Raw genomic sequence first — 115,343 nt, 5'->3', positions numbered from 1 at the left:
AAGAGGAGTGATCGTAACTGGCAAGGGGTTCGGAGTTCTCGGTGACGAAGTAGAGGGTTTTCACACAAAAGAACTGGAAATAGAGAAATGGGCCGTTCTGTTCGATGGTGTGAGGATTCCAATTCATCCGATGGTAGGAGTGATCGGGGTCGCACCTCAGGAAGGAGAGTACCCAACGGGAACGGCCCACAGACACGGAGGAAACATGGACACGAAAGAGATAACAGAAAACGTCACAGTGCACCTTCCAGTGTTCCAGGAAGGTGCACTTCTTGCTCTGGGAGACGTCCACGCGACAATGGGAGACGGAGAAGTGTGTGTCTCCGCGTGCGAAGTCCCTGCAAAAGTGGTCGTGGAGATCGATGTATCCAAAGAAGAAATCAAATGGCCCGTGGTTGAGACAAACGATGCCTACTACATCATCGTTTCTCTTCCAGATATCGAAGAGGCTCTGAAAGAAGTCACACGCGAAACAGTGTGGTTTATCCAGAGGCGGAAAACCGTTCCCTTCACAGATGCCTACATGCTCGCCAGCCTCTCCGTTGATGTGGGTATCTCCCAGCTCGTGAATCCCGCTAAGACTGCGAAGGCTCGCATTCCAAAATACATCTTCACGGGGGTATGAGGATGCTCTACGACCTTGCAAAACAGCGAAAGACCGTGAGAAAATTCAGAGAAGAAAAGCCTTCCATTGAGAAGTTGATGTACTGTCTGAAGGTGGCGAACGAGGCTCCTTCGGGAATGAATGCTCAACCCTGGAGATTTCTCGTCGTGGAAGATGAAGAAACGAAAAGACAAATCAGGGAAACCTGTGAAAAGGCCGAGAAAGACTTCTACGAAAACGTGAGAGGAAAACTTAAAGAATGGCTCAACGAAAACAGTTTCAACTGGAAAAAACCCTTTCTCGAAGAAGCACCATACCTTCTACTCGTGTTCTCAAAAAAAGACGCACCCTATTCGAGAGAATCTGTCTGGCTCGCGATCGGATATCTTCTCCTCGCACTGGAAGAGCAGGGACTTGGAACCGTCCCGTACACACCTCCGAATCCCGATGAACTGACAAAAATCGTGAACACACCATCAGATTTGAGATTTGAGGTGATACTCCCGGTTGGATATCCGGACGATCCGAAACCCAAGTATCCAAGAGAAGAAATGAAAGTGAGTTTCAACCACTTTTAATCCCCCGGCAGGGGGATTCACACGGTGTATTCTTCCAAAAGTTCACCGTAGTCGTCGAACCAGAGCGCCTGGGGATTCCTCTTGTACACCATGACTTTTCTTCTATTCTTCTCATCGTGTGCTCTATGGTATTTGAAAACGATGAAATCTTTCGTGAGGGCTGCGATTTCTATCTTCCCTGTTCTGTGAGACATAACGTATCTGACCCGCTTGGCGACACCAGATATGTTCGAAATCGCTTTCGTGAAGATCTCGTAACCCTCTTCAATCGGAACGGCGAATTTCCTGTTTCCAGAAACAGGCCTGTTCTGGAACACGTAGTAGGGAGTCACTCCAACAAAGGAAAGTCTGTCCAGAAGCTCACCGAGCACTTCAGGATCGTCGTTTATTCCCCTCAGAAGAGGAGTCTGATTGCAAAGCACCGCTCCTGCGTCTTTCAAAAGATTCACCGCTTCTATCGCTTCCCTGGTCAGTTCCCGGGGGTGGTTGAACTGTGTCATCACGTATATCTTCTTCTCTTTTGTGCTGTACTTTCTGATCATCTTCAACAGATCCGGATCGTCTATTATTCTGTAAGGGTTAAACGCTGGTATCTTACTACCTATTCTGATAATTTGAACGTGATCTATCTCTCTCAAGGAACTCACTATCTTTTCCAGCTTTTCTGTCGATAAAAGCAGCGGATCTCCTCCCGTGAGCAAAACGTTCGTTATCTCTTTGTGAGTGCGGATGTAATCGAGTTGAGGTGTGATGTCTCGTATGACTTCGGCTCCAACGTTTATGAAGAGTCTCTTCCTGAAACAAAATCTGCAAAATCCACCACAAACATCGTTCACAAGAAAGAGGGCCGTGTCCGGGTATTTGTGCTGAAGCCCCTTCGCAACGGTGTAAGATTTTTCGTTAGAAGCATCCAGCGTTCCCCATTCTTCTAGCTCGTCCTTCTCGGGTACTATGATCTTCCTGATAGGGTCATCAGGGTCTGACCAGTCTATGAGACTCAAGTAATAAGAGTTGGCTCTGAATCGGTACTTTTCCTCTACCCTCTTCAACCTCTCTCTTTCTTCAGGAGACAATTGTTCCACCTGTGTTATGCTGGTGTAGTATTTCACCTTCAATCGAATCACCTCCTGATTTTTGTTTTAACAAAGTTATATTTTCTAAAATAAACCCCTTAAAAAAATCGAAGAACTCAGCTTCGACGAATACGACATCTGCCATCCATTTTCATTATACCATAATACGGTATAATCGGAGAGCACGATGAATACTGAGAAATATATCATCAGTACAATGTTTGAATGATATCTTGAAATCAGCAACTGTGTGTAGTACAATATAACTTGCAAATGCTTTGCATTTGCAGGTGAGAGTATGAGGATGACAAAAAACAGGGAAGCCGTTCTTGAGATAATCGAATCTTCCAGAGTCCCTCTCACTGCCGAGGAGATACATCGAAAACTGGATGTGAACCTCTCCACGGTCTACAGGGCATTGAAGTTTTTAGAGGAAAGAAACCTCGTGGGTTCTTTCAGTGTGGGTGGCCCGAGATACTTCTTCAAGAAGAAAAGACACTATCACTTTTTGATCTGTGAGAAATGCGGGAAGCTCTTTCCTTTCGAAGAATGCGTGGATGAATTTCTTGAAAAACTCCAGAAAAAGTACGATTTCTCTGAAGAAAGTCATCTGTTTTTGATTCACGGAATCTGTAAGGAATGCAAAAAGGAGGTGGAAAAATGAAGAGGATTCTTCTCCTTCTAGTACTCATTGTCGCTGTTTTGAGTTTCGGCAAAACTATCGTGACCACGATAAACCCGTACTATCTCATCGTTTCTCAGCTACTCGGTGATACAGCGAGCGTAAAGCTCCTTGTTCCCCCTGGAGCAAATCCACACTTGTTTTCACTAAAGCCTTCCGACGCTAAGACTCTGGAAGAATCGGATCTGATCGTAGCGAACGGACTCGGATTGGAAACGTATTTGGAAAAATACAAAGAAAAGACAGTTTTCGTTTCAGACTTCATTCCAGCACTTCTTCTCATCGACGAGAACCCTCACATCTGGCTCGATCCTTTCTTCCTCAAATACTACATCGTTCCTGGACTGTACCAGGTTCTCATCGAAAAATTCCCAGAAAAAAAGAGCGAAATAAAACAGAAAGCAGAAGAGATCATAAGCGACCTAGACACCGTGATCAGAGATTCCTTCAAAACACTCCTCCCTTACACCGGAAAAACGGTAGTGATGGCTCATCCGAGTTTTACGTACTTCTTCAAGGAATTCGGCCTGGAATTGATACCACTCTCCAGCGGTCATGAACACAGCACGAGTTTTTCCACGATCAAAGAGATCCTCAGGAAAAAAGAACAGATTGCTGCCCTGTTCAGGGAACCGCAGCAGCCGGCAGAGATTCTTTCGAGCCTCGAAAAAGAACTGAGAATGAAAAGCTTCGTGCTCGATCCCCTCGGAGTGAACGGAGAAAAGACGATCGTGGAACTCCTGAGGAAGAATCTTTCTGTGATCCAGGAGGCCCTGAAATGAAAATCGTAGAGGTGAAGAATCTGACCTACAGAATAAACGATTTTGAGATCCTGAAGAATGTAACCTTCTCCGTGGAAGAAGGAGAATTCGTTGGAATAATCGGCCCGAACGGGGCAGGGAAAACCACGCTTGTAAAAATTCTGGTGGGGGAGATAAAGAATTATGAAGGCAAGGTAAAAGTCAGGGGGAAGATAGGTTACCTTCCACAGCTCCATCAGGTTCAGAGAGAGTTTCCCATCACCGTAAAAGAGTTCGCTGCGATGGGAATGTACGGCAGGTACAGAAAGATAGACTGGGGAAAGGTGAGATCGACCTTGAAAGATGTGGGGATCCTTCACAAAGAAAACGATCTGATAAAAAACCTCTCAGGTGGTGAATTCCAGAGACTATCACTCGCGAGGGCTCTTCTTTCAGATCCAGATATTCTCGTATTGGACGAACCTGAGGCTGGAGTGGATGAAATGGGGAAGGCTTCCTTTTACGAGCTTCTGAACCGATTTAGGAAAGAAAAAAATATCACAGTCATCATGGTCAGCCACGACATCGGCATGGTGTTCAAAGAATGCAGTACCATCCTGTGTCTCAACAAGACCCTTCACTGCCACGGTCCCACTGAAACGATCAATCCCGAAGACCTCAAGAAAATCTTCACAGACTTCGACATATGGATCAGAGGAACAAGACACTACGAGATCTACCATGGGAGGGGAAGAGATTGAGTTTCTTTCACGATCTCGTTGAGTACAGTTTCTTAAGGACAGCTTTCGTTGGGGGAATTCTGGTCGCATCTCTATCGGGCCTTGTTTCTCCAATAGTGGTTTTTAGAAGAATGGAGTTCATAGGAGATGGAACCGCACACGCGGTCTTTGCCGGGCTTGCCGTAGCCACTCTCACAGGAGCGGACCACAGATTGATCGCCTTTGCCACGGCACTTCTTTTCGCTTTTGCGGTGAGTCTCTTTTCTCGCTCCAAGATCAGCGAAAGCAGTGCCATAGGTATCCTCCTTCCCTTCTTCATGGCCGTCGGGGTGGTGCTCTTTTCTGTTTCGGGAAGGTATCAGACAGATGTGATGGGGTATCTGTTTGGCGACGTGCTCCTTGTGAACAACACCGACGTCGTGATAACGGCTGTTGTTCTCACTCTGAGTGTGATCCTTACCGCGGTGTTCAGATGGGACATCAAGTATTTCATAGTAGATGAAAAAATGGCCAGGTTCTATGGCATAAAAACGGATCTAATCCGTTTTCTGATCACGTCGTTCATCGCTATCGCCGTGGTGACGACCGTCAAAGTGGTTGGTGTGATCCTCACAGGTGCACTTCTGATCCTCCCGGGACTCGTCTCGAAGATATTCGGAAAATCTCTCTGGTCACTCACAGTGATATCCGTCATCTTCAGCACCGGCGTTTTCTTCGTGGGGTTTCTGACTGCCTACACTCTCGACCTACCACCAGGTCCGGTTGTTGTGATCATCGCTTTCGTTTCTTTCCTTCCAATGCTAAAATTCTCATGATGTGGAAGATAGCCGTTGTGGATGACGACAGAAACATTTTGAAAACGGTGAGTGAGAAACTCCAGCAACTGGGAGAGGTAAAAACCTTCCTCACAGGAGAAGATTTTTTGAACGACGAGGAAGTCTTTCATGTTGTGGTTTTGGACGTCATGCTTCCAGACTACAGCGGTTACGAGATCTGCAGGATGATAAAAGAAACCCGACCCGAAACCTGGGTGATACTCCTTACGCTCCTTTCCGATGATGAAAGCGTTCTGAAAGGATTCGAAGCGGGGGCGGACGACTACGTGACAAAACCGTTCAACCCGGAAATACTTCTTGCAAGAGCGAAAAGGTTTCTGGAGAGGGAAAAGAAGGGACTGTACGACTTCGGAGATCTGAAGATAGATGCCACTGGTTTTGCTGTGTTTTTAAGAGGGAAAAGAATACATCTTCCCAAAAAAGAATTCGAGATACTGCTCTTTCTTGCAGAAAACGCCGGGAAAGTCGTCGCGCGAGAGAAACTCTTGGAGACCTTCTGGGAAGACCCTGTCTCACCAAGGGTTGTGGATACGGTCATAAAGAGAATCAGAAAAGCCATAGAGGACGACCCAAATCGTCCTCGATACATAAAGACCATCTGGGGTGTGGGTTACATGTTCACGGGGGGAGAAAGATGATTTCTCTGAGAACTTTTCTCATTACCTTTCTTGTGAACATCGCTTTACTCGGAATTTTTTGGGGAAACAGGATGGATTTTGTGGATGTCGTTGTTTTCTCCTTTTTTTCAGCGCTCTTTGTCAGCCTCACTACCCATATTTTGGTGACCAGTAGATTGAGGAAGCTCAGGGAATCCGTGGCCAGAAAAAGCCGATTTGAAGACTTCCTGAACGACGAGATCACGAAACTCGCCGAAGAGGTGAACTCAGTAGTTGAAAATTCGCTGATTCAGGAAAAAGAAACAGAAAAATTGAAAGACATCGTCACCGGTTTTGTGCATGATGTGAAATCGCTCATATGGAACAAGGTTGAGGACGAAAATCTGCAGAAGATCATAGAAGAATTCTACGAATTCGCCAGGCTCGAAGCCGGTCTCGAAAGGTTGAGAAAAGAGCCTGTAAATCTCGTCGAACTCGTGAACGATGTGGTAGAAAAATTCCCTGGGATGGTCAGTTTCAAATACAATGACGCTGTGATAGTCGAAGCTGATCCCGTGAAACTTTTCAGAGCCTTTTACAACGTGATAGAAAACGCCGTGAAGTACTCTTCGGGACCGGTGGAAGTCTATGTGAAAAAAGACAGAGTCATTGTGAAAGGTCCCGGGCCAGAGATTCCCTACGAGGTGCGCGCAAACCTCTTCGAGAAAAAGAAAAAAAGCAAAGGTACAGGACTGGGCCTGTACCTCGCAAGGGAATTTTTTGAAATGCACGGATTCAGAATCATTTACGGAAGAGAAGGAAACCACAACGTTTTTGAAATTCACACTGGATACACCGGCATGTCATCGGTAAAGTCAGAGAGAGACTCGAGATAGTTGAAGTCCACGCCGATCTTCTCCTCGTACTTCTTCCTCAAAAATTTCCTGCCAACCTCTCCCAGGATCACGGCGATGAGGAGGTCTTCGTCCGTTTCGACAAGTATTCCCAACTCTTTCCTTGTTTTATCCAGTTCGGGTTCCAGAAGATCGGCAGGTCTGCAATCTATAGGCTTCTCATCACCAAGAATTTTTTTCACCAGATCAGGATCGATCGGTGCGGGTGGTCTGCCATAAAGCCCTTTCACGTAGTTCCTCGTTTCGTTGGTTACTCGCTCGTATCTACCATAGACCACGTTGAGAAACGCCTGAACACCCACGATCTGACTCGTTGGTGTGACGAGTGGTGGATAACCGAGGTCTTTTTGAACCCTCGGAACCTCTTCGAGGACCTTATCCAGCAGGTGCTCCATTCTCTGCTCCTTCAGCTGTTTGAGAAGGTTGGAGTACATCCCACCGGGAATCTGTGAGAATATGATCCTCGAATCTGGATACTTCATCCCCACGTCGTACTCAACGTATTTCATTCTCACTTTCGTGAAGTGATCTACCAGAAACTTCAGCGCTTCTCTGTCAAAATCCTCTTTTCCGTTTCCTTTGAAGGCGTAATACATGGTTTCAAAAGTTGGCTGAGACGTTCCCATGGAAAACGGAGAAATAGCCGTATCGAAGAAATCCGCCCCTGCTTCGTAAGCCGCTTGATACGCAAGGGGAGCAAAGCCCGTGGTACAGTGAGAATGGACCTCAACGGGAACACCGAATTTCTCCTTCAAAGCCCTGACGAGTTCGTAAGCCCTTTTTGGAGTGAGAAGCCCCGCCATGTCCTTTATACAAATCGAGTCCACTCCCATATCCAGAAGTTTTCTTGCGAAGTCAAGATAGTAATCGAGAGTGTGGACAGGACTCACCGTGTAACTGATCGCTACCTGAACATGAAGACCGTGCTTTTTTGACTCTTCAATAGATTTCTGCAGGTTTCTTTCATCGTTCAGCGCATCGAAGATACGTATGATATCCAGTCCATACTCCGCCACTTTCTTTATGAAAAGCTCCACAACATCGTCCGCGTAGTGCCTGTAGCCAACGAGATTCTGTCCTCTCAGAAGCATCTGAATCTTCGTGTTCTTCAAACCCTCTCTTATCTTTTTCAACCTCTCCCATGGATTTTCGTTCAGAAATCTAACGGCGACATCGAAGGTTGCTCCTCCCCAGACTTCCATGGAGTGAAAATTCATTCTGTCGAACGCTTCGAGAGCAGGCAGCATATCTTCCGTTCTCATCCTCGTCGCGATCAGAGATTGATGCCCATCTCTTAAGGTTGTATCAACGAACATTTTTTTCACCTCCAAGTTTTCTCAAAAGATGTACAACCAGATTCACCCTATCTTCAAATTGATCGAGTCTTGCGTATTCATCCTCGGAGTGCATCTTACCACCGGGAATACCCAGGCCGTCTATGGAAGGGACGCCGTTCTGCGAGAAAAACGCCACGTCACCTCCACCCGTTGCCCTCACAAAACTCACAGTCATTCCCATCTCTTCGGCAGACATCCTCACGATATTCACAAAATCAGGATCTTCTTTCATAGGAAGCCTTCTGAGTTTCAAGTTGTAAGAAACGTTCGCTTCAGGCTGTACAGCGGAGAGTCGTTTCAGTGTTTCTTCGAGAAACTCATATTCTTTGCCGTCGTAGTATCTGACATCGAAATAAACCTCCGCTTTGTCTGGTGTCAAGTTGCTCCCAGCACCACCCTTTACGATTGTTGGATTCAGAGTAAGGTTTGGAAGTTTTCCGTTCAGTGAAGTGAGTTCCACCACTTTGAAAGCCAATTCAACGATCGCGTTGGCTCCTTCGTCCAGTCTCGAAGCGTGTCCTTTTTTTCCACAAGCGAACAACCACAGTGAGATGATTCCCTTTCTGGAGGATATGAGCTCTCCGTTTTCTCTTCCAGGCTCGAAGGATAGACAGTGGGAACTCATACCGGAAACTTCTTTGAACACTTCTCCACTGAGCGGTGATCCCAGTTCTTCATCCACGTTCAGGATCACGCAGAGATCGGTTTCGTTCTGTTGGAGGAATCTTTTCAAAGACTCGAGAAGAATCACGACTCCCCCTTTCATGTCACAAACACCAGGACCTTTGGCGATATTTCCCTCTACCACGAAAGGTCTTCTCTTCGATTCACCTTCGGGAAAGACAGTGTCGAGATGTCCTATGAGGGTGATGTAAGGCGGTTTTCCACGGAAGGCTACATAAACGGCTTCTCTCTTTTCCACTCTAAAACCAAGATCTTCGAGAATCTCTGTCAAAAACGACGTTCGCCTCAGTTTCTCCTCGAATGGAAGATCGGGTCCTGTGTCGATGTTCACGAGTTTTTTGTAAATTTCGATCCACTTCATTTTTATCCCTCCAACTACATTATACTATCTTTTGAGAAGACCCTGGTGAGGAGGGATGTTATGTCCAGAAAAAAGGCCTTCCTATTCATCGTGCTTTTGGGACTGGTCAGCCTCTTTGCAGACGTTACTTACGAAGGTGCAAGGAGCATCATTGGACCGTTCATGAAGACACTGGGAGCGAGCGCTGCGGTTCTTGGATTTGCCGTAGGGCTCGGTGAACTCACAGGATACGCCTTCAGATTGATTTCGGGAATTCTGAGCGATAAGACGCGAAAGTACTGGCTTTTCACCATCCTGGGATACACGATAAATCTCTTTGCGGTGCCGGCTCTTGCACTCGCAGGAAACTGGCAGGCAGCGCTTGTTCTCATCATCGCCGAAAGATTTGGGAAGGCCCTGAGAACTCCCGCAAGGGATGTCTTGCTCTCTTTCGCTTCGGAAGAAGTTGGAATGGGCAAAGGCTTTGGCATTCATGAGGCGCTAGATCAGATCGGTGCCATCTTGGGACCTCTTGCGCTCACATTCGCCCTCGCATTTGGAAAAAGCTACAGGTTCTGCTTCTTCATTCTTCTCATACCGGCTCTCGTTGCAATGGTTCTTCTCCTCACAGCACGTATAACTTTCCCGGCTCCTCAGGAAATGAAAAAGAAGAAAGACAATCCAGTGGATCGAAATCTGGGAAAGACTTACTGGTTCTATCTTACCATCGTTTCTATGGTGGCCTTTGCTTTCGCTGATTTTCCCATCATCGCATACCACATGAAGAGTTTCGAAGTCGCAAAAGATTTCTTCGTTCCTGCGACTTACTCACTCGCGATGGCCGTGGATGCGGTGGCTGCGCTGGTTTTCGGTCATTTGTTCGATAAAAAGGGTTTCGTTGCCCTGGCCTACGCGGTTCTTCTCTCTTCTTTCTTTCCCGTGCTTTCTTTTTCGAACAGTTTTCCGCTCATCTTTGCCGGAGTGATTCTCTGGGGAATCGGTATGGGAGCGCAGGAATCGATCATGAGAGCGGTTGTAGCGAAGATCGTACCTGCAGAAAAGCGTGGATTCGCTTACGGAATGTTCTTCACCGTGTACGGTGTTTTCTGGTTCTCTGGATCGTGGATCATGGGAACACTCTATGATATCAACCGGTTCTATCTGATACTGTTCTCTTTCGTAATACAGTTTGCAGCGGCTCTGCTCCTTCTTAGAATGAAAAGATACGAATGGTGAACCATCCTGCCTCCTATGAGGTAGGGTTTTCTGCTTCAACCCGTGATGGCTCGTAGACCCTTTTTAGGTTCCGCCGCCAGAGCACGGTCAACGGGCATGAACTCGGACGGCTCCCGCCCTACTGATAGCATCAAGCCATACCTGGCTAGATTCTTTGCAGCGTCCCTATCATGATGCGCTCCACTCTTTGGCTTCTTTATTTATGTATCCACATTCACTGCATAGCTGACTTGAGGGATAGTATCTGCTTGCTTTTATCACTTTGATCCCACAGCGCTTTGCCTTAAATGTTGAGATCTTTCACCACGATCTTTCCAGTTTGGCTTTCGCTGACAAGATCGCGGATGATTTGTAAAGCCAGTCGTTCTTTACTATTCTTATCACGTAGTTTTCTTTGCACGTTCTGATAAAATTCATTATGGAAAGGGGGGATTTAGGATGAGGGTGAACGACGTAAGTCTGATGCGGTACATTCAGCAACTCAGCCTTGAAAGAAAAGCCCCCACACCGGGAAGTTTCCTCTTCAACACAGTATCTGAACTTGCCGTTCAGCAGAAATTGAGAGGACAGATAGAAGGATACAAAACGACACTTTCACAAATATACAACGGAATAGGTCTTCTGAAAACGGCCAACGCGGGACTTGAAAGCATATCAACAGCGCTTCAGAGGGCAAGAGAACTCGCCGTTCAGGCTTCGAACGCTACTCTCACAGACGCAGAAAGATCCATGATACAGAAAGAATACGAGGAGATAATGCGCGGTGTGAAAAGGATTATCCAGCAGACAACTTACAACGAACAGAGGGTGCTCGCCGGAGACGTTCGAAACCTTGTGATCCAAACTGGACCCAATGAAGGACAGAACGTAACGGTGAACATACCAAACCTCGAAGAGACTCTCTCCGAACTGTTTGAAGTGGACCTTTCCACCTTCGAAGGAGCACAAAGATCTCTTGAAACCATAGATCAAGCTCTGGAAAACATCTCTCAGATCAGAGGAAACGTTGGATCCTGGATGAACAGGCTGGAGTCTTCAGCAAGAAGTGTGATGAACAGCTACACGGAGCTCTTCAAAACAGAAAGCCTTTTCGAACCGAGCGTGGCAGAACTTCTCCTCGAGTCAACGAAGGAAGACATTTTGAGACAGACGGCACTGACCGGAATTCTCTTCAGAATGGAAAATGCGGGAAACGTACTCAAACTCTTGATGTAGTATGTTTTATTTCCCAGAAAGAGAAAAGAAAAGATTCACTTTGAAAAGGCCGGCACTTCTCATCATCGATCTTCAAAATTATTTCACCTCTCCTGACTCCCCAGCATACCTTCGGGGAGTGGAGGTTGCTATCGAAAACATCAGAAAACTGAAGATCTCCTTCGAAAGAGCGAAACTTCCCGTGATAGCCACGGTCCACGTGGGAGCGTCTCCGATGATGAAGAAGTGGTGGGGAAACGAAGTGGATAAAAGGTGGGCCGTTCCCGTTTTTTCCGATGTTCTTCTTTTTGAAAAGAACACGTACGACGCGTTTTATTCAACGAAACTCGAAGAAGAGCTCAGAGCAAGAAACGTCAACCAGCTGATCATAACAGGTGTGATGACACATCTTTGCTGTGAAACTACAGCCCGAAGCGCTTTTGTGAGAAACTTCGAAGTGATAATGGTGGAAGACGCTCTGTGGGATAAAAACGAATGGTACCACTTCTCTTCACTGAAAAACCTGGCACATGGAGTTGCGTACATCGCTAAGACGGAGGAGATCCTGTGCGCGTTGGAATCGTTGGAGCAGGGCCAGCGGGAGTAGCAGCCGCTGTGTTTCTGAGGAGGTACAACGTTCACGTTACAGTGTTCGAAAAAAACAGGGTGGGAGGACTTTTGCGGAACGCCCATCTCGTTGAAAACATCCCGGTTTTGCCTCCAGCCTCCGGTGAAGAGATCTGCAAAACACTGGAGAAAAGATTATTTGAATCTGGTGCTGAACTCATATGGGAAGAAGTTGTAAAAGTGGAAAACGAAAAAATTCTGACAGAAAGAGAAATTCATTCGTTCGACTACGTGATCGTTGCAAGCGGCACGATTCCAAGGAGAATTCCAGAGTTCGAAGTATCTGAGAAGGTGGTCTATGAGTTCATCGATCTTCCAGAATTCGAAAAACTCGCAATCTATGGAGCAGGAGACGCTGCATTCGACAGTGCTTTGAACGCTCTTGTGAGAGGAAAAGAGGTACATCTTTTCAACAGAGGCAGCAGAATCAGAGCGCTTCCCCTTCTGGTCGAGAGAGCGAAAAAATACGAGAAATTCTATTATCATGAAAGATGCCCCATCCTCAAAGTGGAAGAAGAAAGCAAAATGGTTAAACTGAAAACAGAACACGGTGTTTTCACCTTCGACGCTCTCCTTTTGTCTGTAGGCAGGGTTCCAAACACTTCTTTCGTTGAACCTGGAGAAAGAAATTTCATCGTCGGAGATGCGAGAGGTGGCTTCAGGCAGGTATCGATAGCGATGGGCAGTGCCATCGAAACAGCGATGGAGATCCTGAGAAGAGAGGGAACAGTGTCAGCTACCCTCCCTCTGAAGGAGGGCTTGCTCAACCCAAACGGGGAGCATCAGGCCGGCTGACAACGGCCCCTAAAAGCTTTTCAAGATTGACCTGCTGGTCTTTGGCAAGAACTCTCAGGGCTATGTTGATCGCACCAACTATGTCTGCGTGTTCTTCGTAGCCGCAGCTTTGACATACAAAACGCTCTCCATGGTCTGGTCTGTTTTCTTTCGAGACGTGGCCGCACCTGGGACAGGTTTGCGAGGTGTAGCTGGGGTCGACCTTTTCGGACTGAACTCCGTAGTACAATTTCGCTTTGTACTCTATCTTTTGCTGAAGACTTGCAAACGGCCATTGTTCTGACTGTCTTCTTGCTTCTTTGTCTTTGCCGCGGTAGGTGATTCTGTTAGCTCTGATCTGAGTCAGGTCTTCGAGAACAAACCTGGCACCAGGGTGGCTTGTGGTGAGCTTTTTTGCAATGATGTGCAGTACGTTCTCAGTGAACCGTTTCTCTCGCCTGCTGATCCTGGCAAGCTTTCTCTTAGCAGAGCGAGTGCCTTTTGACATGAGCTCAGAGCGCAGACGCTGATAGTGTTGTTTTCTTTGTTTGAACTCTTCAGGAAGGTCTATCAGATACCTGGTGCCTTTGGTAGAAGCAACAGCAGCAATGTGTCTTTCTCCAACGTCAACACCGACGATTTCTTTTGGTTGATGTTCCTGAACTTCAAGAGTCACAGGAACAAGCAAGAAGAAGGTTTTGGATGATTTGTCGTAAGTCAGTATCGGATCGCCGATCTTGCAAGACTTGAGGTACTCAAAGTGTTTGGACCAGCCTTTCATCGGGATCCATTTGATTCGACCTTGAAGTGTGGACAAAGAAGCGTGCCACTCTCCGTTGATCTTTTTGAAGCTTGCAGTTCGGTTGTACGTGTATTTGACGATCAAGCTCTTTCGCTTCGGTGGTTTATCCCAGAATTTCTTGACTGCCTTCGAATCAGGTTTGCGGCGCTTGAGTTCTTTGAACTGAGCCCAGAGAGTTTTGTACATTGCAGAGACGTCTCTGTTTACGTTAATAGCCATCTGTGCTGGAAGGTCGAAGTCTTCGCGGATGGTTTTGTAGTAAAGTCTGTGGAGTTTTTTGACGTTCGTCGATTTGTCCTTGAGGTTTTGTTCGAGCACATAGTTGACGGCGTTTGTGTAAGCCGTCGCAATATCCAGGAACTGCTGTTTTTGGTCCTTGCTGAGTTCGAGTTTGAATCTACAGGTCAGAGTCACAGTCATTTGTTCAATCACCTCATCTATATATTAACACTATTGAATCTGGAGGTGGTACACATGTCTGCTTCCTCCCAATCCCCTAAAGGGGATGGGCTTTTGCAAACAATTTCTGTGAAAATTCTCAAGAGAGTAGGAAAAGAAGAAGTCGCATACGTGTATCTTGGAGAAACTTCCAGGGGAAATCTGGTGGAATTCGTTGAATCGATTCAGCCCCCCGTTCCCCGCGAAAAGAAATGGGTTCTCATCGTTTCAACACTCGCTGGATGTCCCGTGGGATGTCTCATGTGCGACGCTGGAGGTTTCTACAGAGGTAAACTCTCCGCCGATGAAATCTTCGAACAGATCGATTTTCTGGTGAAGAGCAGGTACCCAAACGGAAGGATCCCTTCGGAGAAGTTCAAAATACAATTTGCAAGGATGGGAGAGCCCGCACTGAACGAAGCCGTTCTCGATGTTCTGAAGGAACTTCCAGCAAGGTACGAAGCACCGGGACTGATGCCTTCGATCTCCACAGTTGCCCCTTGCGGGACGGATTCTTTCTTCGAAGATCTTCTTAAAATAAAGGAAAAACACTACAGAGGTAAGTTCCAGCTTCAGTTTTCCATTCACTCTACAGACGAGAAAGAAAGAGACCAAATCATTCCCGTCAAAAAATGGTCTCTCGAAAAGATATCAGAGTTCGGAAAGCGGTTCGTGAAAGAAAACGACAGAAAAATCACCTTGAATTTCGCTGTGGCACAGGAGTACTCGCTGGACCCGAAAGTCATCATAAGAGTTTTCGATCCCGAGAAGTTCCTTGTGAAAATCACACCGGTGAACCCCACCTATCGTTCAAAGGAGAACAATCTGAATTCAGATGTTGACGTCGAAAGAAAAGAACTTCTGAAGCATCGGAACTTCATAGAGGAGCTCAAAAAAGCTGGTTTTGAAGTGATCCTGAGTATCGGTGAACTCGAGGAGAACAAGATCGGCAGTAACTGTGGTCAGTACGTCCAGAGACACTTGATGAGCGAAAGAAAGATCGTGGATGGTTACCAATACGTGTGAAAAACCCCGCGCGGGCGGGGTTTTCATTTTCCGAGGAGTTCTTTTACTTTCTCAACAACCTTCCTGGGAATCTCATCCTTCGGATTTTCTTCCATTATTCTCACAAGAGCACTTCCGACGATCACACCGTCGGCGATCTCCCACACCTTTTTCACCTGTTCGTGCCTGGAGATTCCAAAACCCACGAAGAGAGGAAGTTTTATTCTTTCTTTCACCCTCTTTATGTGATCCGCGAAAGGAAGGTCTTCCCTCTCACCTGTGACACCGTACCGGGATATGTAATAGACGAACGGAGCCTGAACGGAATTGATCAAATCTATTTCCTCGTCTTTGGTGTTCGGTGCAACGAAGGGAACTATGGGATACGCTATATCGACGTTCTTTACCTCCCTCAAGGGCAGGTCAGGTATGATCAAGCCCTTCACACCGAGTTTTTTCAATTCATCGAGGAGTTTTTCTTTTCCCTCTGGATAGTTCACTATCGGATTCAGATAACTCATCAGGTAGAGATCGTAATCAACAGATATTTCACTCAGCATCTCCAGAATCTTTTTTATAGTGACACCGTTTCTCAAAGCCACGCTGTGGGCAAGCTGAATAACAGGACCGTCTGCGACCGGATCGGAGAACGGAACTCCTATCTCCACACCTGTGATGCCGAGTTCGTTGAGAGCGATCAGTATTTTCCTTGTTGTTTCAAGATCGGGAAATCCAGCGGGGATGTATGCAATAAAGCCCTTCATCTTATCCTCTCCCTGACGTACGGATGGTTCAAAACTGATTCTAAATCCTTGTCGCCGCGCCCTGAAAGGTTCACAACGACGATCTTACCCTTTATATCGATCTTTTTCAGATAAGCCAGTGCGTGCGAGCTTTCGAGTGCTGGAATGATCCCTTCCAGCCTTGAAAGTTCGATGAAAGCATCGAGAGCCTCTTCATCCGTCACCGCATCGTACAGAACTTTTCCAGTCTCTCTCCAATAAGCGTGTTCAGGACCTACACCGGAATAGTCCAGTCCCGCCGAAACCGAGTGTGTCACCTGAACCTGGCCCCAATCGTCTTGAAGAACGAAGGTTTTACTCCCATGTAGGTATCCAACTTTCCCTTTGAGAAGGGAGGCTGCATGCTTGCCGGTTTCGAGACCTTCTCCGCCAGCCTCCACCCCAATCAGTCTCACACCGGAATCTATGAACGGATAGAAGATACCGGCGGCGTTGCTTCCCCCTCCAACACACGCAACGATGTAATCCGGCAATCTTCCTTCCTTCTCGAGGATCTGTTTCTTTGTTTCTTCACCAATCACCTTCTGAAAGTTCCTCACGATAACTGGATAAGGATGAGGACCCACGACGGATCCAATGACGTAATAGGTGGTTTGAAGGTTCGTGATCCAGTCCCGAAGAGCTTCGTTTATGGCGTCTTTCAGCGTTCTGCTTCCACTCTTCACGGGAACCACTTTTGCACCGAGGAGTTTCATTCTCTCAACGTTGGGTTTCTGTCTGATCGTGTCTTCTTCGCCCATGTATATGACACACTCCATTCCAAAGAGCGCAGCAGCCGTCGCGGTGGCAACACCGTGCTGTCCCGCCCCTGTCTCCGCTATTATCCTTGTCTTTCCCATTCTCCTCGCGAGAAGCACCTGACCTATGGCGTTGTTTATCTTGTGAGCACCTGTGTGAAGAAGATCTTCGCGCTTCAGATAAACTTTCGCGCCGTACTTTTCACTCAACCTTCTGGCAAAGTAAAGAGGCGTGGGACGACCAGCGTAATCCCTCAGAAGGTCGTTGAACTCCCTCCAGAAAGATTCATCCTTCATGATTTCCTCGTAGGCTGCCTCGAGTTCCTCGAGCGCGGGCATGAGAATTTCAGGAACGTACTGACCTCCGTAAGAACCGAAGTAACCTTTCATTCTCACAACTCCTTTGCATTTTTAATGAACTTCTTTATTGAATCGTGATCTTTCTTTCCTGGGAAGGCCTCAACACCGGAAGATACATCTACCGCAAAAGGCCTCACCACGTTTATCGCACTTCTAACGTTCTCAGGATTCAAGCCTCCCGACAGCACAAGATACCTGAACTGGTTTCTGTACGGGAGTATCAGAGACCAGTTGAACGTCTTTCCACTTCCCCCATAATCCGGTGTCTTCGTATCGAGAAGAACCGGAAATTCCCTGTAGTTCAAAGCACGTTCTATATCTTGCTCGTTCGAAACCCCAACCGCTTTTATCACCAGTATCTTCTCTGCTATCTTCCTGCACAGTTCAATTGGTTCTTCTCCATGCAACTGGACCGCGTTCAGCTGAACGTGAGAGGCTACATCCAGAATCTTTTCTGGTTCTTCGTTCACAAAGACTCCCACACGAAAGACGAAAGGAGGTAATTCAACAGAAATCCTTCTGGCATCTTCAGGGGAGATGTACCTTTTGCTCTTTTGATAGAAAACGAAGCCCACCGCGTCAGCACCACTTTCCACAGAAAACAGTGCATCCTCCAGGTTCGTTATCCCACAGATCTTCACTCTGACCATGCTCTCATCTCTTCCAGAAATTTTCTTGGATTTTCAGATTTCATGATGGATGTACCAACGAGAACCGCGTTCACCTTTCCTCGCAGATCTTTGAGTTCTCTGGGATCTTTTATTCCACTCTCCGCCACCACAACCGTATCATCCGGAACGAGTGGCAGAAGTTCCCACAGCACATTTTTCTTTATCTCAAAAGTGTCCAGATCTCTCGTGTTGATACCGATTATCTTCGGTCTGATCGCAGAAAAGACCTTCTCCAGATCCTCTCTGGAGTGGATTTCTACAAGACTGTCCATCCCGAGTTCTTCCGCCGCTTCATAGATCTCTTTTATCTGCTCCACAGTGAGTATTCGAGCGATGATAAGAACGGCGTCTGCTCCCACACTGGAAGCCAGTTTCACCTGAACCGTGTCTATGTAGAAGTCCTTGGCGAGGATGGGTTTGTCAGTCAGGATTCTCGCTGCTCTTACGAAGGCAGGATCTCCTTTAAAATAGTGCTTTTCCGTGAGGATGCTGATCGCATCTGCCAGCTCGTCGTATACCTTTATGAAATCTTCCAGAGAAGCACCAGCGTTTATATCTCCAGCGGATGGAGAAGCCTTCTTGAATTCCGCTATGATCTTTACTCTCTCTTTTCCTGACAGAACTTCCAGAAATCTGTGGTTCCTTCTTTGAACGATCAAGTTCTCGTCGTTTATCTCCAGAATATCTTTCTTTTTGGTCTCAACTATTTCCCAGAGCCTTCTGATAGTCCATTACCTCCCTCATTTTCTTGTAGGCCTCGCCCGTTCTGATGAGATCGAGAGCCTTTCCGACACCGTCCTTTATGGTGTCGCACTCACCCACAAGCCAGAAGACAACCCCTGCGTTCAGAGCCACCGTCTCCACCTGTGTTCTGCTGGCTTCTCCTTTCAGAACACTTTCCATCAACCGGTACGCCTCTTTTGGATCGGAAGGTCCCTTCAGCTCTTCCGGATCTCCTCTCTTCAACCCAAGTTCTTCGGGATCCAGCGTCATAGGAACGATCTCTTCCTGGGTAACGAGGAGTACATTGTTTTCACTACACGTGGTGAGTTCGTCCGTGAAACCTCCGTTGACCACTGCCGAACGCTCTGTACCAAGACGTTGAAGAGCCGTTGCGAGTTTCGAAGCAAAGGAAAGATCGAAGACCCCTACCATCTGGTACTTCACTCTGGCGGGGTTCGTTATGGGACCAAGGAGGTTGAAAGCCGTTCTGATCTTCAGCTGTCTTCTTGCGGGCATCACGTGCTTCATCGCTGGATGAAGAAGCGGTGCGAAAAGGAAAGAAAACCCAGTTTCTCTGAGCTCTCTCTCCATTTCCTCCGGTGTCTTTTCAAGCTTGTACCCACCGGCTTCGAGAACGTCGGCACTTCCCACTTTGCTCGAGACAGACCGGTTACCGTGTTTTGCAACGGGGATACCGGCTGCAGCAACGACAAAAGCTGTTGCCGTTGAAATGTTGAACGTGCCAAAACCGTCTCCACCGGTTCCGCAGGTGTCGACCGTTCTTGGAGAAGGTGCTTTTATATGAATCGATTTTTCTCGCATGACGCTGGCCATTCCACCGAGTTCGTCTCCCGTTTCCTCTTTCATCCTGAGTGCCACAAGGAAACCCGCGATTTGAGCGTCCGTGGCATTCCCGGACATGATGAAGTTCATCACCTGACGGCTCTCTTCAAAAGTGAGATCTTCAAATTCTACGAGTTTCTTGAGAGCGGAAACGATGTCAATTTCCGTTTCTTCGGAAACTTTCTTTACCTGAATATCCTGGATGTTCAGGAAGTTCTTTATGATTCTCTTTCCTTCTTCGGTCAGCACGGATTCTGGATGAAACTGAACTCCAAAGGTTGGGTGTTCTTTGTGCTGGAGTCCCATGATCTCTCCATCGTCACTTTTGGCGGTGATTTCCAGAACTTCAGGAAGGGATGCCTCTTCAACAACGAGTGAATGGTACCGCGTAGCAACGAGTGGATTTTTCACACCAGAGAATACACCCTTTCCGTTGTGTACGATCTTCGATGTCTTTCCATGAAGAATCCTCTTTGCATGCACGATCTTTCCACCAAAAGCGTAGCCGATCACCTGGTGTCCAAGACACACACCGAGTATTGGAACCTTCCCGCTGAAGTGCCTCACAACATCAACGGAGATACCCGCTTCTTCGGGTCTTCCGGGGCCAGGAGATATAACTATGTGAGTGGGATTTTTTCTCTCTATCTCTTCGATCGTTATCTCGTCGTTTCTGAAGACTTCGATTTCACAGTCTGGTTCTACCTCACCGATGTACTGAACGATGTTGTAAACGAACGAATCGTAGTTGTCTATAACGATCACTCTTTTCAAAACAATCCCCCCTGGATCTTCTGCGCAACTTCCAGGCTCCTGAACAAAGCCCTGAGTTTGTTCAGAGTCTCCTGATATTCGCGCTCCGGAACGGAATCGTAAACGATACCCGCTCCTGCCTGGAGCCATCCCTGTTTACCTTTGAAGAAAAAGGACCTGATGGTGATAGCAGAATCCATGTTCATCCTTCCCTTATCATCGGGGAAAGAGAAATACCCAACGGCTCCAGCGTATGGCCCTCGCGGGGTGGGTTCGAGTTCTTCTATGATCTCCATTGCCCTCACTTTGGGTGCGCCAGAGACTGTCCCCGCAGGGAAAGTCGCTTCGAACACATCCACAGCATCTTTATCGTCCTTCAGTTCACCGCTCACCTGCGAGACTATGTGCATAACGTGGGAGTACCTCTCGATAACCATCTTCTTCTCCACTCGCACGGTTCCTTCTTTACAGACTCTTCCAAGATCGTTTCTTCCAAGGTCCACGAGCATAACGTGTTCTGCTATCTCTTTTTCGTCGTTCAAAAGTTCTCTCTCCAGCTTCAGATCTTCTTCAACAGTTCTTCCCCGCGGTCTGGTGCCGGCAATTGGCTTCACAGTGGCCTTGTCTCCTTCCACCTTCGCCATGGTTTCGGGAGAAGATCCCAAAACGACCGTGTCTCCGAACTTCAGATAAAACATGTAGGGAGAAGGATTGATCATTCTGAGCGCCCTGTAGATGTAGAACGGATCCAGCGTCGTTTTGAATGTGAAAGCCTGGGAGAGAACCACCTGGAATATGTCACCTTCTACAATGTACTTTTTGGCCTTTTCAACCACTTTGTAGAACTGCTCTCTTTCGAAGTTCGATTCCGGTTCTGTCACAAAAACGTTCTTCTCTGGTTTCTCCTCAAAAGGACTCAAGACCTTCGATGTGAGTTCCTCAGGGCTATCGCTGATGATGAAGACGTTGTTCTTCAGGTGATCGAATATTATGAGATGCTCGGGTACCACGAAATAAAACGTGGGAAACACAGAGGCTTTGACTTTGACTTTCTCTATGTAAGAAATGTAGTCATAACTGACGAAGCCAACGGCTCCTCCCCTGAACGAAGGGAGTTCGTCGTGTTTGACGCTGTATCTATAGACCTCAAGCCAATCTTTTATCGCCTTGAGAGGAGAGGAAGTGTAATCGAGCTGCTGATTCGAAGTTCTCAAGATTCCCTTTTCGAAAACGAGCACGTCTTTTTTACCTATACCTATGAAGGAATGCCTTCCGAAAGCGGAACCGAGCTCCACGCTTTCGAGCAGGAAAGCGAATTCTTCCCCTCTGGAAACCTTCATGAAGGTGGAAACCGGTGTTTCCAGATCCGAAACGAGCTTCAGCACGTGCATGCTATCACCCACTGTGATTTTTCAGTTATTATATCACGTAACGATCTTTCCCAGAACGCTTAGCTGTGTAAAGTTTTCTGTCAGCTTCCTCTATCAATTCCACCGGTGAGGACTCTTTCTTTGAAAACGCAACTCCTCCACTCAGAGTTACTTTCTTTTCACTTCCGAATATCTTCTGCCAGTCGAAATTTCTGATGTTCTCCATGATGCTATCCATCGTTTTTACCACCGCGTCTCGCTCACCCGTTTCAAACACCACCATGAACTCCTCTCCACCGTATCTTCCCGCTTTTCCATTCTTAACAGTTTCTCTCAGTATGTTTGACACTGTTTTCAACACCTCATCTCCCATCGGATGACCGAACGCGTCGTTTATCTTCTTGAAATCGTCTATATCCATCATAGCTACCGCAATATTTTTTCCGTTTCGAAGAACTTCTTCCAGAAATCTCATGATTGCCCTCTTGTTAAACAAACCCGTCAATCCGTCTGTTTCTGAAGCTATCACGTAATCTCGAAAGTCGTTCAGATTTCTGAAAAGAACCATCAGACTCGAAAGAGAATCCTCTAAAACACTTCTCAATAGGAATGGATTTTCAACATCCTCAAACAATATAACCCCGAGTTCTGTTCCGTCATCTTTCACGACTGCAAAAACGTTATCATCCGAAATCGAGCCCTCACCGAAAACACCATAAAAGGACCAGAAGGATGGAGATGTTGGCTTTTCCAGTTTGGAGATCAGAAACTTCCTGAGAACTTCTTTATCAACCGATTTTCCAAAGGAGTAAATCCTTCCTTCACTTGTGGAAAGAAGAAGCACTCTGAAGCTTCCGAACAGGGAGAAATTTCTGAACAGCATAACAAGAAGAGAAATCACGTATCGCTCGTCGCGGGAGTACCTGAGATAAGAGAGAATTTCTTTCTCAAGAATCTCCCTCTTCAATCGCTTTTCAACGATATGAAAAACGTTTCCAGATTCGTCGCTCTCACGGTTTTTGAAAGACTCGTACGGAGTGTTCAGAAAAGCCTGAAGTTCTTTCTCGATTTCCTCTTTCTTTCCTTTGTTTATGAACAAGTTCGCCCCACTCTTTTTCGCCCAGAAGGGATTGACTGTGTCAGAAGATGCGGTCAATATGACTATTCCTGCGTCTTTGAAAGCTCTCATTTCTCTCAAAACAACAGAAAGGTAGAGTCCAGAAAAATCAGGCATGTTGTAATCGATGATGAAGTAGTCAGGCCTGTGATTCAAAGCCTTCTGTAACCCATCCATTCCACCCTCTGCAAGGAGGATCTCTACGTCTTTCTTGATATTTTTTACAATATCAGAAACAACAAGCCGCCAGAATTTGCTGTCGTCAACGATGAGAACTTTCTTCATCAATCTCCACCCTATCCCGAGTTTTTATAATAAATTATATATCAATGAGGAAAAAACGAGTTGAACTGGCGACAGATTAATGGTATCATTTAAAAATGGATCGGGGCGTAGCGCAGGTGGCTAGCGCGCCTGCCTTGGGAGCAGGAGGTCGCTGGTTCAAGTCCAGTCGCCCCGACCATTTTTTTATCGAGGTAGACAAAGCACTATTGAAGGAGGTGAAAGACTTGCCAATCTATAGATATGTCTGCGAAGAATGCGGATACGAAACAACGGTCATGCATGGCATAAACGAATCACCAGAGGTTATCTGTGAAGAGTGTGGTGCCAGAATGAAGAGAACGATAGGAAGAGTGGGAATTATTTTCAAGGGAAGTGGCTTTTACATAACAGATTCAAGAAAGGGCGAGAAAAAGAAAGAAACAGCGTCCGCTTCAAGCGAAAAGAAAGACTAAACATTCAAGTTGGGATCGGCGTTCAAACTCAAGGGGGAGAATATCCCCCTTTTTGCTTTTTCGTACCCCGCCTTTGCAACCATCAGAGCGTTGTCCGTACAAAGTTCCAACGGTGGAAAGAAAACCTCGTAGTTCCATCTTTCCGCCCTTTTTTGTACCTCTTCCCTCAACATAGAATTCGCGGCAACACCACCGACGAACGCTATCTTTCCAATCCCAAGATTTCTCGCCAGTCGGAAGGTTTTTTCAACGAGAATATCAACAACCGCCTTCTGGAAAGAAGCCGCAACGTCTTCTACCTTGTAGTCTTTTTCCCTCTGGAGGAAATATAGAACGGAGGTTTTCAAACCCGCAAAGCTGAAGTTGTAACTCTCATCATCCAGCATTGGACGAGGGAAGCTGTACTTTTCAGGATCTCCTTTCTTTGCCACTCTGTCGATCACAGGACCTCCAGGATATCCGAGTCCGAGGAGGCGAGCCACCTTATCGAATGCCTCCCCCGCCGAATCATCGAGCGTTTCACCCAGCACTTCCATGGAATAGTCCTCATCCACTTTCATCAGCTGTGTGTGCCCACCTGAAACCATCAAAACAACGAGGGGTGGTTTCAGATCAGGGTTTGCCAAAAAAACCGCCTGCACATGAGCCTCTACGTGATTCACTCCAACGAAGGGTTTTTCAAGCGAAATGGCGAGTCCTTTTGCTGCGGACAGACCAACGAGGAGGGCACCGATTAGGCCAGGTCCATAGGTGGCCGCAACGACATCCACTGTCTCCGGTGGGACTTTTTCAAAAGCTTTCTTCAAAAGAATGGGTAAATTTTTGAGGTGGTGCCTGGCCGCCACTTCAGGCACCACCCCTCCAAACTTCTGGTGGACCTCTATCTGAGAAACTGTGAAATTCACAACAACGTTTTTACCATCGTCCAGAACAGCGACCGCCGTTTCATCGCAGGACGTTTCTATTCCAAGAACTCTCATGCCGATTCCCTCATAACAACGATGGGTTTTTCTTTTCCAAGAGCAACTTCTTCCGTGATAACGACCTTTTCCACGTTCTTCAAATTTGGAAGTTCAAACATCATATCTATCATCATTTCCTCAAACACGTTTTTCAGAGCGCGTGCACCTGTGCCTCTCTTGAGCGCCTTCCTCGCTATGATCCTGAGGGCTTCGTCCGTTACTTCCAGTTTCACACCGTCGATTTCGAACAGTTTTTGATACTGCCTCACAACGGCGTTCTTCGGTTCCTTCAGTATCCTGATGAGATCATCTTCCGACAGATCATCGAGCGTCGCTATCACAGGAAATCTTCCAACAAATTCTGGAATGAGACCGTACTGTACCAGATCGTCCGGTGTTACATGTTTCAGGATCTCTCCAAGTCTCATCTCCTTCTTGCTCTTTATCTCCGCACCAAATCCCATGGTGGTACTCTGAATACGTCTCTTTATGATTTCTTCAAGACCGTCGAACGCTCCTCCGGCTATGAAAAGGATGTTCCTCGTATCCACCTTTATGAACTCCTGGTACGGATGTTTCCTTCCACCCTGTGGTGGAACGTTCGCTATCGTTCCCTCCAGTATCTTGAGGAGAGCTTGCTGCACTCCTTCACCGGAGACATCTCTTGTTATCGAAGGATTTGGGGATTTCTTGGCTATCTTGTCGATTTCATCTATGTAGATGATTCCGTACTGGGCCCTTTCAACGTCGAAGTTCGCTGCCTCCAGCAGCCTGAGAACAACGTTTTCCACATCTTCTCCCACATATCCTGCCTCTGTGAGAGGTGTTGCATCGGCTATGGCGAATGGAACATTGAGGATTTTGGCGAGAATTCTCGCAAGATAGGTTTTCCCGGTGCCCGTGGGACCGATGAGAAGAACGTTCGATTTCTCTATCTCCACATCGTTAGAATCTAGGTTTGAGAACACCCGTTTGTAATGGTTGTAAACGGCCACGGAAAGGACTTTCTTCGCCCTTTCCTGTCCTATTATGTATTTGTCGAGTTCGGCCTTGATTTCCGCAGGTGTTGGAATTTCTTTTATTTCGTTTTTTATACGGACTTTTCTATCGCTTCTCAGAAGATCGTGAAACAGATCGATACACTCGTTACATATGTAAACGTTGTTGGGACCAGCAATCAGCCTTTCCACCTGCTGAATATCGCGTCCACAAAAACTACAGAACTTTCCTGCCATTCTCTCATCCTCCTCAAACACTTATCCTGTCCGCGTCTATCCAGAGTCCTTCAAGGTCGTAGAAATCTCTTCCTTTCTCCGTGAAGATGTGGATCACAACACTACCCGCATCTATGATCAACCATTCGTATTCTTCGCCTTTGTCATAGTAGATCAAGGGTAGCGACAATTCCTTTATCAGATCGATCAGTTCGTCCCTCATCGCCCTCATATGGGTGTAGGAATTCGCCGTAAAAATCACAAAGTAATCCGTTGGAACAGGTGTTTTTCTCATATCGAGCACAACTGGGTTCTCTCCGCCTTTCTCAGAGATCTTTTTCAGGATCTTCCTCAAAACATCTATCACCTGGTTTCACCTCCAGATCACTCCACAGTGACACTCTTCGCAAGATTTCTGGGCTTATCCGGATCCAGTCCTTTCAAATCCGCTATATGATAAGCAAACAGCTGTATAACCGGAGCCATCATGAGCGGATAGAGACTCTCATGGGTTGGGGGAACATGAATGATATCACCTGTGATCTCTTCGAGACTTCTGTTACCCTCCGTTCCCAGAACAATCACAGGTGCATTCCTCGATTTAGACTCGATCACGTTGCTCTTGGTTTTGAAGAACAGACTATCGTCCGGCATCACAGCGAAAACTGGAAAATCAACATCCAGAAGGGCTATGGGACCATGTTTGAGTTCGCCCGCCTGATAGGCTGTGGCATGTATGTACGTTATTTCCTTCAGTTTCAAAGCGCCTTCCAGTGCAGTGGGATAACCGTATCCTCTTCCTATGTACATGAAGTTCCTGTAATCTTTGTATTTTTCAGAAAGCTCCCTTATCTGAGGATCCTTTCTCAGCACGTTCTCCAGAAGTTCTGGCATACGAACGAGCTTGTCCAGAATCTCTTCTGCTTCCCTATCCCAGTAGCCGTTTATCTCCATTATCTTCAGCCCGAGGAGATACAACACCGCAAGTTCAGCCACGTAGGTTTTCGTCGCGGCAACTCCTATTTCAGGACCCGCGTTCATGAAGAGTGTCACATCGGATTCTCTGTCGAGCGTGGAACCCACCACGTTCACAATCGAGACGATTTTCGCGCCGTGTTTTTTGGCAAGCCTAACGGATTCAAGGGTATCTGCCGTTTCCCCAGATTGTGAGATGGCTATCAGGATATCTCCTTCTTTTATATGAGGCCTTTTGTATCTGAACTCGGAGGAAACCTCGATTTCAACATCTATATCTGTGTGATTCTCCAGGAAGTATTTGAACACCAACCCTGCATAGTAACTGGTCCCACACGACACCACGCGGATTCTATCTGCACCCTTCAGAAGTTCTTCATAGTACTCGAGCTCTTCAAAAAATGGTCGATCGTTCTTCACTCTTCCGACGAGTGCATTTACGAGGGCCTGCGGATCCTCCATTATTTCCTTGTACATGAAGTACTTGTATCCACCTTTTTCTGCCGCTTTTTCATCCCAGTCAACGTGGTAAATCTTTCTTTGTTGCTTCACTCCGTCCGTGTTGTAAACTTCAAATCCATCCTTTCTCAAAACCATCACGTCGCCGTCTTCAAGAAAAACGACGTCTTTCGTAAACCTCAAAAGGGGAGTCACATCCGACGCAAGAATTCCCACACCGTTTCCAATTCCAGCGACAAGGGGACTGCCTTTCCTTGCAGCAACAATGGTGTCAGGAACACTTTTGTGAACAACTGCGATCGCGTAGGCTCCTTTCAACTTTTTAACGGCTTTCAGGACGGCATCGAGCAGATCCCCTTCGAACTCTTCCTCCACAAGATGAGCGATCACTTCGGTATCCGTTTCCGATGAAAAAATGTGTCCCCGTTGTTCCAGAAACTCCCTTATTTCTCTATAATTCTCAATTATGCCGTTGTGGACCACCGCAATTTCTTCTTTACAATCCATATGAGGATGTGCGTTTATATCGTTCGGTTCACCATGTGTGGCCCACCTCGTGTGAGCGATTCCAACAAAGAATCTATCGTTCAGCTTTTGTTTGAGCCCGTTCCTTAGGACATCTATCCTTCCCTTCTTTTTGTACACTCCGAAATTATCTCCCAAATAAGCGATACCCGCCGAATCGTAACCTCTGTATTCGAGTTTCTGAAGAGATATTACGAGATCTTCGAGTTTCAAATTCTCACCGACCATCCCCACTATTCCGCACATGGGAAATCCCCCTCTCTATCTCCTGAACGATGTTCATTCTAATACCCTTCTCCGCAACTTTTATGGCATGCTTTATGGCTTTTGCATCCGAAGATCCATGCGCTTTCACGACGATTCCTTTCACTCCCAGTATGAAGGTACCTCCATAGGACCTGGGGTCGAGTTTCTCTTTCATCTTGTCAAAACTTCTTTTCATGAGAAGCGCCCCAAGAAGAGAAAGAAATCCTCCATCCTTTATAGACTCCTTCAACACACTCGTGATCAACTTTGCAGTACCCTCCATGGTTTTCAACGCGACGTTCCCTGAGAAACCATCGGCCACCACAACATCAACAGTGCCAAGGTTTATATCATGGCCTTCAACGTTTCCAAAAAACGTATCCCCGAGAAACTCCTTCAAAAGCTGATAAGCTCTTTTGATATCATCCGGTCCTTTGTTTTCCTCAGATCCCATATTCAGAAGGCCAACCTTTGGACTTTCCGTTCCCAGAACTTTGGAGTAAACGATTCCCATGAAAGCAAAATCAACCAGATGCTCTGGCCTGACCCTAGCATTCGCTCCGGCATCGATGAGAACGGTGGCTCCTTTGAGTGAAGGTACGGCTACTCCGAGAGCTGGCCTTTCAATGCCTTCCAGTTTACCAACAATCGAAGTGGCACCAAGAAAGAGGGGCCCGGTAGCGCCAGCACTCACAAACGCGTCCACTTTTCCTTCGGAGAGTAATTTCAAGCCCACGTGCATTGAAGAATTCTTCTTTCTGAGAACTTCCAAAGGGGAATCGTCCATTTTAACAGTCTCAGAGGCGAAAACACAGGGAAGCCCTCTGTTCTTCACAATTTCCTCAGGCCCGATTAGTACTATCTCTCCTTCAACCTCTTTTGAAGCCAAAAGAGCGCCCTTCAAAATTTCATCGGGCGCCCTGTCACCACCCATTACATCGATCGCTATTTTCACTCTATCACTCCGATATCTCAAGCACCTGTCTTCCCTTGTAATAGCCGCAGTGCAGACAAACTCTGTGTGGCATCTTGTATTCTCCACAGTTTGGACATTTCTCAAGAGGCACACTTATCGCTCTGTAGATCTTTGCTCTCTTGTGGTGTGTTCTCGATCTTGACCTTTTTTGCTTTGGAACAGCCATCCTTTATACCTCCCTGTTTTTGAGTTTATTTCTTAACCCGGCAAGAATTTCGAATCTGCTATCGACTACAGGAATTTTATCACATTTGTGATCGGGCTCTTCATTCAGATTAGCACCGCAGTAAGGGCATAGTCCTTTACAGTCTGGATTGCACAGAACTTTTTCTGGAATGTCAACCACTATCGCTTCAATGATTCTTTCTGACAGATCAAATTCCGTTTCATGATAGTATACGATGTTTTTCAAAGATTCAAGTTTCTCTTCTTTTACATTTTTCCTCATGCTTTCCGGTAGATAGAGAGCTTCTATAACTCCTCTTATTTCGACACGAGCGGGTTCAAGACATCTGGCACAGGGATGTTCTATTGCCGTGTGAACATATCCACCGACGGTGAAACCATCTTTCGTCTTTGCAACGACCATTTTTACCCGAACAGGTTCTAGGAATCGGCAAAAACCAACATCGAGTTCTATACCGTCTTTTTCGAAAATGCCCTCCAAAAAAAAGCGTTTCTTCTTTTCTATTTCCGAGAGTTCTACCTTCCAGTTCATTTTTTACCACCTCTTTTCAGATCAATTATACTGCTATTATTAGTAGTAGTAAATAATAAGGTACACAGGTGGTAGGTTTCAAGGATTGAAATTTTTGAATAAGCTTTTGATGAGACTTTTAATGATGTCTGCAACTTACCACCCGGGTGGTAGGTAAGTGGTAGGTAAGTGGTAGGTTTCTCTGAAATCAGCTTGGATACTGGATTTTAGGTGGTAGGTTTTCTGTAACGCTCATTAGAAGCACGTTGTAGAATCTCAGATCTGAACGATAATATTATTTGTAAAGACTAAAGTAGTCTATTGATGAGAGATTCAGAAACCTACCACTCTGAAATTAGCCTCAAATGGTCGATACAGAGTCTGGTGGTAGGTTTGCTTTGCATATATTCGATTCTATGCGATTATTTGTTAATTTAATACAATATATAGTGTATCTTTAAAAATCAGATACCACGAAATGTATACAAAACCTACCACTAAACCTACCATTTTAGTTTCAGTTAATAAGATTTTCTCTATAAATTACACAAATTCGACAAAAGGAGGTATAGAGTTATGAGTTTGAGAGATGAACTATGGCTTTGGAAAAAGGAAAAACTTGCAGAGCACGTAGCTAACAACTTAAGGAAGAAAAAACACGAAGTGTGGATTGTTCGTGATCGTGGAGAGGTTCTTGAAAAGGTGAAAGAGCTTATCCCGGAGGGTGCAACCGTATCGGCTGGTGGTTCCCTCACCCTCGCAGACACGGGTGTTATTGAACTTTTGCGCAGTGGCAGGTACAACTTCCTTGACAGGGCGGCTGCCAAAACGAGGGAGGAAGTGGAGGAGATATACAGAAAGAGTTTCTGGGCCGACTATTACTTCACCAGCGCGAATACCATAACGGAAGATGGAAAATTGGTCTTTCTCGATGGGAACGGTAACAGAGTGGCCGCCGTTGTTTTTGGACCAAAAAACGTGGTTGTGATAGCGAGTGTGAACAAGGTGGTGAAAGACGTAGAAGAAGTGCGAGAAAGACTGAGATACATCTCTCCTATGAATTCAAGAAGATTGAATTTGGAAACACCGTGTACAAAAACGGGATTCTGCGCGGATTGTACCTCTCCCCAGAGGATCTGTAACTACTTTCTGGTAGTGGAATCCGGGGTGAGACAGCCGGGAAGGTTCAAAGTGATTCTGACACTGGAAGACTTCGGACTTTAAAAAGGCGGGGAATCCTCCCCGCTTTAAAAATTCATCGGTATGATCTTGAGATAGTCATTGAGAGATCCATCGTCGAGGCAACACTGAATGATTTCCCTTCCTACGGGATTCAGATCCTCGGTTAGGAATTTCTTCAGTTCTCTCTTGAAGAAGTCTTTCAAGTCTTGAGCACCTTTCTCGTAGGCTTCTTCACCTACTTCAGGCTGGAGATTCGGTTGTAAGAGTTCCTTTGGAATGGTGTTTCCTTCAATCTTCATCTCTTTGAGAGAAAAACCGAGGAGTGAACATTTCGATGGGACGAGTTGATCTGGCCTGAACCTGACACCGCCTCTCCTTGAGAGATATTCTCTTGCGAGCCACTCCGGCATGAATCCTACCCTGTAAGCACCGATGTATTGATTTGGTACAAGTATGTATCTTGTCTCCGGTGTGTCTATAATCTGTTCAAGAAGGATGTTGGCGAGTCTCACCATTTTTCCAGAAGAGAAGGGCCAGAAGGATCCCACTCCTTCGCTGGTCATGCCTTTGGTGCTGACTATACTTGGGTTTGCGTGTCCTCTTGGTGCTACCAGTCTCCAAAGCCATGCCAGTGCAGGGGGCAAAATCTGCATCAACCCAACGATTCCATACGTTGGCTTCTCTTTCGTGCAGGGGGGTGTTCTCACTCCAAAGCTTCTCACGTCCACTTTCACAGGTTCAGAAATCGCGTTTTTCATAAAACGTTTCGGTATTATGACGCGCGGGTTTGGACACGGTTTTCCTGGTTCGTCCTCGATGTGTTCCCAGATCAATGCGGTTGAGTTTGGAACAGCATAGATGTTGAGGAATATGAGCGGTTCAGGCGGATGTATGGTCAACCTTTCAAGATCTGGAGCGCTTCCGTATTCTGTTATGTGGTCAACCCTTATAAACCATCCAGCTTCTGCATCTTTAGCAACGAGTTTCTTTCCCGTCTGGAGATTTGGATGACATAGAAACATATCATCGGCTACAGGCATGAGAACACAGGATTGTTTCAGCTCCATGTAGAGTTTTTCACCGGTTACGATGTTTTCGGCGAACTTTATCCTCCCATCCGGTTCTCTGTGTATCTCTTCGAGGATTTCACTTTTTCCCCCACCGCTTGCCCCTTCGTGCATGATCACGAGTTCATTTTCGTAGGGAGTGATGACTTTCACCGCAGATGCGTGGGCGGTAATCCATTTTTCTTTTTCGCCAACATGAAGGAGAAATCCATAAACTCCTTTCTTGGCGCTGGGCCCAGGATAGAGATTGTAGGAAAAAATCTCATAGTGAGAGTTGTGTCTGTAGTGAACGACTACCTGTTTACCGTCGAAGTGTGTGTGCCTGAATGGCGGGGCCAAGAACAAGTAGAGCTTGGGTTTGAAATTCTCGGGAACTTCACTGGCTGGTACAAAGAACTGTAGATCGGCGAGACCGCCGACGAAGAACCCGGCGTTCTTTGGGGCTATAAGAACGGCAGGATAACCGTAATCGTATCCACCGGCCATGAAAGGTAACAGGATTAACTCCTGTTTTTTCAACCACTCAAAAGTTTCCTGTCGAACAGGTTCGAAATCTTTTCCGAATCTCTCTTTGAAACGTGGTTTGTCTGTTTCTAGATCGTCGCCGACTACGAGCGCATTTGGATCTCTTCGCCTCATGTATGGTTCAGAATAATTGACCACCAGACCATTTTTACAGCGGGTAACCGTCGCCTCGACCACGAACCCTTTGCCGGGAACCTCGTAACCTACCTCGAAAAGGTCTCTACCGGCTATGGCAAGATCGAGTATTTCTTTCCTGCTCCCTGGTATTATTATCTCGGGGGCGTTTTCTATGACATCCTTAACTTCGTCAGAAAACACGAATCTGTCGAGAACAGCCGTTTTCACATTATCACCCCTCCATGATATGGTGTTCAAACCAGATTATACCACGTATTATGTGCGTAATAATTATGTGTAAATTCGAATTTTCTTGTATGCAATTTGAAATTTCCTTTAAGAGAACAAATGAGGAAAATCAATTGATGATTAAAATTTCTATGTTATAGAATATTTTGAGAAATCGGAGTTCAGGGAGGTTGGATAATTTGAAGATTTATGTTTCCGGGAAAGGGACTCTTATGGACACCTTGAGAAAAGAATTGGAAGAGCCAGAGTGGCAACTTACTGAATCGATTGAAGACGCGGATCTCATCGTCTCGAGCGAGATTCTGAAGATATCATTTTCGAATCAGAGGATCGTGGATTTCTATCCTATCAAGGAAAAATCAGTCCCATTCTACAGGGAAAAATCGATTCGGTTTGCGAGTATTTTTCCGATCTTTCATGGAGAATTCGCTTACTCTGAGTTTTATGTTGTTGAAAAGGTCACCGATGAAGCGATAGAGAATTTTCTCGATTTTCTGAGAAGATTGGGTGTTGTGGTAAAGGACGTTTCGTGGGATGATTATGAGAAACTTCTGGACGAGTCGTGTTCTGTTTTCTATCTTGGTTCAGCGTTTCGGGATCCCTTTTTGATCGATCATGTTTCCTATCTTCTTTCCTGGAAGGAAGAGAGAGAAACGTTTCTTAGAAGGGGAAAAGAAGTTGTTGTAAGTCTCGGTGAAGGGAGTGTTCCTGAAGAAACACCCAATATCATTGCGAAGGTCCTCAACGCTTTGAGAGCCCCTTCCAATATCACTGAGATGAGGCATAAGATCAGGTTGATAGATTTCATACTGCTCAGATTTATCGAGGAAAGAATGAAGGTGGCGAGAGATGTCGCAAGAGAAAAGAAAAAAACAGACTCTCCCATCGATATAAGGGATATAGAAGAGCAGAAGATAAAGGAGATCCTGGACAGAACAGATCTCAATCCCGTTAGAATGAGGCACATATTCGAAGAAATAATGAAACTTGCCAAAGAAGAGGAGTACAGATTACTTGGAATTTCCAGGACGGTGGCTGTGCTAGGGCCCATGGGAAGTTTCAGTGATGAGATGGCCATGAAATTGATAGGTTCAAGAATACCCCTGAAATACTGCTCCACAACTGACGAAATCATAGAAATGGTGGAAAAAGGTGAGGTGGATTACGGGATCGTACCTATTGAGAATTCCACCTACGGGACGGTAATCCCCGTACTGGATGCCTTGCTCAACCACGAAGTGGAGGTGTTCGGTGAAGCAAAGCTCGAAATACACCACTGCCTTGTGGCGAAGAAAAAACTGGATCTGAAGGAGATAAAAAGGATCTACTCTCATCCTCAGGCCATATCTCAATCTCTTGGATTCATAAACACGTACCTTTCGCACGCTGAGATTCGATACACTTCTTCAACGAGCGACGCTGTGAACCTTTTGGACGACGAATCTGCTGCCATCATGTCGGAGAACGCAGCGAGGATGTATGGATTGCTCATATTGAGGAGAAGCATCCAAGACTTGAAAGAAAAGAATATAACGAGGTTTTACATCATAAGGAGAAAGACAGGAAAGATGGAAGGAAGATACACCTCTCTGTTCTTTGGAGTTCAGGACAGACCAGGCTCTTTGAAGGCAGTTCTGGATATCTTCGCGAACAGAGGGATAAACCTCAGAAAACTTGAATCAAGGCCCGCAAGGACGTTCTTGGGAGATTACGTGTTTTTTGTGGAAGTTGAGGCACCTTTGAGAGAAGAGGATATTAGGGACCTGGAAAGGGTTACGGCGTTTTACAAAATCATAGGTGTGTTTGACGAGATAGGGGAGCTCGATGTGTTCAAATGAGGGGCGGAGTGCCCCTCATTTCGTTGCGGGTTCTTTCAGAAGGGGATACTGAAGGGAGTAACCGGTGAGTTTCATTATGATCCTTGGGATCTCGGTGTTGTCGAGAAATCCAGCGAAGTTTTCGGCACCCGGGCCAAAAGCGAAAATGGGAACGGGAATTCCTGAATGTGTCGTAGTGGTCCATCCAACGCCAACCTTTTCTCCAAGGATCCTTCCGAGTGCGATCTTTGGATCTTTGGACGTGGAAATCCTGTCCAGATCCTCATCAGAGAGAGTCAAACCGAAATACTCCTCGACAACCTCTTTGAATTTTTCCCGATCCTTTGGAGAGTAATTCGCCATGATCCAGTCCGTTGTTCTTTTGAAGTTTCTGATTTTGTCCACATCGACTCTGTAATCGCCAGAGGAAAGCCCCAATCCACCCGTCTCGTGGTCGGCAGTCACGATGACAAGAGTGTCTCCTCTCTTGAGTGCAAAATCGAGCGCTACTTGAACGGCTTTGTCGAATTCCACGACTTCTTTCCAGACCCCGTAGATGTCGTTATCGTGAGCTTCCCAATCTATTTGGGAGCCTTCCACCATGAGGAAGAAGGGTTCATCATCTTTCGACAGTATCTCGAGTGCTTTTTCCACCATTTCATAGAGCATCGGCTGCTCTTCTCTTCTGCTGCTTGCAGGATCCAGATGGCTCGGCGCGAAGAGTGCGAGAACCTTATCCGAATTCGCGGGGATTTTCAAGAGTTCTTCTTTTGTTCTTACGTATGTATAACCCATTTTCTTTGCAAGTTCGATCAGGTTGAGGTTATCATCTCGTTTTCCGCCGAGATCCTTGGGAAGAAAGTTTGCCCAGCCTCCGCCCATCACAACATCGACTGTTTCGCTCTCAACGAGCTGTTTTGCAATTTCGTTCTCTTCATCTCTACTCTTGACGTGTGCGTAGAAAGCGGCCGGTGTTGCGTGTGTTACCCTGCAGGTGACTACGATTCCCGTTCGAACTCCATAAGCCTTCGCCACTTCAAAGATGGTGGGTACCACCGTTCCGTCAGGGAGAACGTTGATCATACCATTGTTTGTTTTGAACCCCGAAGCCAGCGCTGTACCCGCCGCTGCGGAATCGGTCACCCAGCTGTTCGCGGAGTGTGTTTTCACAAGTCCAATGTAGGGAGTCTTCATGAACGAGAGGGGTTTTCCTTCGAGCATACTGGTGAGATAAATCTGAGATAGACCCATACCGTCTCCAATGAGGTAGATAACGTTCTTCACCTGAGAAAAAACGAGCGCGGCCAGCAAAGAGATCAGAATCAGTGTAAAAATCCTTTTCATCCTCGATCACCTCCCGACACCAGTGTACATGGACTTTTTTCGGGCTGTTTTAAGAAACGAAAAAAAAAATAAAGGCAGGGTTCGTCCCTGCCTTTCACAACAGTTCGTGTTCTCCGAATATGAGAGGAGGCTCATCTTTCAGTGCTTTCTGCCTTCGCACAGTTCCGATGTAGACGATGTGATCCCCCGCTTCAAACTGTCCAGTCTTGTCGCACTCAATGTAAGCGATTGTTCCTTCTGGAATGGGAAGGTTCCCTTCGCTCATCGTGTAGGGATATTTTTTGAATTTGTCTGTGTTTCTGCCAGAAACAGTTCCGAAGTATTCAGCTATTTCTTTTGCGTCTTTTCCGAGAATGCACACAGCAAAGGAATCTGTCCTGTCCATGAGTTCTCTTGTGTATCTGGTTTTTCCTATCGAAACGGCCACCATGGGAGGTTGCCAGGAAACTCTCGTCACCCACGCTACAGTGATCCCGTTGAGTTTCCCTTCCACGTTCACGGTTACTATAGCGGTCGAGGTGTAAAGTTTTCCCAGAGCATCCATTATTTCACCCCCCTAAAAAATGGTATCATACTCACTGTGGGGGTGGAAAAGTGAGTTTTGTTTCCTTTGGAAGAAAGGTGTTTCTTCCAAGAGAAAGAGTGATAGCCGTTATGCCTATCAGTACTTCTGTGGAAAAGAGGCTCAAGAACGTGGATTTTTACGCGAACAAAATAATAAACGCGACGTTTGGAAAACAAGCAAGAACCGCGGTAGTTATGGATAGTGGACATGTTGTACTCATTCCTACCAGATACAAAATAGCACTGAGGGTTATCTGGGGGCGGAGAAGAAAATGAAAAAAATCCTCGCCTTTCTCTCAATTGCTGCTGGATCGACGCTTTTCTTCGTTTTTCTGTTTATTTTTCTATCAAAGGTTTTCAGCGGAGAAATTCTGCTCAGCAGGTACATATTTCGAATCGGAGGCTTTGAACTCAGATGGTATTCCACTTTGATCCTCACGGGCTTTTTGATCAGCTACTTTGTGGCAAGAAAGAGAGCGAAGAATGAAGGCATAAACTTGGAAGAATTCGATGAGCTCATTTTCTACGGAGTGATAGCCGGTATTGTTGGAGCGCGCCTTTACTATGTTTTGTTCAATCTGAAGTATTACAGAAATTTGTGGGATGTTTTGAAGATCTGGGAAGGGGGACTTGCCATACACGGAGCTGTGATTGGAGCTTTCCTCACATGTTTCCTGTATGTCAGGTTGAAGAAGCCCTCCTTCACTTTCTTGCAGGCAACAGATCTGTTCACCTCCGTGTTGCCGCTAGGACAGGCAATAGGAAGATGGGGAAATTTCTTCAACTACGAGGCATTCGGTGTTCCCACGAACCTTCCGTGGAAAATGTTTGTGCCGGAGCCGTATAGGCCCGTTGTATACAAAGATTATTCCTTCTTTCATCCAACGTTTCTTTATGAGTCCATATGGGATCTGCTGGTGTTTTTCATATTGAGTGTTTATTTCAAAAGGTACGGGAGAGGGCACGGGGAAGTAACGTGTCTCTACTTTGTCCTCTACTCCCTTGGAAGAATCATGATAGAGAGATTGAGGGTCGATAGCCTCATGATTGGAAGCGTAAAGGCTGCTCAGCTACTGAGTGCCGTGCTGATTCTTCTGGGATTCATCGGTTTCCTGATTCTAAGATCTTCTCAAGAACTGAAAAGAGTTTTCTGAAGGCCTTCGATCTGTGACTGATTTTTTCTTTGAGATGAGGAATTTCGCCAAAGGTCTTGTCGTATCCATCTGGTATGAAGAACGGATCGTATCCGAAACCCCCTGTCCCTCTTATTTCGTTGGCGATTCGTCCTTCTACTCTGTCTTCAACAGAAATGAGAGTGTTTTCCACAGGATCAAAGAAGGTGGCACTACACACGAAAGCGGCTTTTCTATCTTTTCCTTCAAGCATCTTCAGTATGGTTCTCATCTTCTCTTCGTAGGAGTATTCCTCCATGAACCGGGCAGATATGACACCGGGGAATCCTCCCAGGGAATAGATGACCAGTCCAGAATCGTCGGCCATCACAGGACGTTTGATTTTTTTTCCGTAGACCAAAGCCTTTTTCATGGAGTTTTCTAAGAACGTTTCGCCGTCCTCGATTACTTCGATTTTCTCTGGAGAGGGCAAAACTTCCACCCACTCTGGAGCGATCATCTTTATTTCTTCAACTTTGTGCGGATTTGTCGTGGCAAGGTAGACGATCAGTTTTTTCATGTTCTCTTCCTCCTTTCAAATAGGATTCTACAGGAACTGAACGGTACCTTTTTCGTATTGAAATTTAGTTGTAAAATAAGGTCTGGTGCAGAGTGTTTTGGAAAGGAGGGAACTGTCTTGAGAAAAGCCTGGGTGAAGACGCTGGCGTTCGATAGAGTGAGTAACACGCCGGTTGTTATACTCGGTATCGAAGGTACAAATAGAGTGCTTCCTATATGGATAGGAGCGTGTGAAGGACACGCTCTGGCCCTCGCAATGGAGAAAATGGAATTTCCACGTCCTCTGACTCACGATCTCCTTTTGAGCGTTCTCGAATCTCTCGAAGCACGTGTGGACAAGGTGATCATTCACTCTTTGAAGGATAACACTTTCTACGCGACCCTCGTGATAAGAGATCTCACGTACACAGATGAGGAAGATGAAGAAGCCGCTTTGATAGACATCGATTCCAGACCTTCTGATGCGATCATACTCGCTGTGAAGACCGGAGCTCCCATTTTTGTATCGGACAGTCTGGTGGAGAAACACTCCATCGAATTGGAAATAAACGAAACACAAGATGAGGAAGAGGAGTTCAAGAAATTCGTTGAAAATCTAAACATAGATACCTTCAAACAGATGATAGAAAAGAAGAGGGAAGAAGATGAAGAAGGAGAAAGTTGAGGAAAAGATACACGAGATCTTGAAGCCTGGATGGAATCTTCTCACAGAAGAAGCCATGCTGTATTCCACGGTGGCCGGGGGGAAGAGGATCCGCCCTCTCCTCGTTTTGACACTGGGCGAGGACTTGGGGGTGGAAGAAGAGAAACTTTTCAACGTGGCGGTGGCCGTGGAACTATTTCACACGGCTTCGCTGATACACGATGACCTTCCTCCAATAGATAACGCGGATTTTCGGAGAGGAAGGCCTTCCTGTCACAGGGCCTATGGTGAAGATATCGCCCTTCTCGCAGGAGATGGACTGTTTTTCCTCGCTTTTTCCCAGATATCTAAAATCGGAAATTCAAAGATTTTTGAGGAATTTTCGGAAACGGCCTACAAGCTTCTCTTGGGAGAAGCAATGGATGTGGAGTTCGAAAGAAGAAAGATGGAGGTTTCACGGGAGATGGTGGAGAGAATGTACGCTTTCAAAACAGGAGCGCTCTTTGCCTTCTGCTTCTCTGCTCCATTCATCCTGAAGGGAAAAGATCACACCAGAATGAAACTCCTTGGAGAGAGATTCGGGGTGGCTTTTCAGATATACGACGATCTGAAAGACATTCTTGGATCTTTCGAAAAGGTAGGGAAGGACCTTGGAAAAGATGTGGGAAAGGTGACGATTGTGAAAAAAATAGGAATTCAGAAGGCTCGTGAAATGGCCGATATGTATTATGAAGAGGTCCTGAGAGGTATTGAATCGGAAAGACTCTTTCGCACACTGGCTCTTCTGAGAGAACTCAAACAGATGGTGGAGGAGAGATGAGTTTTTTAAAAAAACTCCTGGAAATTGTTTTGAAAAGAAAGATTCTGTTTTTCACCCTGATGTTTATAAGCATAACGGTGTTTCTCCTTCTGTTCTTTTTTCAAAAAGAAGGCTCCTTGAAAATTGGAAAAGAAGGGGCAGAGTCTGGTTTTGTCAATCTGAGGGTGGAGATACCACCTGGTGCTTTTGGAAGACAAAAGGTTTTGAAGATCACAAGAGTTTCTGATGAGGAAAGGAAATTTTACTCGAATGTGTTTGTGGGAGATCTTTACAGGGTGGAATTTGCGGACGGTGTAGATGAATTTGCTTTGAAACCGATACGTCTCAAATACTATTTCGACGCCAAATATCTCAGAGGTGAGAATTACAACAATCTCGCCCTTGCGTATGCGACAAATGATGGTGGATATCGTATCATTCCCGGGTCAATGATAGGAAAGGACGAAAGGGGCTATTTTGTAGAGGCCTTCACGTATCATCTTTCTGTTTTTGGAGTGATTTTGAGATCGACCGGTTTTCAAAAACATGGAATAAGGCTTCTGAGGGAAGCTGTGAACAGTTCCGGGCCGGCTGTTCTTCTGGTCCCAGGAGAAGATCCTACCTTTGAGGGTGTCGTTAAGGACAACAACATATGGGAGACGATTTTCCCCGATAGAACGATAATGACGTACGAATATGCCCTTTATGGATCACGTTCTCTGGCTTATAGTGAAATGTACAGGAATTTCATAAAAAAGGAAGGAAGGAGAAGTTTCATCGACTTCGAAGCGGATTTCCTCTCCCAAGAGATCTTGAAATATTCCCAGTATGAGTTCGATATCCTTGCACATGGAACGGGTGGATTGATCGTCTTGAGAATGTTGCAACGTCATCCCGAAGTGAACAACGTCAGAAAAGTTGTACTTCTTTCAACACCGGTTCAGGGTACCAACGTGGTGAATCCCCTCTACTTCTCTTCTATCTTCTACGGCAAAGATCCAGAGGTGTTGGGGGACATATTCGGAATAGAGTGGACGAAGCTGAAGATGTTGACATTGCACATCAGAAATCTCATAGACACATTGGGTGAGGTGGTACAGGAGATCCTTCCAGATTCTCAACTTGTGAAAGAACTCGGGGAATTTTCAAGAAACGATGTGGAAATAGTATCCATCTGTGGAGACACACCGCCTTACGGAGTTGATGTGTCTGGAACGGAACTCGAAAGGTTCTATCCGGAGTTCGTAAAAGGAAGGGGAGATGGTTTTGTTTCCGTTCAGTCCTGTCGGGTGGGTAAAGTTGAGCAGTTGAAGGGGAATTTTTACGACCTCTATTCCCGCGAGGAGAACGTATCCCACATAAGAGATCTCTTGAAGTACGAAGTTCAGATGTTTTCTGGTTTCAGAAGCGATGATTATGAGGAATACCTCTCATCGAAAAACCCAGAGCTCTCTGAGAAAGATATTCAAGAAGTTGTTGAAGTAAAAAAAACGGAAGACACTGAACTTTCTGTTCTGCCAGTTAAGATTCTCTTTGAAAACTTTTTAGAACGGATCCGATCTCTGGAGCTTTCTTCCTATTTGTCGGGAGCCTTGGTAGGTAAGGAAGTCTACATCGCTAACGAGTCGGGAGTTTTTGCTTGGAACAAGAAGGTTTTCGACAAGAAAATAGAATTTTTTAAAAAGGTAGAAGATTACGTATCGTTTGTAGGTGAAGGCGACATTTTCATAATAGACAACATAGGAATAAAAAAATACGCACCTTTTTCTCTTACCGGTGATATTAGCGACGCTCTGATAACAAGAGACGCGATCCTCCACGCCAGAGTGGTTCCTGGCGGTGTGAGGTACTATCTTTTCAGGAGTGGAACGGAAAAACTACTCGCCACCTCTCCCGGTACAGCGGTTCATATAAAATCGGAGAGTAGAAACTACCTTCTCATAACGGACGGAGAAGTCATTGCAATAGGTTTGGATTTCAAGGAGAAGGGAAGAGTACTGAGTTCTCTGTTCGGAGAGAAAGTGAAGATAGTAGATGCTTCTTTCAAAGACGATGCGTTCTATATTTTGCTCAACGATGGATCTATCGCTTTCATTTCCAGCAGTAAATCAGAAATAAAAAACTACGGTTTCGCTGTTCCAAAAAAGATTCTGAACATTCAGGACAGAATACTGGTTGTTTACGATGGCGTCATTCTGGATCTTTCTGATGGAAAAGCTCAGCGGTTCGACAGGGGGATCATCGATGTGTTCCCGGGGAACGAGGGTCTTTTCATTGTGTTCGATGAGAAGGTGAGAGTATCGATAGAAGAGTGGCGGTTGTCAAAGGATTGATTTTGATTTTCATCGTGTTTTCTCTTGTTTCTGTTGCCAGTGATCTCTATTCCAGTGCTTTGAACGCGTACCTCGAAGGCGATTACAGAAGGGCACTCGAACTCTTTGAAAACGCGCTTCGAGAGGATCCAACCATTGAAGAAAGAGACCCCCTTGTGAAGCTGAAAATGGGAATTTGTGCTTACGCAACAGGTGACTACGAGAAAGCTCGTGCATATCTTTCAAATTTTCCAGACAACGTGGTGGCACAAGAAATTTTGAAGAGATTGAGTGTGCCGGAAGAGGTCTGGAAAAAATACATAGAGACCGAGAAGGCAGGTTCTGAATCAAAAAAGGCTGAAGCTACAAATAGTATTCCTTTTTGGCTGCCGGTGGTTGTTTCTGCTGCTACCTTCTTATCGGTTTTCTATCTTCAAAGGCTCTTGATGAAGCGCCTGGCGATACGCTCTGAGAAGAAATCCAGTGTTGCCGAGGGGATTCCAGAAGTTTTTGAGGAACTGCCAGAAGATACTGTCGAAGAGATTTCGGAGGAGAAACCAAGTGAAACCTTTGCGGAAAAGCTCGATTTTCTGGAAGAACTCCTCGGTAAGGTCCAGGAATCTAATCGTGAAGGATATGTGGATATCGATGAGGTGAAAAACAGAGCCAGAAAAATCCTCGAAAATTCAGCGGAAGTACCAGATGATCTCACGGCAGAGGAAGTGAACCTTGATGTAGAAGAGGTCATCAAAGAGCTGGAAGAGAAAGAAGCGTACGATGAAAAAGATGCAAGGAAACTTGTTCTTGCGGCCAAGAAGAAACTCAGGGAGGAATGAAAGTGTGGTTCTTCTTTTCAGGCGTCCTTATGGGAATAGCGAACGTTGTACCGGGTGTCAGTGGTGGGACAATCGCCGTTCTTATGGGTATCTATGAGAAACTGATAGAATCCGTGAATTCTTTTTTCCATGGAGATTCGAAATCTCTGAAGATGCTGATACCAGTGGGAATGGGTATCTTAGCAGGAATATTTGGTGTAGCACACTTTTTAGAAATCTTCCTCTCGAAGTACCCAGTTCCAACGCATTTCTTTTTTTTAGGACTCGTCATCGTTAGCTTTGTAAAAACAAAGGAGTACTTCTCGATCAAACCCGTGAACGTATTTTTTGTCCTTCTTGGGATGGTTCTGATTTTCGTGTTGCATTTTTCAAGTGGAACAACTGCGAAAGAAAACTTGTTCTTTCTCGTTTTGGCGGGTTTCATAGCGGCGATGGCCATGGTGGTGCCCGGTATAAGCGGTTCGCTGATCCTTCTGATTTTCGGTGTTTACGATCGCGTTCTCTATCTGGTTTCGCACCTGATAGTTGGTGAACTTTTGATATTCTCCATCGGAGTTGTCGCCGGCATTTTCGCCTCCGTGAAGATCATGAACTTTCTTTTGAAGAAGTTCCGGGAGGAAACTTACAGTTTCATCGGTGGGATGATCCTTGCGTCTCTCTACGAGGTTTTTCCGAAAAAGATGGATACAAACGTTATTTTACCCTCTATTTTGAGTTTTGTGCTCTCACTGACTCTTGGATTCGTATTGCTTCGTATTGAGAAGAAACTATCTGTGACTCAGAAACTTTAAGGCTTCTTTTATCAATTCGGATGTTTTCATTCCCTCTTTGTACACGTGTTTCACGGCTTCTCTTGCCTGTTTCTCCGGATATCCCAGTGACACCAGAGCTTCTAAGGATTCGTGGTAGATTCTCATGTCTTTTATTCCAGCACTCTCGAATTCATCTTTCAATTCCATCACGATTCGTTCCGCTGTTTTCTTACTGATACCGGGGAGCTTTGAAAGGCCCTCCACGTCCTGTGAGGCGATCATTGCCACCAGTGTTTCCGCATCTTCATTCGAGATGATTTTCAAAGCCGTTTTTGGTCCAAGCCTGGAGACCTTTATGAGGGAAAGGAAAAGCTCCTTCTTCGTTTCGTTTGAAAACCCGTAGAGAGTGATGCCGTCTTGTGAAACGCTCAAAAACGTGTGGAGGAAACATTCCTTGCCTTCTTCCACTTCCTCACTGGTCTGAACGTCACAGACGATTTCGAAAACGACACCGGATTTTGTTTCCACGAGGAGAACGTTTCCACTCTTTTTCAAAACTCTTCCAGAAACTCCCGCAATCATATTTTCCACTCCTCGCTTATCTTTCCGGTTGTCAGATATTCTCTCACGTATCCCACCAGAAACAGTGAACCTGTAACAACCGTGGTCCCTTCACTGGATTCAATCGCTTCTAGAGGGTCTTCTGCGACTTCCACGTTTTTGAAGAACTTCTTCGCTGTGTCAACAAGGCCGCTCATGTCTTTCATACGAGGTGAAGGAACGCGTGTGACTGTGACCCTTTCAAAGATTCCGGTATACTTTCGAAGAATATCCTCCCGGTTCTTGTCGTCCAGAATGCCTATTACCAGGTTCAAAGACTCGTTGCTGAAGTACAATTTCAAGCTTCTGGCGAGGCTTTCCGCTCCGTGAGGGTTGTGCGCTCCATCGAGGACGTACGTCTTCCCGTCTTTCTCCAAGATTTCAAATCTCCCCAGGTTTTTTGCATTCTTCAAGCCTTCGCGTATTGCTTTCTCGCTCACCGGAAGTCCTGCTGCTTCAATGGTCTTCAAGGCAACCCCGGCGTTTTCTACCTGGTGAAGACCGTTCATGGTCAGGACGAGATCTTCGAAGGTGTTTTCCCCGTAATAATCGAATTTATTTTCGTGAAGCTTCAGAGATTTAACCCTGACAGAGAAGTCTCTGTCTATGACGTACACCTTTGAATTCTTCTTTCTAGCGACATCTTCCATCACCTTGAGGGCTTCTTTTTTTCGCTCTCCGGTCACAAGTGGAACTCCCTCTTTTATTATTCCGGCTTTCTCCCATGCGATTTGCTCTATGGTGTATCCCAGTGTTTTTTCGTGATCTCTGTCTACCGTGACGATGGTGGAACAAAGAGGGAACACAACGTTCGTTGCGTCCAGTCTGCCTCCAAGGCCAACTTCCAGAACGGCAATGTCGACGTTTTTTTCCGCAAAGTAGAGAAAAGCCATCGCTGTCACGACTTCAAAAAAGCTTGGGGAGAGTATTTCTTCTTTATCGAGCTCGTTCAGAATTGGCTCCATCTTTTCGTAAATCTTCACCACGTCCTCCTCGGATATGTATTCTTCGTTTAACCTTATCCTTTCTCTAAACGTGCTCAGATGAGGGGAGTAATAGGATCCCACTCTGTATCCCTGAGATATCAAAACATGACTTATCATGTTCGTTACGGAACCTTTCCCATTCGTGCCGCCTATGTGTATGGTTTTGTATTTCAGATGGGGATTTCCCAGTTTTGAAAGCAGCATTGAGATCCTTTCAAGGCCTGGTTTCACTTTTCCCATAGGTCTTTTGTGATAAAGGTATTTGAGAACGTCGAGGTATACCATAGTCTCATCTTTCACCCCCATATGAGGTCTTTGAAAGAGGTGCCGTTTTCAAGGGAAGGAACTCCGAAGATATCGGCGATGGTTTGGCCAAGGTCGGCGAAGGTTTCTCTGATGCCAACGTCCACATCTTTTTTCAGTCTACTGCCGTACCCAAGGAGAGGGACCATTTCCCGAGAGTGATCCGTTGAGGGCGTTGTGGGATCACATCCGTGATCTGCCGTGATGAAAAGAACGTCATCCTCTTTCAGATTCTGAATGATCTCAGGCAATCTTGCATCGAACTCCTCGAGGGCTCTGGCATAAGAAATGGGGTCGTTTCTATGACCATACTTGGTGTCAAAATCCACAAGATTTGTGAAGATCAGACAATCATGATTTTTCTCCTTCATGAGAGAGATCGTTTTGTCTATTCCATCGTTGTTGTCCTTCGTTTTGTAATTTTCCGTCACACCTCTTCCGGCGAATATATCTGCGATCTTGCCAACACCGTAAACGGGTATTCCGTTCTCTGTGAGAGCATCAAGGAGTGTTTTACCTTCCGGTTCAAGCGAGAAGTCTTTTCTTTCGGGTGTCCGAACGTAGTTGGGCCACTCCCCCGTGAAGGGTCTTGCGATGACCCTGGCAACTTTGTATCCCATCTCGTCCAAAAGTTCTCTGGCGATCTTGCAGTACCTGTAGAGTTCCTCTACGGGAACGATCTCTTTCTTTGCCGCTATCTGAAACACACTGTCCGCTGATGTGTACACGATCAGAGTACCGGTCTTTTCGTGGATAGGACCGAGTTCTTTTATGATTTCCGTACCAGATGCTGGTTTGTTACCTATGACTTTTCTCCCCGTTCTTCTCTCAAATTCTTCTATCAGTTCCTTAGGAAAACCATTTGGAAACAGGTCGAACGGCTTCTTGAGAACGACACCCGCTATTTCCCAGTGTCCGGTCGTCGTGTCTTTGCCGGGGCTTTTTTCCATCATTTTTCCGTAGATACCTTCTGCGGGTTTCACAGGTTCAACTCCTGGTATGTTGTCGAGGTTGCCGAGCCCCAGCTTTGCCATGTTTGGAAGATGCAAACTGCCCACCGCTTTCGCGGTGTTCACAATGGTGTTGCTCCCTTCATCACCGTACAGATGAGCGTCGGGCATCTCACCAATTCCCACGCTGTCCAAAACTATCAGTACCACCCTCATCCTTCCAGCCCCTTTCCGAAGAATTCTATCACAAATGGCTGAAAAATCTGATATTATTAACTTTGAGAAGGAAATATCAGGAGGTGTAGACATGAAGGAATACAGACCACAGGAAATAGAGAAAAAATGGCAGAAAGTATGGGAAGAAAAGAAGGTTTTCTATACACCTCAGAGGTCTGAGAAACCCAAGTATTATGCCCTCGTGATGTTTCCGTATCCCTCTGGAACTCTCCATGTGGGGCATGTGAAAAACTACGTCATAGGTGACATAGTCGCAAGATACAAGAGGATGAGAGGATACAACGTCCTTCATCCGTTCGGATACGATGCATTCGGACTTCCCGCCGAGAACGCTGCGATCGAAAAGGGAATCCATCCTGAAGAGTGGACGCGGAAGAACATCAACACTATTCGAGGACAGGTGAAAAAACTCGGTATAAGCTACGACTGGAGCAGAGAAATAGCGACCTGCGACGAAGAGTACTACAAGTGGACCCAGTGGATATTCCTCCAGCTCTACAAGAACGGGCTGGCTTACAAGAAGAAGGCAGCTGTCAACTGGTGTCCCAAGTGTAAAACAGTTCTTGCGAACGAGCAGGTGAAAGACGGAAAGTGCGAAAGGTGTGGAACGAGCGTCACCATAAGGCACCTCGAGCAGTGGTTTTTCAAAATCACGGATTACGCGGAGAGACTGCTGAACGACCTAGACAAGCTCACAGGATGGCCAGAACATGTCAAAACCATGCAGAGAAACTGGATAGGAAAGAGTACCGGTGCGGAAATAGACTTTCCTGTCGAAGGATCGGATACAAAGATCAAGGTCTTCACAACCAGACCTGACACACTCTGGGGAGTCACTTTCATGGCCCTTGCACCGGAATCCCCCCTCGTCGAAGAGCTCGTTCTTGAGGAGAAAAAAGAAGATCTTCAAGAGTTTCTTGAACGTGTAAAGCAACAGGACAGATTCAGAAGGACCTCTGTCGAGGCCGAGAAAGAAGGGTTCTTCCTGGGAAGGTACGCCATAAACCCAGTGACCGGTGAGAGGATACCAATCTACGTGGCAAATTACATCCTCATGGAGTACGGAACAGGTGCCATCATGGGAGTTCCCGCGCACGATCAGAGGGACTTCTCCTTTGCCAGAAAGTACGGGATACCGATAAGGGTTGTGATCAAACCGGCAGACAGAGATCTCGATCCGGAGAAGATGGAAGAAGCCTACGAAGACGAGGGTATTATGGTGAACTCCGGACCGTTCGATGGAACACCGAGCAACGAAGGAATAGAAAAAGTCATAAACTGGCTCGAGGAAAAAGGCATTGGAAAGAGGTCGGTCCAATACAAGTTGAGAGACTGGCTCATATCGAGACAGAGGTATTGGGGTGCTCCAATCCCCATCATCTACTGTGAGAAGTGCGGCGTTGTACCCGTTCCAGAGGAGGACCTTCCTGTGAGGCTTCCAAAAGACGTGGAATTCCTTCCGACGGGTCAATCTCCTCTCTCTTTCCACGAAGGTTTCAAGAAGACAAAGTGTCCCGTCTGTGGTGGAGAAGCCCAGAGAGAAACGGACACCATGGACACTTTCGTTGATTCTTCCTGGTACTTCCTCAGATACGTGAATCCTCACTTGGAAGACAAGCCTTTCGAGCCCGATGACGTGAACTATTGGTTACCGGTAGATCAGTACATCGGAGGGGTGGAACACGCCGTACTGCATCTGCTGTACTCCAGATTCGTAACCAAGGTATTGCACGATCTTGGTTATCTCAATTTCGACGAACCTTTTACAAACCTCTTCACGCAAGGAATGATTTACAAAGACGGTGCCAAGATGTCCAAGTCGAAAGGAAATGTGGTGTCTCCAGATGAAATGATAGAGAAATACGGAGCGGATACCCTGAGAATGTACATACTCTTCATGGCACCTCCAGAGAAAGACGCCGAATGGAGCGACGCCGGTATCGAGGGTGTTCACAGGTTCATCAAAAGGCTCTGGAACACCTTCTACACGGTTCTTCCGTTTGTGAAAGAAGAAAACACGGAGAATCTTGTCTTGAAAAACTCCACAGAAAAGGAACTCAGAAGAAAGCTCCACAGTATCATCAAGAAGATAACGGAGGATATAGAGGGTGGATTCAAGTTCAACACCGCTATAAGCGGTTTGATGGAACTCGTGAACCACCTGAGTCAGTACTTGAACAGTGTACCGCAGGAAGAATGGAACAGGAAACTCCTGCGAGAGATAGTAGAAAAACTCACGCTCGCTCTTTCTCCTTTCGCACCGCACCTTGCAGAAGAGTTCTGGCACGATCTTGGAAACGATAGTCTTGTTGTCCAGCAGTCCTGGCCTTCTTACGATCCGAAAGCGCTCGAAGTAGAGGAAGTCGAAATCGCCATCCAGATAAATGGAAAGGTGAGAGACAAAGTGGTTGTGCCCGTGGATATCTCTGAAGAGGATCTGAAAAAGATCGTCCTCGAAAGAGAAAGAGTCAAGGAACACGTCGATGGCAAACCGATAAAGAAGTTCTTCTATGTAAAGGGAAGAATCGTAAATATCGTGGTATGAGGTGATAGAATGGCGGAAAAGATACCGAAGCCCGTTTCAAAAAGGTTGGTAAGTTATTACATGTGCCTTGAAAGGCTCCTCGATGAAGGTGTAGAGGTGGTATCCTCGGAAGAGCTCGCAAGGAGGCTCGATCTCAAAGCGAGTCAGATAAGGAAGGATCTGTCCTACTTTGGGGAGTTTGGAAAGCGCGGGGTTGGCTACAACGTGGAACACCTTTACGATGCGATTGGTGAGATTCTCGGTGTCAAGAAAGAGTGGAAGCTGGTCATTGTGGGAGCCGGAAACATAGGAAGAGCCGTCTCGAACTATGCTGTAATGAGAGAGAAAGGTTTCAAAATAGTGGGTATTTTCGATAGTGATCCGTCGAAGATAGGAAAGGAGGCGGCACCTGGGCTCGTTGTGAGTGATGTGAGTGAACTCGAAAAATTTGTTGAAGAACACGGCGTCGAAATAGGAGTGATCGCTGTTCCCGCTGAACACGCTCAAGAAATAGCTGAAAGACTGGAAAAAGCAGGCATCATGGGTATTTTGAATTTCGCCCCCGTGAAGATAAAGGTGTCCGTCCCGGTGGAGAACATAGACATAACCGCTTCTCTGAGAGTTCTCACCTTCGAGATCGTGAGGAGGAACAACTGACATGGAATACGACGTTTACGTGAGGGTTTCAAAGGAGGATGTTCACCTTCTGAACTATCTTCTCGAAGTGGAAGAGCATATGTTCAACATCAGAAAATATGAAGATGGAGTTTTAAAGATAATCACTCCTTTTCCCGAGGAGGCCATAAAGCTCCTTGAAGGATGTAAGGAGATGGTGGATCTTGAGATCCTCGAGATAAAGGAGAATCCCGGCGAGGCATGAAAGTCGAAAGAGTTGAAAAGGTCGAAGATATAGACTTCGAAAGTCTTTTGAAAGAAGGCTACACCTGTTTCTTTTTCGATTTCGATAACACCATTGTTCCGTGGAAAGAGAGCAAACTCGAAGAGAGTAAGAGAAGGTTGTTGATCGAACTGGCAAAAAGAGCTCGTGTGGTTGTCGTTTCTAATGGAAAACCAAGGAAGGTCGATCTTCCAGTTACGTTCGTCTGGAGAGCGGGGAAGCCTTTCAGTCTGAAGCTCTGGAGATTCCTGAAAAAGGAAAAAATCGATCCAGAGCGATGCATGATGATAGGAGATCAGATTTTTACAGATGTGCTCACTGGTAAGATTTTCGGATTTCGTGTGATAAAAGTAAAACCGATCAGTGAAAGAGAGTTCTTTGGAACAAAGATTCTGAGATTTTTTGAGAAAATACTGGAGGGAAAAGAGCGATGAAAACTGGCGAAATGAAGATAAACTGGGTTTCAAGATACATGCCTCTTTTGAACAAAATCGCTGAGGAGTATTCAAGTGAAAAACCGCTGTCTGGTTTCACCGTTGGAATGAGCATACACCTTGAAGCAAAAACGGCTTATCTTGCGATTACTCTGTCGAAGCTTGGAGCGAAAGTGGTGGTTACAGGAAGCAACCCACTTTCAACACAGGATGATGTAGCGGAAGCGCTCAGATCGAAAGGAATAACCGTTTATGCGAGAAGAACACACGACGAGAACGTCTACCGTGAAAATCTCATGAGGGTTCTGGATGAAAGACCGGATTTCATAATAGACGATGGAGGGGATCTCACGGTTATTTCTCACACCGAAAGAGAGGACGTTCTCGAAAATCTCAAAGGAGTTTCTGAAGAAACCACGACAGGCGTGAGACGTTTAAAGGCATTGGAAGAAACAGGAAAACTGAAAGTGCCTGTTATCGCTGTGAATGATTCCAAGATGAAGTACCTTTTCGACAACAGATACGGAACGGGTCAGTCCACATGGGATGCCATCATGAGAAATACGAACCTTCTCGTTGCTGGAAAGAACGTTGTGGTGGCGGGATACGGATGGTGCGGAAGGGGGATCGCTCTCCGTGCGGCAGGACTTGGGGCCAAGGTGATCGTGACAGAGGTCGATCCTGTAAAGGCTGTCGAAGCAATCATGGATGGATTCACAGTTATGCCTATGAGGGAAGCCGTTAAGATTGCTGATTTCGTGGTGACAGCCACAGGAAACACCGACGTCCTCTCAAAGGAAGATATTCTTTCACTCAAAGACGGGGCAGTTCTGGCAAACGCGGGGCATTTCAATGTGGAGATCCCGGTGAGAGTGCTGGAGGAAATTGCGATTGAGAAGTTCGAAGCGCGACCGAACGTAACAGGGTACACTCTGGAGAACGGTAAAACGGTCTTTCTGCTCGCGGAGGGAAGGCTGGTCAACCTGGCAGCGGGGGATGGCCACCCAGTAGAAATAATGGATCTGTCCTTTGCGCTTCAGATCCTCGCCGTGCTTTATCTTCTCGAAAATCATGGAAAAATGTCACCGAAGGTGTACACGCTTCCAGATGAAATAGACGAAAGAGTGGCCAGGATGAAGCTGGATTCTCTGGGAATAAAGATAGACGAACTAACAGAGAAACAAAGGAGGTATCTGAGAAGTTGGCAGTGAATTCCAAATACCATCATTCTTGCATCAACTGTGGGGGATTGAACACCGATGAAAGAAACGAAAGGGGACTTCCTTGTGAGGTTTGCCTTCCCGAGGAGTCCCCTTCTGACATTTATGGGGCCCTTCTTGAAAGAAAGACTCTGAAGGAGTATCGTTTCTACCACGAATTCTGGAACGAGTATGAAGATTTCAGGAGTTTCTTCAAGAAAAAATTCGGGAAGGATTTGACGGGTTATCAGAGGTTGTGGGCAAAGAGGATCATTCAGGGAAAGAGTTTCACAATGGTCGCACCAACCGGTGTAGGAAAGACGACTTTTGGGATGATGACAGCCCTGTGGTTGGCAGAGAAAGGAAGAAAATCTGCCCTCATTTTCCCAACCGTTGCCTTGGTGAAACAAACTCTCGAAAGACTTCAAAAGTTTTCCGATGGAAAAGTGAAAATCCTCGGTTTTTATTCCTCGATGAAAAAAGAAGAAAAGGAAAAGTTCGAGAAAAGCTTTGAGGAAGACGATTACCACATTCTGGTTTTCTCCACTCAGTTCGTTTCGAAAAACAGAGAAAAACTCTCCCAAAAAAGATTTGATTTTGTTTTCGTGGACGATGTGGATGCTGTTCTCAAGGCCTCCCGGAACATAGACACGTTGCTCATGATGGTTGGAATACCGGAAGAGATCATAAAAAAGGCTTTCTCGGCTATAAAGCAGGGAAGGATTTACGAAAGGCCAAAAAACCTGAAGCCAGGTATTCTTGTGGTTTCTTCTGCCACCGCCAAACCGCGTGGGATAAGGCCCCTTCTCTTCAGAGATCTCCTCAATTTCACCGTCGGAAGGCTGGTTTCAGTGGCGAGAAACATCACCCATGTCAGGATTTCCTCCAGATCGAAAGAAAAACTGGTAGAGCTGCTGGAGGTTTTCAGAGATGGGATACTGATCTTCGCACAAACTGAAGAAGAGGGTAAAGAGCTTTATGAATACCTGAGAAGATTCAAATTCAATGTGGGAGAGACCTGGTCTGAATTTGAGAAGAATTTCGAGGATTTCAAATCGGGAAAACTCAACGTTCTGATAGGTGTTCAGGCGTACTACGGAAAATTGACGAGAGGTGTCGATCTTCCCGAAAGAATAAAATATGCGATCTTTTGGGGGACACCTTCCATGAGATTTTCCCTTGAGCTCGACAGAGTACCGAGGTTTGTTCTTGCCAGGGTTTTAAAGGAAATGGGATTGATAAAAGTCCAAGAGAACCCGGATGTTGAGGGACTCAGGAAGATGGCAAAAGAACGTTTATCTCAAGAGGAATTCGTTGAGAAGGTGAAAGAGATATTCAGAGGAGCGGTTGTTAAAGATGAAGACTTGGAGTTGATTATTCCAGATGTTTACACTTACATACAGGCGTCCGGTAGATCCTCCAGAATACTGAACGGCGTTTTGGTCAAGGGTGTTTCTGTGATCTTCGAAGAAGACGAAGAAATTTTCGAATCACTGAAAACAAGACTCCTTCTCATAGCAGAGGAAGAAATAATAGAGGAGTCCGAAGCGAACTGGAAAGAACTGGTTCACGAGGTAGAGGAAAGCAGAAAAAGAATTGAAGGGGAACTGACCGACACATCAAAATCTCTCCTGATCATTGTGGAGTCTCCGACCAAAGCCGAGACGCTCTCCAGGTTCCTTGGAAGAGCTTCTTCTCGGAAAGAGAGAAACATAATTGTCCATGAAGCGGTGACAGGCGAGGGAGTGGTACTCTTCACCGCGACGAGGGGACACGTCTACGATCTTGTTACAAGGGGAGGAATCCACGGAGTAGAAGAAGATGGAAAATTCGTTCCCGTGTACAACTCTCTGAAAAGATGCAGGGATTGTGGATATCAGTTCACGGAGGATAGGGATGAGTGTCCTGTATGTTCTTCGAAAAACATAGATGATAAGACAGAAACGCTCAGAGCCCTAAGAGAGATTTCTCTGGAGGCAGACGAAATCCTTGTGGCAACAGACCCGGATGTTGAAGGAGAGAAGATATCCTGGGATGTGACTCAGTATCTTCTTCCGGCCACCAGATCTTTGAGGAGAATAGAAATGCACGAAATCACAAGATACGGTTTCAAAAAAGCGAGGGAAAACGTCCGGTTCGTTGATTTCAATCTGGTGAAGGCACAGATCGTGAGGAGAGTGCAGGACAGGTGGATAGGGTTTGAACTCAGTGGAAAACTGCAGAAAAGATTTGGAAGATCGAATCTCTCGGCAGGCCGGGTGCAATCCACCGTTCTGGGATGGATAGTAGAGAGAGAAGAAGAATACAAAAAGAGCGAAAAGGATTTCACTCTCCTTGTTCTGGAAAACGGTGTGAATCTGGAAGTCGAAGGGAAAATCGCAGATGACGTGGTAACCGTTGTAGAACTACAGGAAGTCGAAGAAGAAAGAAATCCGCTACCACCCTACACAACGTCTTCGGCACTATCAGAGATTTCACAAAAATTGCGGCTCGGTGTTCAAGAAGTGATGGACATCCTTCAAGATCTTTTTGAAAAAGGTTTCATCACCTATCACAGAACGGATTCAACAAGGATTTCTCTTGAAGGTCAGAACGTCGCGCGAACCTACCTCAAGAAGATAGGAAAAGAGGATATATTCATGGGAAGAAGCTGGTCAACAGAAGGTGCTCATGAGGCGATAAGGCCCGTGAAGCCTATAGATGCCAGGGAACTCGAGGAGATGGTCGAGGAAGGTTTGATAGCCGATCTCACCAAGAAACATTTGAGAGTTTATGAACTCATCTTCAACCGCTTTCTTGCCAGTCAATCCGCGGCTGTGAAGGTGAAGAAACAGATCGCAACGGTCGAATTGAATGGCAAACGGTTAGGAATAGAACAGATAATCGAGGTTTTGAAAAACGGCTGGAATCTCTTCGTGCCGTTAACAGTTTCTCCAAGATTTGAACACAGAAACTACAAGATAAAAGAAAAAAGTTTTACAAAAAACACACCGTTCCTCTCTTTACTCAGGCTTCTATTGTGGAAGAAATGAAGAAAAGAGGTATTGGAAGACCTTCTACTTATGCAAAAATAGTAGAGGTGCTTTTCAGAAGAGGCTATGTGTACGAAGACAAATACAAAAGAGTTCGACCAACCAGACTTGGTGTAAAGGTTTATTCCTATCTGAAAGAGCGTTATGAGAAATACGTCACAGAAGAGACCACACGAAGATTAGAGGAGATCATGGATAAGGTGGAAAGGGGAGAGGAAGATTATCAAGCAACTCTGAGGCTTTTATATGAAGAAATAAAATCTCTCATGGAGGAGGGGTAATGTATGTGGCTGCTCTTTTTAATTCCGCTTGTTGCACTCGGTTTTGCTGCCGCAAACTTCGCAGCCGTCGTCAGAAAACCAGAGGGGACCGAGCGGATGAAAGAGATTTCCTCTTACATCAGAAGTGGAGCAGATTCCTTCCTTGCACACGAAACAAAAGCCATTTTTAAAGTTGCCATCGTCATAGCGATACTCCTCATGATCTTCACAACCTGGCAGACGGGTGTGGCGTTTCTCCTGGGAGCCGTTATGAGTGCATCTGCTGGTATTGTGGGAATGAAGATGGCCACCAGGGCAAACGTCAGGGTGGCGGAGGCTGCCAGAACCATAAAGAAGATAGGCCCCGCTCTGAAAGTGGCGTATCAAGGTGGAAGCGTTATGGGTCTTTCCGTTGGTGGATTCGCTCTGCTTGGACTCGTTCTGGTGTATCTGATCTTTGGGAAGTGGATGGGACAACTGGACAATCTTAATATATACACGAACTGGCTTGGAATAAACTTCGTTCCTTTCGCGATGACCGTTTCTGGATACGCCCTTGGATGTTCAATCATTGCCATGTTCGATAGGGTCGGTGGAGGAGTTTACACGAAGGCCGCTGATATGGCAGCCGACCTCGTTGGAAAAACCGAATTGAACCTCCCGGAAGACGATCCCAGGAATCCGGCAACGATCGCAGACAATGTGGGAGACAACGTGGGAGACGTTGCGGGGCTCGGAGCGGACCTTTTGGAGAGCTTTGTTGGAGCGATAGTTTCTTCCATAATCCTCGCTTCTTACATGTTCCCGATCTACGTTCAGAAGATAGGTGAGAATCTGGTACATCAGGTACCAAAGGAGACGATACAGGCGCTCATAAGCTATCCTATCTTCTTTGCTCTTGCCGGTCTCGGCTGTTCGATGCTTGGAATACTGTACGTGATCGTAAAGAAGCCATCTGATAATCCTCAAAGAGAACTCAACATCAGCCTCTGGACATCTGCGCTGCTCACAGTTGTCCTCACAGCCTTTCTGACGTATTTCTATCTGAAAGATCTTCAGGGACTCGATGTAGTTGGATTCCGATTTGGAGCCATCTCACCTTGGTTCTCAGCGATCATAGGTATCTTCTCGGGAATCATCATAGGATTCTGGGCCGAGTATTACACGAGTTACCACTACAAACCGACCCAGTTTCTGAGCAAATCTTCTATCGAAGGGACCGGAATGGTCATTTCGAACGGACTTTCACTTGGTATGAAGAGCGTGTTTCTCCCCACTCTAACACTTGTTCTTGGTATCCTCTTTGCTGATTATTTTGCGGGTCTCTACGGTGTGGCGATTGCCGCGCTTGGAATGCTTTCGTTTGTTGCAACATCCGTCTCTGTTGACAGCTACGGTCCCATTGCGGACAACGCGGGTGGAATAAGCGAAATGTGTGAACTGGATCCCGAGGTCAGAAAGATCACGGATCACCTCGACGCGGTCGGTAACACCACCGCAGCCATAGGAAAGGGATTCGCTATAGGATCCGCTATATTTGCAGCGCTTTCACTCTTTGCGTCTTACATGTTCTCCCAGATCAGTCCTTCTGATATTGGGAAGCCTCCTTCACTCGTGCTTCTTCTGAACATGCTCGATGCGAGGGTCATAGCAGGCGCCCTCCTTGGTGCAGCCATCACATATTACTTCAGTGGATATCTTATTTCGGCAGTTACCAAGGCAGCTATGAAGATGGTGGATGAGATCAGAAGACAGGCTCGAGAAATCCCAGGACTGCTGGAAGGTAAGGCCAAGCCTGACTACAACAGGTGTATTGAGATCACCAGCGACAACGCTCTGAAGCAGATGGGTTATCCTGCGTTCATAGCGATTCTCACACCGCTTGTGACTGGTTTTCTCCTCGGAGCGGAGTTCGTTGGAGGAGTGTTGATAGGAACGGTCCTCAGTGGTGCGATGCTCGCAATTCTGACGGCCAATTCTGGAGGAGCCTGGGACAACGCGAAGAAGTACCTGGAAGCGGGTAATCTGGAAGGGTATGGAAAAGGTTCCGAGCCGCACAAAGCTCTGGTTATAGGAGACACGGTTGGAGATCCTCTCAAGGACACCGTTGGACCTTCTCTTGACATTCTCATAAAGATCATGTCGGTGGTCTCGGTGATAGCGGTCTCCATATTCAAACACGTTCACCTGTTCTGATAAACGGGGGCTTCGGCCCCCTTTAAAATTGTGGTAAGATTTCATGGGGGGACTTCACGTGGAAAGGAAAAAGCTCATGGCGAAATTTGTCGAAATCGCGTCAGAGAAAATGGGGAAAGATCTTGAAACGGTTGATGAGGAAAACACATTTGAAGAGCTTGGATTCGATTCGATAGACGTGATAGACCTTGTGATGTTCTTCGAAGATGAATTTGCCTTGAGAATAGAAGATGAGGAGATATCGAAAATTCGAAAGGTTAAGGATCTGATCGATATAGTAATCAAGAAGCTGGAGGAGATCGATGATGAGGTATCTGAGAGCTGACGAAAGATGTCTGATCTGCAGCCTCAGACAGGCGGAGAATCTTCTGAAGAAAACCATAACTTCTCCTGAAAAGAGATGGGTGATCTTCAGGGAAGTTTTCAGGATTATGAGTGAAATGAAGTGGGGTATGAAGCCTCTCGAAGTGAACGGAGAGGTTCACAGGTTCATAATGGAGTACATAAAGGAAGAAGATCCGTTCAAAGAAGAGAAAAGAAGATCGAACGATATGGCCATGAAACTCGTTGAAATGTTCAGGCCAGAGATTTTGAACTCTCCTGACCCTGTGTATTCGGCTGCAAAACTCGCCGTTTCTGGGAATCTGATAGATCTCGGGATACCGGGATGGAGTGTTGAGGAAATCTTTGAAAAACTACACGAGGCTTACGAAAGGCCGTTCGACAGAGAAGATTTCGAGGAATTCAGGAATGTGTTAATGAACGCTTCCACTCTGTTCTATGTGGCTGACAACGCGGGAGAAATCGTGTTTGACAAGTTCTTCATAGAAGTCCTGAAGATGGAGAATCCATCGCTGGAGGTAGTTGTGGCGGTTCGTGGCAAACCCATTATCAACGACGCAACCATCGAGGACGCGAAGTACATAGGTTTAGAGGAAATCGCCACTGTTATTAGCTCTGGAGTGGACGAACCTGGCGTCATGCTTGATAAGGCGAGTGAAGAGTTCAGAAAGGCGTTCTTTGAGTTCGATGTTGTGATCTCCAAAGGCCAGGGAAACTTCGAAGGTCTCTACGAAGAGGGGAAAAAGAATCTCTTCTTCCTCCTGACAGCAAAGTGTGATTTCGTTGCCGAAGTACTGAACGTTCCTCTGGGCGGTAAGGTCTTCATCTCTTCTTCCTCCCTCTGATTTTTCTCATGGAGGTGAAAGAAGTTGATAGAAAAAATCAAAGAGTACGTGCTGAGTACTCTTGGAACGTTGATCACTGCCGTTGGGCTCGTTGTTTTCCTCATACCGAACGACATAGCAGCCGGTGGGGTGAGCGGTCTTTCGATAATACTTCACAGTTTTGTGCCGATCCCCGTTGGTGTGTGGATGTACATACTCAACGGTTTGCTCTTTTTGATAGCTTTCTTGACGATAGGATTCGATTTCAGTGCGAAGACTATTTATTGCACCTTTGTTTTTAACTTCTTCGTGGATCTTTTCGACCGCATTATTCCCCTTCCAAAGTACACCGGTGACGATCTGTTCCTTGCCGTGTTTTTTGGAACCATACTCACAGCTTCCGGCCTTGCCATAACTTTCTCCCAGAACGCTTCCACAGGAGGAACGGATATTCTGGCCAGGATTCTGAACAAGTACTTCTGGATATCTATGGGAACGGGGCTGCTCATGGTGGATGTCGCGATAGCGGTGCTTGCAGGACTTGTTTTCAGTGCCAGAACAGGTATGTACGCACTTCTTGGAGTTATTTTGAACGGTATAATGGTGGATTTCATGATGAGAGGTATTGAGCAGTCGAGTGAGGTGATCATTATCTCTGAAAAATGCGACGATATAAAAGACTTTGTGCTGAACGTTCTTCAAAGAGGGGCTACTTACATTCCCGCAAAGGGAGCTTACACCGGCAAAGAAAAGAAGATACTTCTGGTGGTAGTGAGGAGGAGAGAATTGAACGAACTGATCAGGTTCATAAAGAAGGCTGATCCAAAAGCCTTCGTCATAATCAAGGAAGTGAGGCAGGCCCTCGGAGAAGGGTTCAAAGAACTGGAGGAGTTGTGAGATGTACTACAAGGTGGCTGTCTCCGGTTTGGGAAAAGTGCTTAATGTTTTCTCTTCAGAAGAGCTTTTGACTGGTGAAAGAGTGTGGTTGAAGTGGCGAAACGAAAAAGTCAAGGGCTACGTACTGGAACGATCATTTTCACACGAAAACGAAGCAACGCTCAGTGAAAGGGATGGTAAAAGTTTTCTAAGCGAAGGACATGTGAAAATAGCAGAATGGGTGTCTGAAAGGTTTTTCTCACCCGTAGGAATGGTTTTCGATCTGTTTTTCCCACAGGGTATCGACGATTACAAAGAGGAAGTGGTTGTTTCGGAGAGTCCGTTTCTGGATTTCGACAGGATGACTCTACGCGATTTTCTTGAAACTTTCGGGGAAAAAACCCTGAAAGAAATGGTGAAAAAAGGCCTGGTGAGGGTGGAGAAAAATTTCTATGTGAAAGAGCCAAGACCTCGTGTGAAAAAGCGATTGTTTCTGAAAAAGGGAATAAGTGAAATCGTTCGAGAACATTTAACTGTGAAGCAGAGAATGGTGGTGGAATACCTTCAATTCAATGATGGGGTTCATCTTGAGGAGTTGCTGGAAGATCTGGAAGTTTCAAGGAGTGTGATCGAGACTCTTCAAAGAAAGAATATAGTGGAAATAGTGAGAAGCGACGTTCTTCCGAAAAAGAGAAGGATTCTCCGCAGTGGTTTCAAAGAAAATATTTCGAGGGAAAATCTTTTTTTCGGTCCAACGGGGAGCGGAAAAACCGAGGCTTTGTTCGAGTTAATTGATGTGTATTCAAGGAAAGGAACCGTTCTTTTCCTCGTACCGGAAGTTTCTGTTCTCACCCACACACTTTCACGCCTGAAAGGAGCCTTCCCGGACTTGAAAATAGGGATTTATCACAGCTACCTTTCCAGAGCGAGGAAAAATCTGGAATGGTACAGGGCGGTTAGCGGAAAAATCGATGTGCTTTTGGGGACACGCAGTGCTGTTTTTGTTCCAGTTAAGAATCTTTCTCTCTTGATAGTTGACGAAGAACACGATGAGAGTTTCTATCAACACACTCGACCTTCTTATGATGCCGTCGTGGTTGCAAGGAAAATTTCTGAGGTTTTCGATGTTCCAATAATTCTGTCTTCTGCAACACCGGATCTGTGGACCTACAGAGACGCAAAAGAGGGTCGCATCAGAATGTTCAATTTTAGGAGAAGGTTCGGGAATCTGTCTGTGGAAGTTGTCGATATGCGAAATGAAGAGAAGATAGGAAGTTTTGCGAAGAAGACCCTCGACAGAATAGAGGAGACCCTCGAGGAAGGCAAGAGAGTACTTATCTATGTGAGGAGAAAAGGTTTCTGGGGGCGCGTCCAGTGTGAAGTCTGTGGGCACGTGCTCAAATGTGAGAATTGTGATGTGTCTCTGGTGTACCATTCGGATACGCATTCGTTGAAATGTCATCAATGCGGTCATGAATATGGATTTGTTGAATCCTGTCCTCGATGTGGAGGGCGCCTCGTCGGAAGAGCAGCGGGGACGGAAAGAGTGGAAAGGGAACTGAGAAGGTACTTTCCGACCCGCAGGATAGCGAGGGTCGACAGAGAGGTTGTCGATAACATCATGGAGCTGGAAAGTTACATAGACAAATTGATCAGAGGCGAGATAGATATCCTCGTTGGAACCAGGTTGATCACGAAGAGTCTCAATGTACCCGAAATAGGCCTTGTATGTATCACAGATGTGGATTCTTTGATCTTCAACCCTGATTATTCGTCTTCACTTCGTACGTTTCAGTTGATCGTTCAGACTCTGGGAAGGGCATCGAGAGGAGATCAGGGGAAGGCGATTATCCAGACCTATAATTCGGAGGACACGATCATCAAAAAAGCCTTAGAAGAAGATGTGGATGGTTTTTATGCCGAAGAACTCGAAAGAAGAAAAGCCCTTGGTTATCCTCCATATCGCCACCTCGTTCAGGTTGCTGTGAAGTCCAAGAATCCGGAATTTGGAAAGAATTCTCTGAGCTCTCTAAAAGAATTTCTAAAAGGCGAGGAGGTTCTTGGACCCGTTGAGCACTGGGTTTTCAAGCTGAGAGGATTCTACAGGTACCATCTCATTGTGAAAACAGAAGACTTGGAGAGAGTACTTTCGAAACTGGAAAAAGCGTTGAGAATACTGGGAATCGATGCGATTGTTCGGATCGATCCGCCCACACTCGAGGTATCGGATTAACCTTGATGTTACTTTATCGTATCTTTTTCTTAATTGAAAGAGGTTGAAGGGGATGCTATTATTAATCTCGGCGACGTTGAGATGAAGGGTCTTCAGAAAGCGGAAAAGAAGAATAGAACCCGGAAAGAGAAGTTACGAACTCAGAGTTGAAGCAAACTTCAAGGTTTTTTGTCCTCGGGTCATTGAAATATGGATAGCAGCCCCCCAGTTTGTTGAGCCTGGATCGAATCTTATATGGAGGGTTTGATCCTGGCTCAGGGTGAACGCTGGCGGCGTGCCTAACACATGCAAGTCGAGCGGGGGAAACTCCCTTCGGGGAGGAGTACCCAGCGGCGGACGGGTGAGTAACACGTGGGTAACCTACCCTCCGGAGGGGGATAACCAGGGGAAACCCTGGCTAATACCCCATACGCTCCATCAACGCAAGTTGGTGGAGGAAAGGGGCGTTTGCCCCGCCGGAGGAGGGGCCCGCGGCCCATCAGGTAGTTGGTGGGGTAATGGCCCACCAAGCCGACGACGGGTAGCCGGCCTGAGAGGGTGGTCGGCCACAGGGGCACTGAGACACGGACCCCACTCCTACGGGAGGCAGCAGTGGGGAATCTTGGACAATGGGGGAAACCCTGATCCAGCGACGCCGCGTGCGGGACGAAGCCCTTCGGGGTGTAAACCGCTGTGGCGGGGGAAGAATAAGGTAGGGAGGAAATGCCCTACCGATGACGGTACCCCGCTAGAAAGCCCCGGCTAACTACGTGCCAGCAGCCGCGGTAATACGTAGGGGGCAAGCGTTACCCGGATTTACTGGGCGTAAAGGGGGCGTAGGCGGCCTGGTGTGTCGGATGTGAAATCCCACGGCTCAACCGTGGGGCCGCATCCGAAACTACTGGGCTTGGGGGCGGTAGAGGGAGACGGAACTGCCGGTGTAGGGGTGAAATCCGTAGATATCGGCAGGAACGCCGGTGGGGAAGCCGGTCTCCTGGGCCGACCCCGACGCTGAGGCCCGAAAGCCAGGGGAGCAAACCGGATTAGATACCCGGGTAGTCCTGGCCGTAAACGATGCCCACTAGGTGTGGGGGGGTATCCCTCCGTGCTGAAGCCAACGCGTTAAGTGGGCCGCCTGGGGAGTACGCCCGCAAGGGTGAAACTCAAAGGAATTGACGGGGGCCCGCACAAGCGGTGGAGCGTGTGGTTTAATTGGATGCTAAGCCAAGAACCTTACCAGGGCTTGACATGCCGGTGGTACCTCCCCGAAAGGGGTAGGGACCCAGTCCTTTGGGACTGGGAGCCGGCACAGGTGGTGCACGGCCGTCGTCAGCTCGTGCCGTGAGGTGTTGGGTTAAGTCCCGCAACGAGCGCAACCCCTGCCCCTAGTTGCCAGCGGTTCGGCCGGGCACTCTAGGGGGACTGCCGGCGACGAGCCGGAGGAAGGAGGGGATGACGTCAGGTACTCGTGCCCCTTATGCCCTGGGCGACACACGCGCTACAATGGGCGGTACAATGGGTTGCGACCCCGCGAGGGGGAGCCAATCCCCAAAACCGCCCTCAGTTCGGATCGCAGGCTGCAACCCGCCTGCGTGAAGCCGGAATCGCTAGTAATCGCGGATCAGCCACGCCGCGGTGAATACGTTCCCGGGCCTTGTACACACCGCCCGTCACGCCACCCGAGTCGGGGGCTCCCGAAGACACCTGCCCCAACCCGAAAGGGAGGGGGGGTGTTGAGGGAGAACCTGGTGAGGGGGGCGAAGTCGTAACAAGGTAGCCGTACCGGAAGGTGCGGCTGGATCACCTCCTTTCTAGGAGATGAATGGGGGCTGCTATCCATATTCCAATGGCTCGGGCTCGTAGCTCAGTCGGTCAGAGCGCACGCCTGATAAGCGTGAGGTCGGTGGTTCGAGTCCACCCGAGCCCACCATTGGTGGGGACGTAGCTCAGCTGGGAGAGCGCCTGCTTTGCAAGCAGGAGGTCAGGGGTTCGAATCCCCTCGTCTCCACCAAGGTGAAGGGTCATTGAAAACTGCATAGGGGAAAGTAGGAGGTCAAGGTACTAAGGGCACGCGGTGGATGCCTTGGCGGCGGGAGGCGATGAAGGGCGTGGCAAGCTGCGATAAGCCCGGGGGAGCCGCAAGCAGGCGTTGATCCCGGGATTCCCGAATGGGGAAACCCGGGTGGCCGTTGAGGCCACTCGCCGCCGAAAGGCGGTGCGACACCGGGGGAAGTGAAACATCTCAGTACCCCGAGGAAAAGAAATCAACCGAGATTCCCCTAGTAGCGGCGAGCGAACGGGGAGGAGCCCAAACCAGCGTGGTGTCAAAGCCCGTGGGCGTTGCCACGCTGGGGTTGCGGGACACGGTCGGGTGAGGCCACGGACTCGCCGGGGAGTTACAAATCCCTCCTCTAGCCGAACCACCTGGGAAGGTGGGCCGGAGAGGGTGACAGCCCCGTAGGCGAAAGAGGAGGGACTCCCTGGGCCGTGTTCCCGAGTACCACGGGACACGTGGAATCCCGTGGGAAGCTGGGGGGACCACCCTCCAAGGCTAAATACTACCCGCCGTCCGATAGCGCACCAGTACCGTGAGGGAAAGGTGAAAAGCACCCCGGAAGGGGAGTGAAAGAGGATCTGAAACCGCGTGCCTACAAGAAGTCGGAGCCCCCATTTGGGGGTGACGGCGTGCCTTTTGATTAATGAGCCCGCGAGTTGCCGTCGGTGGCGAGGTTAAGCCGACAAAGGCGTAGCCGCAGCGAAAGCGAGTCCGAACAGGGCGTTCAGTCACCGGCGGCAGACCCGAAGCCGGGTGAGCTACCCCTGGGCAGGGTGAAGGTGGGTTAAAACCCACTGGAGGCCCGAACCGGTGGACAGTGAAAAGTCCTCGGATGACCTGGGGGTAGGAGTGAAAAGCTAACCGAACCCGGTGATAGCTGGTTCTCCCCGAAATGCATTGAGGTGCAGCCTCGGGCGGTCTGTGCAGGGGGTAGAGCACTGATGGGGCTAGGGGGGTTTCCTCCGAACCCCGTCAAACTCCGAATTCCTGCACACAAAGCCCGGGAGTGAGCCCGCGGGGGATAAGCTCCGCGGACGAGAGGGGAACAACCCAGACCGCCGGCTAAGGACCCGAAGAGGTGGCTAAGTGGTAAAGGATGTGGAGCGCCTAAGACAGCTGGGATGTTGGCTTAGAAGCAGCCATCATTTAAAGAGTGCGTAACAGCTCACCAGCCGAGGCGCTCTGCACCGAAAATGTAACGGGGCTCAAGCCACCCTCCGAAGCCGCGGGTCAGTACCTCCGTTGGGGGTACTGGCGGTAGGGGAGCTTTCCGCTGTAGGATGAAGGCGGACCCGTGAGGGCCGCTGGACGAGGCGGAAGTGAGAATGCGGGCATGAGTATACGAAAGGAGGGTGAGAATCCCTCCCCCCGTAAGCCCAAGGGTACCTGGGGAAGGGTCGTCCGCCCAGGGTTAGCCGGGACCCTAAGGTGAACCCGAAAGGGGTAGCCGAAGGGAAGCCGGTTAATATTCCGGCGCCATCTGCGGTCGATGGTACGAGGGGTGACGCAGGAGGGTAAGCGCCGGGGGCAAGTGGCATGCCCCTCCAAGCGGTTAGGGCGATGACGGGCGTAGGTAAATCCGCGCCCCGAGCCTGAGCCGTGATGGGGAGGTCCCTTCGGGGACCAACGGCGCTGACCCCACACTGCCGAGAAAAACCTCGCGTACCGCTTGAGACCGTAGGTGCCCGTTCCGCAAACCGACACAGGTGGGCGGGCTTAGAAGGCTCAGGGGAGCGGGTGAACCCTCGCCAAGGAACTCGGCAAATTGGCCCCGTAACTTCGGGAGAAGGGGTGCCGCGTTAGGGTGAACCCAGGGGAAGGGGCAACCTGGAAACTGGGGGAGCCCGAGGCGGTCGCAGTGACAAGGCCCTGGCGACTGTTTACCAAAAACACAGGTCTCTGCTAACTCGAAAAGAGGAAGTATAGGGACTGACGCCTGCCCAGTGCCGGAAGGTTAAGGGGAGGGGTGAGGCTCCTCTTGTGGGAGCGTAGCTCCGACCCGAAGCCCCGGTAAACGGCGGCCGTAACTATAACGGTCCTAAGGTAGCATTCGCTGCCTGCCCACAGGGAAACCTGTGGGGCAATACCCGGCTGTATGCGGGGAAGCCCTTAGAGCCCTTCTTACCTGGGGGCTGCGGCCAGCCCAGGTAAAAATGGAAGGGATTGGGTAATCCGCAGGAAACCCCGTGAGGGGGATCCTCAGAGACTGTACGCCGGGCATCCAGTCCCCGTGAGAAGGGGTGGAAATCTTGGATCTCAAACCTGATTGGGTTGTTGGATTCGTCGATGGTGAAGGCTGTTTCTATGTGGGTGTTAATAGAAATCGCACCATGAAAACAGGTTACCAGGTTCTCCCTGAATTCAGGATCGTTCAACATGAAAGAGATATACAGGTTTTGTACGCATTGAGGAAGTTTTTCGGATGCGGTGTTGTTCGAAGAAACCACGATGATCGATACGAGCTTCGGATCCGGAAGAGATCTTGCTTGAAAAAAGTAGTGGAGTTTTTCGAAAAACACCCTCTGAAAACGAAGAAGAACGTCGACTTCAAGAAATTCAGAAGGATAATCCTGATGATGGAACGGGGAGAACACCTGACGAAAGAAGGTCTCATCAAGATCCTGGAAATAGCCATGGAAATAAACACAGGTAATCACGAGAGACTACGACGAGTCCTTGAAGAGATCCGGGGACTGGATGAAGATACAGTCCACCCCCATTCCGAAAGGATGGGATAAAGGTGAGCGAAATTCCTTGTCGGGTAAGTTCCGACCTGCATGAATGGCGTAACGACTGGGGCACTGTCTCGGCGGGGGGCCCGGTGAAATTTCAGTCTGGGTGAAGATGCCCAGTACCCGCGGCTAGACGGAAAGACCCCGTGGAGCTTTACTGCAGCCTGGTATTGGGCTCCGGTGCATCGTGTATAGAATAGGTGGGAGGCTGTGAAGCCGCCTCGCCAGGGGCGGTGGAGCCGCCAGTGGAATACCACCCTCGGTGCACTGGAGTTCTAACCTGACCCTGTGAAGAGCAGGGTGGGGACAGTGCCAGGTGGGCAGTTTGACTGGGGCGGTCACCTCCTAAAAGGTAACGGAGGTGTGCAAAGGTCGGCTCAGGTGGGTTGGAAATCCACCGCAGAGTGCAAGGGCATAAGCCGGCCTGACTGCGAGGCCGACAGGCCGAGCAGGGGGGAAACCCGGCCCTAGTGACCCGGCGGTCCCGTGTGGAAGGGCCGTCGATCAACGGATAAAAGTTACCCCGGGGATAACAGGCTGGTCCCGCCCGAGAGTTCACATCGACGGCGGGGTTCGGCACCTCGATGTCGGCTCATCCCATCCTGGGGCTGAAGCAGGTCCCAAGGGTTGGGCTGTTCGCCCATTAAAGGGGTACGTGAGCTGGGTTCAGACCGTCGTGAGACAGGTCGGTCCCTATCTGCCGCGGGCGTAGGAGGCTTGAGGGGGGTCCTCCCTTGTACGAGAGGACCGGGAGGAGGGGGCCTCTGGTGTACCGGCTGTCGCGCCAGCGGCATACGCCGGGTAGCTATGCCCCTAAGCGATAACCGCTGAAAGCATCTAAGCGGGAAGCGCGCCCCAAGATTAGGCCTCCCATCCCGTTAAGGGAGTAAGGCCGGTCCGAGAAGAGGACCTTGATAGGCCAGGGGTGTAAGCGCCGCAAGGCGTTGAGCCCACTGGTACTAATCGGCCGAGGCCTTGACCTCCGAAATCCCCTATGCAGTTTCCAGTGACCCTTCGAAGTATCCCCGGGTGCCGATACTGGGGCGGGAAACACCCGGTTCCATTCCGAACCCGGCCGTTAAGCCGCCCTGGGCCGATGGTAGTATGGGGGTAGCCCCATGCGAGAGTAGGTAGCGCCCGGGGATTTGTTTTTTTATAGATCACCTTTTGTTATAATAGTAACAAGGGGGTGATATCGTGGCGGAAAAACTTCCTATAAAAACTGTGATGGCAATCCTTGTGGAAAACAGAAGAGAAACAGCAGAGAAAGTTCAAAAGATTCTCACGGCTTGGGGCTGTCTGATCAAGACAAGACTCGGCCTCCATGATGGTGTTCTCGACAACTGTTCAGAAGCGGGTCTCATAGTTCTTGAACTTGTGGGAAGTCCTGAGCAGCACAGAGAACTCTGTGACAAACTCAACAAACTTCCAGGTGTGAAAGCAGACTACATGGAACTTTCATTCGATGAAGAATGAAGCCCCTCGAAAAGAGGGGCTTTTGTTTTACCAGGCGGTCCAGGTGACCCAGAGCCTCACGTTGGTGATGGTGACCGTGACGGTGGCATCAGTGGTGGACTCGTATTCGTTTTGACCAAAAATCACCCATAGAGTGACATCTTCGCCGTTGTTTATCTTGTCGAGTGCTGCTTTCAAGGCGCTTGAGTCGTTGGCGGAGATGGAAAGAGAGTATTCGGTTTTTTGAGAAGTATCTATATCGATATTCACATCTCCAGTCTCTGGAATGGACGTTGGTTCTTCAAGTGAAAAATCTATGAAACCATTAAATGTGAGGCTTCCTTCAACTGTGATCTTTCCAGACACTTCGATGTTGTGGAAATGTACTGTTCCAGGAACTCCCGCACTTTGCTGCGCGCTTTTCACATCTTCTGCTTTGATCGTGAAGCTTGTCCACCTTGCTTCTAGTGTAGTAGAACTTCCCGCTGGTACTTCGAACACCTGAGGTTCGATACCGGGGTTCCCAAGGTCGATGGGGATAGGCACCGGGATACATCCGGAAACCAGCATGAGAATACCAGCTGTGATCAGAGCCAACCAGGTGAGCACCTTTTTCATATTTTCACCTCCTTCTCTCTGAATGATAACACTTTGAAATTGTTTCTCAAAGCGTGTTAAAATCACCATGAGAGGTGATTGTATGCCGGTCACGTTTCTCACAGGCACTGCAGAGACTCAGAAAGAAGAATTGATAAAGAAACTCCTGAGGGATGGTAATGTGGAGTACATAAGGATCCATCCGGAGGATCCCGACAAGATCGATTTCATAAGGTCTTTACTTAGAACAAAGACAATCTTTTCTAACAAGACGATCATAGACATCGTTAATTTTGATGAGTGGAAGGCGCAGGAACAGAAGCGTCTCGTTGAACTTTTGAAAAATGTACCGGAAGACGTTCATATCTTCATCCGTTCGCAAAAAACAGGTGGAAAGGGAGTAGCGCTGGAGCTTCCAAAACCGTGGGAAACGGACAAATGGTTGGAATGGATAGAAAAGCGCTTCAGGGAGAACGGTTTGCTCATCGATAAAGATGCCCTTCAGCTGTTTTTTTCCAAGATCGGAACGAATGATCTGATCATAGAAATGGAGATTGAGAAGCTGAAAGCTTATTCTGAGGACAAAAAGATAACGGTAGAAGACGTGGAAGAGGTCGTTTTCACCTATCAGACTCCGGGATACGATGATTTTTGCTTTGCCGTTTCCGAAGGAAAAAGGAAGATCGCTCACTCTCTTCTGTCGCAGTTGTGGAAAACCACAGAGCCCGTGGTGATTGCCACTGTCCTTGCGAATCACTTCCTGGATCTCTTCAAAATCCTCGTTCTTGTGACAAAGAAAAGATACTACACCTGGCCTGATGTGTCCAGGGTGTCCAAAGAGCTGGGAATTCCCGTTCCTCGTGTGGCACGTTTTCTCGGTTTCTCCTTTAAGACCTGGAAATTCAAGGTGATAAATCACCTCCTCTACTACGATGTGAAAAAGGTTAGAAAAATACTGAGAGATCTCTACGATCTGGACAGAGCCGTGAAAAGTGAAGAAGATCCAAAACCGTTCTTCCACGAGTTCATAGAAGAGGTGGCGCTGGATGTATATTCTCTTCAGAGAGATGAAGAATAACTGGTACAGTCTCGCGGCCCTTCTTTCAACCATATACAGCAGACACCTCGATGTGGAAGCAAGACCTGTGAAGTTTGAGGAAATAAAAAAGTTCCCCCCAGAAGAGACCATCGTTGCCTATTCTTTCATGAGCTTTGACCTTGATATCGTCAGAGAAGAGGTCAGAACATTGAAAGAACGGGAATATACGCTCATCGCGGGAGGGCCACATGTGACAGCCGATCCAGAGGGTTGCTTGAGAATGGGATTCGATCACGTTTTCACGGGGGATGGAGAGGAGAATATTTTGAGGTTCTTGATGGGGGAGAGAAAAAAGATCTTCGATGGTATCTCAAAGAGAGTCAACTTGAACCACTACTCACCTTTCCTACCTTCGAAAGGAATCTACATGCCCATCGAAATCACGAGGGGATGCCCGTTTTCTTGTGCGTACTGTCAGACACCGATCATCGCTGGAAGACAGGTGAGACACCGTGATGTGGACGTCGTTGTTCACTACGCGAAACTCGGTGTGAAACACGGAAGGAAGCTCGCTCGTTTCATAGCTCCCAACTCCTTCGGCTATGGTTCGAAGAATGGAGTAACACCCAATGTAGAGAAGATAGAAGAACTCCTGTATGGACTCAAAAGGGTTGGTATCGAAGAAATATATTTCGGAACGTTTCCTTCCGAAGTGAGGCCAGAGTCTGTGACCGACGAAGTACTCAAAGTGGTGAAAAAGTACGTCAACAACCGTTCCATAGTGATAGGTGCCCAGAGCGGAAGCGACAGGATCTTGAAGATCATAAAGCGTGGCCACACGGTTGAACAGGTAGAGGAAGCGATAGAAAAGATCTCTCTTCACGGTTTTATTCCACACGTTGATTTCATATTCGGCTTCCCGTTCGAAACGGAAGAGGATGTGGAGAAAACTTTCAGCTTTATTGTTAAAATAGTGGAGAGATACGGCGCAAAGATCCATGCGCACACCTTCATGCCGCTTCCCGGGACGGAACTTTTCAATGCTGGGCCCGGAAGACTCACAGAGGTTCATTACAAATTTCTGGGGAGGCTCGCTTCAAAGGGTATTCTCGACGGTTACTGGATGAAGCAGGAAATGCTTGCGAGGAAGGTGTACGAAATTGCGAGTGGCGGCAGTACAGATGTTACCAGCGATCGGTGACTTCGAAGGAAATCTGGAGAGAATAGAACAGTTCATAGAGATGGCTGTTTCGGAAGGAGCCGAAGTCGTTGTCTTTCCGGAGCTCACAATCAGTGGGTACACCTGGGACGAGGCGATTCTGAAAAGGGGAGCCTTGTTTTTTTCAGAAGTCGCAAAGAAAAAGCTCTTGAAGCTTTCAAGGGAAGGACAGATACTGATAGCTGTTGGTACACCAAGGATCGTTCTGGGAAAGCTCAGAAACTCGCTTGTGATTTTCAAGAAGAAAAAGGAATTGCTTTTCTACGATAAAACACATCTCTTTCGTGGAGAGAAAAACGTCTTTGAACCTGGGGAGTATTTTCTTGTGTTTTCTTACAGAGGGGTAGTTTTTGGCACGTTGATCTGTTATGAGATCGGCTTCCCTGAAATATCACGTATTTTAACATTCAAAGGGAGTAAAGTGATTCTCTCAGCCTTTGCTTTTGGGAAGGCTCGGGGGCACACGTACGATGTTGCCACGAGATCCAGGGCAGTTGAGAACGGAGTTTTCCTTGTGGCATCCTCCATGTGCGGCGAAGGTTTTGTGGAATTCGTCGGAAGAACGAGGATAGTGGGTCCAAACGGAAAGGTTATGAACGAGATAGAGAGCGGTGAAGGTTTGATCTGTGAAGATCTCGATCTAGATGCTGTTTATCATTACAGATACGACGAAGAAGGAGATTCTCACGCTTACCTTAGAAACTACATGTCCCACCTTTACACGCTTCAGAAGGGGAGGTTATGAGGGTGAAATACTTCGGAACCGACGGAATAAGGGGAATCTTTGGTGAAACACTCACAGATGAGCTGGCCTTCAAGGTGGGCAAAGCGCTGGGAGAGATTGTCGGAGAAGGAAGAGTCATTGTGGGAAAGGACACGAGAGTTTCGGGGGATTCGCTCGAGGCGGCTATTTCCGCTGGCCTCACGTCTATGGGGGTGGACGTCCTTCTGTGCGGCATCATTCCAACACCAGCGGTGGCTCTCCTCACGAGGATCACCAGGTCGTTCGGTGTTGTCATTTCGGCTTCTCACAATCCTCCAGAATACAACGGTATAAAGGTGCTGAAGGGTGGATACAAGATACCGGACGAGATGGAAGCGGAGATAGAGAAGAAACTAGAGAACGAGAGTTTCCCGGTTCGATCAATTGTCGGCAGGATAAAATCGTTCAAAGAAGGAAGGGACATGTATATTGGAGCGGTCCTTGAAATGTTCAGGGATCTCGATCTCACAGGCGAGATGGTATCCCTGGATCTCGCAAACGGTGCCACCACGACAACGGCTAAAGAGGTTTTTGAACTCCTTGGAGCAAAAGTAGAGGTGTTCAACGACTCCCATGACGGACTTCTCATAAATCAAGGGTGTGGCGCCACTCATCCCAGGTTTTTGGCTGAAGAGATGAAGAACGGGAAGGTAGGATTCACCTTCGATGGTGATGGAGACCGTGTGATAGCTATAGACGAAGAGAGAAACGTTGTAAACGGGGATAGGATCATAGGGATCCTCGCAGTTTGGTTGAAAGAAGAAGGGCGTCTAAGCAGTGATACTGTGGTGGGTACCATTATGACGAATGGAGGCCTCGAAGATTTTCTCAAAGAAAGGGGAATAAAGCTTCTTCGAACGAAAGTAGGAGATAAATACGTCCTTGAAAAGATGCTTGAAAGCGGAGCGAATCTGGGAGGAGAAAGATCCGGTCACATAATAATCTTCGACAGAAGCACCACGGGAGATGGTTTAATAACCGCTTTGGAGCTGATGAGAATCCTCAAGCAATCAGGAAGAAAGCTTTCTGATTTTGCGAAAGAGATACCAGATTATCCGCAGATCACGAAGAATGTGAAAAGAACAGAGAGCATGTCCCTTGAAAATGAGAATTTGAGAAAGATCGTTGAGGAAAGCACTTCCAGAGGTTACCGTGTGGTGATAAGACCGTCCGGTACAGAGCCCGTTATAAGAATCACGGTTGAAGGGAAAGACAGAGAGGAGATAGAAAAGATCGTGGAGGAGATTTCAAGGGTTCTCGAGAGTTGATATCCCGTATTCTATCCATATCTTCGCGAGGGTCAACATTTCTCCCCATCCGACTGCACACTCGAGCTTTATTTTCATGTCCTCTTCGTTGAGGACAATTGTGTGGTCTTCCACTTGAACCCAGGTGCCGGTGTAGCTTGAAGGGAAGAACTCCATCTTGACGCGGGATCTGAATCCATCTTCGTATGTGTTCCAGGAGAACTCTATGAGATTGGGGGGTTCTAACCTATGGATGATGCCTTCGTCCGTCACTTCCTCCCCGAACGTTTTTCTGAACCACCTGAAGAAGATCTTTCCCCCTTCTTTGAGTTCCATCTTCATACCATCGGTGAACCAGCCGTCCCAGCCGTTTTCGTTAACGAATACCCTCCACACCTTCTCCAGAGGAGCTCTGATGTGAACGCCTGCCGTTGTTGGAGGTATCTTCATCCTTCTCCCTCCTGTAGACATCAGTTATTTCTTTTTCCAGTTTCAGGAAGGCTTCGACTACTTCTGGTGAATAGAGCTTTCCGGAGAGGGATTCTATCTCTCTGAACGCTTCTTCAAGTGGTTTTGGGTTTTTGTAGGGTCTTTTGGAAACCATGGCGTCGAAACTGTCCGCCACCGCTACGATGAGACCAGAAATGGGTATTTCTCTCCCCTTCAGTCCCCTGGGATACCCGGCCCCATTCCATCTTTCGTGGTGCGTGAGAGCGATCTCCGCTCCGAGTTGAAGGATAGGGGAGTTGCTCCGGCTGAGGATTCTGAATCCGATGGTGGTGTGCTGTTTCATGATTTCGAACTCTTCCGGTGTGAGAATACCGGGCTTCAACAGAATTCTATCGGGTATTCCGATCTTTCCAATATCGTGGAGGGGAGCAGCGAACTGAATCTCTGTGACGAAAACCTCGCTCATTCCCATCTCTTCAGCGATCCTTCCTGAGAGCCATCCAACCCTCTCTGTGTGTTTGTGTGTCTCCATGTCCCTGTATTCGGAAAGCATGTTCAGTATTTCCAGAACTTCGAAGAGAAAGTCTTCGTATTCTGTGAAGAACTCCTCCGCAGTTTTTTCCAAAAGGAAAAGTTTTTTCTTCAACGATTTCAGATAGCTGTTTCTGTACAGATGAAAGACTCTGTTTCTGAGGGCGTGGGTTATTTTCAGTCTCAAAAGTTCGAGATTGACAGGTTTTTTAATAAAATCGTCGGTTCCCACCTCCACACATTTTTTTATTATTCCGGTGTCGTCATACGCAGTTACGACGAAGACCACACAGGATGGATTCTTCGCTTTTATCTTGTTCACCACTTCTATTCCACTCATCCCTGGAAGCATCACATCCACCAGTGCGACATCGACGTCTTTCGAAAGTTCGACGGCTTTCTCTCCGTTTTCTGCTTCGATCACGTCGATGCCTGAGAGTTTCAGATACTGTCCCATGGCTTCCCGTGTGATGTCATCATCCTCTACGATCAGTACTGTCATTTTTATCCCTCCTGAGGGGAAGGGTTATTATGAATGTGGTACCATCCTTTTTTATGACCTCCATCGAACCCTTCAGATAGTTCACCAGTTTCTTCACTGTGAATAGTCCAAATCCGTTCTGTTCTTTCAGCCCCGGTCCTGTGTCGGAAACACGCAAGTTGATTTTATCATTTTTCTTTTCTATTTTGAGAGCCACTCTTCCGGAGGAAGTGTACTTCACCGCGTTCGAAAACAGGTTCGTGACCAGTGCGAGGAAAGCATCTCTGTCGATTTCGAGTTCGTCGAATTCCATTTCGATATCTGTTTCGAGGTTCTTGAGCCGAGCCATTTCCAGAAGCGGCTCCAGGGCTTTTTCCAGGTCATCTTTTCTCAGAACTTCGTTTCTTCCTATCGACGCTTTGAGAATCCTTTCTATCTCTTCTGTCATCTCGTGGCAGAGTTTTTCTATGTTTCTAACCACGGGCGAGGTCTCCGGGAACTGTCGTTTCAAGAGCTGAGCACTCACGTAAATGGCATTCACCGGGTTTTTCAAATTGTGTGCGAGGTTTTTGGTGAGTACAACGTACATGTCCTGGAATTTTTGTTTTTCTTCCAGGAAAGATACGTACTCCTCGACAAAGTTCGAAAAAGTGTCTCTTAACTCTGGAAAGCATGAGGACAATTCTTGCGAAAAATATTTGTTGAAGATCTCTCTCACTCTGTTTTGATCTTCCTCACGCAAAATTTCCGGTATGATTCGCAGGACTTCGATGAGAAAATTGTAAAGGTTCGTGACGACAGAAGAGATTCGTTCGGGAGGGATTCCGAGTTCCTTTGAGAGCTTTTCCGCTTCTTTTTTGGGTGTCTCCACGTACTTTTTCACGAAATGCCACATCAAAAAGATGCTGCCCGATGTTACATGATAGGGGTATGCACTTCTGAAAAAGTAAAAGAAGATCGAGGAAATGGAATAAAGAAACAAACTCACTGAAAGGAGTGTTGTCTGTGGTTTCCTGATGAAGAGGAAAAGCAAAAAGAGAACGAGCGAGGCGCTCTCGAAGTAGAAAGCCAAATTGAATCTCAAGACCGATACAGCAAAAAGGATTGCGAATATGAGAACAACGAGCCATTTGAAATAATTCTTTTTCTTCCCGATCAGGAAGAGAAAGAAACCTTCAGCGAGGATCAGCTTGGAGCTACTCAAAAACATCCACGCGTTTTCTGGATTCATGAGGAAAACTCGAAGAAAAAAGAGAGAAAACAGAGAGGAAAGCAAACACGAAAAAGTGAGGACGTTCAAATCCTCGTCTTTTCTTGAGCTGGTGTAGTGTGTGAAAAACGAGAGAAAAAGCGCTACAAAATTCAGAACGGAAACGACCACCACGTTTGTCGTTTCAGGAAAGAAAAAATACATAACGACCATACCAAAAAGCGAAATTATAATAAAGGGTCCATACTATCTATCCCCTGATTTAATCTAACATATAAAACCGGGGTATGTCAACAAATATTATAAACTATCGTTTTTTTGATTATTATAAAACTCATTTTAATTGTTGATTCTTTATCATAACGAATTCAAATATGTTTTTATGCATAATATTTACAGAGTACGATGATTCCCCAACCAAAGTTTTATTTCTATAAAAATCTCCGAGCGAAGACTTGAATAAAGGGAAGAGATCGAGTATAATAAATCACGGATGTGGGGCCGTAGCTCAGCTGGGAGAGCGCTACCTTCGCACGGTAGAGGTCGTGGGTTCAAATCCCATCGGCTCCACCAAAGAGCCCCTGCGTGTGCAGGGGGTTATTTTTTTAATTTAAAGGGGGAATTGAGGATGTTTCTGTTGAAACAGATTGGTGTGATTAGATCTCCTTTCAAAAGTCCTTCCGAATGCCCTTTCCAAGGGAGATTTTCTCAGGAAAGATTTACGATTGAACTCTTTCCTGAATACGAAGAAGGGCTGAAGGACATCGAAACGTGTACACATCTGATCGTTCTTTACTGGCTTGACAGAGCGAACAGAGACAGATTGATCGCCATTCCACCGTTTGACAAACGTGAGCATGGTGTCTTCGCGACGCGCTCTCCCCACAGACCGAATCCCATCGGTTTTTCTGTTGTGAAACTTTTAGAAGTGAGAGGTAGGGAGCTGGTTGTGGAGGGACTGGACGCTGTTGATGGAACCCCCGTCGTCGATATCAAACCGTATTCTTCGAAAATAGACTGCGTAGAGAACGCCAGAATTGGATGGTTCGAGGAGGTGTAGAGAAATGAAATTCAAGGTTTTCATCTCTGTTTTTCTGATTCTCTCGATCGTGTTGTTTTCGGAAGGAATTGTGATAAAGGATCTTCTTGGAAGAGAAGTAGAAGTTCCTTCGAACGTGAATCGAATCGTGGCGGTGGGTCCCGGGGCGCTCAGGTTGATTGCGTATTTGAAAGCCACCGATATGGTTGTCGGTGTGGAAGACTTTGAGAAACTCAGACCTTACGGGAGGCCTTACATAGTTGCGTATCCGGAGCTCAAGGAACTTCCGAGTGTTGGCCCTGGAGGACCAGGAAAGCTTCCAAATCTGGAGTCTTTGATAACTCTGCAACCCGACGTTGTCTTTATAACGTACGTTGACAGAAAGACGGCGCAGGACATACAGGAGAAAACGGGGATTCCCGTTGTCGTACTCAGTTACGGAGATCTCGGGACATTTGAAGACGAGGATCTCTTCAGATCGCTCGAACTGGCGGGAAAGATTCTTGGAAGAGAAGAAAGAGCCCATGAAGTGGTTGATTTCATAAAGAAAGCGCAGGAGGATCTCTCGACTCGATCTGAGGCTGTCGAAAGTCCTACTGTCTACGTTGGTGGAATCGGATACAAGGGAGTTCATGGAATCGATAGCACGGAGGCGAAGTATCCTCCTTTCGTGGTCCTACACGCGAGGAACGTTGTGCACGGGTTGGGAGAAGGACACAAATTCATAGATCCTGAGAAGCTACTCGTTTGGGATCCAGAGTACATTTTCATCGATGAAAACGGTTTGAGCCTCGTACTGGACGATTATTCGAAACACAGAGAGTTCTATGAGAGTTTAAACGCTGTTAAAAGAGGGAAAGTTTACGGCATTCTCCCTTACAATTACTACACCACCAACATCGGAACGGCTCTGGCCAATGCGTACTTCATCGGAAAAGTCCTCTATCCCGAACGTTTTGCCGATATCGATCCGGAGGAAAAGGCGGATGAAATTTATGAATTCCTTCTCGGAAAAAGGGTTTACGAGGAGATGGCTGAGCAATTTGGAGGATTTGGAAAGATAGATCTTTCTTCAGGAAAGATCCTCCGTGGAACATGGTGATTTACAGAAATTACGTTGCGAGAAGAATTTTCACGATTCTACTTTTATCGTTTTTGCTGGTGCTTGTAGGGATCTATTCTCTATCACATGGCGGCTATTCTCTGTCGTTCAAAGATATTATCGGCGCATTTCTGGGGAAGGGTGACAGGAAAGCACAACTTGTGATCTGGAGCGTCAGATTTCCAAGGGTGGTCGCTGGTATCCTCGTTGGTGCTTCCTTGGCAGTCTCCGGAGCTGTTATGCAGGGAGTTTTGAAGAATCCTCTTGCCAGTCCCTTTACAACGGGTACATCTCATGGTGCTATGTTCGGCGCTTCCTTAGCCATCGCACTGGGAGCGGGGTATTCTGAGAGTACTGGTAGTGTCACACTGAACAATCCCTACACTATTGCTCTCTTCGCTTTTCTCGGGGCGATGAGTTCTTCTCTCGTCATTTTTTTGATGGGAAAACTAAAAGAAATCACTCCGGAAGCGATGGTGCTGATGGGCGTTGCCATGGGTTCTCTTTTCACGGCTGCCACCGCGTTGATCCAGTACTTTGCCGATGATCTGGAACTCGCCACGATGGTTTATTGGAGCTTTGGAGATCTTGGAAGGACAACCTGGAGAGAAAACATCATACTTCTGGTGGTCTTTTTGACGGTTTTCGCTTACTTCCTCTGGAAGGCGTGGGATATCAACGCGATGGTTGTGGGAGATGAAATCGCAAAGTCGACGGGGATTGAAGTGGAAAAAGTGAGATTGATTCTGGTAGTGCTTTCTACTTTGCTGACAGCTATCAGTGTGGCGTTCGTCGGTATAATCGGTTTCATAGGACTGCTGGCACCCCACATGATGAGAATCCTCTTTGGGGAAGATTACAGATTTTTGATTCCCCTCTCAGCGCTGTGTGGTAGTGTTTTGCTGTTATCGGCCGATACTGTGGCACGTGTTCTTCTCTCTCCTACAGTTCTTCCTGTGGGGATTGTGACTTCTTTTCTCGGGGCACCTCTTTTCATCTATCTGCTCCTTCAAAGTAAGGAAAGGTGACAGAGATGCTTCGAATAATGAACCTCTCGTTCAGTTACAGAAGCAAAAAAGTTCTGGATAATGTCACTTTTAGCGCGCGGAAGGGAGAGCTCATCGCTATCCTGGGGCCAAACGGTGCGGGAAAGAGCACGTTGTTGAAGTGCGTAGCGGGTATCTTGAAGTGCCAGGGTGTAGAGATTTTTGGTAAACCTCTCGAGCACTACACCAGAAGAGATCTGGCTAGGATAATAGGGTACGTTCCACAGCGATTCGATCCCGGTATGTTGAACGTTTACAATCTGATCCTTCTCGGAAGAAAGCCATACGTAAGCGTCAGCCCTTCAAAGAGGGATATCGAAGTTGTAAACAGAGTGGTTGAACGATTGAATCTCCAACATCTGGTGTTTCAGAGAGCGAAGAATTTGAGCGGTGGTGAGCTTCAAAAAGTGAGTATTGCCAGGGCACTCGTTCAGGAGCCGGAGATCCTTTTACTGGATGAGCCGACGAACAACCTCGATCCAAAGAATCAGATCGAGATCATGGAGATAGTTCAAGATTTCGTGAAATCAGGAAAGATTGCACTAGTCGTGATGCATGAGATAAACCTGGCTCTGCGATTTGCTGATAGGTTCATTTTCATGAAAGATGGAAAGATCGTAAGCGACGGTGAAAGAGCGATTTTGACACCTGATCTGTTCTGGGAAGTGTACGGGGTGAACGGAGTTGTGAGGGAGATTCTCGACACACCTGTTTTTGTTCTGAGGGGCAAAGAATCTCCGGGACCCCGTGAAAATACTGACTAACAAAACAAAAATCCCCGCACTTGCGGGGATTTCGTTCGTTTTTCTCGTCAGAATTCAATCTTTTGGGAAGACAATGAACTTGATTGCCGTTCTGGTTTCTCCGTTGATCTGAACTTCTGCAAAGGCGGGAACGCAAACAAGGTTGATCCCACTTGGAGCAAGATAACCTCTTGCGATGGCTATAGCTTTCACGGCCTGGTTAACAGCACCCGCGCCAATTGCCTGAAGTTCGGCCTTCCCCTTTTCTCTGATAACTCCTGCGAGAGCTCCTGCGACTTTGTTTGGATTGGAATTAGAAGCAACTTTGAGTACTTCCATGTGTTCCTACCTCCTCTACGGTGAGTGTTCTTCTATGCTTTTCAGCGACATTGGTTTATTGGTTTTCGAGTGGCGCGCCCGGCAGGACTCGAACCCGCAACCATCGGATCCGAAGTCCGACGCTCTATCCAGTTGAGCTACGGGCGCGTCTCTGGGGTGACCAGCGGGACTCGAACCCGCGACCACCTGATCCACAGTCAGGCGCTCTACCAACTGAGCTATGGTCACCACGAAAAAATGGCGCGCCCGGCAGGACTCGAACCTGCAGCCCTCGGATTAGAAATCCGATGCTCTATCCTGTTGAGCTACGGGCGCACCAGAAACGTTGGAGCGGGCGACGGGACTCGAACCCGCAACCCTCGGCTTGGAAGGCCGATGCTCTACCAGTTGAGCTACACCCGCCCTTCAAAGACCCTCCAAGCACTAAAAATATTATCATAACTCTCTGGGAACGTCAAGTGGGGTGTACAATGCATGAGTTTTGGTGACATTAAACGATCAGCTGATCTTCTCTGTTGAAGAAAGCTTTGTATCCCAGATAGAGAAACACACTCACACTGATCGTGACTCCACCAAGTATTCCAAGCATTATTGCGATCTGATACTTTATCGCAGTGATCGGAGATGTTCCAGAGAGGATCTGTCCCGTCATCATGCCGGGGAGAAACACGATGCCCATACCAATCATGGAGTTGAGTGTTGGTAGTATCGCCGAATCGAACGCCTTGTCACTGAACATTCTCACGGCATCTTTTGGTCTTGCACCCAACATCAAAGCCATTTCCACGATATTTTTTTGAACCGTTATTGACTCGGAAAGGGCTTTCACTCCGAGTGAAACACCGGTCATGGAGTTTCCGATGATCATACCCGCAAGGGGAATCACGTACCTTGGATCGAACCAGGGAGAGATTTTGACCACCACGTACAGAAAGTAAACAAGGCTGAGAAGCGTTCCCGTACTCACAGAGATCGCTATGAAGAATTCCAAACGTTTTTTTACCCTCGCTGGAAGAGAAAGCCTTGCTCTTTTGTAAACATTGTAGATGGCGAAGATCTCCATAACGAGAACTGCCAGGATCGTGTAAAGTGGTGAAGGATGATCGAGGATGTAACTCAGGACAAACCCTGCCAACACCAGTTGAAAGGTCATTCTGATGGATGCCACCAGAACTTCTTTTTCTCGCGGTATCCTTCTTATTCTCAGTATGAACATCAAAGCAACAACAAAAACATAGGCACTCAAAAGCTGTATCAGGCTGATATCAACTGGTCCCATCACAAAACCCTCCCGTTTTTGAGTTCGATCAACACATCAGCGAATTTTTTCAATTCCGGGTTATGAGTCACCACGACAAGCGTCTTCCCCTGATTTTTTGCAAAATCGGACACCTTTTTGATGATTTCAATACCGGTTTTCTCATCCAGAGAGGAAGTGGGTTCATCGAGGAGCAGCACCTCAGGATCCATGAGAAGAACCCTTGCCAGAGCGAGTCGCTGTTTTTCGCCTCCGGAGAATTTTTCTGGATCATCGTTCAGGTCTTTTTCGAGCATAACGAACTTTAAGATGTTTCTCAACTCTTCATCGTGTGGTATCTTTTTTCTAGAAAATTTCAAGCCTAAGATAAGATTTTCCTTCACGTTTCCGGGAAACACAACAGGAAACTGAGGAAGCATCACCACTTTCCGTCTGAGTTCAACCGAATCGATCTCTTTCAATGGTGTACCTTTGAAGAAAATCTCTCCACTATCCGGTGAAATAAGTTTGTTCAGCATCTTTAGAAGAGTTGTTTTTCCTGTGCCGCTCTTTCCTGTAATAACGGTAATTTTTCGAGCCGGTATGTGGAGTTCTTCAATGTTTAATATGTCCTTGTATTTCACATTCTTTAAAACAAACACGATTTTTCCTCCCCTTGAATATTCCTGAATATGTTGCTATAATAAATGGCAGGTGGAGAGGTGGCCGAGCGGCCTAAGGCGCTTGCCTGCTAAGCAAGTGTGGGGGTTTCCCCACCGTGGGTTCGAATCCCACCCTCTCCGCCAGTTTTTTATATATGTGCCCGTAGCTCAGTTGGATAGAGCGCCAGACTGCGGATCTGGAGGTTGGGGGTTCGAATCCCCCCGGGCACGCCATCTTTTTTCAAGGATCTCCCACACTATTCCGTATCTATAACCTTTGGTGCTCACCGTCATCTTCGGCGAATATTTTCTCAAAAGAGCAATGGTCACGATTCCTCCCGCGAGTATTGTTTTCTCCCTTCCTTCAGGAAGTACTTTCAGATTCTTCACGTCTTCAAAGCTCATCCTTTTGATCTTGGCCACGAGTTTTTCAACCTCTTCTAATTTTAAAACGCTTCCGTGAAGAATTTCCAGGTTCCAATTTCCTTTCATCAACGCGGCGAGTGCGACAAAACTTCCTCCAACTCCAAAAAGCTCGTCCTTTTTTACCTCAGGAAGTCGCTTCATCACGTATTCAACTATTCCGTCCACCGATTCGATGTATGGAAGCGTCAAGGAAAAAGTGCGATTCAGTACATGTGTTCCAAGTTCTAAACTGACGTATCCGTCTTTCCAGGCGAGTTCGAGGCTACCTCCACCGAGATCAGCCACCATGATATCCCTTTTCCCGAAATCTTTCGCCACAGAAATATAAGAGTAGTATGCTTCTTTTTCTTCCGGTAAAATTTCTCCCCTACCCCCTGTTATCTCCTGGAAGATGTCGGGATGCTTTCTGAAAAATGCCGTTCCAAATACGTGAAGTTTAGCCCCCATTTTTTCAGCTTTTTCCGCGCATTCTTTGAACACTTCTTTCGCCTTCTCGAGGCTTCCAGAGGCTATTCCGACTTCGTGGACCTCTTCGAGAATGGTCTCTCCCTTCTCCGAAACGACAAGAAGAATGAAGGAGTTGCTCCCCATGTCCAATACCGCGACCATTTCCTCACCTCCTGATGTTAGAATATTCCTGGGAGGTGAAAACGTGAGTGTGCAGCTTGAAGTTGTGGATGTGTCCATTCCTGAAAATGCCAATATTATTCTGGGACATTCTCATTTTATCAAGACGGTTGAGGATCTGTACGAGGTGATAGTGACAACTAATCCGAATCTCAGGTTCGGTATAGCTTTCAACGAAGCGAGTGGACCATGTCTCATCAGGTACGAAGGAAACGACGAGGAGCTGGTGAATCAGGCGATCGAGACGGCAAAGAAAATAGGTGCCGGTCACACCTTTGTGATCTACATAAGAGGTGGTTACCCCATCAACATTCTGAATCAGATCAAAAGTGTTCAAGAGGTATGCAGGATATACACGGCAACGGCGAATCCTTTACAGGTGATCGTGGCTATCACTCCCCAGGGAAGAGCGGTACTCGGAGTGGTTGACGGGTACTCACCCAAGGGTGTGGAAGGTGAGGAGGACAAAAAGAAAAGACACGCGTTTCTCAGGGAGATCACAAAGTACAAAAAATGATCCCCCGCTCATGCGGGGGCTTTGTTTTTCCTTTTCTCTACTTGCTTTCTGAGTCTGCAGAAGGAACACACTTCTGCCGTCGTTGGATAACCACACTCTTTACATTCTCTGAGTCCTTCCACTTCGAGTTTCGGCTCTTTCTTTCTTTTCAAAAACCCAAGATAGAAATTCAGTGTGATTCCTGGTTGTTCTTCTTCGAGCTCCCGCAGGATCTTCTTGTATACGAGTGAAGTCGCTCCCACGGAGAATGGACAGGCCATTTCGAGGTGTGGTATCTCGTTCAGGGTTGCGTACAGTTTTATATCTTCTTCGTAGTTCAAAACGAGTGGTTTGGCTTTTGGAACGAGTTTTTCATGGGTTTTCGGAAGGAGCGGCCACTGCCTCTCCATATATCCTTCCTGCCAGTGAAGGATATTCCCCAGCAAAACAGACGCTTCATCGTTCAGGTTGTGCCCCGTGACCACCACGTCGTAGCCGTTTTCGTAGGCGAATTTGTTCATCAGATACCTTCTCACGACTCCACAAATAGAACAAACAGGTCTCCTCAACATGATGGAGATTTCCTGAGTGGAAAGGCCTTCGAAGTATTCCGTCGCATCGACTATGTGAAGTTTGGTGTTGAGAAGCTCTGCGTTTTTTTCAACGATTTCCTGGGCTTTTTGGACCATTCCGCTTTTTCCAGCTCTGATGAACAGTGCGTCCACCTCGTGGCCGAGTTTTTTCAGCATGTGCCACAGGGAAACGCTGTCCTTTCCTCCGGAGACGGCTATCAATATTTTCGAATTTCTGTCAAACATTTTGAACTTTTTTACGGCTTTCTCCACCCTCTGTTCTATGAATTCGTTGAAATGCTCTTTGCAGAGCTTTATGTTGTAGTGTCTCAATTTAACCGAAGCGGGTTTTCCACACTTTGTACACTTCATTTTTTCCCTCCTTTCAAGGAAAGTGTCGTTTAAATTCGGTTCGATTAAATTGTATCACGGATATTTCACCGGCTGTAAATCCGTACGAGAAATTAAATTCGGTGAATCTAATTGTTACCTTTTGCTTTCCTTCCAGGCAAATTTTGAACATTTTTGAAAGGTGTTATGTCCATAAGGGTGATATAATGAAATTGGAAGACCCGGAGGTGATACTATGTTTGATAAGTTCTCGGAAAAGACAGCCCAGATATTCGTAACAGCCCAGGAGGAGGCAAAAGAACTCGGGCATTCGTACGTCGGAACAGAGCATCTTCTGCTTGCAATCTTGAAAGTAGATAGAGGACCCGTCGTCGAACTCCTGGAGGAAATGGGCGCTTCGTACTCTAAGGTGAGATCGGAGATCATCTCCATGGTTGGTATGGGGATGAGGGGTTTCGTCCCCTCTCCACAGATGACTCCAAGAGCCAAGAGAGTGACCGAACTCGCATACGAAGAGGCGAAGATCCTTGGAAGTGACAAGATAAACCCGGAACATCTTCTCCTTGGTATCCTGAGAGAGGGAGAAGGGATAGCTATCCATATCTTGAGAAAACTCGGAGTAGACATCGCCACTCTGAGAAGAGAGATCATTGATATCTACTCCTACTCTTCGAACAAAAGTCTGGAATATGAAGAAGAAGAGGATTACACTTACAGAAGTGTGAAACAACTTGAAGGCTTCGGTGTGAACCTCACGGAACTTGCAGCCAAGAAAGAACTCGACCCAGTTATTGGAAGGGAAGAAGAGATAGAAAGAGTGATGCAGGTTCTTGTCAGAAGGAAGAAAAACAATCCTGTTCTCATAGGAGATCCCGGGGTTGGAAAAACGGCGATAGTTGAAGGTCTGGCTCAGAGAATAGTCACTGGAGATGTGCCTGAAATCTTGAAAAACAAGGTGATCTTCTCTCTTGACGTGGCAGCGCTGGTTGCAGGAACCAAGTACAGAGGTGAATTCGAAAAGAGGATGAAAAAACTTCTCCAGATTGTAACCAAGGATAAGAACATCATCCTCTTCATAGACGAGATACACACCATAGTGGGTGCTGGATCGGCTGAGGGAGCGATCGATGCCGCGAACATTTTGAAACCCGCTCTCGCACGTGGAGAGATAAGTTGTATAGGTGCTACCACACCAGATGAGTATAGAAAGTACATTGAAAAAGATGCTGCTCTGGAGAGAAGGTTTCAGAAGATATATGTGAAAGAACCAACCGAAGAAGAAACACTCGAAATACTGAAAGGTTTGAAGAGAAAATACGAGTCGCATCATAAGGTGATTTATACCGACAAGGCTCTGGAGGCGGCCGTTTATCTTTCCAAGAGATACATAACCGACCACTATTTACCGGATAAGGCGATCGATGTGATAGACGAAGCAGGTGCCAGAGCGAGGTTGAAGGTTTTCGTGCTTCCTCCAGAACTGAAGAGTATGAAATTAGAACTAGAGAGGATAAGGAGTGATAAGGAGCTCGCTGTTCTGAATCAGGATTATGAAAAAGCGGCCCAACTGAAAGAAGAGGAAATGGAGCTGGAAGCGGAATATAGAAAGAGGTACGCGGAATGGAGAAGACACGCGGAAACGGCCGTAGTGAGGGTAGACGTGGATGATGTGGCTGAGGTGGTGTCTTCCTGGACGGGTGTACCTCTCAAAAAGATCGAGGAAACGGAAGTCGAAAAGCTCCTCAATCTCGAGGAGGCTCTCCACCAGAGAATTGTTGCTCAGGACGAAGCTATAAAAGCCGTAGCCAGGGCCATAAGAAGAGCAAGAAGCGGTCTGAAAGATCCAAGAAGACCGATAGGTGTGTTCTTGTTCCTCGGTCCAACGGGTGTTGGAAAGACAGAACTCGCAAAAGCACTCGCAGAGTATCTGTTTGGGGATGAAAGGGCTCTCATCAGGTTCGATATGAGTGAATACATGGAGAGGTTCTCCGTTTCAAGACTCATAGGTGCTCCTCCGGGATACGTTGGTTACGAAGAGGGAGGAACTCTCACGGAGAAAGTGAGAAGAAGGCCGTTCTCGGTGATCCTGTTCGACGAAATAGAGAAGGCGCATCCAGATGTATTCAACATACTGCTCCAGATAATGGACGACGGAAGACTCACGGATTCTCAGGGACGTGAAGTCGATTTCAGGAATACGATCATCATAATGACCAGCAACATCGGAAGTTCTTACATCAACAAATCCAAGAGAACACTCGGGTTTGTGGGTGACAACAACGAGGAGAAAGAATTCGAGAAAATAAAGGATCTCGTTCTGGAAGAGGTGAAAAGAACGTTCAGACCCGAGTTCCTGAACAGGATCGATGAAACAATTATCTTCCATCCATTGAATAAAGAACACATCGAGCAGATCATCGATATACTCTTGAGAGATCTAAGGAAGAGACTCTCGGAGAAGAACATGAAGCTTGTACTGACAAAGAGTGCAAAGGAGTTCTTGGTTGAAAAGGGATTCGATCCGGTTTACGGAGCAAGACCTCTGAAGAGAGCTATACAGAGATACGTGGAAGATCCTCTCTCCGAGGAAATTTTAAGAGGCAAGTTCAACGAAGGAGATACGATTGTCTGTAGTGCACGCAAAGATGCTCTCCGATTCACCAGAAAGGGTGAAAAGAAAGAGAAGGTGGTTCAGTGAAGAAGTTCATCTGTTCCAACTGTGGCTACGTTTCTCCAAAATGGTTCGGAAAATGCCCTCAGTGCGGTGAATACGATACGGCAGAAGAAGTGATTCAAAAGAGGAAAAACAGGGAGGGAAACCCCTCCCTGTTTTTAAATTTAGAAGACGCTGGAGAAATTTCCCTTGAAAGGTTATCCACAGGTTTTTCAGAACTGGACAGGGCTTTCAGGGGAGGAATTGTCCCCGGACAGGTGATCCTGCTCTCTGGTGAACCCGGGATAGGAAAAAGTACGATAGCGCTTCAGATCGCCGAAAAGTTCGCTGAAAGGGGACTGGTTGTTTACGTTTCTGGTGAAGAATCCCCCCAGCAGTTGAAATTGAGAGCGGACAGGCTCCTGATGAAAAGGAAAAAAAACATCCTTTTGACCTTAGAGAACGACATCGATGAAATAATATCCTCTCTGAGAAATGAAAGAGTGAGTTTCATGGTGGTTGACTCCATTCAAACGGTTTTTTCCTCAGACCTTGGAAGCAGCCCCGGAAGTATCTCTCAGGTGAAAAACGTGACGATGAAAACAATTGACTTTGCAAAGAAAAGAGGTGTGCCGGTTCTCTTAGTGGGACATGTGACAAAAGAGGGGGAAATAGCAGGACCGAAACTGGTGGAACACATGGTGGACACTGTAGCATATTTTGAGGGAGACAGGCGTACAGGATTGAGACTCTTGAAGATCACAAAGAACAGATTCGGACCTTCCGACGAAGTGGCGGTCTTTGAGCTCAAAGAAAACGGTTTCGTCCAGGTGGAGAATCCTTCCTTTACGGAAGGAGATACAGACCTTCCAGGAAACGTCCTCACGTGTGTCTTTGAAGGCACAAAACCCTTTGTTGTACAGATACAGGCACTCGTCTCCAAAAACAGAACGTTTTCTCCCAAGAGGGTGTGTAAAGGTGTAGATGTGAACAGGGTGATACTTCTGATTGCCGTGATCAGCAAATATCTGAGGCTTCCCATAGAAACGCACGATGTTTATGTCAACGTTGTGGGGGGACTCAGGATAACGGATCCTGCGGCGGATCTCGCGATAGCTCTTTCCATTGTGTCTTCCTATCTGGAAGTTTCTCTACACGATACGGCGGCCGTTGGTGAAATTGGTTTGGATGGAAGGGTGAGAAAGGTTTACAATATTAATAGAAGATTGAACTCTTTGAAGAATTCGGGGAGGATAATAGTTCCTCCGATCGAAGAAGAGAAAAAAGGAGTTTTTGTAGTGCGCGACCTCAAGGAGGCCGTCTTTATAATTGGGGGTGAAATCCTTGGTTCCCCAGGAATTGATTGAAAAAATAAAGCTCATATCACCAGGGACAGAGTTGAGGAAAGCGCTGGATGACATAATCAATGCTAATTTTGGTGCGCTTATTTTTCTTGTTGATGATCCAAAAAAATACGAGGATATCATTCAAGGAGGATTCTGGCTGGACACCGATTTCTCTGCGGAGAAACTGTACGAGCTTTCAAAAATGGATGGTGCGATAGTTCTCTCTGAGGATATTACAAAGATATACTACGCGAATGTTCATCTCGTACCGGACCCCACGATACCGACCGGAGAAACCGGTACAAGACACAGAACAGCGGAAAGGTTGGCGAAACAAACGGGGAAAGTCGTGATAGCAGTTTCGAGGAGGAGAAATATCATATCGCTCTATTATAAAAATTACAAATACGTTGTGAATCAGGTAGATTTTCTCATATCGAAAGTGACACAAGCGATCAGCACTTTGGAAAAATACAAAGATAACTTCAACAAACTTCTTTCGGAACTTGAAGTTCTGGAACTGGAAAACAGGGTCACTCTCGCTGACGTGGTGAGAACACTGGCAAAGGGGTTCGAGCTTTTGAGGATAGTAGAGGAGATGAGACCCTACATAGTAGAGCTCGGCGAGGAAGGAAGACTCGCAAGAATGCAGCTCAGGGAGTTGACGGAAGACGTGGACGATCTTCTAGTTCTTCTCGTAATGGATTACTCTTCTGAAGAGGTGGATGAAGAGGCGGCGCAAGACATCATGCAGGACTTTGTTAAGAAAAGAGATCCCTCTCCCATTTCAATTTCGAGGGCCCTGGGATACGATGTACAGCAAGTTGCACAGTTGGATGATGTGCTCGTTTCCGCGAGAGGTTACAGGCTCCTCAAAACCGTCGCGAGAATTCCGCTCAGCATTGGATACAACGTGGTTAGAATGTTCAAAACGCTCGATCAGATCAGTAAAGCCTCTGTTGAGGACTTGAAGAAGGTCGAGGGAATAGGAGAGAAAAGAGCGCGGGCCATTTCAGAAAGTATCAGTTCCTTGAAGCATAGAAAAACTTCCGAGTAGTTGTGGTAATATATCCCAATGAGGGGGTCTTTTTAAAAATAATTTGAGAAATTTATCACAAAATAGTGAAACCAATCCTGTGAGGAGGTGCTTTGCCTTGGCGGACGTGACGGTTGTTATAAATGGTAGAACGCTTACAGTACCTGATAACCTGACGGTCATCGAAGCCTGTGAGAAGGCAGGAATAGAGATTCCAGCTCTGTGTCATCATCCAAGGCTCGGGGAATCAATAGGTGCGTGTAGAGTCTGTGTCGTTGAGGTGGAAGGGGCGAGAAACCTCCAGCCTGCGTGTGTGACAAAAGTGAGAGATGGCATGGTGATAAAGACCTCCTCTGACAGGGTGAAAACGGCCAGGAAGTTCAACCTTGCATTGCTTCTCTCCGAACACCCCAACGACTGTATGACATGTGAAGCGAACGGAAGGTGTGAGTTCCAGGATCTGATCTATAAGTACGACGTGGAACCCATTTTCGGATACGGTACTAAAGAAGGACTGATCGACAGAAGCAGCCCTGCCATAGTCAGAGATCTTTCCAAGTGTGTCAAGTGTCAGCGCTGTGTGAGGGTTTGCTCTGAAATTCAGGGAGTAAACATCTATTCTATGGTAGAAAGGGGTTATAGAACTTATCCCGGTACACCTTTCGACATGCCCGTATACGAAACAGATTGTATAGGCTGTGGTCAGTGTGCCGCGTTCTGTCCAACGGGTGCTATAGTCGAAAATTCGTCGGTGAAGGTTGTCCTGGAGGAACTGGAAAAGAAGGAAAAGATCCTCGTTGTTCAAACCGCACCCTCGGTGAGGGTGGCGATTGGTGAGGAATTTGGATACGCTCCCGGCACCATCTCCACTGGCCAGCTCGTAGCCGCTCTCAGAAGGCTCGGATTCGATTACGTTTTTGACACGAACTTTGGGGCAGACCTCACCATAATGGAAGAAGGAAGTGAATTTCTCGAAAGACTTGAAAAAGGAGATCTTGAAGATCTCCCCATGTTCACTTCCTGCTGCCCGGGCTGGGTGAACCTTGTGGAGAAGGCCTATCCCGAGCTCAGAACGAGGCTTTCCTCTGCCAAGTCACCCCAAGGTATGCTTTCTGCTCTGGTGAAAACCTACTTCGCAGAAAAACTCGGAGTGAAACCGGAGGACATTTTCCACGTATCCATCATGCCCTGTACAGCGAAGAAGGACGAGGCATTGAGAAAGCAGCTCATGGTGAACGGTGTTCCTGCGGTGGATGTTGTTCTCACCACGAGGGAACTTGGAAAGCTCATAAGGATGAAGAAGATACCGTTTGCGAACCTTCCCGAAGAAGAATACGACGCACCGCTTGGAATCTCCACGGGAGCGGCGGTGCTCTTCGGTGTTACAGGTGGAGTGATGGAGGCTGCCCTGAGAACCGCGTACGAACTCAAGACGGGAAAGACACTACCGAAGATAGTCTTTGAAGAAGTGAGAGGACTCAAAGGTGTCAGGGAAGCCGAAATAGATCTGGACGGCAAGAAGATAAGGATCGCTGTGGTTCACGGTACGGCCAATGCAAGAAATCTGGTGGAGAAGATTCTGAGAAGAGAGGTAAAGTATCACTTTGTTGAAGTGATGGCGTGTCCCGGTGGATGTATCGGAGGCGGAGGCCAACCTTACAGCAGAGATCCGGAGATCCTCAGAAAGAGGGCAGAAGCCATCTACACCATCGACGAAAGAATGGTTTTGAGGAAATCCCACGAAAACCCTGCCATAAAGAAGCTGTACGAAGAGTACCTCGAACATCCGCTCAGTCACAAAGCTCATGAACTGCTTCACACCTATTACGAAGACAGGTCGAGGAAGAAAAGACTTGCGGTAAAATAAACAGGGAGGGGAAATCCTCCCTTTCTTTTTTAGGAGGTGATTAGATGAAGAAAGTAACGGTTGTGGTTTTGCTCCTGACGATATCCATTCTTTTCGGGGAAACACTTTTGAATCCTTTCGGACCCGCACTGATACCCGTTGTTCCTATCATGGACGGGAAGATACCGGCGGATGTGAAGATCGAAATCTGGAAAAATCCGGAGGAAGCGGTTGCGAGGATAGTTTCAAAAGAGGTTGATTTTGCTGTTCTTCCCGTGACCGTTGGTGCGAATCTCTACGGGAAGGGAATAAGGATAAAACTCGTGGGTGTACACGAGTGGAAGGTGTTCTATCTTGTTGCATCCGACGATGCTACCTTCGATGGATGGAGGAGTCTACGAGGGCAGGAAGTTTATACACCTCACGGAAGAGGACAGACGGTGGATGTTCTGCTGAGATATTTTCTATCGAAAGCAGGACTCACTCCCGACAGGGATGTGAAGATACTCTACGCACCTCCCCAGGAAATAGTCGCACTCTTCAAATCAGGAAAAGTGAAGTACGCTGCTCTTCCTGAACCATTTGTTTCCATGTGTCTTGACAGAGGAAGGGTAGTGCTCGATTTTCAGAAAGAGTGGGGAAAGGAACTGGGAGTACCCGGTAGAATACCAATTGCCGGTCTGTTCGTGAGAGAAGGCGTGGACGTAGAAGCTGTTGAAAAAGTCGAGAAAACTCTCGTAGACTCCATCAAATGGATGAAAGAAAATCTCGATGAAACCGTTCAGCTTTCTTCTGAAAAGTTAGGTATCCCTGCAGGGATTCTGAAATCGTCACTTGAGAGGATAGAATTCGAATACGTACGCGTTGAAGAGTGCAGGGAAGAAGTTGCGACCTTTCTGAAAAAGCTGAACGAACTCTATCCCGAAGGTCTTGAAAAAGTACCGGACGAAGGATTCTATTGGAAATGAGAGTGGTTTTTGGGATACTTCTTGTTTTGATAGCGTGGTACCTCCTGCATTTTCTTTTTCCATCTTCTCTAATATTGCCTGGTCCTGTAGAAACCTTCGAAGTTTTCATTAAAATGTTGAATCGTGAAACCTTCGAGGCCCTTTTGAGCACCCTTCTTAAGGGTCTCGTTTCTACTTTCATCGTTATCGCTGTGGGACTTCCCGTTGGTTTTGTCATGGGTATCAGCGACAGGGTTTATGAATTTCTGCGTCCTTTGATCACGGTGGTGCAGGCGGTACCCGTTGTTTCCTGGCTTGTCGTCGTGATCTTTCTGTGGGGAATAGGCTGGCAAGGGCCTGTCGTCATCTCCTCCCTTTCCCTCATTCCGGTTGCTATCTTCACAACGATTTCTGGGGTCAGAAGTGTAGACAGAAAGCTGTTAGAAGTGATGAAGGTATACAGGATGCCACGGAGGACGATTTTGAAGGAGGTGTATCTTGGTTCGATCTGGCCGTTCGTTCTCTCGATTCTGGAGGTGTCCTCTGGAAACGTGTGGAAAGCGGTTGTCATGGGAGAGTACCTTTGTGGTGACAGAGGACTGGGAGTTCTGATATCCTGGGCACGGCAGTACGTGGATGTCCCCCGGGTGTACGCACTCACCATTTTTACTGTGGTTCTGGGGATATCTTTTGAAAGATCTGTGAAGATTCTCGCGAGGAGAGTGTGGAAGAAGTGGAGGTTATCCTGAAGGTAGAAGGATTGAGGAAAGATTTCAACAATGTGAAAGTGATAGAAGACTGGAGTTTCTCTGTTGGTAAGGGTGAGAGGGTGGCTCTTCTTGGGCCGTCTGGCTGTGGAAAAACAACCTTTTTGAGAATTGTATCTGGTCTCGAAGATTTTCAGGGGAAGGTGGAGGTTTTCACGGATAAGATCGGATACGTGTTTCAGGAACCCAGGCTGATTCCATGGAAAACGGTAACGGAGAATTTGATGTTGATCAGAAAAGATCCAGACAGAATAGCATCCCTTCTTGAGAAAGTGGAACTGAAAGGTTTTGAAAATCACTACCCATGGCAACTCAGCGAGGGAATGAAACAAAGGGTGAATTTTGTGAGGGCGCTCCTTGTGGATCCTGAACTCCTCCTTCTCGATGAACCTTTCGACGCACTGGATTTGAAGACGAAGATGAGAGTGATGAACATGCTGATCGATTTGTGGCAAAAGAGGAGATTTTCCATCGTTTTTGTGACACACAACGTGAAAGAAGCGGTTTTTCTGTCAGAAAGGATCTTTCTCCTATCGGGAAGGCCTTCGAAAATACTCGACGAAGTGAAGTTGAAAGAGAAAGCCGGAGATTTCACTGATGATAAGCTGTTCAGGCTGGAAAAGATGGTGATTGAAAGGCTTCTCAGCCTACTTCGATGAGTTTTATCTCTTCCGGGAGTTTTATCTCTTCCACGTCGACTTCCTGAACGTCTTCTCTTGCCCACTCCAGGAGTTTCAAATCTCTGTATAGATCAGCTACTTTGAAACCACTCAAACCGTGTTGCCTCACACCGAAGAACTCTCCAGGGCCTCTTGTTTTCAGGTCGTACTCGGCTATTTTGAACCCATCCGTGTTGAGTGTGAAGAATCTCAACCTCTCCATTGCCTCTTCTCCAACGTCTCCAACAACGAGGAAGCAGTAGGCCTCCTGACCTCCTCTTCCCACCCTTCCTCGAAGCTGGTGGAGCTGAGCGAGGCCGAACCTTTCCGGGTTTTCTATCACCATCACGTTCGCTCTTGGAACGTCTATCCCTACTTCTATAACCGTTGTGGAAACGAGGATGTCGTATCTTCCTTCGGCGAATTCTAACATGACTCTATCCTTTTCCTCCTGAGAGAGCCGTCCGTGCATGAGACCCAGTTTGAACTCCGGAAAGACTTCTTTCGAGAGGTATTCGTACATCTCCACAGCGGACTTCACGTTCAGCTTGTCCGATTCTTCGATGAGCGGATAAACGATGAAGGCCTGTCCTCCCTTCATCACTTCCTGCCTTACGAATTCGTAGACTTCGTTCACTCTATCCATCGGAACGAGCATGGTCTGTACTTCCTTTCTTCCTGGGGGCATCTCATCTATCACTGTCACATCGAGATCTCCATAGAAGGCTAGGGCCATGCTTCTGGGAATGGGAGTGGCACTCATCACCAGTGTGTCCACCATCTTTCCCTTGTTCATGAGAGCTTCCCTCTGTTTCACACCGAAACGGTGCTGTTCGTCGATTATGACCAGTCCCAGGTTCTTGAAATGAACGTCTTCTTGGATCAGTGCGTGTGTTCCTATCACCACGTCTATCTGACCGTTCCTGAGGCCAGACTTTATCTTCTCCTTCTCTGAGGGCGTGGTTGCTCCTATGAGGAGTGCCACATGGATGTTGAATTTAGAAAAACTCTCAATAGTTCTCCTGTAGTGCTGGATCGCGAGGATCGAAGTTGGCACCATGAAGGCCGTCTGAAAGCCTGCTTCGTAGTTATCGAGTATGGCGAGCTGTGCTACGACGGTTTTTCCAGAACCCACGTCTCCTTGAAGGAGTCTGTTCATTGGTTTTTCAGAGATCATATCGTTTCTTATTTCCTGGTGAGCTCTTTTTTGAGCATTTGTCAGCTTGAATGGAAGGGATTTTATGAACTTCTCTGTTAGTTTCCCCTCTATTTTCTTTGGAATTCCTCCGTGCTTTTCCCGCTCTTTTCTGATCTTCTGGAAGGCAAGTTGAAGCACGAAAAGTTCCTCGTAGGCCAGTCTCTCCCGAGCCTTTTGGAGATGATAGAAGGTTTTGGGAAAGTGCATACCGTAGTACGCGTCTTTCACACCAAGCAGTTTTCTTTTCTCAAGGATCCTTTCTGGAAGGGTTTCTTTCAACGAACAGCAAAGTAATGAGATGTTTTCCTCAAAGATCTTTCTCATTTGCTTTTGTGAGATTCCAGAGGTCAGACGGTATATGGGAAGTATCCTTCTTATGTATTCCCCCTCTTTCGGTGTTACCTCGGCGTTGTGAATCTCATACTGACCAGTGTACGGGTTCGATTTCACGGTGCCAGTCACGAAAACTTCTTTTCCAGTGAGCTGTTTCATGTAGTTCTGGAGGTAGTCCTGGTTGAACCATTTCAAGAGGACGTGCACCAAACCGTCAGACAGAACGGCAGTCAAAATGTTCATGTTCTGGAATTTTTTTGTCTCGACACTCACGATCTTTCCCTGAGTTGTCACCTTTTCACCGGGAAGGAGATCGTTCAGTTTGAATATCTTTCTTCTGTCTTCGTAATCCCTCGGAAAAAATTCGAGGAGGTCTCTCAGAGTTTCTATTCCGAGTTTTTTTAGTTTCTTCTTTCTGTTGGGACCTACTCCTTTTGCGTACTGGATATCCGTTGAGAGATCAACTTCTTCTCCAGAACACTCCAGATAGTCTATGAGAAACCAGCTTCTCAATTTTTCTATCATTTCCAGGGATTTCTGAATTCTGTACCGTTTTCTTGCTTCCGGAAGGTTGGGAATTTCTTTCACGTAATCGAGAAAAGCCTGAAGTTTCTCCTCAAGTTCTTTGTTTTCCAACAAAGGATCATCCAGCTCCTTCAGGAGCTGGTGAATTCTCTGTATATTAACCTGATTCTTAAGCAGTTTTTCGACTTCGTTGAGGAATTCTTCTAACAGTATCGGCAACGCTTCACCCCACAAGAAAAGAAAGGATGTAAAGTATCTGGAGAACAACAAAAGATACCATCATCAAAATGATGAGGGCGAAGACAAGCACGAATCCATTATTCCACATAGCCTATGTAAGGAAGGTTTCGATATTTTTCATCGATGTCGAGTCCGTAACCGACCAGGAATTTGTCGTCCACTTTGAATCCCACAAAATCGAGGGGCACTCCGTGATCGTGAACGGTTTTTTCTATGAGACTCACTATCCTGAAATCTCTTGGGTTGTATTTTTTCAGGTATCGAACTATGTGCTGCAAGGTGAGTCCGGTGTCAACGATGTCTTCCACAAGAAGTACGTATTCATCGTGTATGGATTCATCTATCCAGGATTTCACTCTGATCCTTCCTGTTGAAGAGGTACCTTGATAACTCGAGACATGAATGAAAGAATACTTGACGTTCAGTTTCCTTATGTTCAACATGAGGTCGCTGAAGAAGTGTATGGATCCCTTCAAGATGCATACAGCGTGTATGGTGTCTGTTTTGCCCAGATAGTACTCTTCTATTTCCCGTGCCAGTTCCCTGATCCTCTCCTTGAGAGTCTCTTCGTCTATCAACACCTTTATCATCACTGCACCTCCATGACGACAACTTTTCTTTCTTTCGGCTTTTCAAAGAGCTCGAGGATGTTCCCTACACGTTCGTACGAATCGAAGAGTTTCAAAAAATCATCAACGAGCAGGAGATTGAATTTCAGGTACTTCGTCTTGTAGTGCATTGGAATGATGATTTTCGCGTTCAGCAAATCCGCTACTTCTTTCGCTTCTCTTGGTCCAACGGTGTAAGTTCCACCAACGGGTACCAACAGGACATCGACCTCGCCTATCTCTTTTACCTGAGTAGGAGTGAGCACGTGTCCAAGGTCTCCCAGGTGACATACCTTTATGCCTTCTCCTTCGAAAACGAAGACGATGTTTTTGCCTCTTTCTCTTCCATGAGAGGGATCGTGAAAGGTCTCCACTCCTTTTATTCTTATGCCGTTCACGGTGTAAGTACCGGGACTGTCTATCACACGAAAGTTGCCCTTCACAAGGTGGTGGGCGTTGTGATCGAAGTGCTGGTGACTTTCCGTTACAACGTCGGCGGTTATGTTTGGTATGGGATATCCCACACTCTCATCGAAAGGATCTGTAACGATCGTTTTCCCTTCCATCTCTAAGGCGAAGCACGCATGCCCAAACCAGGTGATCTTCATAGCGATCCCCCCTCAATCCACCCTCAACACCCGTATGGTGTTCGTCGTTCCCACCTTTCCTGGAACACCGGAAGTGAGAACCACCAGATCTCCTTTTTTTGCAAAACCCATCTCTTCTACTTTCTTCAGTCCTTTCTCGATGAATTCCAACTCCTGAGAGCATTTTTCGGCGAGAACGGGTATCACTTTCCTCACGAGAGAAAGTCTGTAGTAAGTCTTCTCTTCAGGTGTCAGGGCCACAATGGGTTGGGAAACGTTGTACTTTGAGACACGAATGGCGGTACTACCGGATATGGTTGGTGTAATGATCAACTTTGCGTTCAAAGAATCAGAGAGCTGCCAGCAGGCGTGTGATATAGCCTCAGATATGTCGCTGGTGTCGTATTCTATCGTTCTGAAAAATTCCAGCTTTTTCTCGGCCTCTTCCGCTACTTTGCTCAACACTTTTATGGCTTCCAGAGGATGTTTTCCGACCGCTGTTTCCGCTGTGAGGAGCAGGGCGTCCGCTCCATCGAAGATGGCGTTGGCTATGTCGGTGACCTCTGCCCTCGTGGGGAACGGATTTTCTATCATCGATTCGAGTATTTGAGTTGCGACTATAACCGGTCTGGAGTAGTACTTGGAGAGTTTGATGATTTCCTTTTGAACGATGGGCACTTCCTCTATTGGTATCTCTACTCCCAGGTCACCGCGTGCGACCATGATCCCATCGCTCACTTTTATTATCTCTTCGAGGCGTTCCAGGGCCTTTTTCGTTTCTATTTTGGAGATCACAGGTGTTTCCTTTCCGTGTTTTCTGATCTCTTCTTTCGCTTTGAGCACATCCTCCGGCTTTCTCACAAAGGAGAGAGCGAAGAATTCAACATCGTGTAGTGTGCCGAGTTTTATGAATTCCCTGTCTCTGTCTGTTAAGGATTCCACTGAGAGATCGGCTGTTGGTACGTTCACACCTCTTCTGTGTGTGATTCTTCCCCCCACCTTTACCACTGCTTTCACATCTGTTTCGGTTGTCTCTATTACCTCAAGTACTATCTCTCCATCGCTCAGTAGAATAGTGTCTCCTTTCTTCACATCCTTTGGAAGAGAGTTGAGATTCACTGAGACCCTGTGTTCGTTTCCCAAGATCTCCTCTGTAGTGAGAGTGAAGATCTGGCCCTCTTTCAATTCTACAAACTCTTTTTCGAGATATCCAGTTCTGATCTTCGGACCTGCAAGATCGATCAGAATGGCTACGGGTTTTTTCTTTTTCTCTCTCAGCTCTTTGATTTTGAGTATTTTCTGTTCCTGTTCGTTCCAGTCGCCGTGTGAGGTGTTTATTCTAAAAACGTTCACTCCAAGATCTATCATCTTTTCTATCATTTCGTAGCTGTCTGTCCTCGGTCCAACCGTACACACGATCTTTGTGCTTCGCACGATTTCACCCCGTTCATGAAAGCATATAGGCTATTTCGTAGAGTTTTTTGTCGATCGTTTTCTTAGTGGAGAGGGCTTCCATTATGGGGACTCTCACGAGTTTGTTACCCTGAAGAGCTATCATCACATCCACCTCTCCATCCAAAAGGGCATCGACCGCTTCAACTCCCATACTCAGCGCCAGTCTTCTGTCGAAAGCCGTTGGAGAACCGCCTCTCTGTACATGGCCGAGGATGGTGATCCTCGTTTCGTATCCTATCCTGTATTCAAGGTGCCTTGCGACGGTGTAGGCACTTGCTGCTCCTTCGGCGACTATGATTATGCTGTTGATTTTCCCTCTTCTTCTTTCTTCGAGGATCCTGTCGGCGAGCTGTGAATAATCCACAGGAATTTCTGGTACTATGATGGCTTCCGCACCGGTGACCAGTCCCGCCATGAGGGCGATGTAGCCGGAGTGTCTCCCCATGACTTCCACAATGAAGGCTCTCTCATGCGAGCTAGCGGTGTCCTTGAGTTTTTGCACGGCGTCCATCACCGTGTTCAAACACGTGTCCACACCTATGCACATGTCGGTCAATCCGATGTCGTTGTCTATGGTCGCTGGGATACCGACAACGGGTATTTTGTGCTCTTCGTAAAGAAGATGAGCGCCGGTGAGACTCCCTTCACCACCTATGACAACAAGCCCTTCTATACCATGTTTTTTTATCTGTTTTGCAGCGAGTTCTCTACCCTCTTCTGTCTTGAACTCCTCACATCTGGAAGTTCTCAGAATAGTTCCACCCTTTTCTGTGATTCCTGCCACATCTTTGTACTCGAGTTTTACAAAGTCACCGTCGATTAGACCAGAATAACCTCTTCTCACTCCGATCACTTCCAGCCCCTGCCTGACACCGTACCTGACCACGGCCCTCACGGCTGCATTCATTCCAGGTGCGTCTCCGCCGCTTGTAAGCACTGCTATCTTCTTCAAGGCAATCAGCCTCCCCGTGAACTGTTTGTTCTCTTCAATGAGAGTTTAGCATATACGTCAAAAGTGATAAAATGTACATGGGTTCCCTATGTCAATTTACCACTTCTCTGTGATATTAACAAACTCTGAATCTTGGTGTAAGGAGGATTAAAATTTTGAAGTGGGAAACTTTAATTGAGGGAAATGAACTGGAGATAAAAATGGTCGAGGATATATTGAAAGAAAATGGAATACCTCACGTAGTTGAAACGTGTGATAATGTTACACCGCGGGCGATTTTTGGCTCCTCAGCCCTCATGGTGATAAAGGTTCCAGAGGAATTTTTGGAAGAAGCAAAGAGAATTCTGGAGGAGATACGAGAATGAAAAGAACGCCTCTATTTGAAAAGCACGTTGAACTCGGAGCGAAGATGGTGGATTTCGCGGGCTGGGAGATGCCCCTTTATTACACGTCCATATTTGAAGAAGTGAAAGCAGTTAGAGAATCAGTTGGAATGTTCGATGTGTCACACATGGGGGAATTTCTCGTTAAGGGACCCGAGACAGTTTCTTTTATTGATTTCATCATAACGAACGATTTTTCTTCACTTCCAGAGGGCAAAGCGCTTTACTCTGTCATGTGCAATGAAAACGGTGGAATCATCGATGATCTTGTTGTGTACAAAATGAGTCCTGATGAAGCTCTCATGGTGGTGAACGCGGCAAACATTGAAAAGGACTTCAACTGGATAAAATCCTATTCAGAGAATTTCGACGTTGAATTACTGAACATCTCAGATACTACCGCACTCATAGCGTTTCAGGGTCCCAAGGCACAGGAGACCCTTCAGGAGCTTGTTGAAGACAGTCTTGAGGAGATTACCTATTATTCTTTCAAAAAGAGCATTGTAGCCGGTGTAGAGGCTCTTGTTTCGAGAACAGGATACACGGGCGAAGACGGCTTCGAACTGATGGTTGAAGCGGAAGATGCACCGAAAGTTTGGGACGCACTGATGAATCTGCTCAGAAAAGTTGGCGGCAGGCCCGCAGGACTCGGAGCGAGGGATGTTTGTCGACTCGAGGCGACTTACTTGTTGTATGGTCAGGACATGGATGAGAACACGAATCCTTTCGAAGTGGGACTTTCCTGGGTTGTAAAACTGGACAAAGACTTCGTGGGGAAGGAAGCTTTGTTGAAAGCAAAGGAAAGAGTCGAGAGAAAACTCGTGGCACTTGAGCTTTCTGGAAAAAGAATAGCAAGAAAAGGCTATGAGGTTTTAAAGAATGGAGAGAAAGTGGGAGAGATCACAAGTGGCAACTTCTCTCCAACTCTTGAAAAATCGATAGCGCTGGCTCTCGTTTCAAAATCGGTGAAGGTTGGAGACCAACTGGAAGTGGTGTTTCCTGGAAGAAAGTTTGTAGATGTTCTGGTAGTAAAAAAACCATTTTACAGAGGCAGTGTGAGAAGGGAGGTTTGAAGATGAAAAAGTACACGAAAACTCACGAATGGGTGGCAGTTGAGGACAAAGTGGCAACGGTTGGAATCACGAATCACGCTCAGGAACAGCTCGGCGATGTGGTCTACGTGGATCTTCCTGAAGTCGGTAGAGAGGTGAAAAAAGGGGAAGTTGTGGCGAGTATAGAATCCGTGAAAGCCGCGGCGGATGTGTACGCTCCTCTCAGTGGAAAGATTGTGGAGGTGAACGAAAAACTCAATGCCGAACCCGAACTCTTGAACAAAGATCCAGAAGGAGAAGGCTGGCTTTTCAAAATGGAAATGTCCGATGAGAGTGAACTCGAGGATCTTCTTGATGAACAGGCTTATCAGGAATTCTGTGCTCAGGAGTAGTTTCTCATAGAAATCCGGAGGTGTCCCGATGAACTATCCTTACATTCCCCACACGGATGAAGACATCCGTGCTATGCTGGAGTTCATAGGAGTTTCTTCCGTAGAAGAACTGTTCTCTTCGATTCCTGTTTCTGCCAGGTCGTCTCTGAATCTGCCGAAGTCCAAAGATGAATTCAGTGTTTTCAAGCGTTTGAAAGAGATCTCTGAGATGAATACCTCTCTCGAAGACTACGCTGTCTTTCTTGGTGCTGGTGTTTATAAAAGGTACGTTCCCACGGTTGTTTACGATCTTGCGATGAAGCCTGATTTTCTCACCGCTTATACACCGTATCAGGCGGAGGTATCCCAAGGGACTCTTCAGGCTCTGTTCGAATACCAAACCATGATATGTGAGCTGACGGGAATGGAAGTGGCGAACGCATCCATGTACGATGGAGCCACCGCACTGGCGGAAGCGGCTCTGATGAGTTTTAGACTCACTGGAAAAGAGAAGGTTGTTGTGGCAAGGTCCGTTCATCCTGAGTACAGGGCAGTTTTGAGAACTTATCTTGAAAAAAGAGGTTTCACTGTAGTAGAAGCCGGATACGACGAAACGGGAAGGGTCTTGTTAGAAGAGGTCGATGAGGAAACAGCGGCGATAGCCATTCAATATCCCAATTTCTTTGGAATCATAGAAGATCTCGATTATGTCAGAAGCCGATCGGGTAACGCTCTGCTGATAGTGGTTGTAGAACCAGTTTCGCTCGCTCTTCTAGAACCTCCAGGAAGCTACGGAGCAGACATCGTGGTTGGTGAAGGCCAGTCGTTGGGACTTCCCATGTGGTTCGGAGGATACTCTCTTGGGATCTTTGCCACAAGAGAAAAATACGTGAGGCAAATGCCAGGAAGATTGATCGGACAGACCGTAGATCAGGACGGCAGTGTAACCTACACCATGATCCTTCAGACCAGAGAACAGCACATAAGGCGCGCCAGAGCTACTTCGAACATATGTTCCAACCATGCCCACGCTGCTCTGATTGCGGCGGTTTACATGAGTGTGATGGGCCCTGATGGTCTAAAAGAGGTAGCCAGGCGTTCTTACAGCGCCGCTCATTACCTCCAGGAAAGATTGGAAGATATGGGATTCAAACTGTGCTTTTCGGGAGAATTTTTCAGCGAGTTCGTTTTCAACGTGCCGGAGGATTATCCTGAGCGATGGAAGAGAATGATGGAGAAAAGAATCCTCGGGCCATTACCTCTGAAAGGATTTTATCCAGAACTTGGAGACACAGCACTTGCGTGCGCTACAGAAGTGACCTCGAAAGAGGATATAGAAAAACTCCTGGAGGCGATGAAATGACGATATTTGAAAGGTCTAAAAAGGGTAGAAAGGCGTATCGGCTTCCCGAGAGCGATATTCCAGAATATTCTCTTCCGAATCGATTTCTCAGGAAGACCCCTCCAGAACTTCCCGAAGTGAGCGAGCCTGATGTGGTGAGGCACTACACCGATCTCGCCAGAAAGAACTACTCTGTGGATCGTGGAATCTATCCCCTCGGTTCCTGCACTATGAAGTACAATCCCAAATTGAACGAAAAAGTTGCGAATCTCGAAGGATTCAGAGAGATACACCCGTACCAACCTGCTGAAACTGTTCAGGGCAGTCTTCGGCTCATGTATGAACTGAAAGAAATGTTGTGCGAGATAACAGGAATGGATGATATGACACTTCAACCCGCTGCCGGAGCTCACGGAGAGCTCACGGGAATGCTGATAGTGAGAGAGTACTTTAAAAGCAAAGGGGATACTGGGAGAAAGAAAGTTCTCGTACCGGATTCTGCCCACGGTACCAACCCAGCATCCGCCTCGATGGTTGGTTTTGAGGTAGTGGAGATAAAGAGCAAAAACGGTATGGTGGATGTGGAAGATCTGAAAAAACTACTGGATGAAGAAGTGGCCGCGGTGATGCTCACAAATCCAAACACACTTGGACTCTTCGAAAAGGACATTCTGAAAATAGCGGAAATGACGCATGAGTGCGGTGCTCTTCTCTATTACGATGGTGCGAACCTCAATGCGATCATGGGTAAAGTGAAACCAGGAGATATGGGATTTGACATCGTTCATCTGAACCTGCACAAGACGTTCTCTACACCTCACGGAATGGGAGGACCTGGATCTGGGCCGGTTGGTGTGAAAAAGCATCTGGTGGATTTTCTGCCTTTCCCCCAGGTGAGGAAGAACGGAGAACTTTACGAGCTCTTCGTTCCGGAAAAGACCATAGGGCGTGTGAGGAGTTTCTTTGGGAATTTCCCGGTTCTCGTAAAAGCGTACACGTACATTCTCACAATGGGAAGAGATGGCCTTGAAAAGGTGAGTGAAATGGCCGTTTTGAACGCGAACTACTTGAAGAAAAAAATAGAGAAGTTCCTTGAGATTCCATACAATGGGTTCTGTATGCATGAATTCGTGGCGAGCGCGGAGAAAGTGTTCAGGGAAACCGGTGTAAGAACACTGGATATTGCGAAGCGAATACTGGACTTTGGTGTGCATCCTCCAACGGTTTACTTTCCACTCATCGTTCCGGAAGCACTCATGATAGAACCAACTGAGACTGAAAACAAAGAAACACTGGATAAGTACGCCGAAATTCTCGAAAGGGTGGTAAAAGAAGCCTATGAGAATCCCGATGTTTTGAAGAACGCTCCCCACAACACACCGATTCGAAGGGTCGACGAGGTTCTCGCTTCGAAGAAACCCGTGTTCAGGTGGAGGGGATAGTATGAAGTACTTTGTCGAAACCGATAAGGCTCCAAAGGCCATAGGTCCGTACTCTCAAGCGGTCGTCGTTGGAAACACGATGTTCGTTTCGGGTCAGATTCCTATAGATCCAGAAACTGGTGAGCTTGTTCAGGGCACAATAGAGGAAAAGACGGAGAGAGTTCTGGAGAATCTGAAAGCAATACTTGAGGCGGGTGGTTTTTCCCTGAAAGACGTTGTAAAGGTGACGGTGTTCACAACCAGTATGGAATACTTCCAGAAGGTCAACGAGGTGTATTCTAAATACTTTGGAGATCACAGGCCTGCCAGATCGTTTGTGGCTGTTTCTCAGCTCCCGAGAAATGTAGAAATAGAAATAGAAGCGATCGCTGTGAAGGAAGGGGAGTGAAAGATGTATCTTCAGGATGTGATAATGAGGCTGAACGAGTTCTGGGCATCCAGAGGTTGTCTTTTGGAACAACCTTACGATATGGAAGTCGGTGCCGGGACGTTTCATCCCGCTACGTTCTTTGGGAGTCTGAGAAAGGGTCCATGGAGAGTGGCTTACGTTCAGCCGAGCAGGAGACCAACCGATGGTAGATATGGAGAGAATCCCAACAGGTTGCAGAGGTACTTCCAGTACCAGGTGATCATAAAACCCTCCCCTGAAAACTCTCAGGAACTGTATCTTGAGTCCCTGGAGTACCTCGGGATAAACCTGAAGGAACACGATATCAGATTCGTGGAAGACAACTGGGAGTCTCCCACCCTTGGAGCGTGGGGCATTGGCTGGGAAGTGTGGTTAGACGGCATGGAGATAACCCAGTTCACGTATTTCCAGCAAATTGGTGGAATTTCCCTGAAAGACATTCCGCTCGAGATAACCTACGGACTGGAAAGGATCGCCATGTATCTTCAGGGAGTCGATAACGTCTACGAGGTACAGTGGAATGAAAACGTGAAATACGGTGATGTGTTCCTTGAAAACGAAAGAGAATTTTCGGTTTTCAACTTCGAAGAAGCCAACGTAGGACTCCTTTTCAGGCATTTCGATGAATACGAGAAGGAGTTTTACAGACTTGTGGAAAAAAATCTCTACCTTCCCGCTTACGATTATGTGTTGAAATGTTCTCACACGTTCAACCTTCTCGATGCACGCGGAGCGATAAGTGTGTCTCAGCGACAAACCTATGTGAAGCGTATCCAGGCGATGGCGAGAAAGGTTGCGAGGGTTTTTCTGGAGGTGCAGGTTAATGAGAACAGCTCTGCTTGAGGTGGGACTCGAGGAACTCCCCGCGAGCGAATTCCGAAGTATTCTGAGGCAGCTCGAGGAAAGATCGATTGAACTTCTCAAAGCGTACAGAATCTCCTCCGGGTCTGTTGAAGTCTTCGTTGGGAGCAGACGTTTTGGTGTGATTCTCAAGAATCTCCCGGAGAGACAGGAGGATTTTACAGAAGAGAAGAAAGGTCCCCCACTGAACGTTGCATACGATGAAAACGGTAAACCGACTAAAGCACTCGAGGGGTTTTTGAGAAGCAACAACGCTTCCTTAGAGAACGTGGTTCACAGGGAAGGGTATGTCTATTTGTCCCGCGTTGTCGAAGGAAGACCTGTCGAAGAGGTTCTCCCAGATCTGTTCAGAGATCTCGTTTTGGGTTTGAATTTTAGGAAACCCATGAGGTGGGGTTCCGGTGAACACGAATACATCAGACCTGTTCACTGGATAGTAGCGATGGTTGATGGAAGAGTCCTTGACCTGGAAATCTTCGGTCTTAAATCGTCCAGAATTTCTTACGGAAAAAGGTATCACGCTGGATCGATCGAAATTCCCGATCCAGAGAGGTACTATGAGTCTCTCAAAAAGGGATTTGTGATTTCTTCTCACCTGGAGAGAAAAAAATTTGTCCTCGAACAGATCAACGAATTTGAAGAAAAAAGTGGCATGAAGATTGAAAGCGACGAAGAACTCATCGAAGAGATAGTGGCAATAACGGAGTATCCCAGGATCGTTGTTGGACAGTTCGATCGAAAATATCTTGAACTTCCAGAAGAGATCATAGTGACTGCTGTGAAACATCATCAACGTTCTTTTATAGCACATAAAGAGACCCTGACGAACACCTTCGTGGCTTTTCAGGACGGTCCACAGCCACCAGAGAACGTGGTCAAGGGATATGAGAGGGTCATAAACGCTCGGCTGGAAGACGCGCGATACTACTTTCAGAAGGATCTCGAAACTTCATTGGAAAGTATGAATGAAAAGCTCAAAGAAATCGTTTTTCAAGAAAAACTTGGGACACTGTACGATAAAGTAGAGAGGATAAAGAAAATATCACAAAAACTCTGCGAAGATCTGGAATTTCCAGAGGCGTTCACGCAGAAAGTACTGAAAGCCGCTTCTATATGCAAAGCGGACATTGCCTCAAAAGTGGTGTACGAGTTCCCGGAGCTCCAGGGTGTTATGGGCAGGATCTATGCCATGAGGGAGGGAATAAGCGAAGAAATAGCGACAGCCATAGAAGATCACTATTCCGAAAAACCACGAACAGTGATAGGTTCCATCCTTGGAATAGCGGATAGAGTCGACACCATCGTTGGAAATTTCGCCATAGGCAATGTTCCCACGAGTTCTAAAGATCCGTATGGTCTGAAAGGCAAAGTTGACACGATCTTCAGGATCATAAGAAAAAACGAGTGGGATATTTCCTTAGGAGAGCTCCTCGCTTTCGCTTCTTCTCTGGTGGAATATCGTCTTTCTGAAGAACTGGAAACCTTCTTTGCAGGCAGGTTCTACCAGTTTCTGGTCAACGAACTTGGAATATCCTTCGATGTGGCAAGAGCGGTGAACCATCTGTGGAAAAGCCCCCTTCGCGGGATTCTCTCTGCGGAAGCCCTCCAGGAGATCTCTGAAAAACCCGAGTTTCAGGATCTGTTCGTTGGATTCGAACGTGTTCACAACATAACGAAGAATCACAATTCTACCAGATTCGACGGAGCTCTCTTTGAGAAAGAAGAAGAGAAAAAGCTGATGAACAAATTCTACGAAGTCAAAGAAAAAGTTTTGAAAGCTCTGGAGAGGTTGAACTACCGCGAGGCACTTCAACATCTGATCGAGCTGAAACCTTACATAGACGAGTACTTTGACAACGTCTTTGTGATGGTGAAGAGGGACGATTTGAGGGTGAACAGGTTAGGCTTTCTGAAAAACATCGACGAACTCTTCATGATGGTAGGAGACATGACTTACTTAGTCAAGAGATCTCAGGTATAGATCCAATAATTTCTGAACGGTTTCCTCGAACGAAGATCTTTCGAATACACCCTGTTTCAGGAAGGAATCGATCTCGTCTTTCATTTCCACGGCTTTGTCAACGAGCGGATTGGTTCCGCTCTTGTAAGCACCGATTTCAATCAGGTCTTTTGCGGATTCATAAGCCGACATCAGCGATCGGAGGCGGTTCGCCGCCTCTTTGTGTTCTTCAGTGACGATATCGTTCATCAACCTGCTCACGCTTGCAAGAACGTCGATCGCAGGATAGTGGTTAGATTCGGCGAGCCTCCTTGAAAGAATTATGTGTCCATCCACGATGGATCTGACAGTGTCGGAAATGGGTTCGTTGAAGTCGTCCGCTTCGACGAGCACGGTGTAAATCGCTGTTATGCTACCTCTGTCTGAGTTTCCTGCTCTTTCGAGTATCTTTGGAAGGCCGGCAAAGACACTTGGTGGATACCCTCTGGTGGTGGGGGGCTCTCCCACTGCGAGTCCCACTTCTCTCTGTGCCATGGCCCACCTGGTGAGAGAATCCACCATTAGAAGAACATCATATCCCAGATCTCTGAAGAATTCCGCTATGCTGGTGGCGGTGAGAAGAGATTTCACTCTGGCAAGGGCGGGCTGGTCGGAGGTTGAGACCACCAGTATGGACCGTTTCAGTCCTTCCTCTCCCAGATCCCTCTCTATGAATTCTCTGACCTCTCTTCCTCGCTCCCCGATGAGAGCCAGTACACTAACATCAGCTGTTGTGTTTCGTGCGATCATTCCAAGAAGTGTGCTTTTTCCAACACCACTGCCCGCGAAGATGCCTATTCTCTGACCTTTACCTATGGTTATGAAACCATCTATCGATCGTATACCCACCGGCAGAGGATCTTTTATTCTTCTTCTTTTCAGAGGATTTGGAGGGTTGTTGGTCAGGGGATACCTGTCTTCCGGAACAAAGGGCTTTCCATCTATTGGACGGCCCAGACCATCGAACACCCTTCCGATCATCTTTCTGCTGACACCGACTTCGAGTACTTTGTTAGTCCTGATGACTTCACATCCCATCTTCAATCCGGAGACATCCTCGTAGGGCATGAGAATAACACTTTCTTCCTTGAAGCCCACCACCTCTGCAAGGGCGTTCTTACCGTTCTGAAGTGAGATTTTGCACATTTCTCCAAGAAAAGCATCGGGTCCTTTTGATTCCACGGTGAGACCCACCACTCGTGTGACTCTTCCGTTGAATTTATTAAAATCTTCTTCATTCAGTTTCTTTTTCAGTTCTTTCAGTATGTCCTTCAAATCCTACCACCTCTTCGAAAATATCCTCCACGAGTTCCCATTGATGAGAGAACGTTTTGTCCAGAATACCAAAATCTGTCTCAACGATGACTCCTCCTCTTTCTACATTGGGATCCGGTATCAATGCTTCTTTGCTGACTTCACTGAGATCCAGTTTTTTCGCGTCTTCTGGATTTATTCTGATCTTCACATTTTTGATACCCACCACTTTTGATAAGGCGCTCCTCAACTTTCTTTCTGCTGTCGACTCATCCATCTCCTTTTCGAGGATCTTTTTGAAGAGGATCTTGAGTATATCGAGAAGTTCTGGAAGAATTTCTTCTATTTTCTGGTTTATCCGTTTCTGGATCTCTTCCTTCAAGCTAAGAATGTATTTTTGGAGATCTTTCCTCATTGTTTTGGCCTCTTCTAAAACTCTCTTTGTTTCGAGCTTTAAAGCTTCAGCTTCACTGGAGGCGTTCTTCAAGATTTCTTCTGCGTCTTTTCTGGCACTTTCAACTATTTTTCTGGCCTCTTCCTGAGCTTCAGAGATGATCTTTTCTCTCATTTCTTTGATCTTCTGGATCTCTTCTGCTGTGTTCTCTTTTGTTTTTTCTTCTTCCACTCTTTCTTCTTTTTCTATTTTTCTTGGAAGGTCTATGTAGAACACCTCATCCTTTCTGAGAAGCATACTACATGATCAACTCCTCTCCGCCACCTCTTGCAATGACGATCTCGCCAGCCTCCTCCAGCCTTCTTATGATGTTTATTATCTTCTGCTGAGCTTCCTCTACATCCTTGAGCCTCACAGGCCCCATGTATTCGAGTTCATCTTTCAGCAACGCAGCGGCTCTCTTTGACATGTTCTTGAATATCTTCTCTTTCAGTTCGTCGGAGGCTCCTTTCAAAGCGAGGGCCAGGTCCCTCGTATCCACTTCCCTCAACACAAGCTGTATCGATCTGTCGTCGAGCTTCAGAATATCTTCGAAAACAAACATCCTTCTTCTTATCTCGTCGGCCAGTTCGGGGTTCTCCTGAACCAGCTTGTCCATGATTTTCTTCTCAGTGGTTCTATCCAGACTGTTCATGATCTCTGCGGCCGTATCGATTCCACCCACCTTGCTGAACGTTCGACTCACAAATCCAGAAATCTTTTTCTCCAGATTCCTTTCTATCTCTTTAACAACTTCTGGAGAGGTACGTTCGAGTAGAGCAATTCTCTTCAAAACTTCGATCTGAAGTTCTTCAGAGAGCGCTCCAAGGATCTGGGCCGCGACTGGGGGATCAAGGTAACTCAAAACAACCGCTATGGTCTGCGGATGTTCACTCTGGAGGAAATTCACAAGCTGGATGGGATCTGTGTCTCTTACAAAACTGAAAGGCTTGACCTGCAAGGAGGAAGTTAACCTTTCTATGATTTTTCTTGCCCTTTCAGGCCCGAATGCCTTTTCCAGAACCTTTTTTGCGTACTCTATACCACCCTCTGATATCATCTCTTTTGCTTTGGCGAGGCTCAGAAATTCTTCCAAAACCTGCTTTTTTTCTTCTGGAGAAACCCTTCCAATGTTTGCGATTTCTACCACCAGTTGTTCCACTGTTTCCTCGTCAAGGTGTTTCATCACCTGGGCTGCTTTTTCGGGTCCAAGGGCCACCAGAAGAACTGCGGCTTTTCTTCTGCCATCGATCTTTTTCTCGGGCATATCCTCATCCCCTTTCGAAGAACCACAACCGGACTATCTCGGCGATATCGGAGGGTGAACGGGAAAAGATGTTCTCCAGCTCTTCCACAAGTTCGAGCAGCTCCTTTTCTTCTGGCGATACCTCTTCTTCCTTCAATTCCTCCTGAAGAATCTCTTTTACCTCTTCTTCCAATTTTCTTCTCCGTTCTTCTGCGAGTTTCCTTGCCCTTATTCTTCTTATCTGGATGATCACAAGATAGATGAGTATGAACGTGAGAAATCCAAGCAGGGCTATTCCCACCGAATACAGGACGAACCTTCTTCTCGTTTCAATCTGCTTCAGTTCTTCCTGAAGAACCCTTTCGATGGAACGATCGAATGGCAAAAAGGCAACCGCGACGCTGAGAGAGGCGGAAGACGTTATGGATCCTACACCTTTTTCTACGAGATCGTTTATCACACTGCTCCAGTCACTGCTGTTTTGAAGAACAGAAGAAGAAGCATCGATTATGACAGCGACGGAAAGCGAAGAGATTTCTCCTTCGCGGTTCTGTATTATCTTCTGGTACACTTCGTTCAATTCGTAGTTGGTGATGGTATGGGTTCGTTCGTAGGTACTCGTTCCTTCGGACGTGGTTGATGGATAAGTGAGAGGCGGTATGTTCGAATCCGTCCCCGCTGGTCCTCCGGTTGGAGGAAGGTTTTGGCTCTTCTCCACCTGCGTTTCCTGACTTCTCACCAAACCTTCTCTTCTGGCAGGCGCTTCGTACTTTTTCATCTCTGTTTCTATCTTGGACCAGTTGATCGATATGTCGGGTATTACCTCCACCCTTCCAGGGCCGAAAACGCTTTCCAGTGCTTTCTTTATTTTACTTTCGTAGTATTTCTCAAGCTGTTGCTTCAATTCCAGTTTGCTGGAGGCGAGGAAGGTTTCTTCGTCTGTTTCTAACATATCGCTCAGCGATCTGGAGTAGTTATCCACTATCCTCACGTTCTCCGGTTTCAACCCCTCAACAGCCCCCGAGACGAGCTCAGCGATTCCTCTCACCTGTTCACGGGTGAGTTCTGCACCGGGCTCCAAGACCACGAGAACTGATGCTCGGGGTTCTGCCATCTCACCACGAACGTAGTAGGTGTACTTCGGAAGGACCAAGTGAACTCTCGCGTCTTTCACACCTTTTATCGTCATGATGCTTCTTTCGAGTTCTTCCTGTAAAGCGATCTGATATTTGACCTGCTTGTCGAAGCTCGTGGCTCCGAAAGAGTTTTCACTGAGTATAGAAAAACCTTTCCTTGAACTTCCAAGAACTCCTTCAGATGCCAGTTTCATCCTGAGCTCATAAACGTTGTAACTGTCGGGAACGTATATATCTCCTCCAGGGGACACTTTGTAAGGAACGTTCATCTCCTCGAGTTTCTGGATGATCACACCCGCTTCATCTTCATTGAGACCAGCCACGAGGAGTCTGTAGTGAGGGGTGGATGCCACGACGGCAAACAGGATGATCGTTACCAAAAGGGCAACACCTGTTCCTCCTACGAGGAATTTCCTCTCCCGAGACATAGAGTTCCATATGTCTGCTATTTTCTTCCACAGATCTCTCAAACGTTCAAAAATGTTCATAGAGTGATTCACCTCTCGTTAAATTTTACCACGTGATATAATTTTCAACATGAGAATAGAAGTGGTCAACGTCTCTCATATCTTTCACAGAGGAACACCTTTAGAGAAAAAAGCGCTCGAGAACGTGAATCTCGTTATCAACGAGGGAGAGTGTATCCTTGTTGCTGGGAATACGGGATCTGGGAAGTCAACCCTTCTTCAGATTGTAGCAGGTTTGATCGAACCCACTTCAGGTGCTGTGCTTTACGACGGAGAAAGAAAGAAAGGTTACGAGATAAGAAGGAGCATAGGAATCGCTTTTCAGTACCCTGAGGATCAGTTCTTCGCAGAGAGGGTTTTTGACGAAGTGGCTTTTGCCGTGAAGAACTTCTATCCAGATAGAGATCCTGTTCCTCTAGTGAAAAAAGCGATGGAGTTCGTGGGATTGGATTTCGATTCTTTTAAAGACAGAGTGCCGTTTTTCCTGTCCGGTGGTGAGAAGAGACGGGTAGCGATCGCTTCCGTGATTGTTCATGAACCGGATATTCTCATCCTCGATGAGCCTCTTGTGGGGCTGGACCGGGAAGGGAAGACAGACCTTCTGGGGATTGTGGAGAAGTGGAAGACTCTTGGAAAGACGGTCATCCTTATCTCTCACGATATTGAAACAGTGATGAATCACGTGGATCGTGTGGTGGTACTTGAGAAAGGAAAGAAGGTCTTTGATGGGACCAGAATAGAATTTCTTGAAGAATACGATCCCCGATTTTTCACAAGCAAGATGCTGATTATGAGAAAATTAGTTTTGAAGGGAGAATATCCCTTCTCGATGAGCGACGATGAACTTTTGGAAAGGGTGTGCAATTCATGAGATTAGATTTGTTTCTTAAGATTTCGGTGGTGAAGAGAAGAACGGTTGCCCAGAAACTGCTGAAAGGACAGAGAGTTTTGGTGAATGGAAGACCCGCGAAGGCCTCCTACGAGGTAAAAGACGGAGACATCGTAGAGGTGCTTTTACCAGCGAAGAAAATAACCTTAAGGGTCGTAGGAAACGGAGGCTATGAAATCCTCAGTGAGGAGAGAGTGAGTAAACCCTTCTGATCTCTCCGTTGAAGTCTATCAACAGACTATCGGGGTTTATCTTCACGATTTTTCCCTTCTTTCCTTCCAGAAATACGAAATCTCCTTCTTTTTGAAGAAGATATCTCTTCCAGATCCTCGTCAAAGACTCTTTTTTCTTTGAATACTTTCTAAAGATCACGCGTGCGTTTTTCAATATCGACTCCATGAGTTTTATGATACTGATTTCTTTCCCTGTGATCTCTTTCAGGTTGATCGCTCTCGTTTTCAACTCGACCGGGATCTCGTTGTTCACGTTCATACCCACTCCCACAACAACTGCGAGAGGTTTTACACCTTCAAAAATTCCCTCTGAAAGAATTCCCGCGAGCTTTCTTCCGTTTATGTACACGTCGTTGGGCCACTTTATGTTCGCGTGTATTTTCATGTTTTCGAGAGTCTTCACAATTGCTACTGAGAATACCCTCGTGTAAAACGAAAGCTCCAGAGGTTTCCTCGGTTTGAAAAGCACCGAAAACCATAGTCCACCCTTTGGAGAGTGCCAGTGCCTTCCGTTTCTTCCATATCCAGAGGTCTGCTCTAACGCGACAACCACCGTGCCGTCGGGATAGAATCGGCAATTTTCCTTCAAGAAACGATTTGTGGAATCTATGGATTCAAAAGAAATGATCTTTTCTCCTATCAATCTCTCTCCCTCCCGTGCTACAATTCTAACAAACAAAGAGAGGGGGGGAGACGAATGAGAATCGATCTTGCACTTAAACCCACACCCGTTCAGTTTCTCAGAAGATTGTCGGAAGAATGCGGGTTCAACATCTACATCAAAAGGGACGATTTCACAGAGCTTGTGGGATCAGGCAACAAAATCAGAAAGCTGGAGTATCTCCTCTGGGAAGCTCTTAAGGAAGGGGCAACGACCGTGTTCACCTGTGGAGGACTTCAGTCGAACCACGCCAGAGCAACGGCATACGTTTCGAGAAAATACGGTTTGAAACCTGTTCTCTTCCTCAGGAAAGGAGAGAAGGTACTGAACGGAAATCTCCTTCTCGATCTTCTCCTCGGCGCTGAAATAGTAGAAGTCTCCCAAGAAGAATACGAACGCATCGATGAGATCTTCGATGATCACAGAAAGATAAGGGAGAAAAAAGGCGAAAAGGTGTACGTGATACCCGAAGGGGGTTCGAACTCTCTTGGGGCTTTTGGCTACTTCAATGCAGTACTGGAGATGAAGGATCAATTGAATCTCGAATCCTTCGATGCTATTGTGTGTGCTGTTGGAAGCGGGGGAACCATAGCAGGATTGTCGGCTGGTGTCTCTTTTCTGGGATGTCGCGTGCCCGTGGTGGGTGTGAACGTTACCACGAAAAACTCGGATTATTTTGTGGAGAAGGTGAAAAGAATAATTAGTGGTATGGAAGAGTACGGCCTGAGAGTCAATGAACCCGCTTTCGAAGTGGTTGATGATTACAGGGGTCCAGGATATGCGATTCCTTCCAGTGAGGATGTGGAGATCTTGAAAAAAGTAGCTTCAATAGAGGGCATCATCCTTGATCCGGTCTACACAGCAAAGGCCTTCAGAGGAATGGTTGAGATGTTCAAAAACTCGGGAAAGAACGTTCTTTTCATCCACACAGGAGGAATATTTGGCTTGTTTGCACAGAGTGGGAGGTTGGTATGATGTTTCACTACGCTGTTCTTCTGAATGCATTTGGAGTTTTGATCGGTGCGTCCGTGGGTTTCTTGTTCAAAAGAAAAATCCCTCAGAGATTACACGACATTCTTTTCACGGTGATAGGACTCACCACGCTGGGTATAGGTATCCGGATGGTCACCCAGGGTGATGATTTCTTGATGATACTCTTAGCGCTTGTCTCAGGTGGCGTTATCGGAGAATTATTCAGAATAGAGGACAGAATAGAAGGTATTGGGAAGAAGTTCAGTGATTCCCAGGGGTTTGCGGAGAGTTTTCTCACCTCTTCGCTTCTCTTTCTGGTTGGTCCCATGACCATAGTGGGATCTATAAACATAGGACTCACAGGAAATGCGGATTTGATACTCGTGAAAACGGTGCTCGACACAGTGTCAGCCACAGTGCTCACGGCAACCTTAGGAACAGGGGTTTTTCTCTCGGCGGTTTCTGTCTTCCTCGTTCAGGGACTTCTCGTTGTTTTCGCGAAGAGCCTGACCTTTCTTACAGGCGATATCTTTATTTCCGATTTTGTAGGTACGGGTGGTGTCATGATTCTGGGCCTTGGAATAAGAATTCTCAAAGTGAGAGAAGTGAAGGTTGGAAACCTACTTCCGGCGCTGGTTTTAATTCCTATTTTTGACTGGTTGAAAAACCTTTTTTAAATGGCACAGAAAAAGTGGTATAATTTTTCATGAATAATTGTGAAATTTTTGACGAGGGGGAGTGAAGATGCGAGAGGTAATAGCAGAGATCGTCCAGAAAGCTAAAGAAACAGCAGAAGAGAGAGACGTTTTGATAAACACCCTGCACGAGATACAGAAGCGTTTCAACAACTTCATACCACCAGAAGCCGCTGAAATCGTGGCTGAAGAGCTCGGTGTTCCGCTCTCCAGAGTGTACGAGGTGTTAACGTTCTACACCATGTTTTCGACAAAACAGAAGGGAAAATACGTGATAAGGGTTTGTGAGAGTCTTCCGTGTCATGTTGAAAACGGAAGAGAGATAGTCAAGACCATCAGGGAAATTCTGAAAATCGACTTCGGTCAGACCACTTCTGATGGTCTTTTCACACTCGAAATGACGAGTTGTCTGGGCCTTTGCGGTGTTGCACCGGTGATCATGGTGAATGCCGAGTATTACGGTAACATGACGCCCGATCGTGTAAAGGATCTCATAGATAGATTGAGGGGTGAGTCACAATGAAACCGATAACAGTTCTGGTCTCAGTGGATTCGAACAGTGTGTTGATGGGGGCTCGTCACTTTCTCAATTACTTCAGAGATCTCGTGAAGGAACACAACCTCGGAGATACTGTCGATGTGCTGGAAACGGGTAGCATGGGAATTTATCCAGAAGGAGTGATTGTTTCCGTTCTTCCCGATGGTGTTTTCTACGTCGTGAAGAATGAATCGGATGTGAGAAGGATCTTCGAAGAGCACGTTCTCAAGGGAAGGAGAGTGCTCGATC

The 115,343-nt window shown here is 46.9% G+C and carries 110 protein-coding genes, 10 tRNA genes, 3 rRNA genes and 1 pseudogene (2 of these 124 cut by a window edge); 75 read left to right on the top strand and 49 right to left on the bottom strand.

Features of this window, described 5'->3' with window-relative positions; all coding sequences use genetic code 11:
* Positions 1-625 carry the 3' portion of an acetamidase/formamidase family protein gene (locus tag MC24_RS01625; protein WP_008194031.1) on the top strand. The gene continues 233 nt to the left of window position 1, outside the view, so 625 of the gene's 858 nt are visible here — the last part of the coding sequence; its start codon lies off the left edge, out of view; its stop codon occupies positions 623-625.
* A gap of 2 nt (positions 626-627) precedes the next feature.
* Positions 628-1,182, top strand: coding sequence for a nitroreductase family protein (locus MC24_RS01620; protein ID WP_008194029.1), 555 nt, complete (start codon positions 628-630; stop codon positions 1,180-1,182).
* A 17-nt stretch (positions 1,183-1,199) separates the two neighbouring features.
* Here MC24_RS01620 and MC24_RS01615 read toward each other — a convergent pair whose 3' ends face one another.
* Positions 1,200-2,297, bottom strand: a complete 1,098-nt coding sequence (locus MC24_RS01615) for a KamA family radical SAM protein (protein ID WP_008194027.1) — start codon at positions 2,295-2,297, stop codon at positions 1,200-1,202.
* A gap of 256 nt (positions 2,298-2,553) precedes the next feature.
* Here MC24_RS01615 and MC24_RS01610 point away from each other — a divergent pair, with 256 nt between their 5' ends.
* The 6 genes from MC24_RS01610 to MC24_RS01585 are packed head-to-tail and all read left to right on the top strand — an operon-like array spanning position 2,554 to position 6,745.
* Positions 2,554-2,919, top strand: a complete 366-nt coding sequence (locus tag MC24_RS01610; protein WP_008194026.1) for a Fur family transcriptional regulator — start codon at positions 2,554-2,556, stop codon at positions 2,917-2,919.
* Complete coding sequence (locus MC24_RS01605; protein ID WP_008194023.1) at positions 2,916-3,719, top strand: metal ABC transporter substrate-binding protein; 804 nt, start codon at positions 2,916-2,918, stop codon at positions 3,717-3,719. The genes MC24_RS01610 and MC24_RS01605 overlap by 4 nt, the downstream gene beginning before the upstream one ends.
* On the top strand, positions 3,716-4,438 hold the full coding sequence (locus tag MC24_RS01600) for a metal ABC transporter ATP-binding protein (RefSeq protein WP_038051964.1): 723 nt from the start codon (positions 3,716-3,718) through the stop codon (positions 4,436-4,438). Before MC24_RS01605 ends, MC24_RS01600 begins: the two co-directional genes overlap by 4 nt.
* Positions 4,435-5,232 (top strand): metal ABC transporter permease, encoded by a 798-nt coding sequence (locus MC24_RS01595; protein ID WP_038051963.1) that lies wholly within the window; start codon positions 4,435-4,437, stop codon positions 5,230-5,232. Before MC24_RS01600 ends, MC24_RS01595 begins: the two co-directional genes overlap by 4 nt.
* Positions 5,229-5,891, top strand: a complete 663-nt coding sequence (locus MC24_RS01590; RefSeq protein ID WP_038051961.1) for a response regulator transcription factor — start codon at positions 5,229-5,231, stop codon at positions 5,889-5,891. The genes MC24_RS01595 and MC24_RS01590 overlap by 4 nt, the downstream gene beginning before the upstream one ends.
* A complete protein-coding gene (locus tag MC24_RS01585; protein WP_038051960.1) occupies positions 5,888-6,745 on the top strand; it encodes a sensor histidine kinase in 858 nt (285 codons plus the stop codon). Before MC24_RS01590 ends, MC24_RS01585 begins: the two co-directional genes overlap by 4 nt.
* Here the strand turns inward: MC24_RS01585 and MC24_RS01580 are convergent.
* Positions 6,691-8,079: a pyruvate carboxylase subunit B gene (locus MC24_RS01580; protein ID WP_038051959.1), complete on the bottom strand. Its 1,389-nt coding sequence runs from the start codon at positions 8,077-8,079 to the stop codon at positions 6,691-6,693. The genes MC24_RS01585 and MC24_RS01580 overlap by 55 nt on opposite strands.
* On the bottom strand, positions 8,069-9,145 hold the full coding sequence (locus MC24_RS01575) for a M20 family metallopeptidase (RefSeq protein ID WP_038051958.1): 1,077 nt from the start codon (positions 9,143-9,145) through the stop codon (positions 8,069-8,071). The genes MC24_RS01580 and MC24_RS01575 overlap by 11 nt, the downstream gene beginning before the upstream one ends.
* 60 nt (positions 9,146-9,205) lie before the next feature.
* On the opposite strand from MC24_RS01575, the gene MC24_RS01570 reads away from it, so the two are divergent.
* Complete coding sequence (locus MC24_RS01570) at positions 9,206-10,360, top strand: MFS transporter (protein WP_038051957.1); 1,155 nt, start codon at positions 9,206-9,208, stop codon at positions 10,358-10,360.
* Between the two features lie 168 nt (positions 10,361-10,528).
* Here MC24_RS01570 and MC24_RS09775 read toward each other — a convergent pair whose 3' ends face one another.
* Positions 10,529-10,621 (bottom strand): transposase, encoded by a 93-nt coding sequence (locus tag MC24_RS09775; protein ID WP_231556600.1) that lies wholly within the window; start codon positions 10,619-10,621, stop codon positions 10,529-10,531.
* A gap of 177 nt (positions 10,622-10,798) precedes the next feature.
* On the opposite strand from MC24_RS09775, the gene MC24_RS01565 reads away from it, so the two are divergent.
* The 3 genes from MC24_RS01565 to MC24_RS01555 are packed head-to-tail and all read left to right on the top strand — an operon-like array spanning position 10,799 to position 12,976.
* Positions 10,799-11,575 carry a flagellin gene (locus tag MC24_RS01565; RefSeq protein WP_038051956.1) on the top strand — a complete coding sequence of 259 codons (777 nt, stop codon included), beginning with the start codon at positions 10,799-10,801 and terminating at the stop codon, positions 11,573-11,575.
* 1 nt (position 11,576) lies between these two features.
* A complete protein-coding gene (locus MC24_RS01560) occupies positions 11,577-12,161 on the top strand; it encodes an isochorismatase family protein (RefSeq protein ID WP_008194008.1) in 585 nt (194 codons plus the stop codon).
* Entirely contained in the window at positions 12,122-12,976 is an 855-nt protein-coding gene (locus tag MC24_RS01555) for an NAD(P)/FAD-dependent oxidoreductase (RefSeq protein WP_038051954.1), read from the top strand. Before MC24_RS01560 ends, MC24_RS01555 begins: the two co-directional genes overlap by 40 nt.
* Here the strand turns inward: MC24_RS01555 and MC24_RS01550 are convergent.
* Entirely contained in the window at positions 12,945-14,177 is a 1,233-nt protein-coding gene (locus tag MC24_RS01550; protein WP_004082727.1) for an RNA-guided endonuclease InsQ/TnpB family protein, read from the bottom strand. The genes MC24_RS01555 and MC24_RS01550 overlap by 32 nt on opposite strands.
* A gap of 108 nt (positions 14,178-14,285) precedes the next feature.
* On the opposite strand from MC24_RS01550, the gene MC24_RS01545 reads away from it, so the two are divergent.
* A complete protein-coding gene (locus MC24_RS01545; protein WP_008194003.1) occupies positions 14,286-15,221 on the top strand; it encodes a hypothetical protein in 936 nt (311 codons plus the stop codon).
* Positions 15,222-15,244: 23 nt separating this feature from the next.
* On the opposite strand, the gene trpA is transcribed toward MC24_RS01545, so the two are convergent.
* From trpA to MC24_RS01510, 7 genes are read right to left on the bottom strand one after another with little or no spacing between them, the layout of a single operon-like run.
* On the bottom strand, positions 15,245-15,964 hold the full coding sequence (gene trpA / locus MC24_RS01540; protein WP_004082732.1) for a tryptophan synthase subunit alpha: 720 nt from the start codon (positions 15,962-15,964) through the stop codon (positions 15,245-15,247).
* A complete protein-coding gene (gene trpB / locus MC24_RS01535) occupies positions 15,961-17,130 on the bottom strand; it encodes a tryptophan synthase subunit beta (protein ID WP_038051953.1) in 1,170 nt (389 codons plus the stop codon). Before trpB ends, trpA begins: the two co-directional genes overlap by 4 nt.
* Positions 17,131-17,132: 2 nt before the next feature.
* On the bottom strand, positions 17,133-17,750 hold the full coding sequence (locus MC24_RS01530) for a phosphoribosylanthranilate isomerase (protein ID WP_038051952.1): 618 nt from the start codon (positions 17,748-17,750) through the stop codon (positions 17,133-17,135).
* Positions 17,738-18,496 (bottom strand): indole-3-glycerol-phosphate synthase, encoded by a 759-nt coding sequence (locus tag MC24_RS01525; protein WP_200883237.1) that lies wholly within the window; start codon positions 18,494-18,496, stop codon positions 17,738-17,740. Before MC24_RS01525 ends, MC24_RS01530 begins: the two co-directional genes overlap by 13 nt.
* Positions 18,471-20,102 carry a bifunctional anthranilate synthase component II/anthranilate phosphoribosyltransferase gene (locus MC24_RS01520; RefSeq protein ID WP_235280274.1) on the bottom strand — a complete coding sequence of 544 codons (1,632 nt, stop codon included), beginning with the start codon at positions 20,100-20,102 and terminating at the stop codon, positions 18,471-18,473. Before MC24_RS01520 ends, MC24_RS01525 begins: the two co-directional genes overlap by 26 nt.
* 5 nt (positions 20,103-20,107) lie before the next feature.
* Complete coding sequence (locus MC24_RS01515; RefSeq protein WP_004082742.1) at positions 20,108-21,481, bottom strand: anthranilate synthase component I family protein; 1,374 nt, start codon at positions 21,479-21,481, stop codon at positions 20,108-20,110.
* A gap of 28 nt (positions 21,482-21,509) precedes the next feature.
* Positions 21,510-22,862 carry a GGDEF domain-containing response regulator gene (locus MC24_RS01510; protein WP_038051946.1) on the bottom strand — a complete coding sequence of 451 codons (1,353 nt, stop codon included), beginning with the start codon at positions 22,860-22,862 and terminating at the stop codon, positions 21,510-21,512.
* A 101-nt stretch (positions 22,863-22,963) separates the two neighbouring features.
* Here MC24_RS01510 and MC24_RS01505 point away from each other — a divergent pair.
* Together MC24_RS01505 and MC24_RS01500 are read left to right on the top strand one after the other, a co-directional pair.
* A tRNA-Pro gene (locus tag MC24_RS01505) sits at positions 22,964-23,040 on the top strand.
* 46 nt (positions 23,041-23,086) lie between these two features.
* Entirely contained in the window at positions 23,087-23,314 is a 228-nt protein-coding gene (locus MC24_RS01500) for an FmdB family zinc ribbon protein (protein WP_038051945.1), read from the top strand.
* On the opposite strand, the gene tsaD is transcribed toward MC24_RS01500, so the two are convergent.
* From tsaD to MC24_RS01465, 7 genes are read right to left on the bottom strand one after another with little or no spacing between them, the layout of a single operon-like run.
* On the bottom strand, positions 23,311-24,294 hold the full coding sequence (gene tsaD / locus MC24_RS01495) for a tRNA (adenosine(37)-N6)-threonylcarbamoyltransferase complex transferase subunit TsaD (protein WP_038051943.1): 984 nt from the start codon (positions 24,292-24,294) through the stop codon (positions 23,311-23,313). The genes MC24_RS01500 and tsaD overlap by 4 nt on opposite strands.
* Positions 24,291-25,511, bottom strand: a complete 1,221-nt coding sequence (clpX, locus tag MC24_RS01490; protein WP_008193990.1) for an ATP-dependent Clp protease ATP-binding subunit ClpX — start codon at positions 25,509-25,511, stop codon at positions 24,291-24,293. Before clpX ends, tsaD begins: the two co-directional genes overlap by 4 nt.
* A gap of 13 nt (positions 25,512-25,524) precedes the next feature.
* Positions 25,525-25,857: a ribosome silencing factor gene (gene rsfS, locus MC24_RS01485; protein ID WP_004082754.1), complete on the bottom strand. Its 333-nt coding sequence runs from the start codon at positions 25,855-25,857 to the stop codon at positions 25,525-25,527.
* Positions 25,858-25,874: 17 nt separating this feature from the next.
* A complete protein-coding gene (glmS, locus tag MC24_RS01480; protein WP_038051942.1) occupies positions 25,875-27,695 on the bottom strand; it encodes a glutamine--fructose-6-phosphate transaminase (isomerizing) in 1,821 nt (606 codons plus the stop codon).
* Entirely contained in the window at positions 27,667-28,650 is a 984-nt protein-coding gene (gene plsX / locus MC24_RS01475) for a phosphate acyltransferase PlsX (protein ID WP_038051940.1), read from the bottom strand. Before plsX ends, glmS begins: the two co-directional genes overlap by 29 nt.
* A gap of 4 nt (positions 28,651-28,654) precedes the next feature.
* On the bottom strand, positions 28,655-28,837 hold the full coding sequence (rpmF, locus tag MC24_RS01470; RefSeq protein WP_038051927.1) for a 50S ribosomal protein L32: 183 nt from the start codon (positions 28,835-28,837) through the stop codon (positions 28,655-28,657).
* Between the two features lie 3 nt (positions 28,838-28,840).
* On the bottom strand, positions 28,841-29,389 hold the full coding sequence (locus tag MC24_RS01465) for a YceD family protein (RefSeq protein WP_038051924.1): 549 nt from the start codon (positions 29,387-29,389) through the stop codon (positions 28,841-28,843).
* Positions 29,390-29,944: 555 nt separating this feature from the next.
* Here MC24_RS01465 and MC24_RS01460 point away from each other — a divergent pair.
* The gene (locus tag MC24_RS01460; RefSeq protein ID WP_038051922.1) at positions 29,945-30,592 is read left to right on the top strand and encodes a lactate utilization protein; all 648 of its coding nucleotides are present in this window, start codon (positions 29,945-29,947) and stop codon (positions 30,590-30,592) included.
* Positions 30,593-30,615: 23 nt separating this feature from the next.
* On the opposite strand, the gene MC24_RS01455 is transcribed toward MC24_RS01460, so the two are convergent.
* On the bottom strand, positions 30,616-32,487 hold the full coding sequence (locus MC24_RS01455; protein ID WP_038051919.1) for a DUF4914 family protein: 1,872 nt from the start codon (positions 32,485-32,487) through the stop codon (positions 30,616-30,618).
* A 200-nt stretch (positions 32,488-32,687) separates the two neighbouring features.
* Here MC24_RS01455 and pheA point away from each other — a divergent pair, with 200 nt between their 5' ends.
* On the top strand, positions 32,688-34,346 hold the full coding sequence (gene pheA, locus MC24_RS01450; protein ID WP_038051912.1) for a prephenate dehydratase: 1,659 nt from the start codon (positions 32,688-32,690) through the stop codon (positions 34,344-34,346).
* A gap of 15 nt (positions 34,347-34,361) precedes the next feature.
* Here the strand turns inward: pheA and MC24_RS01445 are convergent, their stop codons facing one another.
* Both MC24_RS01445 and MC24_RS01440 read right to left on the bottom strand, forming a co-directional pair.
* Positions 34,362-35,669 (bottom strand): alkaline phosphatase, encoded by a 1,308-nt coding sequence (locus tag MC24_RS01445; RefSeq protein WP_038051909.1) that lies wholly within the window; start codon positions 35,667-35,669, stop codon positions 34,362-34,364.
* Between the two features lie 94 nt (positions 35,670-35,763).
* A complete protein-coding gene (locus MC24_RS01440; protein ID WP_012310758.1) occupies positions 35,764-36,213 on the bottom strand; it encodes a flavin reductase family protein in 450 nt (149 codons plus the stop codon).
* A 50-nt stretch (positions 36,214-36,263) separates the two neighbouring features.
* On the opposite strand from MC24_RS01440, the gene MC24_RS01435 reads away from it, so the two are divergent.
* Together MC24_RS01435 and lgt are read left to right on the top strand one after the other, a co-directional pair.
* Complete coding sequence (locus MC24_RS01435) at positions 36,264-36,509, top strand: DUF370 domain-containing protein (protein WP_004082776.1); 246 nt, start codon at positions 36,264-36,266, stop codon at positions 36,507-36,509.
* Positions 36,506-37,387 carry a prolipoprotein diacylglyceryl transferase gene (gene lgt / locus MC24_RS01430; protein ID WP_038051906.1) on the top strand — a complete coding sequence of 294 codons (882 nt, stop codon included), beginning with the start codon at positions 36,506-36,508 and terminating at the stop codon, positions 37,385-37,387. The genes MC24_RS01435 and lgt overlap by 4 nt, the downstream gene beginning before the upstream one ends.
* Here lgt and rdgB read toward each other — a convergent pair.
* A complete protein-coding gene (rdgB, locus tag MC24_RS01425) occupies positions 37,335-37,925 on the bottom strand; it encodes an RdgB/HAM1 family non-canonical purine NTP pyrophosphatase (protein WP_038051903.1) in 591 nt (196 codons plus the stop codon). The two genes, lgt and rdgB, sit on opposite strands and share 53 nt — an antisense overlap.
* 117 nt (positions 37,926-38,042) lie before the next feature.
* Here rdgB and MC24_RS01420 point away from each other — a divergent pair, with 117 nt between their 5' ends.
* From MC24_RS01420 to MC24_RS01400, 5 genes are read left to right on the top strand one after another with little or no spacing between them, the layout of a single operon-like run.
* Positions 38,043-38,588: a bifunctional nuclease family protein gene (locus MC24_RS01420; RefSeq protein ID WP_038051900.1), complete on the top strand. Its 546-nt coding sequence runs from the start codon at positions 38,043-38,045 to the stop codon at positions 38,586-38,588.
* Positions 38,569-39,387, top strand: coding sequence for a polyprenyl synthetase family protein (locus MC24_RS01415; protein ID WP_038051897.1), 819 nt, complete (start codon positions 38,569-38,571; stop codon positions 39,385-39,387). Before MC24_RS01420 ends, MC24_RS01415 begins: the two co-directional genes overlap by 20 nt.
* Positions 39,384-41,699, top strand: coding sequence for an alpha/beta hydrolase (locus tag MC24_RS01410; RefSeq protein WP_038051894.1), 2,316 nt, complete (start codon positions 39,384-39,386; stop codon positions 41,697-41,699). Before MC24_RS01415 ends, MC24_RS01410 begins: the two co-directional genes overlap by 4 nt.
* Positions 41,678-42,514, top strand: coding sequence for a tetratricopeptide repeat protein (locus MC24_RS01405; protein ID WP_038051891.1), 837 nt, complete (start codon positions 41,678-41,680; stop codon positions 42,512-42,514). Before MC24_RS01410 ends, MC24_RS01405 begins: the two co-directional genes overlap by 22 nt.
* A 2-nt stretch (positions 42,515-42,516) precedes the next feature.
* Complete coding sequence (locus MC24_RS01400; protein ID WP_038051888.1) at positions 42,517-43,305, top strand: DUF368 domain-containing protein; 789 nt, start codon at positions 42,517-42,519, stop codon at positions 43,303-43,305.
* Here MC24_RS01400 and ruvA read toward each other — a convergent pair.
* The 3 genes from ruvA to MC24_RS01385 are packed head-to-tail and all read right to left on the bottom strand — an operon-like array spanning position 43,282 to position 46,321.
* Entirely contained in the window at positions 43,282-43,848 is a 567-nt protein-coding gene (gene ruvA / locus MC24_RS01395; RefSeq protein WP_038051886.1) for a Holliday junction branch migration protein RuvA, read from the bottom strand. The two genes, MC24_RS01400 and ruvA, sit on opposite strands and share 24 nt — an antisense overlap.
* Positions 43,845-45,137 carry a bifunctional folylpolyglutamate synthase/dihydrofolate synthase gene (locus tag MC24_RS01390; protein WP_156105001.1) on the bottom strand — a complete coding sequence of 431 codons (1,293 nt, stop codon included), beginning with the start codon at positions 45,135-45,137 and terminating at the stop codon, positions 43,845-43,847. The genes ruvA and MC24_RS01390 overlap by 4 nt, the downstream gene beginning before the upstream one ends.
* Before the next feature lie 11 nt (positions 45,138-45,148).
* Positions 45,149-46,321, bottom strand: coding sequence for a phosphopentomutase (locus MC24_RS01385; RefSeq protein WP_038051882.1), 1,173 nt, complete (start codon positions 46,319-46,321; stop codon positions 45,149-45,151).
* Positions 46,322-46,412: 91 nt separating this feature from the next.
* On the opposite strand from MC24_RS01385, the gene leuS reads away from it, so the two are divergent.
* From leuS to MC24_RS01300, 18 genes are all read left to right on the top strand, one after another.
* Entirely contained in the window at positions 46,413-48,887 is a 2,475-nt protein-coding gene (gene leuS / locus MC24_RS01380) for a leucine--tRNA ligase (RefSeq protein ID WP_038051880.1), read from the top strand.
* A 9-nt stretch (positions 48,888-48,896) separates the two neighbouring features.
* Positions 48,897-49,523 carry a redox-sensing transcriptional repressor Rex gene (locus MC24_RS01375; protein ID WP_038051877.1) on the top strand — a complete coding sequence of 209 codons (627 nt, stop codon included), beginning with the start codon at positions 48,897-48,899 and terminating at the stop codon, positions 49,521-49,523.
* A gap of 1 nt (position 49,524) precedes the next feature.
* On the top strand, positions 49,525-49,746 hold the full coding sequence (locus MC24_RS01370) for a DUF4911 domain-containing protein (RefSeq protein WP_038051874.1): 222 nt from the start codon (positions 49,525-49,527) through the stop codon (positions 49,744-49,746).
* Positions 49,743-50,198 (top strand): YqeG family HAD IIIA-type phosphatase, encoded by a 456-nt coding sequence (locus MC24_RS01365; protein ID WP_038051871.1) that lies wholly within the window; start codon positions 49,743-49,745, stop codon positions 50,196-50,198. Before MC24_RS01370 ends, MC24_RS01365 begins: the two co-directional genes overlap by 4 nt.
* On the top strand, positions 50,195-51,409 hold the full coding sequence (locus MC24_RS01360; protein WP_011943349.1) for an adenosylhomocysteinase: 1,215 nt from the start codon (positions 50,195-50,197) through the stop codon (positions 51,407-51,409). The genes MC24_RS01365 and MC24_RS01360 overlap by 4 nt, the downstream gene beginning before the upstream one ends.
* Positions 51,406-54,429: a reverse gyrase gene (gene rgy, locus MC24_RS01355; RefSeq protein WP_268745458.1), complete on the top strand. Its 3,024-nt coding sequence runs from the start codon at positions 51,406-51,408 to the stop codon at positions 54,427-54,429. Before MC24_RS01360 ends, rgy begins: the two co-directional genes overlap by 4 nt.
* Positions 54,426-54,710: a DNA topoisomerase gene (locus MC24_RS09955; protein ID WP_268745454.1), complete on the top strand. Its 285-nt coding sequence runs from the start codon at positions 54,426-54,428 to the stop codon at positions 54,708-54,710. The genes rgy and MC24_RS09955 overlap by 4 nt, the downstream gene beginning before the upstream one ends.
* A gap of 3 nt (positions 54,711-54,713) precedes the next feature.
* On the top strand, positions 54,714-56,885 hold the full coding sequence (locus MC24_RS01350) for a sodium-translocating pyrophosphatase (RefSeq protein WP_038051861.1): 2,172 nt from the start codon (positions 54,714-54,716) through the stop codon (positions 56,883-56,885).
* A gap of 58 nt (positions 56,886-56,943) precedes the next feature.
* Positions 56,944-57,210, top strand: a complete 267-nt coding sequence (locus MC24_RS01345) for an acyl carrier protein (protein ID WP_038051856.1) — start codon at positions 56,944-56,946, stop codon at positions 57,208-57,210.
* Complete coding sequence (locus MC24_RS01340; protein ID WP_038051848.1) at positions 57,191-58,072, top strand: damage-control phosphatase ARMT1 family protein; 882 nt, start codon at positions 57,191-57,193, stop codon at positions 58,070-58,072. Before MC24_RS01345 ends, MC24_RS01340 begins: the two co-directional genes overlap by 20 nt.
* A gap of 24 nt (positions 58,073-58,096) precedes the next feature.
* Complete coding sequence (locus MC24_RS01335; protein WP_038051845.1) at positions 58,097-58,948, top strand: YitT family protein; 852 nt, start codon at positions 58,097-58,099, stop codon at positions 58,946-58,948.
* A 1-nt stretch (position 58,949) separates the two neighbouring features.
* Positions 58,950-61,160: a replication restart helicase PriA gene (gene priA, locus MC24_RS01330; RefSeq protein ID WP_038051843.1), complete on the top strand. Its 2,211-nt coding sequence runs from the start codon at positions 58,950-58,952 to the stop codon at positions 61,158-61,160.
* A 231-nt stretch (positions 61,161-61,391) separates the two neighbouring features.
* Positions 61,392-62,950 (top strand): 16S ribosomal RNA (locus MC24_RS01325).
* Between the two features lie 42 nt (positions 62,951-62,992).
* A tRNA-Ile gene (locus MC24_RS01320) sits at positions 62,993-63,069 on the top strand.
* 5 nt (positions 63,070-63,074) lie between these two features.
* A tRNA-Ala gene (locus MC24_RS01315) sits at positions 63,075-63,150 on the top strand.
* Between the two features lie 40 nt (positions 63,151-63,190).
* Positions 63,191-66,910 (top strand): 23S ribosomal RNA (locus MC24_RS01310).
* A gap of 42 nt (positions 66,911-66,952) precedes the next feature.
* Positions 66,953-67,069: ribosomal RNA gene (gene rrf, locus MC24_RS01305) — 5S ribosomal RNA — on the top strand.
* The 16S, 23S and 5S rRNA genes sit together here with 2 tRNA genes alongside, the layout of an rRNA operon.
* A gap of 55 nt (positions 67,070-67,124) precedes the next feature.
* Positions 67,125-67,403 (top strand): hypothetical protein, encoded by a 279-nt coding sequence (locus MC24_RS01300; protein ID WP_008193941.1) that lies wholly within the window; start codon positions 67,125-67,127, stop codon positions 67,401-67,403.
* Positions 67,404-67,430: 27 nt separating this feature from the next.
* Here MC24_RS01300 and MC24_RS01295 read toward each other — a convergent pair whose 3' ends face one another.
* Entirely contained in the window at positions 67,431-68,000 is a 570-nt protein-coding gene (locus MC24_RS01295; RefSeq protein ID WP_008193938.1) for a hypothetical protein, read from the bottom strand.
* A gap of 82 nt (positions 68,001-68,082) precedes the next feature.
* Between MC24_RS01295 and holA the strand changes: the two genes are divergently transcribed.
* From holA to glmM, 4 genes are read left to right on the top strand one after another with little or no spacing between them, the layout of a single operon-like run.
* The gene (holA, locus tag MC24_RS01290; protein ID WP_038051841.1) at positions 68,083-69,057 is read left to right on the top strand and encodes a DNA polymerase III subunit delta; all 975 of its coding nucleotides are present in this window, start codon (positions 68,083-68,085) and stop codon (positions 69,055-69,057) included.
* Complete coding sequence (locus MC24_RS01285) at positions 69,026-70,219, top strand: TIGR04013 family B12-binding domain/radical SAM domain-containing protein (RefSeq protein WP_038051838.1); 1,194 nt, start codon at positions 69,026-69,028, stop codon at positions 70,217-70,219. The genes holA and MC24_RS01285 overlap by 32 nt, the downstream gene beginning before the upstream one ends.
* Complete coding sequence (locus tag MC24_RS01280) at positions 70,200-70,982, top strand: carbon-nitrogen hydrolase family protein (RefSeq protein WP_235280272.1); 783 nt, start codon at positions 70,200-70,202, stop codon at positions 70,980-70,982. The genes MC24_RS01285 and MC24_RS01280 overlap by 20 nt, the downstream gene beginning before the upstream one ends.
* Positions 70,979-72,268, top strand: coding sequence for a phosphoglucosamine mutase (glmM, locus tag MC24_RS01275; RefSeq protein WP_038051832.1), 1,290 nt, complete (start codon positions 70,979-70,981; stop codon positions 72,266-72,268). The genes MC24_RS01280 and glmM overlap by 4 nt, the downstream gene beginning before the upstream one ends.
* On the opposite strand, the gene MC24_RS01270 is transcribed toward glmM, so the two are convergent.
* Genes MC24_RS01270 through MC24_RS01260 form a run of 3 tightly spaced genes read right to left on the bottom strand, consistent with a single transcriptional unit; the run spans position 72,248 to position 75,132 of the window.
* Entirely contained in the window at positions 72,248-72,697 is a 450-nt protein-coding gene (locus MC24_RS01270) for an SRPBCC family protein (RefSeq protein WP_012310736.1), read from the bottom strand. The genes glmM and MC24_RS01270 overlap by 21 nt on opposite strands.
* Positions 72,624-73,730: a cyclic di-GMP phosphodiesterase gene (locus MC24_RS01265; protein WP_038051829.1), complete on the bottom strand. Its 1,107-nt coding sequence runs from the start codon at positions 73,728-73,730 to the stop codon at positions 72,624-72,626. Before MC24_RS01265 ends, MC24_RS01270 begins: the two co-directional genes overlap by 74 nt.
* Positions 73,705-75,132: a sensor histidine kinase gene (locus MC24_RS01260; RefSeq protein ID WP_038051825.1), complete on the bottom strand. Its 1,428-nt coding sequence runs from the start codon at positions 75,130-75,132 to the stop codon at positions 73,705-73,707. Before MC24_RS01260 ends, MC24_RS01265 begins: the two co-directional genes overlap by 26 nt.
* A gap of 284 nt (positions 75,133-75,416) precedes the next feature.
* Here MC24_RS01260 and MC24_RS01255 point away from each other — a divergent pair.
* The 5 genes from MC24_RS01255 to MC24_RS01235 all read left to right on the top strand — a co-directional run bounded on the left by MC24_RS01255 (position 75,417) and on the right by MC24_RS01235 (position 78,870).
* A tRNA-Ala gene (locus tag MC24_RS01255) sits at positions 75,417-75,492 on the top strand.
* Positions 75,493-75,547: 55 nt separating this feature from the next.
* A complete protein-coding gene (gene tsaA, locus MC24_RS01250; protein ID WP_004082829.1) occupies positions 75,548-75,979 on the top strand; it encodes a tRNA (N6-threonylcarbamoyladenosine(37)-N6)-methyltransferase TrmO in 432 nt (143 codons plus the stop codon).
* Between the two features lie 4 nt (positions 75,980-75,983).
* Complete coding sequence (locus MC24_RS01245; protein WP_011943337.1) at positions 75,984-77,060, top strand: iron ABC transporter substrate-binding protein; 1,077 nt, start codon at positions 75,984-75,986, stop codon at positions 77,058-77,060.
* Positions 77,054-78,088 carry a FecCD family ABC transporter permease gene (locus MC24_RS01240; protein ID WP_038051823.1) on the top strand — a complete coding sequence of 345 codons (1,035 nt, stop codon included), beginning with the start codon at positions 77,054-77,056 and terminating at the stop codon, positions 78,086-78,088. The genes MC24_RS01245 and MC24_RS01240 overlap by 7 nt, the downstream gene beginning before the upstream one ends.
* 5 nt (positions 78,089-78,093) lie before the next feature.
* A complete protein-coding gene (locus tag MC24_RS01235; protein ID WP_038051820.1) occupies positions 78,094-78,870 on the top strand; it encodes an ABC transporter ATP-binding protein in 777 nt (258 codons plus the stop codon).
* Between the two features lie 54 nt (positions 78,871-78,924).
* Here the strand turns inward: MC24_RS01235 and MC24_RS01230 are convergent, their stop codons facing one another.
* From MC24_RS01230 to MC24_RS01200, 7 genes are all read right to left on the bottom strand, one after another.
* The gene (locus tag MC24_RS01230) at positions 78,925-79,188 is read right to left on the bottom strand and encodes a stage V sporulation protein S (protein WP_004082838.1); all 264 of its coding nucleotides are present in this window, start codon (positions 79,186-79,188) and stop codon (positions 78,925-78,927) included.
* 70 nt (positions 79,189-79,258) lie between these two features.
* Positions 79,259-79,335 (bottom strand) — tRNA-Arg (locus MC24_RS01225).
* Between the two features lie 5 nt (positions 79,336-79,340).
* Positions 79,341-79,416 (bottom strand) — tRNA-His (locus tag MC24_RS01220).
* Between the two features lie 10 nt (positions 79,417-79,426).
* Positions 79,427-79,503 (bottom strand) — tRNA-Arg (locus tag MC24_RS01215).
* 11 nt (positions 79,504-79,514) lie between these two features.
* Positions 79,515-79,590 (bottom strand) — tRNA-Gly (locus tag MC24_RS01210).
* 88 nt (positions 79,591-79,678) lie between these two features.
* On the bottom strand, positions 79,679-80,467 hold the full coding sequence (locus MC24_RS01205; protein WP_038051818.1) for an ABC transporter permease: 789 nt from the start codon (positions 80,465-80,467) through the stop codon (positions 79,679-79,681).
* The gene (locus tag MC24_RS01200; protein WP_038051815.1) at positions 80,467-81,087 is read right to left on the bottom strand and encodes an ABC transporter ATP-binding protein; all 621 of its coding nucleotides are present in this window, start codon (positions 81,085-81,087) and stop codon (positions 80,467-80,469) included. Before MC24_RS01200 ends, MC24_RS01205 begins: the two co-directional genes overlap by 1 nt.
* Before the next feature lie 54 nt (positions 81,088-81,141).
* Between MC24_RS01200 and MC24_RS01195 the strand changes: the two genes are divergently transcribed.
* Positions 81,142-81,231: transfer RNA gene (locus MC24_RS01195), tRNA-Ser, on the top strand.
* A 13-nt stretch (positions 81,232-81,244) separates the two neighbouring features.
* A tRNA-Arg gene (locus tag MC24_RS01190) sits at positions 81,245-81,321 on the top strand.
* A gap of 15 nt (positions 81,322-81,336) precedes the next feature.
* Here the strand turns inward: MC24_RS01190 and MC24_RS10020 are convergent.
* Positions 81,337-82,104: pseudogene (locus MC24_RS10020) on the bottom strand (Ppx/GppA phosphatase family protein); the annotation flags it as partial.
* A 61-nt stretch (positions 82,105-82,165) separates the two neighbouring features.
* On the opposite strand from MC24_RS10020, the gene MC24_RS01175 reads away from it, so the two are divergent.
* On the top strand, positions 82,166-82,657 hold the full coding sequence (locus MC24_RS01175; protein ID WP_012896170.1) for an adenosine-specific kinase: 492 nt from the start codon (positions 82,166-82,168) through the stop codon (positions 82,655-82,657).
* Positions 82,658-82,665: 8 nt separating this feature from the next.
* On the opposite strand, the gene ttuA is transcribed toward MC24_RS01175, so the two are convergent.
* Entirely contained in the window at positions 82,666-83,580 is a 915-nt protein-coding gene (gene ttuA / locus MC24_RS01170) for a tRNA-5-methyluridine(54) 2-sulfurtransferase (protein WP_038051806.1), read from the bottom strand.
* A gap of 214 nt (positions 83,581-83,794) precedes the next feature.
* Between ttuA and MC24_RS01165 the strand changes: the two genes are divergently transcribed.
* From MC24_RS01165 to MC24_RS01135, 7 genes are all read left to right on the top strand, one after another.
* Entirely contained in the window at positions 83,795-86,257 is a 2,463-nt protein-coding gene (locus MC24_RS01165; protein WP_038051803.1) for an ATP-dependent Clp protease ATP-binding subunit, read from the top strand.
* Entirely contained in the window at positions 86,254-87,579 is a 1,326-nt protein-coding gene (gene radA, locus MC24_RS01160; protein WP_038051800.1) for a DNA repair protein RadA, read from the top strand. Before MC24_RS01165 ends, radA begins: the two co-directional genes overlap by 4 nt.
* Positions 87,557-88,615 carry a DNA integrity scanning diadenylate cyclase DisA gene (gene disA / locus MC24_RS01155; protein WP_038051797.1) on the top strand — a complete coding sequence of 353 codons (1,059 nt, stop codon included), beginning with the start codon at positions 87,557-87,559 and terminating at the stop codon, positions 88,613-88,615. The genes radA and disA overlap by 23 nt, the downstream gene beginning before the upstream one ends.
* 97 nt (positions 88,616-88,712) lie before the next feature.
* Positions 88,713-90,461, top strand: a complete 1,749-nt coding sequence (locus MC24_RS01150) for an NADH-dependent [FeFe] hydrogenase, group A6 (RefSeq protein WP_038051794.1) — start codon at positions 88,713-88,715, stop codon at positions 90,459-90,461.
* Between the two features lie 44 nt (positions 90,462-90,505).
* Positions 90,506-91,408 (top strand): ABC transporter substrate-binding protein, encoded by a 903-nt coding sequence (locus tag MC24_RS01145; protein WP_038051791.1) that lies wholly within the window; start codon positions 90,506-90,508, stop codon positions 91,406-91,408.
* Positions 91,405-92,136, top strand: coding sequence for an ABC transporter permease (locus tag MC24_RS01140; RefSeq protein WP_012896177.1), 732 nt, complete (start codon positions 91,405-91,407; stop codon positions 92,134-92,136). The genes MC24_RS01145 and MC24_RS01140 overlap by 4 nt, the downstream gene beginning before the upstream one ends.
* Entirely contained in the window at positions 92,121-92,813 is a 693-nt protein-coding gene (locus MC24_RS01135; protein ID WP_200883236.1) for an ABC transporter ATP-binding protein, read from the top strand. The genes MC24_RS01140 and MC24_RS01135 overlap by 16 nt, the downstream gene beginning before the upstream one ends.
* On the opposite strand, the gene recG is transcribed toward MC24_RS01135, so the two are convergent.
* The 5 genes from recG to pfkA form a co-directional block, all read right to left on the bottom strand.
* The gene (recG, locus tag MC24_RS01130) at positions 92,797-95,088 is read right to left on the bottom strand and encodes an ATP-dependent DNA helicase RecG (RefSeq protein ID WP_038051784.1); all 2,292 of its coding nucleotides are present in this window, start codon (positions 95,086-95,088) and stop codon (positions 92,797-92,799) included. The genes MC24_RS01135 and recG overlap by 17 nt on opposite strands.
* A 98-nt stretch (positions 95,089-95,186) precedes the next feature.
* Complete coding sequence (gene hpt / locus MC24_RS01125) at positions 95,187-95,699, bottom strand: hypoxanthine phosphoribosyltransferase (RefSeq protein ID WP_038051781.1); 513 nt, start codon at positions 95,697-95,699, stop codon at positions 95,187-95,189.
* Entirely contained in the window at positions 95,699-96,325 is a 627-nt protein-coding gene (locus tag MC24_RS01120; RefSeq protein ID WP_038051773.1) for an MBL fold metallo-hydrolase, read from the bottom strand. The genes hpt and MC24_RS01120 overlap by 1 nt, the downstream gene beginning before the upstream one ends.
* A gap of 12 nt (positions 96,326-96,337) precedes the next feature.
* The gene (pyk, locus tag MC24_RS01115; RefSeq protein ID WP_038051770.1) at positions 96,338-97,738 is read right to left on the bottom strand and encodes a pyruvate kinase; all 1,401 of its coding nucleotides are present in this window, start codon (positions 97,736-97,738) and stop codon (positions 96,338-96,340) included.
* 13 nt (positions 97,739-97,751) lie between these two features.
* Positions 97,752-98,711: a 6-phosphofructokinase gene (gene pfkA, locus MC24_RS01110; RefSeq protein WP_012310715.1), complete on the bottom strand. Its 960-nt coding sequence runs from the start codon at positions 98,709-98,711 to the stop codon at positions 97,752-97,754.
* A gap of 155 nt (positions 98,712-98,866) precedes the next feature.
* On the opposite strand from pfkA, the gene MC24_RS01105 reads away from it, so the two are divergent.
* The 8 genes from MC24_RS01105 to glyS are packed head-to-tail and all read left to right on the top strand — an operon-like array spanning position 98,867 to position 106,552.
* Complete coding sequence (locus tag MC24_RS01105; protein WP_038051768.1) at positions 98,867-99,076, top strand: putative signal transducing protein; 210 nt, start codon at positions 98,867-98,869, stop codon at positions 99,074-99,076.
* Entirely contained in the window at positions 99,073-100,167 is a 1,095-nt protein-coding gene (gene gcvT / locus MC24_RS01100; RefSeq protein WP_038051765.1) for a glycine cleavage system aminomethyltransferase GcvT, read from the top strand. Before MC24_RS01105 ends, gcvT begins: the two co-directional genes overlap by 4 nt.
* Positions 100,164-100,538, top strand: a complete 375-nt coding sequence (gcvH, locus tag MC24_RS01095) for a glycine cleavage system protein GcvH (RefSeq protein ID WP_156104995.1) — start codon at positions 100,164-100,166, stop codon at positions 100,536-100,538. The genes gcvT and gcvH overlap by 4 nt, the downstream gene beginning before the upstream one ends.
* A 28-nt stretch (positions 100,539-100,566) precedes the next feature.
* Positions 100,567-101,880 carry an aminomethyl-transferring glycine dehydrogenase subunit GcvPA gene (gene gcvPA / locus MC24_RS01090; protein ID WP_038051759.1) on the top strand — a complete coding sequence of 438 codons (1,314 nt, stop codon included), beginning with the start codon at positions 100,567-100,569 and terminating at the stop codon, positions 101,878-101,880.
* Positions 101,877-103,301 carry an aminomethyl-transferring glycine dehydrogenase subunit GcvPB gene (gene gcvPB, locus MC24_RS01085; protein ID WP_038051757.1) on the top strand — a complete coding sequence of 475 codons (1,425 nt, stop codon included), beginning with the start codon at positions 101,877-101,879 and terminating at the stop codon, positions 103,299-103,301. Before gcvPA ends, gcvPB begins: the two co-directional genes overlap by 4 nt.
* A gap of 1 nt (position 103,302) precedes the next feature.
* A complete protein-coding gene (locus MC24_RS01080; RefSeq protein WP_038051753.1) occupies positions 103,303-103,689 on the top strand; it encodes a RidA family protein in 387 nt (128 codons plus the stop codon).
* A 3-nt stretch (positions 103,690-103,692) separates the two neighbouring features.
* Entirely contained in the window at positions 103,693-104,553 is an 861-nt protein-coding gene (locus MC24_RS01075; RefSeq protein ID WP_038051750.1) for a glycine--tRNA ligase subunit alpha, read from the top strand.
* Positions 104,534-106,552 carry a glycine--tRNA ligase subunit beta gene (glyS, locus tag MC24_RS01070; RefSeq protein ID WP_038051746.1) on the top strand — a complete coding sequence of 673 codons (2,019 nt, stop codon included), beginning with the start codon at positions 104,534-104,536 and terminating at the stop codon, positions 106,550-106,552. The genes MC24_RS01075 and glyS overlap by 20 nt, the downstream gene beginning before the upstream one ends.
* Here the strand turns inward: glyS and fliI are convergent.
* Genes fliI through fliF form a run of 4 tightly spaced genes read right to left on the bottom strand, consistent with a single transcriptional unit; the run spans position 106,529 to position 111,127 of the window.
* A complete protein-coding gene (gene fliI, locus MC24_RS01065; protein WP_038051737.1) occupies positions 106,529-107,845 on the bottom strand; it encodes a flagellar protein export ATPase FliI in 1,317 nt (438 codons plus the stop codon). The genes glyS and fliI overlap by 24 nt on opposite strands.
* Positions 107,805-108,515, bottom strand: a complete 711-nt coding sequence (locus MC24_RS01060) for a FliH/SctL family protein (protein WP_038051734.1) — start codon at positions 108,513-108,515, stop codon at positions 107,805-107,807. The genes fliI and MC24_RS01060 overlap by 41 nt, the downstream gene beginning before the upstream one ends.
* A gap of 1 nt (position 108,516) precedes the next feature.
* Complete coding sequence (gene fliG / locus MC24_RS01055; RefSeq protein ID WP_038051730.1) at positions 108,517-109,524, bottom strand: flagellar motor switch protein FliG; 1,008 nt, start codon at positions 109,522-109,524, stop codon at positions 108,517-108,519.
* 4 nt (positions 109,525-109,528) lie between these two features.
* Complete coding sequence (gene fliF / locus MC24_RS01050; RefSeq protein ID WP_038051727.1) at positions 109,529-111,127, bottom strand: flagellar basal-body MS-ring/collar protein FliF; 1,599 nt, start codon at positions 111,125-111,127, stop codon at positions 109,529-109,531.
* A 49-nt stretch (positions 111,128-111,176) separates the two neighbouring features.
* Here fliF and ecfA2 point away from each other — a divergent pair, with 49 nt between their 5' ends.
* Both ecfA2 and MC24_RS01040 read left to right on the top strand, forming a co-directional pair.
* On the top strand, positions 111,177-111,977 hold the full coding sequence (gene ecfA2, locus MC24_RS01045) for an energy-coupling factor ABC transporter ATP-binding protein EcfA2 (protein WP_038051724.1): 801 nt from the start codon (positions 111,177-111,179) through the stop codon (positions 111,975-111,977).
* Positions 111,974-112,207, top strand: coding sequence for a S4 domain-containing protein (locus MC24_RS01040; RefSeq protein ID WP_038051721.1), 234 nt, complete (start codon positions 111,974-111,976; stop codon positions 112,205-112,207). The genes ecfA2 and MC24_RS01040 overlap by 4 nt, the downstream gene beginning before the upstream one ends.
* Here MC24_RS01040 and MC24_RS01035 read toward each other — a convergent pair.
* A complete protein-coding gene (locus tag MC24_RS01035; RefSeq protein ID WP_038051711.1) occupies positions 112,176-112,871 on the bottom strand; it encodes a biotin--[acetyl-CoA-carboxylase] ligase in 696 nt (231 codons plus the stop codon). The genes MC24_RS01040 and MC24_RS01035 overlap by 32 nt on opposite strands.
* Before the next feature lie 54 nt (positions 112,872-112,925).
* Between MC24_RS01035 and MC24_RS01030 the strand changes: the two genes are divergently transcribed.
* The 4 genes from MC24_RS01030 to nuoF all read left to right on the top strand — a co-directional run.
* A complete protein-coding gene (locus tag MC24_RS01030; RefSeq protein ID WP_038051708.1) occupies positions 112,926-113,864 on the top strand; it encodes a pyridoxal-phosphate dependent enzyme in 939 nt (312 codons plus the stop codon).
* Positions 113,864-114,538 (top strand): DUF554 domain-containing protein, encoded by a 675-nt coding sequence (locus tag MC24_RS01025; protein ID WP_038051706.1) that lies wholly within the window; start codon positions 113,864-113,866, stop codon positions 114,536-114,538. Before MC24_RS01030 ends, MC24_RS01025 begins: the two co-directional genes overlap by 1 nt.
* 67 nt (positions 114,539-114,605) lie before the next feature.
* On the top strand, positions 114,606-115,079 hold the full coding sequence (locus tag MC24_RS01020; protein WP_038051703.1) for an NADH-quinone oxidoreductase subunit NuoE family protein: 474 nt from the start codon (positions 114,606-114,608) through the stop codon (positions 115,077-115,079).
* A protein-coding gene (nuoF, locus tag MC24_RS01015) for an NADH-quinone oxidoreductase subunit NuoF (protein WP_038051700.1) crosses the window boundary here: on the top strand, positions 115,076-115,343 show its 5' portion. It continues 1,370 nt past the right edge of the window; the window shows 268 of its 1,638 coding nt (coding positions 1-268); its start codon is at positions 115,076-115,078; its stop codon lies beyond the right edge, outside the window. The genes MC24_RS01020 and nuoF overlap by 4 nt, the downstream gene beginning before the upstream one ends.

It is taken from the genome of Thermotoga sp. Mc24, from assembly GCF_000784835.1.
Lineage (GTDB): Bacteria > Thermotogota > Thermotogae > Thermotogales > Thermotogaceae > Thermotoga.
The sequence above is the reverse complement of the archived record's forward strand: the minus strand, read 5'-3'. Positions and strand labels throughout refer to the sequence as shown.

Bases quoted from the DNA above. Each gene is read 5' to 3' on its own strand.
- MC24_RS01620 (WP_008194029.1), top strand. From the start codon at position 628: ATGCTCTACGACCTTGCAAAACAGCGAAAGACCGTGAGAAAATTCAGA.
- MC24_RS01610 (WP_008194026.1), top strand. From the start codon at position 2,554: ATGAGGATGACAAAAAACAGGGAAGCCGTTCTTGAGATAATCGAATCT.
- MC24_RS01605 (WP_008194023.1), top strand. From the start codon at position 2,916: ATGAAGAGGATTCTTCTCCTTCTAGTACTCATTGTCGCTGTTTTGAGT.
- MC24_RS01600 (WP_038051964.1), top strand. From the start codon at position 3,716: ATGAAAATCGTAGAGGTGAAGAATCTGACCTACAGAATAAACGATTTT.
- MC24_RS01590 (WP_038051961.1), top strand. From the start codon at position 5,229: ATGATGTGGAAGATAGCCGTTGTGGATGACGACAGAAACATTTTGAAA.
- MC24_RS01585 (WP_038051960.1), top strand. From the start codon at position 5,888: ATGATTTCTCTGAGAACTTTTCTCATTACCTTTCTTGTGAACATCGCT.
- MC24_RS01580 (WP_038051959.1), bottom strand. From the start codon at position 8,079: ATGTTCGTTGATACAACCTTAAGAGATGGGCATCAATCTCTGATCGCG.
- MC24_RS01575 (WP_038051958.1), bottom strand. From the start codon at position 9,145: ATGAAGTGGATCGAAATTTACAAAAAACTCGTGAACATCGACACAGGA.
- MC24_RS01570 (WP_038051957.1), top strand. From the start codon at position 9,206: ATGTCCAGAAAAAAGGCCTTCCTATTCATCGTGCTTTTGGGACTGGTC.
- MC24_RS01565 (WP_038051956.1), top strand. From the start codon at position 10,799: ATGAGGGTGAACGACGTAAGTCTGATGCGGTACATTCAGCAACTCAGC.
- MC24_RS01560 (WP_008194008.1), top strand. From the start codon at position 11,577: ATGTTTTATTTCCCAGAAAGAGAAAAGAAAAGATTCACTTTGAAAAGG.
- MC24_RS01550 (WP_004082727.1), bottom strand. From the start codon at position 14,177: ATGACTGTGACTCTGACCTGTAGATTCAAACTCGAACTCAGCAAGGAC.
- trpA (WP_004082732.1), bottom strand. From the start codon at position 15,964: ATGAAGGGCTTTATTGCATACATCCCCGCTGGATTTCCCGATCTTGAA.
- trpB (WP_038051953.1), bottom strand. From the start codon at position 17,130: ATGAAAGGTTACTTCGGTTCTTACGGAGGTCAGTACGTTCCTGAAATT.
- MC24_RS01530 (WP_038051952.1), bottom strand. From the start codon at position 17,750: ATGGTCAGAGTGAAGATCTGTGGGATAACGAACCTGGAGGATGCACTG.
- MC24_RS01515 (WP_004082742.1), bottom strand. From the start codon at position 21,481: ATGCACGTGCTGAAGCTCGTTTCGGATCTGGAAACACCGGTTTCCACC.
- MC24_RS01510 (WP_038051946.1), bottom strand. From the start codon at position 22,862: ATGAAGAAAGTTCTCATCGTTGACGACAGCAAATTCTGGCGGCTTGTT.
- tsaD (WP_038051943.1), bottom strand. From the start codon at position 24,294: ATGAGAGTTCTTGGAATAGAAACGTCCTGCGATGAAACGGCGGTCGCT.
- clpX (WP_008193990.1), bottom strand. From the start codon at position 25,511: ATGGCAGGAAAGTTCTGTAGTTTTTGTGGACGCGATATTCAGCAGGTG.
- glmS (WP_038051942.1), bottom strand. From the start codon at position 27,695: ATGTGCGGAATAGTGGGGATGGTCGGTGAGAATTTGAAACTCGAAGAT.
- rpmF (WP_038051927.1), bottom strand. From the start codon at position 28,837: ATGGCTGTTCCAAAGCAAAAAAGGTCAAGATCGAGAACACACCACAAG.
- MC24_RS01465 (WP_038051924.1), bottom strand. From the start codon at position 29,389: ATGAACTGGAAGGTAGAACTCTCGGAAATAGAAAAGAAGAAACGCTTT.
- MC24_RS01460 (WP_038051922.1), top strand. From the start codon at position 29,945: ATGAGTTTGAGAGATGAACTATGGCTTTGGAAAAAGGAAAAACTTGCA.
- MC24_RS01445 (WP_038051909.1), bottom strand. From the start codon at position 35,669: ATGAAAAGGATTTTTACACTGATTCTGATCTCTTTGCTGGCCGCGCTC.
- MC24_RS01440 (WP_012310758.1), bottom strand. From the start codon at position 36,213: ATGGATGCTCTGGGAAAACTTTACACCTCGACCGCTATAGTAACCGTG.
- lgt (WP_038051906.1), top strand. From the start codon at position 36,506: ATGAAAAAAATCCTCGCCTTTCTCTCAATTGCTGCTGGATCGACGCTT.
- rdgB (WP_038051903.1), bottom strand. From the start codon at position 37,925: ATGAAAAAACTGATCGTCTACCTTGCCACGACAAATCCGCACAAAGTT.
- MC24_RS01415 (WP_038051897.1), top strand. From the start codon at position 38,569: ATGAAGAAGGAGAAAGTTGAGGAAAAGATACACGAGATCTTGAAGCCT.
- MC24_RS01410 (WP_038051894.1), top strand. From the start codon at position 39,384: ATGAGTTTTTTAAAAAAACTCCTGGAAATTGTTTTGAAAAGAAAGATT.
- ruvA (WP_038051886.1), bottom strand. From the start codon at position 43,848: ATGATTGCGGGAGTTTCTGGAAGAGTTTTGAAAAAGAGTGGAAACGTT.
- MC24_RS01390 (WP_156105001.1), bottom strand. From the start codon at position 45,137: ATGGTATACCTCGACGTTCTCAAATACCTTTATCACAAAAGACCTATG.
- MC24_RS01385 (WP_038051882.1), bottom strand. From the start codon at position 46,321: ATGAGGGTGGTACTGATAGTTTTGGACAGCGTGGGAATTGGTGAGATG.
- leuS (WP_038051880.1), top strand. From the start codon at position 46,413: ATGAAGGAATACAGACCACAGGAAATAGAGAAAAAATGGCAGAAAGTA.
- MC24_RS01375 (WP_038051877.1), top strand. From the start codon at position 48,897: ATGGCGGAAAAGATACCGAAGCCCGTTTCAAAAAGGTTGGTAAGTTAT.
- MC24_RS01370 (WP_038051874.1), top strand. From the start codon at position 49,525: ATGGAATACGACGTTTACGTGAGGGTTTCAAAGGAGGATGTTCACCTT.
- MC24_RS01365 (WP_038051871.1), top strand. From the start codon at position 49,743: ATGAAAGTCGAAAGAGTTGAAAAGGTCGAAGATATAGACTTCGAAAGT.
- MC24_RS01360 (WP_011943349.1), top strand. From the start codon at position 50,195: ATGAAAACTGGCGAAATGAAGATAAACTGGGTTTCAAGATACATGCCT.
- MC24_RS09955 (WP_268745454.1), top strand. From the start codon at position 54,426: ATGAAGAAAAGAGGTATTGGAAGACCTTCTACTTATGCAAAAATAGTA.
- MC24_RS01350 (WP_038051861.1), top strand. From the start codon at position 54,714: ATGTGGCTGCTCTTTTTAATTCCGCTTGTTGCACTCGGTTTTGCTGCC.
- MC24_RS01340 (WP_038051848.1), top strand. From the start codon at position 57,191: ATGAGGTATCTGAGAGCTGACGAAAGATGTCTGATCTGCAGCCTCAGA.
- priA (WP_038051843.1), top strand. From the start codon at position 58,950: ATGTACTACAAGGTGGCTGTCTCCGGTTTGGGAAAAGTGCTTAATGTT.
- MC24_RS01295 (WP_008193938.1), bottom strand. From the start codon at position 68,000: ATGAAAAAGGTGCTCACCTGGTTGGCTCTGATCACAGCTGGTATTCTC.
- holA (WP_038051841.1), top strand. From the start codon at position 68,083: ATGCCGGTCACGTTTCTCACAGGCACTGCAGAGACTCAGAAAGAAGAA.
- MC24_RS01285 (WP_038051838.1), top strand. From the start codon at position 69,026: ATGTATATTCTCTTCAGAGAGATGAAGAATAACTGGTACAGTCTCGCG.
- MC24_RS01280 (WP_235280272.1), top strand. From the start codon at position 70,200: ATGTTACCAGCGATCGGTGACTTCGAAGGAAATCTGGAGAGAATAGAA.
- glmM (WP_038051832.1), top strand. From the start codon at position 70,979: ATGAGGGTGAAATACTTCGGAACCGACGGAATAAGGGGAATCTTTGGT.
- MC24_RS01270 (WP_012310736.1), bottom strand. From the start codon at position 72,697: ATGAAGATACCTCCAACAACGGCAGGCGTTCACATCAGAGCTCCTCTG.
- MC24_RS01265 (WP_038051829.1), bottom strand. From the start codon at position 73,730: ATGACAGTACTGATCGTAGAGGATGATGACATCACACGGGAAGCCATG.
- MC24_RS01260 (WP_038051825.1), bottom strand. From the start codon at position 75,132: ATGGTCGTTATGTATTTTTTCTTTCCTGAAACGACAAACGTGGTGGTC.
- tsaA (WP_004082829.1), top strand. From the start codon at position 75,548: ATGTTTCTGTTGAAACAGATTGGTGTGATTAGATCTCCTTTCAAAAGT.
- MC24_RS01245 (WP_011943337.1), top strand. From the start codon at position 75,984: ATGAAATTCAAGGTTTTCATCTCTGTTTTTCTGATTCTCTCGATCGTG.
- MC24_RS01240 (WP_038051823.1), top strand. From the start codon at position 77,054: ATGGTGATTTACAGAAATTACGTTGCGAGAAGAATTTTCACGATTCTA.
- MC24_RS01235 (WP_038051820.1), top strand. From the start codon at position 78,094: ATGCTTCGAATAATGAACCTCTCGTTCAGTTACAGAAGCAAAAAAGTT.
- MC24_RS01230 (WP_004082838.1), bottom strand. From the start codon at position 79,188: ATGGAAGTACTCAAAGTTGCTTCTAATTCCAATCCAAACAAAGTCGCA.
- MC24_RS01205 (WP_038051818.1), bottom strand. From the start codon at position 80,467: ATGGGACCAGTTGATATCAGCCTGATACAGCTTTTGAGTGCCTATGTT.
- ttuA (WP_038051806.1), bottom strand. From the start codon at position 83,580: ATGAAGTGTACAAAGTGTGGAAAACCCGCTTCGGTTAAATTGAGACAC.
- MC24_RS01165 (WP_038051803.1), top strand. From the start codon at position 83,795: ATGTTTGATAAGTTCTCGGAAAAGACAGCCCAGATATTCGTAACAGCC.
- MC24_RS01145 (WP_038051791.1), top strand. From the start codon at position 90,506: ATGAAGAAAGTAACGGTTGTGGTTTTGCTCCTGACGATATCCATTCTT.
- MC24_RS01140 (WP_012896177.1), top strand. From the start codon at position 91,405: ATGAGAGTGGTTTTTGGGATACTTCTTGTTTTGATAGCGTGGTACCTC.
- hpt (WP_038051781.1), bottom strand. From the start codon at position 95,699: ATGATAAAGGTGTTGATAGACGAAGAGACTCTCAAGGAGAGGATCAGG.
- MC24_RS01120 (WP_038051773.1), bottom strand. From the start codon at position 96,325: ATGAAGATCACCTGGTTTGGGCATGCGTGCTTCGCCTTAGAGATGGAA.
- gcvT (WP_038051765.1), top strand. From the start codon at position 99,073: ATGAAAAGAACGCCTCTATTTGAAAAGCACGTTGAACTCGGAGCGAAG.
- gcvPA (WP_038051759.1), top strand. From the start codon at position 100,567: ATGAACTATCCTTACATTCCCCACACGGATGAAGACATCCGTGCTATG.
- gcvPB (WP_038051757.1), top strand. From the start codon at position 101,877: ATGACGATATTTGAAAGGTCTAAAAAGGGTAGAAAGGCGTATCGGCTT.
- MC24_RS01080 (WP_038051753.1), top strand. From the start codon at position 103,303: ATGAAGTACTTTGTCGAAACCGATAAGGCTCCAAAGGCCATAGGTCCG.
- MC24_RS01075 (WP_038051750.1), top strand. From the start codon at position 103,693: ATGTATCTTCAGGATGTGATAATGAGGCTGAACGAGTTCTGGGCATCC.
- glyS (WP_038051746.1), top strand. From the start codon at position 104,534: ATGAGAACAGCTCTGCTTGAGGTGGGACTCGAGGAACTCCCCGCGAGC.
- MC24_RS01060 (WP_038051734.1), bottom strand. From the start codon at position 108,515: ATGCTTCTCAGAAAGGATGAGGTGTTCTACATAGACCTTCCAAGAAAA.
- fliG (WP_038051730.1), bottom strand. From the start codon at position 109,524: ATGCCCGAGAAAAAGATCGATGGCAGAAGAAAAGCCGCAGTTCTTCTG.
- fliF (WP_038051727.1), bottom strand. From the start codon at position 111,127: ATGAACATTTTTGAACGTTTGAGAGATCTGTGGAAGAAAATAGCAGAC.
- ecfA2 (WP_038051724.1), top strand. From the start codon at position 111,177: ATGAGAATAGAAGTGGTCAACGTCTCTCATATCTTTCACAGAGGAACA.
- MC24_RS01040 (WP_038051721.1), top strand. From the start codon at position 111,974: ATGAGATTAGATTTGTTTCTTAAGATTTCGGTGGTGAAGAGAAGAACG.
- MC24_RS01030 (WP_038051708.1), top strand. From the start codon at position 112,926: ATGAGAATCGATCTTGCACTTAAACCCACACCCGTTCAGTTTCTCAGA.
- MC24_RS01025 (WP_038051706.1), top strand. From the start codon at position 113,864: ATGTTTCACTACGCTGTTCTTCTGAATGCATTTGGAGTTTTGATCGGT.
- MC24_RS01020 (WP_038051703.1), top strand. From the start codon at position 114,606: ATGCGAGAGGTAATAGCAGAGATCGTCCAGAAAGCTAAAGAAACAGCA.